This window comes from Enterobacter sp. BIDMC 27 (assembly GCF_000534415.1).
Classification (GTDB): Bacteria; Pseudomonadota; Gammaproteobacteria; order Enterobacterales; family Enterobacteriaceae; genus Enterobacter; species Enterobacter hormaechei_C.
This window is the reverse complement of the sequence record NZ_KI973178.1, coordinates 4,145,169-4,260,511: the sequence shown is the minus strand read 5'-3', so window position 1 is coordinate 4,260,511 and position 115,343 is coordinate 4,145,169. Positions and strand designations below refer to the sequence as shown.

The 115,343-nt window shown below is 55.9% G+C and carries 100 protein-coding genes and 6 tRNA genes (2 of these 106 cut by a window edge); 55 read left to right on the top strand and 51 right to left on the bottom strand.

Features of this window, described 5'->3' with window-relative positions:
- The 12 genes from L463_RS02850 to L463_RS02905 all read left to right on the top strand — a co-directional run.
- Positions 1-847: the 3' portion of a 4Fe-4S binding protein gene (locus L463_RS02850; RefSeq protein ID WP_023295142.1), read on the top strand. It extends 29 nt beyond the left edge of the window; only the last 847 of its 876 coding nucleotides appear in the window; its start codon lies beyond the left edge, outside the window; its stop codon occupies positions 845-847.
- Between the two features lie 124 nt (positions 848-971).
- Positions 972-1,403 carry a nucleoside-diphosphate kinase gene (gene ndk, locus L463_RS02855; protein ID WP_003860625.1) on the top strand — a complete coding sequence of 144 codons (432 nt, stop codon included), beginning with the start codon at positions 972-974 and terminating at the stop codon, positions 1,401-1,403.
- Positions 1,404-1,550: 147 nt separating this feature from the next.
- Complete coding sequence (locus tag L463_RS02860) at positions 1,551-2,717, top strand: dual-specificity RNA methyltransferase RlmN (RefSeq protein ID WP_003860623.1); 1,167 nt, start codon at positions 1,551-1,553, stop codon at positions 2,715-2,717.
- A 291-nt stretch (positions 2,718-3,008) separates the two neighbouring features.
- Positions 3,009-4,019 carry a cytoskeleton protein RodZ gene (gene rodZ, locus L463_RS02865; RefSeq protein ID WP_032649072.1) on the top strand — a complete coding sequence of 337 codons (1,011 nt, stop codon included), beginning with the start codon at positions 3,009-3,011 and terminating at the stop codon, positions 4,017-4,019.
- Positions 4,020-4,045: 26 nt separating this feature from the next.
- Entirely contained in the window at positions 4,046-5,164 is a 1,119-nt protein-coding gene (gene ispG, locus L463_RS02870) for a flavodoxin-dependent (E)-4-hydroxy-3-methylbut-2-enyl-diphosphate synthase (RefSeq protein ID WP_017383528.1), read from the top strand.
- A gap of 81 nt (positions 5,165-5,245) precedes the next feature.
- Positions 5,246-6,520 carry a histidine--tRNA ligase gene (gene hisS / locus L463_RS02875; protein WP_022649001.1) on the top strand — a complete coding sequence of 425 codons (1,275 nt, stop codon included), beginning with the start codon at positions 5,246-5,248 and terminating at the stop codon, positions 6,518-6,520.
- 13 nt (positions 6,521-6,533) lie between these two features.
- Positions 6,534-7,154 carry a YfgM family protein gene (locus L463_RS02880; protein ID WP_017383526.1) on the top strand — a complete coding sequence of 207 codons (621 nt, stop codon included), beginning with the start codon at positions 6,534-6,536 and terminating at the stop codon, positions 7,152-7,154.
- A 10-nt stretch (positions 7,155-7,164) separates the two neighbouring features.
- Positions 7,165-8,343 (top strand): outer membrane protein assembly factor BamB, encoded by a 1,179-nt coding sequence (bamB, locus tag L463_RS02885; RefSeq protein ID WP_017383525.1) that lies wholly within the window; start codon positions 7,165-7,167, stop codon positions 8,341-8,343.
- 112 nt (positions 8,344-8,455) lie between these two features.
- Positions 8,456-9,928, top strand: coding sequence for a ribosome biogenesis GTPase Der (gene der / locus L463_RS02890; protein ID WP_022648998.1), 1,473 nt, complete (start codon positions 8,456-8,458; stop codon positions 9,926-9,928).
- Between the two features lie 299 nt (positions 9,929-10,227).
- Positions 10,228-11,769 (top strand): peptide MFS transporter, encoded by a 1,542-nt coding sequence (locus L463_RS02895; protein ID WP_015572174.1) that lies wholly within the window; start codon positions 10,228-10,230, stop codon positions 11,767-11,769.
- 61 nt (positions 11,770-11,830) lie between these two features.
- Positions 11,831-12,865 carry a Gfo/Idh/MocA family oxidoreductase gene (locus L463_RS02900; protein ID WP_032102799.1) on the top strand — a complete coding sequence of 345 codons (1,035 nt, stop codon included), beginning with the start codon at positions 11,831-11,833 and terminating at the stop codon, positions 12,863-12,865.
- Between the two features lie 50 nt (positions 12,866-12,915).
- Positions 12,916-13,137, top strand: a complete 222-nt coding sequence (locus L463_RS02905; protein WP_015572176.1) for a zinc ribbon domain-containing protein — start codon at positions 12,916-12,918, stop codon at positions 13,135-13,137.
- Here the strand turns inward: L463_RS02905 and L463_RS02910 are convergent.
- The 3 genes from L463_RS02910 to xseA are packed head-to-tail and all read right to left on the bottom strand — an operon-like array spanning position 13,134 to position 15,936.
- On the bottom strand, positions 13,134-13,484 hold the full coding sequence (locus tag L463_RS02910; protein WP_006811517.1) for a protealysin inhibitor emfourin: 351 nt from the start codon (positions 13,482-13,484) through the stop codon (positions 13,134-13,136). The genes L463_RS02905 and L463_RS02910 overlap by 4 nt on opposite strands.
- Positions 13,485-14,504, bottom strand: a complete 1,020-nt coding sequence (locus L463_RS02915) for a M4 family metallopeptidase (RefSeq protein ID WP_017383522.1) — start codon at positions 14,502-14,504, stop codon at positions 13,485-13,487. It abuts the gene before it with no gap.
- Between the two features lie 58 nt (positions 14,505-14,562).
- Positions 14,563-15,936 (bottom strand): exodeoxyribonuclease VII large subunit, encoded by a 1,374-nt coding sequence (gene xseA / locus L463_RS02920; RefSeq protein ID WP_032102796.1) that lies wholly within the window; start codon positions 15,934-15,936, stop codon positions 14,563-14,565.
- Positions 15,937-16,095: 159 nt separating this feature from the next.
- Here xseA and guaB point away from each other — a divergent pair, with 159 nt between their 5' ends.
- A complete protein-coding gene (gene guaB, locus L463_RS02925; RefSeq protein WP_032673275.1) occupies positions 16,096-17,562 on the top strand; it encodes an IMP dehydrogenase in 1,467 nt (488 codons plus the stop codon).
- A gap of 67 nt (positions 17,563-17,629) precedes the next feature.
- A complete protein-coding gene (guaA, locus tag L463_RS02930; RefSeq protein ID WP_032102795.1) occupies positions 17,630-19,207 on the top strand; it encodes a glutamine-hydrolyzing GMP synthase in 1,578 nt (525 codons plus the stop codon).
- A gap of 101 nt (positions 19,208-19,308) precedes the next feature.
- On the opposite strand, the gene L463_RS02935 is transcribed toward guaA, so the two are convergent.
- Positions 19,309-19,662 (bottom strand): helix-turn-helix domain-containing protein, encoded by a 354-nt coding sequence (locus L463_RS02935; RefSeq protein ID WP_015572178.1) that lies wholly within the window; start codon positions 19,660-19,662, stop codon positions 19,309-19,311.
- A 337-nt stretch (positions 19,663-19,999) separates the two neighbouring features.
- Here L463_RS02935 and L463_RS02940 point away from each other — a divergent pair, with 337 nt between their 5' ends.
- Together L463_RS02940 and oqxB are read left to right on the top strand one after the other, a co-directional pair.
- On the top strand, positions 20,000-21,175 hold the full coding sequence (locus tag L463_RS02940; RefSeq protein ID WP_023295135.1) for an efflux RND transporter periplasmic adaptor subunit: 1,176 nt from the start codon (positions 20,000-20,002) through the stop codon (positions 21,173-21,175).
- Between the two features lie 23 nt (positions 21,176-21,198).
- Positions 21,199-24,351, top strand: coding sequence for a multidrug efflux RND transporter permease subunit OqxB (oqxB, locus tag L463_RS02945; RefSeq protein ID WP_017692935.1), 3,153 nt, complete (start codon positions 21,199-21,201; stop codon positions 24,349-24,351).
- A 66-nt stretch (positions 24,352-24,417) separates the two neighbouring features.
- Here the strand turns inward: oqxB and L463_RS02950 are convergent, their stop codons facing one another.
- The 3 genes from L463_RS02950 to L463_RS02960 form a co-directional block, all read right to left on the bottom strand.
- Positions 24,418-24,897, bottom strand: coding sequence for an RrF2 family transcriptional regulator (locus tag L463_RS02950; RefSeq protein ID WP_003860591.1), 480 nt, complete (start codon positions 24,895-24,897; stop codon positions 24,418-24,420).
- Between the two features lie 167 nt (positions 24,898-25,064).
- On the bottom strand, positions 25,065-26,453 hold the full coding sequence (locus L463_RS02955) for a sensor histidine kinase (RefSeq protein ID WP_032673272.1): 1,389 nt from the start codon (positions 26,451-26,453) through the stop codon (positions 25,065-25,067).
- Positions 26,453-27,130, bottom strand: coding sequence for a response regulator (locus L463_RS02960; protein WP_032102792.1), 678 nt, complete (start codon positions 27,128-27,130; stop codon positions 26,453-26,455). The genes L463_RS02955 and L463_RS02960 overlap by 1 nt, the downstream gene beginning before the upstream one ends.
- A 203-nt stretch (positions 27,131-27,333) precedes the next feature.
- On the opposite strand from L463_RS02960, the gene L463_RS02965 reads away from it, so the two are divergent.
- Positions 27,334-28,170 carry a MipA/OmpV family protein gene (locus L463_RS02965; protein ID WP_032102791.1) on the top strand — a complete coding sequence of 279 codons (837 nt, stop codon included), beginning with the start codon at positions 27,334-27,336 and terminating at the stop codon, positions 28,168-28,170.
- 129 nt (positions 28,171-28,299) lie between these two features.
- On the opposite strand, the gene L463_RS02970 is transcribed toward L463_RS02965, so the two are convergent.
- From L463_RS02970 to L463_RS23805, 3 genes are all read right to left on the bottom strand, one after another.
- The gene (locus L463_RS02970; protein ID WP_032102789.1) at positions 28,300-29,046 is read right to left on the bottom strand and encodes an alpha/beta fold hydrolase; all 747 of its coding nucleotides are present in this window, start codon (positions 29,044-29,046) and stop codon (positions 28,300-28,302) included.
- A 10-nt stretch (positions 29,047-29,056) separates the two neighbouring features.
- Positions 29,057-29,524: a DUF6130 family protein gene (locus tag L463_RS02975; protein WP_015572184.1), complete on the bottom strand. Its 468-nt coding sequence runs from the start codon at positions 29,522-29,524 to the stop codon at positions 29,057-29,059.
- Positions 29,525-29,680: 156 nt separating this feature from the next.
- A complete protein-coding gene (locus L463_RS23805) occupies positions 29,681-29,851 on the bottom strand; it encodes a YfgG family protein (RefSeq protein ID WP_017383512.1) in 171 nt (56 codons plus the stop codon).
- A 368-nt stretch (positions 29,852-30,219) separates the two neighbouring features.
- Here L463_RS23805 and L463_RS02985 point away from each other — a divergent pair, with 368 nt between their 5' ends.
- On the top strand, positions 30,220-32,460 hold the full coding sequence (locus tag L463_RS02985; protein WP_023295130.1) for an EAL domain-containing protein: 2,241 nt from the start codon (positions 30,220-30,222) through the stop codon (positions 32,458-32,460).
- A gap of 4 nt (positions 32,461-32,464) precedes the next feature.
- Here the strand turns inward: L463_RS02985 and ppx are convergent, their stop codons facing one another.
- The 4 genes from ppx to purM form a co-directional block, all read right to left on the bottom strand.
- Positions 32,465-34,003 (bottom strand): exopolyphosphatase, encoded by a 1,539-nt coding sequence (ppx, locus tag L463_RS02990; protein ID WP_032673270.1) that lies wholly within the window; start codon positions 34,001-34,003, stop codon positions 32,465-32,467.
- A gap of 3 nt (positions 34,004-34,006) precedes the next feature.
- Positions 34,007-36,067, bottom strand: a complete 2,061-nt coding sequence (ppk1, locus tag L463_RS02995) for a polyphosphate kinase 1 (RefSeq protein ID WP_023295129.1) — start codon at positions 36,065-36,067, stop codon at positions 34,007-34,009.
- A 228-nt stretch (positions 36,068-36,295) separates the two neighbouring features.
- Positions 36,296-36,937, bottom strand: a complete 642-nt coding sequence (purN, locus tag L463_RS03000) for a phosphoribosylglycinamide formyltransferase (RefSeq protein ID WP_006811493.1) — start codon at positions 36,935-36,937, stop codon at positions 36,296-36,298.
- A complete protein-coding gene (gene purM / locus L463_RS03005; RefSeq protein ID WP_017383509.1) occupies positions 36,934-37,971 on the bottom strand; it encodes a phosphoribosylformylglycinamidine cyclo-ligase in 1,038 nt (345 codons plus the stop codon). Before purM ends, purN begins: the two co-directional genes overlap by 4 nt.
- A 266-nt stretch (positions 37,972-38,237) precedes the next feature.
- On the opposite strand from purM, the gene L463_RS03010 reads away from it, so the two are divergent.
- The 4 genes from L463_RS03010 (at position 38,238) to L463_RS03025 (ending at position 42,681) form a co-directional block, all read left to right on the top strand.
- Complete coding sequence (locus L463_RS03010) at positions 38,238-39,668, top strand: 6-phospho-beta-glucosidase (RefSeq protein ID WP_032102786.1); 1,431 nt, start codon at positions 38,238-38,240, stop codon at positions 39,666-39,668.
- A gap of 216 nt (positions 39,669-39,884) precedes the next feature.
- Positions 39,885-40,511, top strand: a complete 627-nt coding sequence (gene upp, locus L463_RS03015) for a uracil phosphoribosyltransferase (RefSeq protein ID WP_003860560.1) — start codon at positions 39,885-39,887, stop codon at positions 40,509-40,511.
- An 82-nt stretch (positions 40,512-40,593) separates the two neighbouring features.
- Complete coding sequence (gene uraA, locus L463_RS03020) at positions 40,594-41,883, top strand: uracil permease (protein ID WP_032673269.1); 1,290 nt, start codon at positions 40,594-40,596, stop codon at positions 41,881-41,883.
- A gap of 96 nt (positions 41,884-41,979) precedes the next feature.
- On the top strand, positions 41,980-42,681 hold the full coding sequence (locus tag L463_RS03025) for a DnaA inactivator Hda (RefSeq protein WP_166792068.1): 702 nt from the start codon (positions 41,980-41,982) through the stop codon (positions 42,679-42,681).
- 86 nt (positions 42,682-42,767) lie between these two features.
- Here L463_RS03025 and L463_RS03030 read toward each other — a convergent pair whose 3' ends face one another.
- Genes L463_RS03030 through celB form a run of 3 tightly spaced genes read right to left on the bottom strand, consistent with a single transcriptional unit; the run spans position 42,768 to position 46,465 of the window.
- Positions 42,768-44,186 (bottom strand): leucyl aminopeptidase family protein, encoded by a 1,419-nt coding sequence (locus L463_RS03030; protein WP_032673268.1) that lies wholly within the window; start codon positions 44,184-44,186, stop codon positions 42,768-42,770.
- Positions 44,186-45,142, bottom strand: coding sequence for a N(4)-(beta-N-acetylglucosaminyl)-L-asparaginase (locus tag L463_RS03035; RefSeq protein WP_017383506.1), 957 nt, complete (start codon positions 45,140-45,142; stop codon positions 44,186-44,188). Before L463_RS03035 ends, L463_RS03030 begins: the two co-directional genes overlap by 1 nt.
- A 3-nt stretch (positions 45,143-45,145) precedes the next feature.
- Positions 45,146-46,465 carry a PTS cellobiose transporter subunit IIC gene (gene celB / locus L463_RS03040; RefSeq protein WP_015572194.1) on the bottom strand — a complete coding sequence of 440 codons (1,320 nt, stop codon included), beginning with the start codon at positions 46,463-46,465 and terminating at the stop codon, positions 45,146-45,148.
- Positions 46,466-46,612: 147 nt separating this feature from the next.
- Between celB and L463_RS03045 the strand changes: the two genes are divergently transcribed.
- Positions 46,613-47,437 (top strand): homeodomain-like domain protein, encoded by an 825-nt coding sequence (locus L463_RS03045; RefSeq protein WP_017383504.1) that lies wholly within the window; start codon positions 46,613-46,615, stop codon positions 47,435-47,437.
- Here L463_RS03045 and arsC read toward each other — a convergent pair.
- Together arsC and bepA are read right to left on the bottom strand one after the other, a co-directional pair.
- Positions 47,434-47,790 carry an arsenate reductase (glutaredoxin) gene (arsC, locus tag L463_RS03050; protein WP_017383503.1) on the bottom strand — a complete coding sequence of 119 codons (357 nt, stop codon included), beginning with the start codon at positions 47,788-47,790 and terminating at the stop codon, positions 47,434-47,436. The genes L463_RS03045 and arsC overlap by 4 nt on opposite strands.
- 13 nt (positions 47,791-47,803) lie before the next feature.
- Positions 47,804-49,267 (bottom strand): beta-barrel assembly-enhancing protease, encoded by a 1,464-nt coding sequence (bepA, locus tag L463_RS03055; RefSeq protein ID WP_015572197.1) that lies wholly within the window; start codon positions 49,265-49,267, stop codon positions 47,804-47,806.
- 220 nt (positions 49,268-49,487) lie between these two features.
- Between bepA and L463_RS03060 the strand changes: the two genes are divergently transcribed.
- Complete coding sequence (locus tag L463_RS03060; RefSeq protein WP_003860546.1) at positions 49,488-50,552, top strand: AI-2E family transporter; 1,065 nt, start codon at positions 49,488-49,490, stop codon at positions 50,550-50,552.
- A gap of 139 nt (positions 50,553-50,691) precedes the next feature.
- On the opposite strand, the gene bcp is transcribed toward L463_RS03060, so the two are convergent.
- Together bcp and L463_RS03070 are read right to left on the bottom strand one after the other, a co-directional pair.
- Positions 50,692-51,162: a thioredoxin-dependent thiol peroxidase gene (gene bcp, locus L463_RS03065; RefSeq protein WP_015572198.1), complete on the bottom strand. Its 471-nt coding sequence runs from the start codon at positions 51,160-51,162 to the stop codon at positions 50,692-50,694.
- Positions 51,162-51,731, bottom strand: coding sequence for a glycine cleavage system transcriptional repressor (locus L463_RS03070; protein ID WP_000213743.1), 570 nt, complete (start codon positions 51,729-51,731; stop codon positions 51,162-51,164). The genes bcp and L463_RS03070 overlap by 1 nt, the downstream gene beginning before the upstream one ends.
- 145 nt (positions 51,732-51,876) lie before the next feature.
- On the opposite strand from L463_RS03070, the gene dapA reads away from it, so the two are divergent.
- From dapA to ypfH, 6 genes are all read left to right on the top strand, one after another.
- A complete protein-coding gene (gene dapA / locus L463_RS03075; RefSeq protein ID WP_003860542.1) occupies positions 51,877-52,755 on the top strand; it encodes a 4-hydroxy-tetrahydrodipicolinate synthase in 879 nt (292 codons plus the stop codon).
- Positions 52,756-52,771: 16 nt separating this feature from the next.
- Positions 52,772-53,806: an outer membrane protein assembly factor BamC gene (gene bamC / locus L463_RS03080; protein WP_032102779.1), complete on the top strand. Its 1,035-nt coding sequence runs from the start codon at positions 52,772-52,774 to the stop codon at positions 53,804-53,806.
- 109 nt (positions 53,807-53,915) lie between these two features.
- Positions 53,916-54,629 carry a phosphoribosylaminoimidazolesuccinocarboxamide synthase gene (purC, locus tag L463_RS03085; protein WP_001171626.1) on the top strand — a complete coding sequence of 238 codons (714 nt, stop codon included), beginning with the start codon at positions 53,916-53,918 and terminating at the stop codon, positions 54,627-54,629.
- A gap of 119 nt (positions 54,630-54,748) precedes the next feature.
- Positions 54,749-55,618: a KPN_02809 family neutral zinc metallopeptidase gene (locus L463_RS03090; protein WP_001303362.1), complete on the top strand. Its 870-nt coding sequence runs from the start codon at positions 54,749-54,751 to the stop codon at positions 55,616-55,618.
- Positions 55,618-57,564 carry a tRNA(Met) cytidine acetyltransferase TmcA gene (locus L463_RS03095; RefSeq protein ID WP_032102778.1) on the top strand — a complete coding sequence of 649 codons (1,947 nt, stop codon included), beginning with the start codon at positions 55,618-55,620 and terminating at the stop codon, positions 57,562-57,564. The genes L463_RS03090 and L463_RS03095 overlap by 1 nt, the downstream gene beginning before the upstream one ends.
- Positions 57,565-57,637: 73 nt before the next feature.
- Positions 57,638-58,333 (top strand): esterase, encoded by a 696-nt coding sequence (gene ypfH / locus L463_RS03100; protein ID WP_032673267.1) that lies wholly within the window; start codon positions 57,638-57,640, stop codon positions 58,331-58,333.
- Positions 58,334-58,372: 39 nt separating this feature from the next.
- Here the strand turns inward: ypfH and L463_RS03105 are convergent, their stop codons facing one another.
- From L463_RS03105 to L463_RS03115, 3 genes are read right to left on the bottom strand one after another with little or no spacing between them, the layout of a single operon-like run.
- A complete protein-coding gene (locus L463_RS03105) occupies positions 58,373-58,570 on the bottom strand; it encodes a YpfN family protein (protein ID WP_000383991.1) in 198 nt (65 codons plus the stop codon).
- Positions 58,571-58,594: 24 nt separating this feature from the next.
- Complete coding sequence (dapE, locus tag L463_RS03110) at positions 58,595-59,722, bottom strand: succinyl-diaminopimelate desuccinylase (protein WP_017383496.1); 1,128 nt, start codon at positions 59,720-59,722, stop codon at positions 58,595-58,597.
- 3 nt (positions 59,723-59,725) lie between these two features.
- Entirely contained in the window at positions 59,726-60,082 is a 357-nt protein-coding gene (locus L463_RS03115; protein WP_015572203.1) for an ArsC family reductase, read from the bottom strand.
- 387 nt (positions 60,083-60,469) lie between these two features.
- On the opposite strand from L463_RS03115, the gene ypfM reads away from it, so the two are divergent.
- On the top strand, positions 60,470-60,529 hold the full coding sequence (ypfM, locus tag L463_RS24375; protein WP_015572204.1) for a protein YpfM: 60 nt from the start codon (positions 60,470-60,472) through the stop codon (positions 60,527-60,529).
- 109 nt (positions 60,530-60,638) lie between these two features.
- On the opposite strand, the gene acrD is transcribed toward ypfM, so the two are convergent.
- Positions 60,639-63,752 carry a multidrug efflux RND transporter permease AcrD gene (gene acrD, locus L463_RS03120; protein WP_017383494.1) on the bottom strand — a complete coding sequence of 1,038 codons (3,114 nt, stop codon included), beginning with the start codon at positions 63,750-63,752 and terminating at the stop codon, positions 60,639-60,641.
- A gap of 141 nt (positions 63,753-63,893) precedes the next feature.
- Positions 63,894-65,588 carry a nitrate/nitrite two-component system sensor histidine kinase NarQ gene (gene narQ, locus L463_RS03125; protein WP_032102776.1) on the bottom strand — a complete coding sequence of 565 codons (1,695 nt, stop codon included), beginning with the start codon at positions 65,586-65,588 and terminating at the stop codon, positions 63,894-63,896.
- A 152-nt stretch (positions 65,589-65,740) separates the two neighbouring features.
- Between narQ and aegA the strand changes: the two genes are divergently transcribed.
- The 3 genes from aegA to L463_RS03140 all read left to right on the top strand — a co-directional run bounded on the left by aegA (position 65,741) and on the right by L463_RS03140 (position 69,528).
- Positions 65,741-67,717 (top strand): formate-dependent uric acid utilization protein AegA, encoded by a 1,977-nt coding sequence (gene aegA / locus L463_RS03130; RefSeq protein WP_063438703.1) that lies wholly within the window; start codon positions 65,741-65,743, stop codon positions 67,715-67,717.
- Positions 67,718-67,784: 67 nt separating this feature from the next.
- Complete coding sequence (gene nudK, locus L463_RS03135; protein ID WP_015572208.1) at positions 67,785-68,378, top strand: GDP-mannose pyrophosphatase NudK; 594 nt, start codon at positions 67,785-67,787, stop codon at positions 68,376-68,378.
- A 106-nt stretch (positions 68,379-68,484) separates the two neighbouring features.
- On the top strand, positions 68,485-69,528 hold the full coding sequence (locus tag L463_RS03140; protein WP_023295117.1) for a DUF1176 domain-containing protein: 1,044 nt from the start codon (positions 68,485-68,487) through the stop codon (positions 69,526-69,528).
- An 89-nt stretch (positions 69,529-69,617) separates the two neighbouring features.
- On the opposite strand, the gene ygjK is transcribed toward L463_RS03140, so the two are convergent.
- From ygjK to ebgR, 6 genes are all read right to left on the bottom strand, one after another.
- Positions 69,618-71,969 carry an alpha-glucosidase gene (gene ygjK, locus L463_RS03145; RefSeq protein ID WP_032102773.1) on the bottom strand — a complete coding sequence of 784 codons (2,352 nt, stop codon included), beginning with the start codon at positions 71,967-71,969 and terminating at the stop codon, positions 69,618-69,620.
- A 15-nt stretch (positions 71,970-71,984) separates the two neighbouring features.
- Complete coding sequence (gene ygjJ, locus L463_RS03150) at positions 71,985-73,043, bottom strand: protein YgjJ (RefSeq protein ID WP_032102771.1); 1,059 nt, start codon at positions 73,041-73,043, stop codon at positions 71,985-71,987.
- Between the two features lie 38 nt (positions 73,044-73,081).
- A complete protein-coding gene (locus L463_RS03155) occupies positions 73,082-74,518 on the bottom strand; it encodes an amino acid permease (protein ID WP_015572212.1) in 1,437 nt (478 codons plus the stop codon).
- Positions 74,519-74,571: 53 nt separating this feature from the next.
- Positions 74,572-75,021, bottom strand: coding sequence for a beta-galactosidase subunit beta (locus L463_RS03160; protein WP_015572213.1), 450 nt, complete (start codon positions 75,019-75,021; stop codon positions 74,572-74,574).
- Complete coding sequence (ebgA, locus tag L463_RS03165) at positions 75,018-78,101, bottom strand: beta-galactosidase subunit alpha (RefSeq protein ID WP_032102770.1); 3,084 nt, start codon at positions 78,099-78,101, stop codon at positions 75,018-75,020. Before ebgA ends, L463_RS03160 begins: the two co-directional genes overlap by 4 nt.
- 146 nt (positions 78,102-78,247) lie before the next feature.
- Positions 78,248-79,231: a transcriptional regulator EbgR gene (ebgR, locus tag L463_RS03170; protein WP_015572215.1), complete on the bottom strand. Its 984-nt coding sequence runs from the start codon at positions 79,229-79,231 to the stop codon at positions 78,248-78,250.
- Positions 79,232-79,368: 137 nt separating this feature from the next.
- Here ebgR and L463_RS03175 point away from each other — a divergent pair, with 137 nt between their 5' ends.
- The gene (locus tag L463_RS03175) at positions 79,369-79,701 is read left to right on the top strand and encodes a tRNA-binding protein (RefSeq protein WP_017383485.1); all 333 of its coding nucleotides are present in this window, start codon (positions 79,369-79,371) and stop codon (positions 79,699-79,701) included.
- A gap of 87 nt (positions 79,702-79,788) precedes the next feature.
- Here the strand turns inward: L463_RS03175 and tkt are convergent, their stop codons facing one another.
- Together tkt and tal are read right to left on the bottom strand one after the other, a co-directional pair.
- Positions 79,789-81,777: a transketolase gene (gene tkt, locus L463_RS03180; protein WP_015572216.1), complete on the bottom strand. Its 1,989-nt coding sequence runs from the start codon at positions 81,775-81,777 to the stop codon at positions 79,789-79,791.
- Between the two features lie 19 nt (positions 81,778-81,796).
- The gene (gene tal, locus L463_RS03185; protein WP_015572217.1) at positions 81,797-82,747 is read right to left on the bottom strand and encodes a transaldolase; all 951 of its coding nucleotides are present in this window, start codon (positions 82,745-82,747) and stop codon (positions 81,797-81,799) included.
- A 286-nt stretch (positions 82,748-83,033) separates the two neighbouring features.
- Between tal and maeB the strand changes: the two genes are divergently transcribed.
- The gene (gene maeB, locus L463_RS03190) at positions 83,034-85,313 is read left to right on the top strand and encodes an NADP-dependent oxaloacetate-decarboxylating malate dehydrogenase (RefSeq protein WP_023295115.1); all 2,280 of its coding nucleotides are present in this window, start codon (positions 83,034-83,036) and stop codon (positions 85,311-85,313) included.
- An 84-nt stretch (positions 85,314-85,397) separates the two neighbouring features.
- Here maeB and hemF read toward each other — a convergent pair whose 3' ends face one another.
- Complete coding sequence (gene hemF / locus L463_RS03195) at positions 85,398-86,297, bottom strand: oxygen-dependent coproporphyrinogen oxidase (RefSeq protein ID WP_032102767.1); 900 nt, start codon at positions 86,295-86,297, stop codon at positions 85,398-85,400.
- Positions 86,297-87,172: an N-acetylmuramoyl-L-alanine amidase AmiA gene (gene amiA / locus L463_RS03200; RefSeq protein ID WP_015572219.1), complete on the bottom strand. Its 876-nt coding sequence runs from the start codon at positions 87,170-87,172 to the stop codon at positions 86,297-86,299. Before amiA ends, hemF begins: the two co-directional genes overlap by 1 nt.
- A 212-nt stretch (positions 87,173-87,384) precedes the next feature.
- Between amiA and L463_RS03205 the strand changes: the two genes are divergently transcribed.
- The 10 genes from L463_RS03205 (at position 87,385) to pdxK (ending at position 95,731) form a co-directional block, all read left to right on the top strand.
- Positions 87,385-87,810, top strand: coding sequence for a GNAT family acetyltransferase (locus L463_RS03205; RefSeq protein ID WP_003861292.1), 426 nt, complete (start codon positions 87,385-87,387; stop codon positions 87,808-87,810).
- Positions 87,797-88,246 carry a DUF2919 domain-containing protein gene (locus tag L463_RS03210; protein WP_032102765.1) on the top strand — a complete coding sequence of 150 codons (450 nt, stop codon included), beginning with the start codon at positions 87,797-87,799 and terminating at the stop codon, positions 88,244-88,246. Before L463_RS03205 ends, L463_RS03210 begins: the two co-directional genes overlap by 14 nt.
- Positions 88,247-88,309: 63 nt before the next feature.
- Positions 88,310-88,885, top strand: coding sequence for an RpoE-regulated lipoprotein (locus L463_RS03215; protein ID WP_032102764.1), 576 nt, complete (start codon positions 88,310-88,312; stop codon positions 88,883-88,885).
- A gap of 92 nt (positions 88,886-88,977) precedes the next feature.
- Positions 88,978-89,877, top strand: coding sequence for a Dyp-type peroxidase (locus tag L463_RS03220; RefSeq protein WP_017383480.1), 900 nt, complete (start codon positions 88,978-88,980; stop codon positions 89,875-89,877).
- A 176-nt stretch (positions 89,878-90,053) separates the two neighbouring features.
- Complete coding sequence (locus L463_RS03225) at positions 90,054-91,067, top strand: sulfate ABC transporter substrate-binding protein (protein WP_017383479.1); 1,014 nt, start codon at positions 90,054-90,056, stop codon at positions 91,065-91,067.
- Complete coding sequence (cysT, locus tag L463_RS03230) at positions 91,067-91,900, top strand: sulfate/thiosulfate ABC transporter permease CysT (protein WP_017383478.1); 834 nt, start codon at positions 91,067-91,069, stop codon at positions 91,898-91,900. The genes L463_RS03225 and cysT overlap by 1 nt, the downstream gene beginning before the upstream one ends.
- A complete protein-coding gene (cysW, locus tag L463_RS03235; RefSeq protein WP_003861305.1) occupies positions 91,900-92,775 on the top strand; it encodes a sulfate/thiosulfate ABC transporter permease CysW in 876 nt (291 codons plus the stop codon). Before cysT ends, cysW begins: the two co-directional genes overlap by 1 nt.
- Positions 92,765-93,859 carry a sulfate/thiosulfate ABC transporter ATP-binding protein CysA gene (gene cysA / locus L463_RS03240; protein ID WP_017692966.1) on the top strand — a complete coding sequence of 365 codons (1,095 nt, stop codon included), beginning with the start codon at positions 92,765-92,767 and terminating at the stop codon, positions 93,857-93,859. The genes cysW and cysA overlap by 11 nt, the downstream gene beginning before the upstream one ends.
- 118 nt (positions 93,860-93,977) lie before the next feature.
- Positions 93,978-94,889 carry a cysteine synthase CysM gene (gene cysM, locus L463_RS03245; RefSeq protein WP_032102762.1) on the top strand — a complete coding sequence of 304 codons (912 nt, stop codon included), beginning with the start codon at positions 93,978-93,980 and terminating at the stop codon, positions 94,887-94,889.
- Positions 94,890-94,894: 5 nt separating this feature from the next.
- Positions 94,895-95,731 carry a pyridoxine/pyridoxal/pyridoxamine kinase gene (gene pdxK / locus L463_RS03250; RefSeq protein WP_017383475.1) on the top strand — a complete coding sequence of 279 codons (837 nt, stop codon included), beginning with the start codon at positions 94,895-94,897 and terminating at the stop codon, positions 95,729-95,731.
- 44 nt (positions 95,732-95,775) lie between these two features.
- On the opposite strand, the gene crr is transcribed toward pdxK, so the two are convergent.
- From crr to cysZ, 5 genes are all read right to left on the bottom strand, one after another.
- Positions 95,776-96,285, bottom strand: a complete 510-nt coding sequence (gene crr, locus L463_RS03255; protein ID WP_003861316.1) for a PTS glucose transporter subunit IIA — start codon at positions 96,283-96,285, stop codon at positions 95,776-95,778.
- Between the two features lie 40 nt (positions 96,286-96,325).
- Positions 96,326-98,053: a phosphoenolpyruvate-protein phosphotransferase PtsI gene (ptsI, locus tag L463_RS03260; protein ID WP_006811455.1), complete on the bottom strand. Its 1,728-nt coding sequence runs from the start codon at positions 98,051-98,053 to the stop codon at positions 96,326-96,328.
- A 45-nt stretch (positions 98,054-98,098) separates the two neighbouring features.
- A complete protein-coding gene (gene ptsH, locus L463_RS03265) occupies positions 98,099-98,356 on the bottom strand; it encodes a phosphocarrier protein Hpr (protein WP_000487600.1) in 258 nt (85 codons plus the stop codon).
- Between the two features lie 317 nt (positions 98,357-98,673).
- Complete coding sequence (gene cysK, locus L463_RS03270) at positions 98,674-99,645, bottom strand: cysteine synthase A (protein WP_006811453.1); 972 nt, start codon at positions 99,643-99,645, stop codon at positions 98,674-98,676.
- Positions 99,646-99,808: 163 nt separating this feature from the next.
- Complete coding sequence (cysZ, locus tag L463_RS03275) at positions 99,809-100,570, bottom strand: sulfate transporter CysZ (RefSeq protein WP_006811452.1); 762 nt, start codon at positions 100,568-100,570, stop codon at positions 99,809-99,811.
- 229 nt (positions 100,571-100,799) lie between these two features.
- Between cysZ and zipA the strand changes: the two genes are divergently transcribed.
- From zipA to L463_RS03290, 3 genes are all read left to right on the top strand, one after another.
- Positions 100,800-101,795 carry a cell division protein ZipA gene (gene zipA, locus L463_RS03280; protein ID WP_015572226.1) on the top strand — a complete coding sequence of 332 codons (996 nt, stop codon included), beginning with the start codon at positions 100,800-100,802 and terminating at the stop codon, positions 101,793-101,795.
- A gap of 68 nt (positions 101,796-101,863) precedes the next feature.
- Complete coding sequence (gene ligA / locus L463_RS03285; protein ID WP_032102760.1) at positions 101,864-103,879, top strand: NAD-dependent DNA ligase LigA; 2,016 nt, start codon at positions 101,864-101,866, stop codon at positions 103,877-103,879.
- 1 nt (position 103,880) lies between these two features.
- Positions 103,881-104,096, top strand: coding sequence for a DUF3820 family protein (locus L463_RS03290; protein WP_003861328.1), 216 nt, complete (start codon positions 103,881-103,883; stop codon positions 104,094-104,096).
- On the opposite strand, the gene L463_RS03295 is transcribed toward L463_RS03290, so the two are convergent.
- Positions 104,093-105,088 carry a bile acid:sodium symporter family protein gene (locus L463_RS03295; protein WP_032102759.1) on the bottom strand — a complete coding sequence of 332 codons (996 nt, stop codon included), beginning with the start codon at positions 105,086-105,088 and terminating at the stop codon, positions 104,093-104,095. The two genes, L463_RS03290 and L463_RS03295, sit on opposite strands and share 4 nt — an antisense overlap.
- 89 nt (positions 105,089-105,177) lie before the next feature.
- Here L463_RS03295 and L463_RS03300 point away from each other — a divergent pair, with 89 nt between their 5' ends.
- Entirely contained in the window at positions 105,178-106,119 is a 942-nt protein-coding gene (locus L463_RS03300) for a LysR family transcriptional regulator (RefSeq protein ID WP_032102758.1), read from the top strand.
- On the opposite strand, the gene L463_RS03305 is transcribed toward L463_RS03300, so the two are convergent.
- From L463_RS03305 to L463_RS03325, 5 genes are all read right to left on the bottom strand, one after another.
- A complete protein-coding gene (locus L463_RS03305) occupies positions 106,110-106,451 on the bottom strand; it encodes a FlxA-like family protein (RefSeq protein WP_017383471.1) in 342 nt (113 codons plus the stop codon). The two genes, L463_RS03300 and L463_RS03305, sit on opposite strands and share 10 nt — an antisense overlap.
- A 137-nt stretch (positions 106,452-106,588) precedes the next feature.
- Positions 106,589-106,664: transfer RNA gene (locus tag L463_RS03310), tRNA-Lys, on the bottom strand.
- Between the two features lie 4 nt (positions 106,665-106,668).
- Positions 106,669-106,744 (bottom strand) — tRNA-Val (locus tag L463_RS03315).
- 29 nt (positions 106,745-106,773) lie between these two features.
- A tRNA-Val gene (locus L463_RS03320) sits at positions 106,774-106,849 on the bottom strand.
- A gap of 41 nt (positions 106,850-106,890) precedes the next feature.
- Positions 106,891-106,966 (bottom strand) — tRNA-Val (locus tag L463_RS03325).
- Positions 106,967-107,224: 258 nt separating this feature from the next.
- Here L463_RS03325 and gltX point away from each other — a divergent pair.
- Positions 107,225-108,640: a glutamate--tRNA ligase gene (gene gltX / locus L463_RS03330; protein ID WP_015572231.1), complete on the top strand. Its 1,416-nt coding sequence runs from the start codon at positions 107,225-107,227 to the stop codon at positions 108,638-108,640.
- Between the two features lie 51 nt (positions 108,641-108,691).
- Here gltX and L463_RS03335 read toward each other — a convergent pair whose 3' ends face one another.
- Both L463_RS03335 and L463_RS03340 read right to left on the bottom strand, forming a co-directional pair.
- Complete coding sequence (locus tag L463_RS03335) at positions 108,692-109,078, bottom strand: YfeC-like transcriptional regulator (protein WP_017383469.1); 387 nt, start codon at positions 109,076-109,078, stop codon at positions 108,692-108,694.
- Position 109,079: 1 nt separating this feature from the next.
- Complete coding sequence (locus L463_RS03340; RefSeq protein WP_015572232.1) at positions 109,080-109,442, bottom strand: YfeC-like transcriptional regulator; 363 nt, start codon at positions 109,440-109,442, stop codon at positions 109,080-109,082.
- A 217-nt stretch (positions 109,443-109,659) separates the two neighbouring features.
- On the opposite strand from L463_RS03340, the gene L463_RS03345 reads away from it, so the two are divergent.
- From L463_RS03345 to L463_RS03355, 3 genes are all read left to right on the top strand, one after another.
- Positions 109,660-109,735, top strand: a tRNA-Ala gene (locus tag L463_RS03345).
- Positions 109,736-109,776: 41 nt separating this feature from the next.
- A tRNA-Ala gene (locus L463_RS03350) sits at positions 109,777-109,852 on the top strand.
- Between the two features lie 212 nt (positions 109,853-110,064).
- Positions 110,065-112,254 carry an EAL domain-containing protein gene (locus tag L463_RS03355; protein ID WP_032102756.1) on the top strand — a complete coding sequence of 730 codons (2,190 nt, stop codon included), beginning with the start codon at positions 110,065-110,067 and terminating at the stop codon, positions 112,252-112,254.
- A 46-nt stretch (positions 112,255-112,300) separates the two neighbouring features.
- On the opposite strand, the gene nupC is transcribed toward L463_RS03355, so the two are convergent.
- Positions 112,301-113,488: a nucleoside permease NupC gene (gene nupC, locus L463_RS03360; protein ID WP_006811440.1), complete on the bottom strand. Its 1,188-nt coding sequence runs from the start codon at positions 113,486-113,488 to the stop codon at positions 112,301-112,303.
- Positions 113,489-113,833: 345 nt separating this feature from the next.
- Here nupC and L463_RS03365 point away from each other — a divergent pair, with 345 nt between their 5' ends.
- Complete coding sequence (locus tag L463_RS03365) at positions 113,834-115,072, top strand: Nramp family divalent metal transporter (RefSeq protein WP_023295104.1); 1,239 nt, start codon at positions 113,834-113,836, stop codon at positions 115,070-115,072.
- A 33-nt stretch (positions 115,073-115,105) separates the two neighbouring features.
- Here the strand turns inward: L463_RS03365 and L463_RS03370 are convergent, their stop codons facing one another.
- Positions 115,106-115,343: the 3' portion of a DUF2502 domain-containing protein gene (locus L463_RS03370; RefSeq protein ID WP_015572233.1), read on the bottom strand. It continues 110 nt past the right edge of the window; 238 of the gene's 348 nt are visible here — the last part of the coding sequence; the start codon falls outside the window, past its right edge — the gene reads right to left on this strand; its stop codon occupies positions 115,106-115,108.

Below are 115,343 nucleotides of genomic sequence, written 5' to 3'. Positions count from 1 at the left end.
GGACGTGACGCATGCGTGCGTCCGTCGCCGTTTTCGCCACGCTTCCTGCCTCGCCTGCGCGGACGTCTGTCCTGTGCAGGCTTTTACTTTTACCGACTCAAGCGTCTCGGTTGATGACAGCCGCTGTATTGAATGCGGTGACTGCCTGTTCGTCTGCCCCGCTGAGGCCATCACCGGCATCACGCCGCGAAAACGCTTTCTGTGTGGCGATACGCTTGTTGGGCCGTTTACTGACCGTGCGCCAGGGGTGAATGAGCTTCTGCTGTGGCACGCGCAGCACCACGTTCGTTTTATCAGTATCGACGCGGAGCAGAATCCTGACTGGTTGCTGGCGATTGCCCGGCTGAATCTGGCGCTTCGTCGACGCGGTGAAGCGGCGTGGGCGTTTAAACATATACCCGTCAACGAGGTTAATACCGCCCGGCGTGCGCTGATGCACGTTCCCCGTGAGGATGTCCGGGCCTGTAGCGTCGTGCCCGGTCAGCGTAAACTGCGCAGGGCGTTTTCTGCGTTTAGCGAGGCAGAGATAACTCTCGATGCCAAATCCTGCATACTGTGCGGCGCGTGCTGGCGAAGTTGTACGGAAAACGCGATTCGGTTTGAGAACGCTGAACTGGTCGTGGAAACCGGACGCTGTACGGGGTGCGGCGGCTGCGAAGCGGTATGCCAGCATGCGGCGATAAACGTGACGCAAACAGACGGGGTAGGGAAAAGCGTGACCATACCGGCATATGAAGCCGTTTGCCTGACGTGCCACCGTCATTTCTGGTCATTTAGGTCTGATGAAAAGCAGTGTCCGCTCTGTTTTCATCATCAACACGGTATGCGAAATACGAGCTGTTGCTAATCTTCGTCTCATTTTAAAAAAATGTTATGCATAACCATAGGCAATGGCGCTATTGCTCTTTATAATCCGCGCCACACCATACTCAGGTATGCAAAAACAACAGAACATTTTACAGAGGTTATCAATGGCTATTGAACGTACTTTTTCCATCATCAAACCAAACGCGGTGGCAAAAAACGTTATTGGCAGCATCTTCGCTCGCTTTGAATCAGCAGGGTTTAAGATCGTTGGCACCAAAATGCTGCACCTGACCGTTGAGCAGGCTCGCGGTTTTTACGCTGAGCACGAAGGTCGCCCATTCTTTGATGGTCTGGTCGAGTTCATGACCTCTGGCCCAATCGTGGTATCCGTACTGGAAGGCGAAAACGCGGTACAGCGTCACCGCGATCTGCTGGGTGCAACCAACCCGGACAACGCGCTGGCAGGTACTCTGCGCGCCGACTATGCAGACAGCTTCACCGAGAACGGCACCCACGGTTCCGACTCTGTTGAATCTGCTGCGCGCGAAATCGCGTTCTTCTTCGCTGAAGGCGAAGTGTGCCCGCGCACTCGCTAATAATTTCGTAAATGCCGCGTGCAAACGTGGCATCCCTGCGCCAGACTTTGTACAATGCAACGCCCCGGACGAGCAGACTGCTTACCGGGGCGTTTCTTTTCAACCCACCAAGGGCCACAACGTGTAACAACGAGGCCGGAAAAAATTATGTCTGAATTAGTGAATACCTCCGAAGTCGCCATTCCTGCGGTTCCCAATAAAAATGGAAAAATTAACCTGCTGGACCTGAACCGTCAGCAGATGCGCGAGTTCTTTAAAGAGATGGGCGAGAAGCCATTTCGTGCCGATCAGGTCATGAAATGGATGTACCACTATTGCAGCGACAACTTTGATGACATGACGGACATCAACAAAGTGCTGCGCAATAAGCTTAAAGAAGTGGCGGAAATCCGCGCACCGGAAGTGGTGGAAGAGCAGCGCTCTTCAGATGGCACCATCAAGTGGGCCATTGCCGTTGGCGATCAGCGCGTTGAAACCGTGTATATCCCGGAAGACGATCGCGCCACGCTGTGCGTCTCTTCTCAGGTGGGCTGTGCGCTGGAGTGCAAATTCTGCTCTACGGCGCAGCAGGGCTTTAACCGTAACCTGCGCGTGTCGGAAATCATCGGCCAGGTCTGGCGTGCCGCGAAAATCGTGGGCGCGGCGAAAGTCACCGGTACACGTCCAATCACCAACGTGGTGATGATGGGGATGGGTGAACCGCTGCTCAACCTGACCAACGTCGTTCCGGCGATGGAAATCATGCTCGACGATTTCGGTTTTGGTCTGTCCAAGCGCCGCGTTACGCTCTCTACTTCCGGCGTTGTGCCTGCGCTGGACAAACTGGGCGACATGATTGACGTTGCGCTGGCCATCTCCCTTCACGCGCCAAACGACGCCATCCGTGACGAAATTGTGCCGATCAACAAAAAGTACAATATCGAAACCTTCCTGGCTGGCGTGCGCCGTTACCTGGAGAAATCTAACGCGAACCAGGGCCGCGTGACCATTGAGTACGTGATGCTGGATCATGTTAACGACGGTACCGAACATGCACATGAGCTGGCTGAACTGCTGAAAGATACGCCATGTAAGATCAACCTGATCCCATGGAACCCGTTCCCGGGCGCGCCGTATGGCCGTAGCTCGAACAGCCGTATCGATCGCTTCTCAAAAGTGCTGATGGAGTATGGTTTCACCACCATCGTTCGTAAAACGCGTGGCGATGATATCGACGCAGCCTGTGGTCAGCTGGCGGGTGACGTTATTGACCGTACCAAACGTACGCTGCGTAAGCGCATGCAGGGTGAGTCAATCGCGGTCAAAACCGTTTGATTATTATGCAGACACGGCGCGTTTTTTGCGCCGTGAAGCATTAATTTACTGAATATTCAGTCACAATCATTATGACTGATTAATAATTACGGTGCGTTTCATACGACTTTCGGGCAGTATGTAACGACGTAACAACAGTTTAGCGTGAAGGCCTGCCAGCGCTGTCATCTGCGGCCCGACAGTCTTATACTGTTTGTTCCAGGTTAACTGACCTAAAGTTTCGCGGTGCGGGTGGCATTGTGACTCACCGGCACCTGAACCCTTATTTTCACGTACCAGTAGTTGTAGCGAATGAATACTGAAGCCACTCACGATCAAAATGCAGCACTCTCCACTGGCGTTCGTCTTCGCAACGCCCGTGAACAACTCGGACTCAGCCAGCAAGCCGTTGCAGAACGCCTGTGCCTGAAGGTTTCCACCGTTCGCGATATTGAAGAAGATAAGGCACCCGCCGATCTGGCTTCAACGTTTCTGCGCGGTTATATCCGTTCTTACGCCAAACTGGTTCATATCCCTGAAGACGAATTACTGCCGATGATGGAGAAGCAGGCGCCTGTGCGTGCGGCAAAAGTTGCGCCGATGCAGAGCTTCTCTCTGGGTAAACGTCGTAAAAAACGCGATGGCTGGCTGATGAGCTTTACCTGGCTGGTCCTGTTCGTGGTTGTCGGCCTGACGGGCGCATGGTGGTGGCAAAACCACAAAGCGCAGCAGGAAGAGATCACGACGATGGCCGATCAGTCCTCCGCTGAGCTCAATCAGTCTGGTAATAACGGCGCGCAAAGCGTGCCGCTGAGCACCGAAGGAGCTGCGACCTCCAGCGAACCTCAGGCGGCAGCAAGCAGCACGCCTGCAACCGAGCCAGCGACGACGCCAGAAGCGACGGCGAATACTGCACCAGCCACCCAGGCCCAGGATCAAAACGCGGTCGTATCACCTTCACAGGCCAATGTTGATACCGCCCCTGCGGCAACGGCACCGGCAGATAACACCGCGGCGTCACTGCCAACTGACCCGGCGGGTACGGCGGCACCTGCCGTTGACCCGAATGCGCTGGTGATGAATTTCACGGCGGATTGCTGGCTGGAAGTGACTGATGCGACAGGTAAAAAGCTGTTCAGCGGCCTGCAACGTAAAGATGGCACGTTAAATCTAACGGGCCAGGCACCTTACAAGCTTAAAATCGGCGCACCGGCAGCGGTACAGATCCAGTATCAAGGAAAACCTGTCGATCTGAGCCGCTTTATCAGAACTAACCAGGTTGCGCGTCTTACCGTTAATGCCGAACAATCAGCAGCACAGTAACAGACGGGCAATGCGGGAGATTTTACATGCATAACCAGGCTCCTATTCAACGTAGAAAATCGAAACGGATTTACGTTGGGAACGTGCCAGTCGGCGATGGGGCGCCTATCGCCGTCCAGTCGATGACCAATACGCGTACTACGGATGTAGAAGCGACGGTCAATCAAATCAAAGCATTAGAACGCGTAGGCGCGGACATTGTTCGCGTCTCTGTACCGACCATGGATGCCGCCGAGGCGTTCAAACTGATCAAGCAGCAGGTGAGCGTTCCGCTGGTTGCCGATATTCACTTCGATTACCGTATCGCGCTGAAAGTCGCTGAATATGGTGTCGATTGCCTGCGTATTAACCCAGGCAACATCGGCAACGAAGAGCGCATTCGCATGGTGGTTGACTGCGCCCGCGACAAAAACATTCCAATCCGTATCGGCGTGAACGCTGGCTCTCTGGAAAAAGATCTCCAGGAAAAGTACGGTGAGCCGACGCCGCAGGCGCTGCTCGAATCCGCAATGCGTCACGTCGATCATCTGGATCGCCTTAACTTCGATCAGTTTAAAGTGAGCGTGAAAGCGTCTGACGTCTTCCTGGCCGTTGAATCGTATCGTCTGCTGGCAAAACAGATCGATCAGCCGCTCCACCTTGGGATCACCGAGGCGGGCGGTCTGCGAAGCGGTTCGGTAAAATCGGCGATTGGTCTCGGCCTGCTGCTCTCTGAAGGCATCGGCGACACGTTACGCGTCTCCCTGGCCGCCGATCCGGTGGAAGAGATCAAAGTCGGTTTCGACATCCTGAAATCACTGCGTATCCGCGCGCGTGGGATCAACTTCATTGCCTGCCCAACCTGTTCACGTCAGGAGTTTGACGTGATCGGCACCGTGAATGCTCTGGAGCAGCGCCTGGAAGACATCATCACCCCAATGGACGTTTCCATCATCGGCTGCGTGGTGAACGGTCCGGGTGAAGCGCTGGTGTCCACGCTGGGCGTTACCGGCGGTAACAAGAAAAGTGGTCTCTATGAAGATGGCGTTCGTAAAGATCGTCTGGATAATAGTGATATGATCGACCAGCTCGAAGCCCGGATTCGCGCGAAAGCGACGATGATGGACGAAGCGAAGCGCATCAGCGTTCAGCAGGTTGAAAAATAACGTGATGGGAAGCAGGCTGCTTCCCATGTATGATTGAACCCATTCTTTGGGTTCTTTTTTGTATATAGAAAGAGAATAAACGTGGCAAAAAACATTCAAGCCATCCGCGGCATGAACGATTATCTGCCTGGCGAAACCGCCATCTGGCAGCGCATTGAAGGCACACTGAAGCAGGTGCTCGGCAGCTACGGTTACAGCGAAATTCGTTTGCCGATTGTAGAGCAGACCCCGTTATTCAAACGCGCGATCGGCGAAGTAACCGACGTGGTTGAAAAAGAGATGTACACCTTTGAGGACCGCAACGGCGACAGCCTGACTCTGCGTCCTGAGGGGACGGCGGGTTGCGTACGCGCCGGCATCGAACATGGTCTCCTGTACAATCAGGAGCAGCGCCTGTGGTATATCGGCCCGATGTTCCGCCACGAACGTCCGCAAAAAGGCCGCTACCGTCAGTTCAACCAGCTTGGCGTGGAAGTGTTTGGTCTGCAAGGACCAGATATCGATGCCGAACTGATTATGCTTACTGCCCGCTGGTGGCGTGCGCTCGGTATTTCTGAGCACGTTTCTCTGGAGCTGAACTCTATCGGTTCTCTGGAAGCGCGTGCGAACTATCGCGATGCGCTGGTGGCGTTCCTGGAACAGCACAAAGAGAAGCTCGACGAAGACTGTAAGCGTCGTATGTACAGCAACCCGCTGCGCGTACTCGATTCCAAAAATCCTGACGTACAGGCGCTGCTGAACGATGCGCCAGCGCTGGGTGACTACCTGGATGAGGATTCCCGCGAACACTTTGCCGGCCTGTGCAAGCTGCTTGAAGCGGCGGGCATTGCTTATACCGTTAACCAGCGTCTGGTGCGCGGTCTGGACTACTACAACCGCACCGTATTTGAGTGGGTCACCACCAGCCTCGGTTCGCAGGGCACCGTCTGTGCCGGCGGTCGTTATGACGGTCTGGTCGAACAACTGGGTGGTCGCGCAGCACCGGCTGTAGGCTTCGCGATGGGCCTTGAGCGACTTGTTTTGCTGGTTCAGGCAGTTAATCCGGAATTTAAAGCCGATCCTGTTGTCGATATATACCTGGTGGCCTCAGGTGCGGATACGCAGTCTGCGGCGATGCAGCTTGCCGAACGCGTGCGCGATGCGCTGCCGGACGTTAAGCTGATGACCAACCACGGCGGCGGCAACTTTAAAAAACAGTTTGCTCGTGCCGATAAGTGGGGCGCAAGTATCGCACTGGTGCTGGGTGAGTCCGAAGTGGCCAACGGCGAAGTGGTAGTTAAAGACCTGCGCTCTGGTGAGCAAACTACGGTAACGCAGGATGGCGTTGCGGCGCACTTGCGCACTCTATTGGGCTAAGGAGAAGGACTGCGTGGAAATTTACGAGAACGAACACGACCAGGTTGATGCGGTTAAGCGCTTCTTTGCTGAAAACGGCAAGGCACTGGTTGTAGGGGTTATTTTAGGTGTTGGTGCGCTGGTAGGCTGGCGTTACTGGAACAATCATCAGGCTGACTCTGCTCGCGGTTCGTCCCTGAACTACGAAAATACCGTTAGCGCAATCCGTGCCGATCAGCCGCAAACGCTGACGGCTGCGGAGAAATTTGCCGCTGACAACAAAAACACCTACGGCGCGCTGGCTGCGCTGGAAGTGGCTCAGCAGTATGTTGATAAAAACGAACTGGACAAAGCCGCTGCGCAACTGTCTCAGGGGCTTGCTGCTGCCAGTGACGAAAATCTGAAAGCGGTGATCAATCTGCGTCTGGCGCGTATCCAGGTTCAGCAGAAAAAAGCCGACGACGCGCTGAAAACGCTTGATACCATCAAAGGCGAAGGCTTTGCCGCTATTGTTGCCGATCTTCGCGGTGAAGCACTGCTGAGTAAAGGTGATAAAGCGGGCGCGCGTAAAGCGTGGCAAGCTGGCGTGGATAGTAAAGCTTCACCTGCGCTGAGCGAAATGATGCAGATGAAAATAAATAATTTGTCCGTCTGAGAGGGACCCAATGCAATTGCGTAAATTACTTCTGCCAGGACTGCTTTCTGTTACGTTATTGAGTGGTTGTTCACTGTTCAGTGGCGAAGAAGACGTTGTTAAAATGTCCCCGCTGCCGACGGTTGAAAACCAGTTCACCCCATCCACCGCCTGGGACACCTCCGTGGGTGATGGTATTGGCGATTTTTATTCCAACCTGCACCCGGCATTTGCTGACGGCGTTGTCTATGCGGCCGATCGCAAAGGCACCGTTAAAGCGCTGAACGCTGATGACGGAAAAGAAGTGTGGTCCATTAACCTGGCGGAAAAAGACGGCTGGTTCTCCCGTAAACCTGCACTGCTTTCTGGCGGCCTGACCGTTGCTGGCGGTCACGTGTATGTGGGCAGCGAAAAAGCGCAGGTTTACGCGCTGAATGCCAGCGACGGTTCGGTTGCATGGCAGACCACCGTTGCCGGTGAATCCTTGTCGCGTCCGGTTGTCAGCGACGGCCTGGTGCTGATCCATACCAGCAACGGCCAGTTGCAGGCGCTGAACGAAGCCGATGGTCTGGTAAAATGGACGGTTAACCTGGATATGCCAGCGCTGTCTCTGCGTGGCGAATCTGCTCCGGCGACCGCCTTTGGCGCCGCCATTGTGGGCGGTGACAACGGCCGTGTCAGCGCGGTACTGATGCAGCAGGGCCAGATGATCTGGCAGCAGCGTATTTCCCAGGCGACCGGTTCAACTGAAATTGACCGTCTGAGTGACGTGGACACCACGCCAGTTATCGTCGACGGTGTGGTTTACGCGCTGGCGTACAACGGCAACCTGACGGCGCTGGACCTGCGTAGCGGCCAGATCATGTGGAAACGTGAGCTGGGTTCCGTGAACGATTTCATCGTCGACGGCAACCGTATTTATATGGTGGATCAGAACGACCGTCTGCTGGCGCTGAGCACCGAAGGTGGCGTGACGCTGTGGACGCAGAGCGATCTGCTGCACCGTCTGCTGACCGCACCGGCACTGTATAACGGCAGCCTGGTGGTGGGCGACAGCGAAGGCTATATGCACTGGATCGATCCAGAGAATGGTCGCTTCGTGGCACAGCAGAAAGTGGATAGCTCAGGCTTCCTGACGGAGCCCGTTGTGGCTGACGGCAAACTGCTGATTCAGGCAAAAGACGGCACGCTGTACGCGATCACGCGTTAATTACACGGCGGTTGTAGTATACTAAACGGCTCCTGTTCACTCAGGAGCCGTTTTGACATTTTTAAAAACGCTGCGAAAGCGACGTTATTTTGAATTTTATGAGGCTTCAAACATGGTACCTGTGGTCGCGCTTGTCGGGCGCCCTAACGTTGGAAAATCCACTCTTTTTAACCGTTTAACACGCACCCGTGATGCGCTGGTTGCGGATTTCCCGGGGCTGACGCGTGACCGTAAGTACGGTCGTGCAGAGGTGGAAGGACGCGAGTTCATCTGTATCGATACCGGGGGTATTGACGGTACGGAAGACGGCGTAGAAACCCGCATGGCAGAGCAATCTCTGCTGGCTATCGAAGAAGCGGATGTGGTTCTGTTTATGGTGGATGCTCGCGCTGGCCTGATGCCCGCGGATTCTGCTATCGCTAAACATCTGCGTTCACGCGAAAAGCCAACCTTCCTGGTGGCGAACAAAACTGACGGCATCGATGCCGATCAGGCTGTTGCGGATTTCTGGTCTTTAGGCCTGGGCGATATTTATCCTATCGCGGCCTCGCATGGTCGTGGCGTTACCAGCCTGCTGGAAACCGTTCTGCTGCCGTGGGTAGATGAAGTGAACCCGCCGGAAGAGGTGGACGAGGACGCTGAATACTGGGCGCAGTTTGAAGCCGGAGAGGAAGGCGAGGAAGAGCCGGAAGACGACTTCAACCCGCAGGATCTGCCTATCAAGCTGGCTATCGTGGGTCGCCCAAACGTAGGTAAGTCTACGCTTACTAACCGTATTCTCGGTGAAGAGCGCGTGGTGGTTTACGACATGCCAGGCACAACGCGTGACAGCATTTACATTCCAATGCAGCGCGATGAACGTGAGTACGTACTTATCGACACCGCAGGGGTGCGTAAGCGCGGGAAAATCACCGATGTGGTGGAAAAATTCTCGGTGATCAAAACCCTTCAGGCGATTGAAGACGCCAACGTGGTGCTGCTGGTCATCGACGCACGTGAAGGTATCTCCGATCAGGATCTCTCTCTGCTCGGCTTTATCCTCAATAGTGGGCGCTCGCTGGTTATCGTCGTCAACAAGTGGGACGGTTTGAGCAATGAAGTGCGCGAGCAGGTGAAAGAGACGCTGGACTTCCGTCTGGGCTTTATCGACTTTGCCCGCGTTCACTTCATCTCTGCCCTGCACGGGAGTGGTGTTGGCAACCTGTTCGAATCCGTTCGTGAAGCCTATGACAGCTCTACCCGCCGTCAGAGCACGGCGATGCTGACCCGTATCATGAACATGGCTGCTGAAGACCACCAGCCGCCGCTGGTGCGCGGTCGTCGCGTGAAGCTGAAATATGCTCACGCCGGGGGGTATAACCCGCCTATCGTGGTGATCCACGGTAACCAGGTGAAGGATCTGCCGGACTCCTACAAACGCTACCTGATGAACTACTTCCGCAAGTCGCTGGACGTGATGGGTACGCCTATCCGTATTCAGTTCAAGGAAGGGGAGAACCCGTTTGCGAATAAACGCAACACCCTGACGCCGAACCAGATGCGTAAGCGTAAGCGTTTGATTAAGCACATTAAGAAAAGCAAATAATTCTTACCGAACTCACTAAAACCCGCGCCTGTCGCGGGTTTTTTTCGCCCATTCAAAAGGCCTGCCTTCCCTGTGTGATGTCAATCACTATTCGCTTTTAACCATGTTTATATCTAAGAAAGTAGACAATCATCGAATTTTCGTCTTAAAGTCCAGGGTTCGGGACTAGACAAAACTAGCGCCTGGTTATCAAATGGTTAACCAACATTTCGCCGCATGTAAAAAATCGATCGGATACGTAACCGTTCGGCGTACATGCTGGTGTTTACAAGCACGACACATACCTTTTCGGGAGAATTATGCAATCCTCTGTTAATCAAAAAGAGAGCCGAACCTTCTTCGGCCATCCTTATCCGCTCGGTTCGCTGTTCTTCACCGAGATGTGGGAGCGTTTTTCGTTTTACGGTATTCGCCCGCTACTGATTCTGTTTATGGCCGCCACCGTGTATGACGGCGGAATGGGCCTGGCGCGTGAAAACGCCTCGGCGATTGTCGGCATCTTTGCCGGCACCATGTACCTCGCTGCGCTGCCGGGCGGCTGGCTGGCGGATAACTGGCTCGGCCAGCAGCGGGCCGTCTGGTACGGTTCGATTTTGATTGCGCTCGGGCACCTGTCGATCGCCCTGTCGGCCATCATGGGCGACAACCTGTTCTTCATCGGCCTGATGTTTATCGTGCTCGGCTCCGGCCTGTTCAAGACCTGTATCTCGGTCATGGTCGGCACCCTGTATAAAAAAGGCGATGCGCGTCGTGACGGCGGTTTCTCGCTGTTCTATATGGGCATCAACATGGGCTCGTTCATTGCCCCTCTGATTTCCGGCTGGCTGATTAAAACCCACGGCTGGCACTGGGGCTTTGGTATCGGTGGTATCGGGATGCTGGTCGCCCTGATTATCTTCCGCGTGTTTGCCGTTCCGGCCATGAAGCGCTACGACAGTGAAGTCGGTCTGGACTCCACCTGGAACAGTCCGGTAGTGAAACGTAACGGCGTGGGTGCCTGGCTGCTGGCGCTGGCTGTGGGTGTTGCAATCATCGTAACGTTGATTGCCCAGGGCGTGATTGTGATTAATCCGGTCGCGGTCGCCAGCGTGCTGGTGTATGTGATTGCCGCCTCCGTCGCGCTCTACTTCATCTATCTGTTCATCTTCGCCGGGCTGAATCGCAAAGAGCGCGCAAGGCTGCTGGTGTGCTTTATTCTGCTGGTCTCCGCCGCGTTCTTCTGGTCCGCGTTCGAGCAGAAGCCAACCTCCTTCAACCTGTTCGCCAACGACTACACTAACCGCATGATCGGTGATTTTGAGATCCCGGCGGTGTGGTTCCAGTCGATCAATGCCCTGTTCATCATTCTGCTGGCCCCGGTATTTAGCTGGGCATGGCCGAAGCTGGCGAGCAAAAACATTCGTCCGAGCAGCATCACCAAGTTCGTGATCGGCATTCTGTGCGCGGCGGCGGGCTTTGGCCTGATGATGCTGGCGGCGCAGAACGTGCTGAGCAACGGTGGGGCAGGGGTTTCTCCGTTCTGGCTGGTGGGCAGTATCCTGATGCTGACGCTCGGGGAACTGTGCCTGAGTCCGATTGGTCTTGCGACCATGACCCTGCTGGCGCCGGAGAGAATGCGCGGCCAGATGATGGGCCTGTGGTTCTGCGCCAGTGCGCTGGGTAACCTGGCTGCGGGGCTGATTGGTGGTCACGTGAAGGCCGACCAGCTGGATATGCTGCCAGACCTCTTTGCCCGTTGCTCCATTGCGCTGCTGATTTGTGCTGCGGTGCTGATCGTCCTCATTGTTCCGGTGCGCCGCATGCTGGAAAATGCGCAGACTAAACCGGCCGCTAACGCCTGATAAACCTCGACCTTGCCGGGGTGGCGTTATGCCCCGGCAATTGACTTAACGAGGTAAGAACATGCTGTTAGGGTTTGTTGGGCTTGGTGCTGTGGTTGAAACGGCTTACTTACCGGCAATACGAAATCTTTTTCCTGATACTCCGCGCTGTTTAGGTTTTGATATTCATCCCGAGAAGCAGCCTGAAGGGGTCACACGTTGCGCGTCGCTCGGTGAACTTCTTTCCCACCCGCTGGATACCCTGTTTATCACCACTTCCTCCCTGTACCATCTCGAGGTACTTGAGCAGGCGCTGGCCTCACCCGCGTCGCGTATTGTGGTAGAAAAACCGATTGTCGCCACGCTGCCCCAAATTGAAAAACTGAAAGCGCTGCTGGCTCAACCGGGAGCCGCCGACCGCGTGCTGGCGCTCGATCACTGGATGGCGCGTCTCGATAGCGTAAAGCAATCACTGGTCGCTCATGTTTCTGACATCGTCAAAATCGAAGGTTTTTTGCAGGAGCCAAGCGGGTATAACGCCGAAGGAGAGCCCATTGCGCTCAACTTCGCCACCGGCGAGCCAGACGCGCGAACGCTTCGCCATCCAGATGGTGTGATTCTGGATATCGGTACGCACGTGCTGGCGATGCTGCGTGAAACGGTGCTTTACCTGGGCGGCAGTGACGATATGACGTTGCAGGTGGTGACAGCAAAAGACCGCCTGGGCCGCGAAATCGCAACGGGCGATCTGACCACGGCGGAAGGCGAGGCGCATTTGCAGGGAAGCATCAGCGGCGTGCCGGTGGACATCTGGCTTAACAAATACGCGGGACCTGCGGGCGGGCAAAAGGGATTACGCTTCCATTTGCGCGACGGGCGTATCGTCAGCCACGACCGACGCGGCGCAGAAGATGTGCTGGAGCTGATTAAGGGTAAAGAAATTCAGCGCTGGCATATTCCCGGTACGATCTACGAGCATTGCCTTGCGGAGCATATTCTGGGGGCAAAAAGTCTCTTTGAACGGGATCCGCACCAGGTGAGCCGCACGACGCGCCGCAGGGTCGAGGAGGTGACGCTGCTGCTGACCTTACAGCAACAGTTGCGTGGCCCGCACTGAACGCGACGTGGTAAAATTATCGCAGACCTGAACGCTTTGAAGGAGTCACCATGACGATTACCTGCCCGGATTGCCAGACACCGCTGGAGCCCCTGAACGGGGTAGCGCACTGCGAAAGTTGTAATAAAGATATCGCGCTCGAAGCCCGCTGCCCGGAGTGTCATCAGCCACTCCAGGTACTAAAAGCCTGCGGTGCGGTGGACTATTTTTGCCAGAACGGCCACGGTCTTATCTCTAAAAAACGCGTGGAGTTTGTTCGGGCCGAAGGTTAATCGCACACGCAGCCTTCACCTTTCTGCCACAGTTCCACCAGCGACTCGGGTGCTTCCTGCTCGGGTACCAGCACGATGATATCGGCGTAGTGCGCCTGATTTTGGCCGGTCCAGATAATCTGGATGCGGAAATAGCGCTGGTCACCGCTGCCGGGGGAAGAGGCTTGCCCGGGCGGCTGGCCGCGCGGGAAAGCCTGCTCAAGAATGCTCACCAGGCGCTGGCGCTGGGCCTCATTAAGCGAGGAGAGCGCAATGGTGCGCTGGCCGCTCAGTTTAGGGATAAAGGCGACGCCGCCTTCCCGGGCCAGCTCAACCACGGCGTCATCCGTCAGTTCCGGAACCTGCATTTACAGCACTCCTACCTGTTCCCAGGCTTGTTTTATAGCCGCCCCAACGTCGCTACCGGAGCGTTTCTCGCCGTGCGCGATCGTCAGTTTTGCGAAAGCGTCAAAATCCGCATCCTGCGCCAGGTTGCGATCGCAAACCGTGTCGTACCAGGCATAACCCGCTTTTTCCCAGGCGTAGCCACCGATCGCCGTTGCGGCCAGGTAAAACGCGCGGTTGGGGATGCCGGAGTTAAGATGCACGCCACCGTTATCCTCGCGCGTCTTGATGAAGTCTTTCATGTGCGCGGGCTGCGGGTCTTTGCCGAGCAGCGGATCGTCGTAGGCGGTACCGGGTTCAGACATGGAACGTAGCCCTTTGCCGTTAATCCCCGCTGCCAGCAGCCCTTCACCAATGAGCCAGTCTGCTTTATCGGCGGTTTGCTTAAGATGGTATTGCTTCACCAGCGAGCCGAACACGTCTGATAAGGACTCGTTCAGCGCGCCCGACTGCTCAAAATAGATCAGTCCGGCTTCGGTCTCGGTCACGCCGTGGCTCAGCTCATGCGCCACCACGTCGATGGCAATGGTGAAGCGGTTGAAGATTTCTCCGTCACCGTCGCCAAAGACCATCTGCTGGCCGTTCCAGAAGGCGTTCTGATATTCCCGGCCATAGTGCACGGTGCCGGTGAGGATCAGCCCTTTGTTATCGAGCGAATCGCGCTGATATTCTTTCCAGAAGAAATCATGGGTGATACCCAGATAATCGTACGCTTCATCCACCGCCACATCGCCGTTGGAGGGCTGGCCTTCATAGCGCACCTGGCTACCCGGCAGCTCCTGGGTCTGTTTCGCATCGTAGATGTCACGCTCAAGCTGACCGGCTTTATTCACATGCGGCGCGGCGGGTTTGCCCGGCATATGGGCCATCAGCGTCTGGACGTGGGTTAAGGTCTGACGGGCGCAGCGCTGCTGCGGCTCAGAACCGCTTTCGATAATTCGACGAAGAATATACGGAGGGATGACGCTATGAAGATGGGGCATGCTGCTCTCCTTATTAAAAAAGGCAATAGCAGCAGTATAGTTTGTAACCGGCGAAGATTTATCCGCTTTTACGCTGGCGCGTTTTTTTCACCGGTTTGATCTCTTTCACCTCACTCTCGACCCAGCCGTCAGAAAGCCGGGTGGTGAGCACATCCCCGGCTTTAACCTGTTTCGTTTGTTTCAGCACTTTGCCGTCCGTCGCGGTGGTCACACTATAGCCGCGAGCCAGCGTGGAGAGCGGGCTGACGGCTTCCAGATGGGTGACCGCATTGCCAAAACGCTCGCGGGTGGCGCTCAGGCGTGAGCGGATATTTTCCGCGAGGCGGAACTCAAGCTGCTGGATCCGCGTTTGCGCGCGATAAATCTTCGGCTGCGGATTCTGCTGGTTCAGACGCTGCGTCGTGCGCTGCTGGCGCGATACCGCCCGCTTAAGCTGGTTATCCAGCGCGAAGTTCATCCGCTGACGCAGACGTTCCAGCACGGTTTGCTGACGCGCCAGACGCAATTGCGGATGCTGCTGTTGCAGACGATGGTGAAGCTGGGTAAAGCGGCGGGTACGGTTGGCGAGGAAGTAGTCCATCGCCATCTCCAGGCGCTGCTGCCCGTTCTGGATCTGACGCAGCAGCTCCAGCTGGTTACGGCTGACCACCTCTGCCGCCGCGGACGGCGTGGGCGCGCGTAAATCCGCGACAAAATCGGCAATCGTCACATCCGTTTCGTGACCGACGGCACTTACCACCGGGATAAGGCTGGCAAAGATTGCCCGCGCCACGCGCTCGTCGTTAAAGCTCCAAAGGTCTTCCAGCGAGCCGCCGCCGCGCCCAACGATTAATACATCACACTCCTGACGGGCATTTGCCAGTTCAATCGCGCGCACGATCTGCCCCGGCGCATCGTCACCCTGAACGGCAGTTGGGTAAATAATGACGGGCAGGGAAGGGTCACGGCGCTTCAGGACGTGCAAAATATCGTGCAGGGCCGCACCGGTTTTCGAGGTGATAACCCCAACGCAGTGGGCAGGTGAGGGCAGGGGCTTTTTAAACTGCTGGTCGAACAATCCCTCAGCCGAAAGCATGGCTTTTAGCTGCTCGTACTTCTGCTGCAATAAGCCTTCACCGGCGGGCTGCATGCTCTCGACGATAATCTGATAATCGCCGCGCGGCTCATACAGGGTAATATTGGCGCGAACCAGAACCTGCTGGCCATGCTGAGGACGGAACGTCACGCGACGGTTGCTGTTGCGGAACATCGCGCAGCGCACCTGAGCGGTGTCGTCTTTCAGCGTAAAGTACCAGTGACCGGAAGCAGGCTGCGTGAAGTTAGAGATTTCACCGCTGATCCAGACCTGTCCCATTTCCTGCTCAAGCAGCAAACGCACCGTCTGATTAAGGCGGCTGACAGTATAAATTGAGGGGGATTGAGAGGATAACATGTGAGCGGGATCAAATTCTAAATCAGCAAGTTATTCAGTCGATAGTAACCTGCTGAGAGGTGAGCGCAAGCATTTTTTTCAAAAAAGTGTGGATGCAATCGGTTACGCTCTGTATAATGCCACGGCAATATTTAACCACCCAGGTCAGAGATATTGCCCATGCTACGTATCGCTAAAGAAGCACTGACGTTTGACGACGTCCTCCTCGTTCCCGCTCACTCCATCGTTCTGCCGAATACTGCCGACCTCAGCACGCAGTTGACGAAAACCATTCGTCTGAACATTCCTATGCTCTCCGCAGCAATGGACACCGTGACTGAAGCGCGTCTGGCTATCGCCCTGGCACAGGAAGGCGGCATTGGCTTTATCCACAAAAACATGTCTATCGAGCGTCAGGCGGAAGAAGTTCGCCGCGTGAAGAAGCATGAATCCGGTATCGTGTCCGATCCTCAGACCGTTCTGCCAACCACCACGCTGCACGAAGTGAAAGCCCTGACCGAGCGTAACGGCTTTGCAGGCTATCCGGTAGTCACTGAAGACAACGAACTGGTGGGTATCATTACCGGTCGTGACGTGCGTTTCGTGACTGACCTGAACCAGCCTGTCAGCGTCTACATGACGCCAAAAGAGCGTCTGGTGACCGTGCGTGAAGGCGAAACCCGCGACGTGGTGCTGGCGAAAATGCACGAAAAACGCGTTGAGAAAGCGCTGGTTGTGGACGCGAACTTCCACCTGCGCGGCATGATCACCGTTAAAGATTTCCAGAAAGCAGAACGTAAACCGAACGCCTGTAAAGACGAGCATGGCCGTCTGCGCGTCGGCGCTGCGGTTGGCGCAGGTGCGGGTAACGAAGAGCGCGTTGACGCGCTGGTTGCTGCGGGCGTTGACGTGCTGCTGATTGACTCCTCCCACGGCCACTCCGAAGGCGTTCTGCAACGTATTCGTGAAACCCGTGCTAAATACCCGGATCTCCAGATCATCGGCGGTAACGTAGCAACCGGCGCAGGCGCTCGCGCGCTGGCGGAAGCGGGTTGCAGCGCGGTGAAAGTGGGTATCGGTCCTGGCTCTATCTGTACCACCCGTATCGTCACCGGCGTAGGCGTGCCGCAGATCACCGCGGTTTCTGACGCGGTTGAAGCGCTGGAAGGTACCGGTATTCCGGTAATCGCGGACGGCGGTATCCGTTTCTCTGGCGACATCGCCAAAGCGATCGCCGCAGGTGCCGCAGCCGTGATGGTGGGCTCCATGCTGGCCGGTACCGAAGAATCCCCGGGTGAAATCGAACTCTACCAGGGGCGTTCTTATAAATCCTACCGCGGTATGGGCTCCCTGGGCGCGATGTCTAAAGGTTCCTCTGACCGTTACTTCCAGACCGATAACGCTGCTGACAAACTGGTGCCGGAAGGTATTGAAGGCCGCGTGGCGTATAAAGGCCGCCTGAAAGAGATCATTCACCAGCAGATGGGCGGCCTGCGCTCCTGTATGGGGCTGACCGGCTGTGGTACCATTGACCTGCTGCGTACCAAAGCGGAATTCGTACGCATCAGCGGTGCGGGTATCCAGGAGAGCCACGTTCACGACGTGACGATCACCAAAGAGTCCCCGAACTACCGTCTGGGCTCCTGATAAATTTCCGCGCCCGGCTCAATGCCGGGCGCTTTGTTTTGTTTCACTTGCCTCGGAATTAGCGTCAATGACGGAAAACATTCATAAACATCGCATTCTCATCCTGGACTTTGGTTCTCAGTACACTCAGCTGGTGGCGCGCCGCGTGCGTGAACTGGGCGTTTACTGTGAGCTGTGGGCGTGGGATGTCACGGAAGCACAGATTCGCGAGTTCAATCCAAGCGGCATCATCCTGTCCGGCGGCCCGGAAAGCACTACCGAAGAGAACAGCCCGCGTGCGCCGCAGTACGTGTTCGAAGCGGGCGTACCGGTGTTCGGCGTTTGCTACGGCATGCAGACCATGGCGATGCAGCTGGGCGGCCACGTAGAAGGCTCTAACGAGCGTGAGTTCGGCTACGCACAGGTTGAAGTCGTCACCGACAGCGCGCTGGTGCGCGGTATCGAAGACTCCCTGACCGCAGACGGCAAACCGCTGCTGGACGTGTGGATGAGCCACGGCGACAAAGTCACCGCTATCCCGTCCGACTTCGTGACCGTTGCCAGCACTGAAAGCTGCCCGTTCGCCATCATGGCGAACGAAGAAAAACGCTTCTACGGCGTGCAGTTCCACCCGGAAGTGACCCACACCCGTCAGGGTATGCGCATGCTGGAGCGCTTCGTGCGTGACATCTGCCAGTGTGAAGCCCTGTGGACCCCGGCAAAAATCATCGACGATGCCGTGGAGCGTATCCGCCAGCAGGTTGGCGATGACAAAGTGATCCTCGGCCTCTCCGGCGGCGTGGACTCCTCCGTGACCGCGATGCTGCTGCACCGCGCCATCGGTAAAAACCTGACCTGCGTCTTCGTGGACAACGGTCTGCTGCGTCTGAACGAAGCCCAGCAGGTTATGGACATGTTTGGCGACCACTTCGGTCTGAACATCGTTCACGTGGAAGGCGAGCAGCGCTTCCTGGACGAGCTGAAAGGCGAGAACGATCCGGAAGCGAAACGTAAAATCATCGGTCGCGTGTTCGTGGAAGTGTTCGACGAAGAAGCGCTGAAGCTGGAAGATGTGAAATGGCTGGCGCAGGGCACCATCTACCCTGACGTGATCGAGTCTGCGGCCTCCGCCACCGGTAAAGCGCACGTCATCAAATCTCACCACAACGTGGGCGGCCTGCCGAAAGAGATGAAGATGGGCCTGGTTGAACCGCTGCGTGAGCTGTTCAAAGACGAAGTGCGTAAGATTGGCCTGGAACTGGGTCTGCCGTACGACATGCTCTACCGTCACCCGTTCCCGGGCCCGGGTCTCGGCGTACGCGTGCTGGGCGAAGTGAAGAAAGAGTTCTGCGACCTGCTGCGTCGCGCGGACGCGATCTTCATCGAAGAGCTGCACAAAGCTGACCTGTACAACAAAGTGAGCCAGGCGTTCACCGTGTTCCTGCCGGTTCGCTCTGTCGGCGTGATGGGCGATGGCCGTAAGTACGACTGGGTTGTTTCCCTGCGTGCGGTGGAAACCATCGACTTCATGACCGCGCACTGGGCGCACCTGCCGTATGACTTCTTAGGCCGCGTGTCTAACCGCATCATCAACGAAGTGAACGGCATTTCCCGCGTGGTGTATGACATCAGCGGCAAGCCACCGGCGACGATCGAGTGGGAGTAAGCCCATAACCTTTCCTGCGAAGTTATAAGCAGGTAAGACTGATAAAACCCTCTGATTACAGAGGGTTTTTCTTTTTGGCCGATATCCGGCCCGGCGGTGAACTACTGGCTCATCTGCCGCGATTCACGGCAGCCGATACTGCGTCGCCATGCGCCGGGTGCCTGACCATACTGACGCTTAAAGCTGCGGTTGAAGGACTGCTGAGAGTCAAAGCCCAGCGCGATCGCCACGTTCAGAATCGGTTCATCGCTGTGGGCCAGGCGCTCAACCGATTTTTGCAGCTTTTGCGCGCGAATATATTCGGCGAGAGGGGAGCCGGTATGTTCTTTGAAAAGCCGCTGGAGGTGCCATTTCGAATAGCCGGCTCGCCTGGAGACGGTTTCAATGTCCAGACGGCTATCGAGGTTGTTGTCGATCCAGTCGAGTAAATCGTGAATGAATGCACCCGTGTTCATTTTGCTTCCCCCTACGCCACGCATTAAAAAGCATCTTTGTTTGTTGCACTTAAAGGTGACCCGTTTTTACATTAATTGCAAGTTTTATTGTTGCATTTAAATCCCTTCTCAAAACGCGTGATTTATCTTCGCCGCAAATAGCACATAAAGTGCAACAATTATTCTTGCACTTAATTAAGCGCCTTCCTACAATCGCCGCGATAGTGTATTCGCAACTGTTACAGTTTTGTGGCGATGAACGACACAAATGGCCTTCAGCCAGCTACCGGACAAAGGAAGTGGCGCGGCGCCTCCCGCTGCGTCTTGCCCGGCAGCTACAATAACCGGAATAAAAATAATGAGCCTGCAAAAAACCTGGGGTAACTTTCATCTGAGCGCGATGGGGGTGGTTTTACTCTCCGCGCTTCTCGTCGGGTGCGATGACAGCGTCGCGCAAAATGCCGCGCCGCAAGCGCCCGTTGTCAGCGCTGCTGACGTGGTGGTGAAATCCATTAGCCAGTGGGACAGCTTTAACGGTCGCATTGAAGCGGTGGAAAGCGTTCAGCTGCGTCCGCGCGTCTCCGGCTACATTGAGAAAGTGAATTACACCGACGGCCAGGAGGTGAAAAAGGGCGAGGTGCTGTTCACGATTGATGACCGAACCTATCGCGCCGCGCTGGAACAGGCGCAGGCGAACCTGGCGAGGGCCAAAACGCAGGCCAGTCTGGCGCGAAGCGAGGCTAACCGTACCGATAAATTAGTCAATACCAACGTGGTGTCCCGCGAAGAGTGGGAGCAGCGCCGTTCCGCCGCTACCCAGGCGCAGGCCGATATTCGCGCCGCGCAGGCGGCGGTAGATGCTGCGCAACTTAACCTCGACTTCACCAAAGTGACCGCGCCTATCGACGGTCGCGCCAGCCGGGCGCTGATCACCAGCGGTAACCTGGTGACGGCGGGCGACAGCGCCAGCGTGCTCACCACCCTGGTCTCGCAGAAAACGGTTTATGTCTACTTCGACGTGGACGAGTCAACCTACCTTCACTATCAGAACCTGGCCCGCAGCGGGCAGCGGGTGTCCGGCGATCATGCGGCGCTGCCGGTGGAGATTGGCCTGACGGGCGAGGAGGGCTATCCCCATCAGGGCAAAGTGGATTTCCTGGATAACCAGCTCACGCCGGGTACCGGAACGATCCGCATGCGCGCGCTGCTGGATAACTCACAGCGTCAGTTCACGCCTGGACTCTTTGCCCGCGTGCGTCTGCCGGGCAGTGCGGAATTTAAAGCCACGCTTGTTGACGATAAGGCGGTGCTGACCGATCAGGATCGTAAATATGTCTATATCGTGGATAAAGACGGGAAAGCGCAGCGCCGCGACATTACGCCCGGGCGTCTGGCCGACGGTTTACGTATCGTACAGCAGGGGCTGAATCCCGGGGATAAAGTCATCGTCGATGGTTTACAAAAAGTGTTTATGCCGGGTATGCCGGTTAACGCGAAAACCGTTGCCATGACCGCCAGCGCCGCCCTCAACTGATCCCTTACCTGAGAATCCAATCCATGGACTTTTCCCGTTTTTTCATCGACAGGCCGATTTTTGCCGCCGTACTGTCGATTCTGATTTTTATCACAGGATTAATCGCCATCCCGCTGCTGCCGGTGAGCGAATACCCTGACGTCGTGCCGCCAAGCGTGCAGGTGCGCGCCGAGTACCCGGGCGCCAACCCGAAAGTGATTGCCGAGACCGTGGCAACCCCGCTGGAAGAGGCGATCAACGGCGTTGAGAACATGATGTACATGAAATCCGTCGCGGGTTCCGACGGCGTGCTGGTGACTACCGTCACCTTCCGTCCGGGCACCGACCCGGATCAGGCGCAGGTTCAGGTGCAAAACCGCGTCGCGCAGGCCGAAGCGCGTCTGCCGGAAGACGTGCGGCGTCTGGGCATCACGACTCAGAAACAGTCGCCAACGCTGACGCTGGTGGTGCATCTGTTTTCGCCTGGCGGTAAGTACGATTCACTGTATATGCGTAACTACGCCACGCTGAAGGTGAAGGACGAGCTGGCGCGTCTGCCCGGTGTGGGGCAGATTCAGATTTTCGGCTCGGGTGAATACGCGATGCGCGTCTGGCTGGACCCGAACAAGGTCGCGGCCCGCGGGCTGACCGCTTCGGACGTGGTCACGGCGATGCAGGAGCAGAACGTGCAGGTGTCCGCCGGGCAGCTTGGCGCCGAGCCGCTGCCGAAAGAGAGCGATTTCCTGATCTCCATTAACGCCCAGGGCCGCCTGCATACCGAAGACGAGTTCGGCAACATTGTCCTGAAAACCACGCAGGATGGTACGGTCGTCCGACTGCGCGACGTGGCGCGTGTCGAGATGGGGTCCGGCAGCTACGCGCTGCGCTCCCAGTTGAACAATAAAGACGCGGTCGGGATTGGTATCTTCCAGTCGCCGGGGGCAAACGCCATCGATCTGTCTAACGCGGTACGCGCCAAAATGGACGAACTGTCCACACGATTCCCGGACGATATGAAATGGGCGGCGCCTTACGACCCGACGGTGTTTGTACGCGACTCGATCCGCGCTGTGGTGCAAACGCTGCTGGAAGCGGTGGTGCTGGTCGTGCTGGTGGTGATCCTGTTCCTGCAAACCTGGCGCGCGTCGATAATCCCGCTGATTGCGGTGCCGGTATCGGTAGTGGGCACGTTCAGTATTCTCTACCTGCTGGGCTTTTCGCTGAATACCCTGAGCCTGTTCGGGCTGGTGCTGGCGATTGGTATCGTGGTGGACGATGCCATCGTGGTGGTGGAAAACGTCGAACGAAATATCGAAGAGGGGCTCGCCCCACTTGCGGCAGCGCATCAGGCGATGCGTGAAGTGTCCGGACCGATTATTGCCATTGCGCTGGTGCTGTGTGCGGTATTCGTTCCGATGGCGTTCCTCTCCGGCGTGACCGGTCAGTTCTACAAGCAGTTTGCGGTAACGATAGCCATTTCCACGGTGATTTCCGCGATCAACTCGCTGACGCTCTCGCCAGCGCTGGCCGCGCTGCTGTTGAAGCCGCATGGCGCCCCGAAAGATTTCCCGACCCGGCTTATCGATCGTCTGTTCGGCTGGATTTTCCGTCCGTTTAACCGCTTTTTCCACCGCAGCTCGACTGGCTATCAGGGGCTGGTGGGCAAAACGCTCGGCCGACGCGGGGCAGTGTTCGTGGTTTATTTGCTGCTGCTTTGCGCTGCGGGCGTGATGTTTAAAGCCGTTCCCGGCGGGTTTATTCCGACGCAGGATAAGCTGTACCTGATCGGCGGCGTGAAAATGCCGGAAGGCTCGTCGCTGGCGCGCACCGATGCGGTGATCCGCAAAATGAGCGAAATCGGGATGAATACCGAAGGCGTGGATTATGCGGTCGCGTTTCCTGGCCTGAATGCGCTCCAGTTCACCAATACGCCGAACACCGGGACGGTCTTCTTTGGCCTGAAGCCGTTCGACCAGCGTAAACATACTGCGGCGGAAATAAACGCGGAGATCAACGCGAAAATCGCGCAAATCCAGCAGGGCTTTGGCTTCTCGATTCTGCCGCCGCCGATTTTAGGTCTGGGCCAGGGATCGGGCTATTCGCTGTACATTCAGGATCGTGCTGGTCTGGGCTATGGCGCGCTGCAAAACGCGGTGAACACCATGTCCGGGGCGATTATGCAGACGCCGGGGATGCATTTCCCTATCTCAACCTACCAGGCAAACGTTCCGCAGCTGGATGTACAGGTTGACCGTGATAAGGCGAAAGCGCAGGGCGTGTCGCTCACCGATCTCTTCGGGACGCTGCAAACCTATCTGGGCTCGTCTTATGTGAATGACTTCAACCAGTTCGGTCGCACCTGGCGCGTAATGGCACAGGCCGACGGGCAGTTCCGCGACAGCGTGGAAGATATCGCGAATTTACGCACCCGTAATAGCCAGGGTGAAATGGTGCCGATTGGCAGTATGGTGAAAATCACGACCACCTACGGTCCGGACCCGGTGATCCGCTACAACGGCTACCCGGCGGCGGATCTGATTGGCGATGCCGACCCGCGCGTGCTCTCTTCCGCGCAGGCGATGACGCAACTGGACGGTATGTCTAAGCAGATCCTGCCGAACGGGATGAATATTGAATGGACGGACCTGAGCTTCCAGCAGGCCACCCAGGGCAACACGGCGCTGATCGTCTTCCCGGTCGCGGTGCTGCTGGCGTTCCTGGTGCTGGCGGCGCTGTATGAAAGCTGGACGCTGCCGCTGGCGGTGATCCTCATCGTGCCGATGACGATGCTCTCCGCGCTGTTCGGCGTCTGGCTGACCGGGGGCGATAACAACGTCTTCGTGCAGGTAGGGCTGGTGGTACTGATGGGGCTGGCCTGTAAAAACGCGATTCTTATCGTGGAGTTTGCCCGCGAGCTGGAAATTCAGGGCAAAGGCATTATGGAGGCCGCGCTGGAAGCGTGCCGCCTGCGTCTACGCCCGATTGTAATGACCTCTATCGCCTTTATTGCCGGGACCATTCCACTGATCCTTGGTCACGGGGCAGGGGCAGAAGTGCGCGGCGTCACCGGGATCACCGTGTTCGCCGGGATGCTGGGTGTGACGCTGTTTGGTCTGTTCCTGACGCCGGTCTTTTACGTGACGCTGCGTAAGTTCGTGACGCGCGGTAAAGCGGAAAGAGAGGTGTTGCCTGCGTAGGACGTAGCAGATAGCAAAAAGCCGCCTTCACAATGAAGGCGGCTTTTTTTTCGCAGTCTGTCAGGATTAGGGCGCTTTTTTATGCTGTGTGCAGAGTTCCGGCACCGGATCGCACCCGCTGGTATCGGCTTTTTTCACCTCTTCCAGCGCGCTGGCGACGGTATGGCGCGCTAAAACCGCTAACGAAGCCTGCTCCGCTTCATCAGCGATTGATTTGAAGTACCAGCAGGCGTTGGCGCTGACCACGCAGCGGGCCGGGACGTCAGGACGGGACGCCCACAGCTTTTTATCTTCAGTGACGGAAAGGTAGATATCACGCAGGGTAATCTCTTCCGCCGGGCGGCCAAGGTGAATAGAGCCGTTGCGGCCAAGCGTGGAGACGATAATGCCGTCGCGGGCGAGAGGAACCATTAATTTGCGGATAAAGCTCGGATTCGCTTCCAGGCCGTAAGCCAGGATTGCACTCGTCGAACGTTCACCCGATTGCTCCGCCATCGCTACGCTGAGAACCATCTGCAAAGCTGTCGGGAAGCGGTAATCTAACATTTTTCTGTCCTGGGTTGCGGTGAATCTTGTTCTTTTTGGCACCGCAGAGGTGAATAATCAGTAAGTAACAATATAACAAATACGGTAATTTTATTGAAGCAATCTGCGGCATACGTGAAGTAACGCTGCGCTGACACATGTCAGGACGTGTAGCGCCGCGTTTACGTTCATGCGAACGCCGGATTCGGGAAATCAACGGTCACCATAAGACCGCCTTCGGCTGACGTACTCAGATTGACCCTGCCGTTGTGTTGCTGCGTAACGGCTTTAACGATAGCAAGCCCCAGTCCACTCCCGCTTTGGGTCTGATTAGGATCGCGGAAAAATCTGTCGAACACGCGCTCCCGCAATTCAACCGGAATGCCGGGACCCGCGTCTAAGACGCGCAGCTGAGCGGACTTGTCACGCGATTGCAGTTGTACCTCAATGCGTCCACCCTCAGGGCTGTACTTCACGGCATTCTCAATTAAATTGTCGATCAGCGATACCAGACGTTCCCGAATGCCTGTGATATGGATTTCATCATCGGCGATGAATTCAAACTCAATTCTGCGCCCGGACGCCAGCGGTTCCAGGGCAGCCATTCGCTCCTGAATAAGCGTCGTCAGCGGCACAGGCGACATCACCATGCTGATGTGCGCTTCGCTGTGCATCATCAGCAGAAGCTGATTGACGAGACGCGCAGCACGGCTATTGCTGCGAACAATGCCCGCAAGCAGCTCCTGCTGGCTTTCGCTGATGACCCAGGACTGCAACGCCTCGACGTTGATCCGCATCGCGGCCAGAGGCGTACGCAGTTCGTGTGCGGCATCGGCAATAAACATTCTTTCCCTTTCGGCGCTTTCCCGCACCCTGGCCAGAAAGTCATTAATCGCGTCGACCGTCTGGCGAAGCTCCCTGTGTCTGGGGACGGCTTTTAAAGGCGAGAGATCGTCCGGCGTGCGCAATGAAATTTCATTCACCACCTTGTTCCAGGGGCGCATCGCGATGCGGATGGACAGCCACGCGGGGAACAGAAGAAAAGGGATGCATATCATCAGCGGCATGACGTAGTAGCCGCGCGAGTTCAGATAGATAAAGAAATTCCAGCTACCGGCAGGGGTAAAAAGGGTGACTTCCACGTCGGAGTGCGCGGATTTGAGGGTACGGCTCGTCCATGTATGGTCCTCACTCTGGACATGCTGCATGACCCCCAGACGGCTATTTTTTACCCCCGTCGGCGCACCATCCGAAGAAAAAATAATCTCGTTATTCTTGCGAACAATGAGGTTGATGGACAGCTCCGGATCTTCGCCGCCGCCATAGCCCTCCCGCAGAGCCTTGCTGAACGCTGCCAGCACAGCATCACGCGCCTGCGGACGATCGTCCATACTCTCCACCAGGGAAAAAACGGTTTCATAAGTCTCACTGCCCGTCAGTATGGGAGGGCTACGCAGGTCTTCCAGCAAAATGAAGGTTAAAAAGAGACACCAGAGCAACGTAAGCAGCAGCATCTGGGCGACCAGCATTCGCCTGACCAGCGTGGGAAGCCGGAGGTGGTGCCAAAAATTACGCATCAACCTGCCGCCTTCTGAACGGGTACGGTATCGATGACATACCCAACGCCTCTTACCGTTCGCACAAAGCCATCGCCAATTTTTCGCCGCAGGTTACCCATATGCACGTCAAGCGCGTTGCTGAGGTTTTCTTTCGTGCCAAATATCCTTTCTTCCAGATACCGTCGCGTAAGCACGCGATCGGCGCGTAGCAGTAACGTTTCAAGCAGCGCATATTCGCTTGCCGTCAGCTCAACGTGGCGTGCGCTCACCGTTACGCGACGCGTCGGAATATGAAGCGACAAACCGCGAATTTCTATTGCCTCATTTTCAAAACCGTAACTGCGCCGCGCAAGGGCTCTCACGCGCGCCAGCAGTTCGGCGAGAACAAAAGGTTTGACCAGATAATCGTCTGCACCTGCATCCAGCCCGCACAGGCGGTCCTGTAGCGTGCCTCGCGCCGTCAGGATGATGACGGGGACGCCCTTAAGCTGTTGACGCAGGCGCGTCATCAGGCTCATGCCATCGCCATCGGGCAGCCCCAGGTCGAGCAAAATAAGTTCCGGCACGCAGATCCCAAGCTGATGCAGCGCATCCTCTTTGCGGCGTACCCATATGACATCAAATCCTTGATCTGCAAGGGCGATACGCACGCCATTGCCGAGATCCAGGTCGTCTTCAATTAGTAGAATTTTCACATTGGTAACTGTATCAACAGTGCATGAAGAACAACTGAAGAAAAAACGGTAACAGGAATTCTACAGGGTTTACAGAACCTTCACGTGCTTCAGCATTTCTTCATTTACGGCTCATAAGAACCTTAGGGTAAGTATTCAGAATGAGCGCTCTGGCGTTTAACACCGCTTGTATCGCAATCATCTGAATCCAAAGGGCTTCTTTAATGAGAAACATCACACTGCGTAATAGTTTCCCCCGTTCACGCATCGGTCGCAGCATGAAAAGCATCTTGCCGGGGGCCGTCCTGGCGTTACTGGCTACCCCGACCCTGGCGGCAGATCAGCCTCAGGGCAACGTGTTAACCCTAGGAGGCGGCGTGGATGTTGCGCCACGCTATTCCGGTTCGGACAAGAGCCGGGTCTCTGCGGCTCAGGTGGTTGATTACGCGATGGCCAATGGTTTTTTTGTCAGCACCACGCGGGGGATCGGCTACGGCAACAGCTTTGGTAACCTGGACTACAACGCAGCGCTGAGCTATCGCGCTGGACGTAAGGATCGCGACGTAAGCAGCGATTCGATCGCCTCCGGCAGCGACGACCTGCGAGGAATGGGTGACATTAAAGGTTCAGCTATCGTTGTGCCAGGGCTGGGATACAGGGTGACTGACTGGCTGACCGTGCAGTTGCAGGCAGAGGTCCCGGTTTCTGAGAGAGACAATGGTGAAGCTGTGCATTTCGGCATTGCCAGCCCGCTCTATACATCTCCGAAAAATGTGTTAACGCTGGCGCTGACCGGTAGCTGGGGATCCAGTAAGTATGTGCAAACCTACTACGGGGTGAATGCCGCCCAGTCGGCCGCATCGGGTTTTGCCCGACACGATGCCGGATCGGGAATATATGCGTATTCGCTGAACCTGGACTGGACCCATAAGCTTACCTCCCGCTGGAGCCTGCTTGCCGCAGCTGGCGTTACGCAGCTGACGGGAGAGGCTGGCGATAGCCCCATTGTTCAGCGAAAAACGTCTCCTGTGGGAAGTTTGAAGGTGACGTACAGCTTCTGATGGTTCAGCGAGGGGGAAGGCGCGTTTGTGACAAAACCGCACATAACCCCGTTGCAGGAGCCGGAAGTGCATAAAGCCCGCAGGATGGCGTGGCCCGAAGTCGGACCGTTCATCATGCGGGCTTTTTTATCACTGTTGACCCGATAACGCCTGTTCAATCGTACGGGTAATGACGTCCGGCTGGCTGACCATCGATACATGGCTTGCCGCTACCTCCGTGGTGTTGGCGTTGATTTTCTTCGCCATTGCGCGCTCTAGCTCAGGATTGATCATCCGGTCATTTTTGCTGACCACATACCAGCTCGGTTTGTCATGCCAGGCGGCATGCGCGATTTTCTCCCCAAACGCATCGGCCTTAATGGGGCCCTGCGTCGCGGCAATCACGCTGCGCTCAACGTCCTTTACGTCAGGGGCAAAATTCTCGCTGACCGCTTTTGTCGGCAGATATAAATACCCCTCTGTGGTTTTAGCGAGGCTGGCGCTCCCTGGCGGAGCAGGGAAGCTATTTGCCAGAGCTGCCGTCGACTGGCCGGAATCCGGCGCAAAAGCGGCAACGTAAACCAGTGACTTCACGCGGGCATTGTTTCCCGCCTCGCTGATTACCGTCCCGCCCCAGGAGTGACCGACCAGCACCACATCCCCATGAGCCCGGGCGATAGCACGCTGCGTGGCGGCGACATCATCTTTCAGAGACGTGAGCGGAAGTTGTACCGCAATGACCTCGGTATGGTGTTTTTGCAGCCGGGTAATCACCTTATTCCAGCTGCTGCCGTCGGCAAACGCCCCGTGCACCAGCACCACGCTGGCTTTCGTCTCTGCCAGCGCGCTGGTGGAAACCGCCAGCACCATCGCTGTTAATACAGACAATGCTTTCATAACAGGCTCCTTAAAAGTGATGAACCGCGGCGTGTGGCGGCACGGTGAATTCAACGGTTTTATGGTCGATGGGTTTATGCGTCGGGTCGGCAACGACGATCGTCACCTTGTGCTTTCCTGCGGGCAGCCCGACCAGGATCACCGGCTCGCCGCTGGTATCAGCCCAGTGCCAGGGGGCGTCATCCACCACAACGTGAATATGGCCGATACGCGGAGTGACTTTCAGCGCGTCGGGTCCAAATACAGGTTCAATGCGCAGGTTTTCGACACGGTACTGAATAAAGACCGCACCTTTACTTAGCGGTCCCGCCAGCGGCGGATCGACAATCAGTTTTGCTGGCGGCTGGGGGTGTTCAGGCGGGGCGACGGCGGCTGGACCGTTGACATCAGCGGCGCTCAGGCCATCCAACGGTGCGGCCATTGCGCCAGCAAAGGACGTCAGCGCAAATACAGGAAGCAGGAAATATCGACGAATCATCTGTGTCTCTCCTCATCAGTTTATTATGGCGAGGGAGACAGAAGACCATTTTTATGTATCGGGGATGTTTGCTTTTGCGGGCGTTTTGTACCGGTTTGTCAGCGTAGCGCTCGGGATACAGTGCGATACAGTTTGTCTTCCGGGAGCGAACACGCTTTAGCGCTCGGGCGAATCCACCACAAGACCTGATTGCTGCGACTGAATTTTGTCCTGATGGTGATACCAGGCGCCAATGGAGGAATAAACAAAGCGGCCAAAGAAAAACAGGAAACTGATAAGCAGTATGATGCGGGTCATCCGGGTGTTAAATCGATGTCGTTTTCGCATACGCGTAGCCTGACTCACTTTCTTTTCCTGAGTATACCCTTTTGGGCGATACGGCTATTAAGGCACAGCCGCAAGTCAGGGTCAATTCGGCGAAATGTAAAATAGCGTCAATGCTTACATTAATTTATGTTATTAAAAACAACGATTTTATTTATCGCATTGATAATTACAGGAAAAATATTCAAAAAAAACGTAAGAAAGGTTTATTCAGATAAATTAATTTGATTTAGGTCAACCGCATCCCGTCGTTGATATTTAAAATCCCTCCTCCACTGTGCTTGCCAGGAATTTTCCAGGCAACGTGTACGTCAGGTTGGATGCCTGTCTTCATTTACCCTCTGGAGCGCAAGGGTTGTAAACGAGCATCTATGAATATTCACCACATCCTGAAGCAAAATAAAGACCGCTGGTGGGCACTTCCTCTTATTTTACCCGTCGTGTTACTCCCGGTGCTTAGTGTGGCTAATACCTTAACGCAGTTGGGCGACGGTATCGTTGCGCTCTATTATCTCCCGCTCTCCTTTTTGCTGACGCTGATGTTATTCTTTGGCCTGGAAGCCCTCCCCGGGGTGGTGGTGTCGCTGTTTTTACGTTATTACCCCTCCGTTGGGTTATTTGAAGCCATGGCCGGCATTCTGCATTTTATCGTTCCTCTGGTGCTCAGCTGGGGCGGTTATCGCGTGTTTGCGCCCCGGCGCAATATGACCGCTTACGGTGACATACGCCTGATGGGGCAGCGTATTTTCTGGCAGGTGTTTTGCCCGGCAACGCTATTTCTGCTGCTGTTTCAGTTTGCGGTCTATCTCGGCGTCTATGAGAGCCGCCAGAGCCTCGCAGGACTGAATCCCCTCAATATTCGGACCCTTATTAACTATCAGGGGCTGCTGGTAAGCGGGCTGACGGGCGTGCCGCTAAGCTACCTGCTGATCCGCCTGATACGTCATCCGCGCTATATTAAGGGACTGATGTCCCAGCTCCGCGCGCAAATAGACAAAAAGGTGACGGCCGTTGAGTTTGTGGTGTGGTTTTTAGCCCTGGGCGGGTTGCTGGTCATGCTGCTGTTGCCCATGAATGCAAACAGTTCCATTTTCAGTACCAACTACACCTTGTCCCTGCTGATGCCGGTGATGCTCTGGGGTGCGATGCGCTTTGGCTACAAGCTGATGTCACTCATCTGGACGCCGGTCCTGCTGGTGTCGATTCACTTTTTTTATCACTACATTCCGGTGCAAGAGGGGTATGGCATTCAGCTGGCGATCACCTCATCCAGCTATCTGGTCTTTTCCTTCGTTGTGACGTACATGTCGATGCTGGCGACACGCCAGCGGGCCATCAATATTCGCTCCCGCAGTCAGGCTTTTCTCGATCCGGTGGTGCATATGCCCAACCTGCGGGCGCTGTCGCGCGAGCTGGCCAGTCATCCGTGGTCAGCGCTCTGTTTACTGCGCGTGCCCGAGCTGGAGGTGCTGGGACGCAATTACGGCGTGATGCTGCGGATCCAGTATAAACAGCAGCTGGCGCAATGGATAAACGGCACCCTTCAGCCCAATGAGCGAGTCTATCACCTCACCGGGTATGACATGGCGGTGCGTCTGGAGGCGGAGTCGCATCAACAGCGCATTGAAACGCTGGACGAGCATATCAAGCAGTTTGTTTTTATCTGGGATGGTATGCCGGTACAGCCTCAGGTCGGCGTGAGCTATTGCTATGTACGCTCACCCGTCAATCATCTCTATCTGGTGCTGGGGGAACTGGGCATCGTGGCCGATCTCTCCCTTTCTACCAACCACCCGGAAAATCTTCAGCAGCGCGGGGCTGTTCATTTGCAGCGTAGCCTGAAAGATAAGGTCGCGATGATGAGTCGTTTGCAGGCCGCGCTGGAGCAGGACGCTTTTACCCTGCTGGTTCAGCCCGTTCGCGGGCTGCGCGGTGATTGTTATCACGAGGTGCTGCTGCGAATGCGTGATGATAACGGGGCGCTGATCTTTCCCGAGCAGTTCCTGCCCATTGCACAGGAGTTTGGTTTATCGTCGCGTGTTGATTTATGGGTACTGGAGCGTACGTTGAGTTTTCTGGCACAGCACCGCCAGCGTTTGCCGGGCCAGCGCTTTGCGATCAACCTCGCACCTTCTACCGCCTACAGGGCGCAGTTCCCGCTTGAAGTGAGCCGCCTGTTAGCCAAATACGCCGTTGAAGCGTGGCAGCTGATCTTTGAAGTGACCGAAAGCAGCGCCTTTGGTCATGCGGATCTGGCGGCATCGACCCTCAGGAAATTACAAAAAATGGGCATCCGGATCGCCATTGATGATTTTGGCACGGGCTACGCCAGCTATGCGCGGTTAAAAAGCGTGGACGCAGACATTCTCAAAATCGATGGCGGTTTTATTCGCAATATTGTCAGCAACAGCCTGGATTACCAGATTGTGGCTTCCATTTGCCATCTGGCCCGGATGAAGAAAATGCTGGTGGTGGCGGAATATGTGGAAACGGAAGAGATACGTAGCGCGGTGCACGCGCTAGGTATCGATTATGTGCAGGGCTATTTGATTGGGTTGCCGGCTGAGCTTGATACGTTGCTCAACACGCAGCCTTCTCAGGAGAGCGCCTGAGCCGTTACGCTGCCGCCTCAGAACTATCTTCTTCAATCTTCAACAGCCAGCCGGTGACCGCTTCCCAGTACTGCTGCTCTTTTTCCAGATCCAGCAGCACCAGCGCGTTCTGGCTAAACCAGTCGTGCGGGAAGCTCAGCGTCCAGTGATAGTCATCCGTTTTTAGCTTCAGCGTCGGCGGCGTGGTGGTTGCCTGTCGCTGATTATTGAGCAACACGCCCAGGCGCAACAGCTGAATGAGCGGCAGGAACTGCTTTTTCTTAAATAACGTAAAGCGCGGCAGATCGTCGAGCTTGATGGCTTTGCGGTGATAGCGCACCAGCGTCGCCATCATGGATTGCTGCTCCTGGTTGAAGCCAGGCAGATCGCTGTTTTGCAGAATATAGGCTGAATGGCGATGCATTCCGCTGTGGTTAATGTTCAGCCCCACCTCGTGCAACATGGCGGCCCATTTCAACAGCGCGGCCAGCTGCGGATGCGCCAGCTTCGGATTCTGCTCCTCCCACTGCTCGTACATCTGAACCGTGGTTTCGAGCACCCGTTTCGCCTGTTCGCGGTCAATGTTGTACTGGTTGGCCAGGCTCTGCGCGGTGCGGCTGCGAATATCCTGATGACGGAAACGGCCTTCCATCTCATACAGCACGCCTTCACGCAGGGCGCCGTCAGAGAGGCGCAGCTCTTTGATCGCCAGCGCGTCAAACACGCCGCAGAGGATCGCCAGCCCCGGTACGAACACGGCTTTACGTTCGTCGGACAGACCCGGCAAACTCAGGGCGTCGAAGCTCTTATGCTTAAGCACCTCTTCGGTGAGTTTCACCAGGCGCTCAGGCGTAATAAACCCGTCTTTTTCACCCATTGCCAGCAGCACTTCATGGGCCGCTTTAATCGAACCCGATGCGCCCAGCGCCACGTTCCAGCCCTGAATACGGTATTGCCAGGCCAGATTTTCGAGTTTTTGTACGGCGGCCATGCGCGCGCGCTGGAAGTTTTCGCGGGTGATGACGCCGCCAGGGAAATACATCTGCGCGAAGCTGACGCAGCCCATACGGCGGCTTTCCACCAGACGCGGCTCGAAGTCTTCGCCAATCACCAGTTCCGTGGAACCACCGCCGATATCAATCACCAGCTTGCGGCCTTTTTCCGGCTGCGTATGCTCCACGCCCATAAAAATCAGGCGCGCTTCTTCGTTACCGGAGATGATCTCAATCGGGTAGGGGATAACCTTTTCCGCGCGCTTAAGAAACTCCGGCGCGTTCAGCGCCTGGCGTAGCGTATGCGTCCCGACGATGCAGACGCTGGACGGCGAAAAGCCTTGCAAACGTTCTGCGAACAGCGACAGACAGTTCAGCCCGCGCTCCATGGCCTCTTCGCTCAGCATGTTACGCGCGTCGAGTCCATCGGCCAGATGCACACGCTGCTTCAGACGACCGATGATCTGCATCGCGCCATCCACCTCGCGGGCGATGACCATATGGAAACTGTTTGAGCCAAGATCGACCGCAGCGAACTCCTGCGGGCGTGGGGTATTATCGTTTATTGGCATAGGTTAATCGGGTTGCTCAAGTGATTTGATGTAATCGTAAATCGCCAGCTGCGACCGCACTTTACGGCGATTGCCGCGCGGTACATAGCGATTACTGAGTTCTTTGTCGATATAACGTGCTTTCACCGTATCGCTGAACAGGATCTCGATAATGTCCAGGATACGCTGCTTCAGGCGAGGATCCAGCAGCGGTGCCGCCACTTCAATACGGTAATCAATGTTACGCGTCATCCAGTCGGCGGACGAGAGGTATACGCGCTTATCACCGGCGTTATCGAAAATATAGACGCGATCGTGTTCAAGATAGCGGTCCACAATGCTGATCACACGGATATTGTCGCTGATGCCTTCCAGTTCCGGAATGAGCGAGCACATGCCGCGAATGAGCAGATTTACCGGAACGCCGGAGCTGGAAGCCGCGTACAGGCGGTCCACCAGCCCTTTGTCCACCAGATTGTTGAGTTTCAGCGTAATGCCGGACGACAAGCCGTTCTGCGCATTGGCAATCTCTTTATCGATCATATCGTACAGCAGGCGCCGTGAGTTCTGCGGTGACACCAGCAGATAATCGAAGCTCACCGGGCGGTACGGGTTCTCAATGAAGTTGAACACCCGACGCACTTCGTTAGTGATGCGCGCATCGGCAGTCAGCAGCGAATAGTCGGTGTAAATTCGCGCGGTTTTCTCGTTAAAGTTCCCGGTACCGATATGGGCGTAGCGCACCACGTCGTCGCCCTCTTTACGGGAGATCAGGAACAGCTTGGCGTGAATTTTCAGCCCCGGCGCGGAGAAGATGACGTGCACGCCCGCTTCCGTCAGTCGGCGCGCCCAGTGGATGTTGGCCTCTTCGTCGAAGCGAGCCTGAAGCTCAACCACCACGGTCACTTTCTTGCCGTTGTGCGCCGCGTGGATCATCGCATCGATGATGCGGGAATCTTTCGCCACGCGATAAATGTTGATTTTAATCGCCAGCACGTTTGGATCGAACGAGGCCTGACGCAGCAATTCCAGCACGTGTTCAAAGGTGTGATACGGATAGTAGAGCAGCACATCCCGTTCGCGGATGGCGTCGAACCCGTTGCGGAACTTATCGAACCAGATATGGCGCAGGCGCGGCAGCGGTTTGTTCACCAGATTGGCTTTGCCGACGTTCGGGAAGCCAATGAAATCTTTAAAGTTGTGGTAACGCCCGCCGGGAATAATGGAGTCGTAGCGGGAGATGGTCAGCTTATCGCGCAGCATCTCCACCATCGCGTCCGGCATATCGCGCTGATAGACAAACCGCACCGGTTCCGCCGTCAGGCGCTGCTTGAGGCTGGAAGACATCAGCTCCATCATGCTGGCCTCCATCTCATGCACCAGATCGTACTCGGCGTCACGGGTCATCTTCATCGAGTAGGCGTTGAGCGCGTCGTAATCGAAGAAGCCTTTGAAGATATCGTCCAGGCAGTAGCGCAGGATGTTATCCAGCAGGATCATCGGTTTCCGTCGGCGCGGAGTTTCCGGCGGCAGGTTAACAAAGCGTGGGACTTTATCAGACGGTATTTCCAGCAGCGCGTAGTTAATGGTCTCACCCCGAATGATTTCTACCGCCAGATAGGTGTAATCATCTTTCAGGAACTGCACCAGATCGGTTTCACGGTTGATCAGAATCGGGGTGATATGCTGGCGCAGATAATGTTTGAAATAGTGGCGCAGCCAGTTTTGCTGATTCGCGGAGAGCTGGCGTTCGTTGATCAGGAAGATTTGGTTGCGTGCCATTTCCAGCAGCAGCTCGTTATAGAGGCCATCAAATTCCTGATCGGCTTTCATGACGCGAGACTGGATTTTTCCAAGCAGATGCCGGGAGTGGGAGTTCAAGCCCTGCTCTTCGCTGATGATGATTCGGCGTTTCAGTTCGGCGAAGCGAACCTTGTAGAACTCATCCAGATTGTTGGAATAGATGCCTAAAAAACGCATACGTTCAATCAGCGGGTTGCTTTTATCGGCCGCTTCCTGAAGTACACGTTCGTTGAATGCTAACCAGCTTAGCTCTTTCTCGATGTATAACTTTTCCTGACCCATTACAGCTCACACTCCAGTTCAATCACAGGACGTGGTAAATCCGTCTCGTCCTTATTATGGCGAGCATTTCCACGATATGTCCAACAGTGCCAGAAAAGTATGACAGTTATTTTTTTGTTGGGGAATTTAGAGGGTTGGGGGAGGGGGTGTCGGGTGGCGCTGCGCTTACCACGACCTACGGGACCGTAGGCCCGTGCAAGCGAAGCGCCGCCGGGCAATTCAAACAGACTACTCTTCAGCCGCATAACCCTGCGGGGGCAACTTCACGCCGTCCAGCCAGGCTGCGCCGTTGCGCATCTCCAGACGTCCATCGACAAACCAGCTTACCACCAGCGGATAAATGGCGTGTTCCTGCGTCTGCACACGTTCGGTCACGTCGTCTTCGTTGTCGCCGTCAAAGACCGGTACTTTTGCCTGCAAAATGACCGGACCGCCGTCCAGCTCGTCGGTGACGAAATGCACGGAGGTACCATGCTCCTCATCGCCGTTTTCCAGCACCTGACGATGGGTGTGCAGACCGGGGTATTTTGGCAGCAGGGAAGGGTGGATATTGAGCAGTCGTCCGGCGTAGTGTGCAACAAAAGCCGGGCTCAGGATGCGCATGTAGCCTGCCAGCACCACCACGTCAGGCGCGTAGGCGTCAATCTCCTGCACCAGCTCACGGTCAAAGGCTTCACGCCCGGCGAACTGGCTGGCTTCCAGCGCGTGCGCAGGAATGTTCGCTTCCCGCGCGCGCTCAAGGCCGAACGCATCGGCCTTGTTGCTGAATACTGCCCGAATGGTGCCATTGATTTTCTTCTGTTTGCAGGCGTCTATGATTGCCTGCAAATTGCTTCCGTTGCCGGAAATGAGCACCACGATGTTTTTCATTCAATGACCACACGCTGTTCGGAATCGGAAGCTTTAATCGTACCGATTTTCCACGCGTTTTCACCTTTTTCTGTCAGCAGCTTAACCGCTTTATCCGCTTCGCTGGCGGGCAGGGCGATAACCATGCCCACGCCGCAGTTAAAGGTGCGGTACATTTCGTGAGAGCTCACGTTGCCTGCGGTTTGCAGCCAGTTGAAGACGGACGGCCACTGCCATGAGGATGCGTCGATCACCGCCTGGGTATTGTCCGGCAGCACGCGCGGAATGTTTTCCCAGAAGCCGCCGCCAGTGAGGTGAGCGATGGCGTGCACGTCAACGTTCTCAATCAGCTCCAGCACGTTTTTCACGTAGATGCGCGTCGGGGCCAGCAGGTGATCGGCCAGCGGTTTGCCGTCCAGCTCGGTGGTCAGCGGGTCGCAACCGCTCACTTCGAGGATTTTACGCACCAGAGAGTAGCCGTTGGAGTGCGGACCGCTGGAGGCCAGCGCAACCAGCACATCGCCGTCAGCCACTTTGCTGCCGTCGATAATTTCTGATTTTTCTACCACGCCGACGCAGAAGCCTGCGACGTCATAATCTTCCCCGTGATACATGCCAGGCATTTCCGCGGTTTCACCGCCGACCAGCGCACAGCCGGATTGCAGGCAGCCTTCGGCGATACCGTTAATGACGCTGGCTGCGGTATCCACGTCCAGCTTGCCGGTCGCGTAGTAATCGAGGAAGAACAGCGGCTCGGCGCCCTGTACCACCAGGTCGTTGACGCACATCGCCACCAGATCGATACCAATCGTATCGTGACGCTTAAGATCCATCGCCAGGCGCAGTTTTGTACCGACACCATCCGTACCCGAGACCAGCACAGGTTCACGATATTTTTGCGGCAGCGCGCACAGTGCGCCGAATCCACCCAGGCCACCCATCACTTCCGGGCGGCGGGTTTTTTTCACCACACCTTTGATTCGGTCAACCAGCGCATTACCTGCGTCAATATCAACACCGGCATCTTTGTAGCTGAGAGAAGTTTTGTTGGTCACGGCTTAAATCCCCACGCAATTGCATAGCTAGTAAGAAAAATCGGCGCAATTCTAACAGTCCAGGCAAACGTTTGCGAGCCTATTCTCGGCGCGGGGATCTTTTTTTCTGTGCGGGCTGTCCAGGGCAACAAACTTGACTCTGTTCACGAAAATGAAACCGGTTTCGGCGATCTGCTTGCAACGGCTATCCCCTTTGCACATCATCAAACTGAAACCGGTTTCTGTAGCTGTTTTTGCAGAAAATAACGCAGAATGAGGGATAGCGAATGTCAGGATTTAAAGCAGGTTTTCTGTGGGGTGGGGCCGTTGCGGCGCACCAGCTTGAAGGCGGCTGGAAAGAGGGCGGCAAGGGCGTGAGCGTTGCCGATGTCATGACGGCAGGCGCCCACGGGGTACCGCGTGAAATCACCAACGGCGTGCTGGAGGGGAAAAATTACCCAAACCACGAAGCCATCGACTTCTATCACCGCTATAAAGAAGACATCAAACTCTTTGCCGAGATGGGGTTCAAATGCTTCCGCACCTCCATCGCCTGGACGCGTATCTTCCCGAAAGGCGACGAGCTGGAGCCGAACGAAGCGGGACTCAAATTCTATGACGATCTTTTTGACGAGTGCCTGAAGCACGGCATCGAGCCGGTGATCACGCTTTCCCACTTCGAGATGCCTTTCCACCTGGTGACGGAATACGGCGGCTGGCGCAACCGTAAGCTGATCGACTTCTTTGTTCGCTTCGCGAAGGTCGTTTTTGAGCGCTACCAGCATAAAGTGAAGTACTGGATGACCTTTAACGAGATCAATAACCAGGCCAACTTCCACGAAGACTTTGCGCCGTTTACCAACTCCGGGCTGAAATATGCGCCGGGAGAAGATCGCGAGCCGGTGATGTTCCAGGCGGCGCACTATGAGCTGGTGGCCAGTGCCCTGGCGGTGAAGGCGGGGCGCGAGATCAACCCGTCACTGCAAATCGGCTGCATGATTGCCATGTGCCCCATCTATCCGCTGACCTGTGCCCCGGACGATATGATGATGGCGATGAACGCCATGCATCGTCGCTACTGGTTCACCGACGTTCACGTGCGCGGCAAGTATCCGCAGCATCTGCTCAACTACTTTGAACGTCGCGGCTTCGCGCTGGATATCACCGAAGAAGATAAAGTGGAGCTGACGCAGGGCTGCGTGGATTACATCGGGTTCAGCTACTACATGTCTTTCGCCACCAAAGCGACGGCGGACAACCCGCAGCTGGACTACGACGAGAGCAAGAGCCTGGTCTCTAACCCGTACGTGCAGAAATCGGACTGGGGCTGGCAGATTGACCCGGTGGGGCTTCGCTACTCCCTCAACTGGTTCTGGGATCACTACCAGCTGCCGCTGTTTATCGTTGAGAACGGCTTTGGCGCGATCGACGTGCAGGAGAGCGACGGCACGGTGAACGACCAGTACCGCATCGACTACCTTTCCGCGCATATCCGCGAGATGAAAAAAGCGGTGGTGGAGGATGGCGTAGATCTGATGGGCTATACCCCGTGGGGCTGTATCGACCTGGTCTCTGCCGGCACCGGCGAGATGAAAAAACGCTACGGCTTTATCTTTGTCGATAAAGATAACGAAGGTAACGGCACGCTGAACCGCAGCAAGAAGAAATCGTTCGACTGGTATAAGCAGGTGATTGCCAGCAACGGAGAGCAGCTATAATTGCCCGGTGGCGCTGCGCTTACCGGGCCTACGGGATGTGTAGGCCGGGTAAGCGTTAGCGCCACCCGGCATAATCCCGCCCCCAAGCCGGAGCCCAGCCTCCGGCTTTTTTGTTTTTGATTGATATACGTCAAGCAAGATGGGTATGGCGCAATCCGAAAAAAGCGGTATAATCCCGCGATTTTTTTGCGGATGCCACCTCAGAGGAGAAAGAGAATGAAGATTGTGGAAGTGAAACACCCACTCGTTAAACACAAGTTGGGCCTGATGCGTGAGCATGACATCAGCACGAAGCGTTTTCGCGAACTGGCTTCTGAAGTGGGTAGCCTGCTGACCTACGAAGCGACCTCTGATCTGGAAACGGAAAAAGTGACCATCGAAGGCTGGAACGGTCCGGTACAGGTTGAGCAGATCAAAGGTAAAAAAATTACCGTGGTGCCAATCCTGCGTGCGGGTCTGGGCATGATGGAAGGCGTACTGGAGCACGTCCCAAGCGCGCGTATCAGCGTGGTGGGTATCTACCGTAACGAAGAGACGCTTGAGCCGGTCCCGTACTTCCAGAAGCTGGTCTCTAACATCGACGAGCGTATGGCGCTGGTGGTTGACCCGATGCTGGCGACCGGCGGTTCGATGATCGCCACCATCGACCTGCTGAAAAAAGCGGGATGCAGCAGCATCAAAGTGCTGGTGCTGGTTGCGGCGCCGGAAGGTATCGCGGCGCTGGAAAAAGCGCACCCGGACGTTGAACTCTATACCGCGTCTGTCGACCAGGGACTGAACGAGCACGGGTACATCATCCCGGGGCTCGGCGATGCCGGCGATAAGATTTTTGGTACTAAATAATCGAATAACGATAAAGAAGCCGACTTTGATAGTCGGCTTTTTTTTGAATAAAAACCAACAATGACACTCAGAGGAAAACACTATGACGCGCCGTGCTATCGGGGTGAGTGAAAGACCGCCGCTTTTACAGACAATCCCGCTTAGTTTGCAGCACCTGTTCGCCATGTTTGGCGCAACCGTGCTGGTGCCAATCCTGTTTCACATTAACCCGGCTACCGTGCTGCTGTTTAACGGCATCGGTACGCTACTTTACCTCTTCATCTGTAAAGGCAAAATCCCGGCCTATCTCGGGTCGAGCTTCGCGTTTATCTCCCCGGTTCTGCTGTTGCTGCCGCTGGGTTATGAGGTCGCGCTGGGCGGCTTTATCATGTGCGGCGTGCTGTTCTGCCTGGTCTCCTTCATCGTGAAGAAAGCCGGTACCGGCTGGCTGGACGTGATGTTCCCGCCTGCGGCAATGGGGGCCATCGTTGCCGTCATCGGCCTGGAGCTGGCGGGCGTGGCGGCGAACATGGCCGGGCTGCTGCCTGCGGACGGTCAGTCACCGGATTCTACAACCATTATTATTTCGCTGGTGACGCTGGGCGTGACGGTTTTCGGTTCCGTCCTCTTCCGCGGCTTTATGGCGATTATCCCGATCCTGATCGGCGTGCTGGCGGGTTACGCGCTCTCCTTCGTGATGGGCGTTGTGGATACCACCCCGATTGCCGAGGCGCACTGGTTCGCGCTGCCAACCTTCTACACCCCGCGCTTTGAATGGTTCGCCATTTTCACTATTCTGCCTGCCGCGCTGGTGGTGATTGCTGAGCACGTCGGCCACCTGGTGGTGACGGCGAACATCGTGAAGCGCGACCTGATCCGCGACCCGGGCCTGCATCGCTCCATGTTTGCCAACGGTTTCTCCACCATCATCTCTGGTTTCTTCGGCTCCACGCCAAACACGACTTACGGTGAGAATATCGGCGTAATGGCGATCACCCGCGTCTACAGCACCTGGGTTATCGGCGGCGCGGCGATCATCGCCATTCTGCTCTCCTGCGTTGGTAAACTGGCGGCGGCGATCCAGATTATCCCGGTTCCGGTGATGGGCGGCGTTTCCCTGCTGCTGTACGGGGTGATCGGTGCCTCCGGTATTCGCGTGCTGATTGAATCCAAAGTGGATTACAGCAAGGCGCAGAACCTGATCCTGACCTCCGTTATCCTGATTATCGGCGTGAGCGGCGCGAAGGTGCACATCGGCGCGGCAGAGCTGAAGGGTATGGCGCTGGCGACCATCGTCGGCGTCGGCCTGAGCCTGATTTTCAAGCTGATCTCGGTGATCCGCCCGGAAGAGGTGGTGCTGGACGCAGACGAAAGCGAAAAAGCGCCACATTGATCGTCATGCCGGGCGAAGGATCGCCCGGTTCTCTCCTTGCAGGTTCCGTGTTAAACTCCATTCCGATTTTATGTAAGATCTCTGGTTGAGGTATTTCTGAACGGACCGGCACAGCTCTCTCTGCCACTTTATCTCCCTGACGACGAAACTTTCGCGAGTTTCTGGCCGGGTGATAACCCCTCTTTACTGGCTGCACTGCAAAACGTGCTGCGCCAGGAACACAGCGGATACATCTATATCTGGTCACGCGAAGGCGCGGGACGCAGCCACCTGCTGCATGCCGCCTGTGCGGAGCTTTCGGCGCGCGGTGACGCGGTAGGCTATGTGCCGCTGGATAAACGCACCTGGTTTGTGCCTGAGGTGCTGGAGGGCATGGAACATCTTTCCCTGGTCTGCATCGATAATATCGAATGCGTGGCGGGGGACGAACCGTGGGAAATGGCGATCTTTAACCTCTACAACCGCATTCTGGAGTCGGGCAAAACCCGGCTGCTGATCACCGGCGATCGTCCGCCGCGCCAGCTCAATCTGGGGCTGCCGGATCTGGCGTCTCGTCTGGACTGGGGGCAAATCTACAAACTGCAACCGCTGTCGGATGAAGACAAACTCCAGGCGCTTCAGCTGCGCGCTAAGCAGCGTGGGTTTGAGCTGCCGGAGGACGTGGGTCGGTTCCTGCTTAAACGCCTGGACAGGGAAATGCGCACGCTGTTTGACACGCTCGATCAGCTCGATCGCGCGTCTATTACCGCGCAGCGCAAGCTAACCATTCCGTTTGTGAAAGATATTCTTAAGCTTTGAGTTTTTTGCCCGGTGGCGCTGCGCTTACCGGGCCTACGAAAACCCGTCATACCTTGTAGGCAGGGTAAGGCGCAGCCGCCACCCGGCTAAAGATCCCCCAACAAGTGCTCCACCAGCAGCGGAATCGGCCTTCCCGACGCCACGCTTCGTCCGCTTTCACGCCACAGTGCCGTACCGCTGATGTCCAGATGGGCCCACGGAATGGTCGGCGGGCAGAAGTGATGCAGCAACCACGCCGCCGAGGCGCTGATTGCCGCATTGTTGGTCGGCGTGTTGCACAGGTCGGCGATGGCGCTGTCGGTCTGTTTTTTCAGCCGGGCGTCCAGCGGCAGGGACCACACTTCGTCACCACTGCGCTTACCCGCCAGCGTCAGCGCCGCGCGCAGCGGTTCATCTTGCGTCATTAATCCGCTCAATTCATAGCCCAGCGCTTTCACCACCGCTCCGGTTAAGGTCGCCATATCAATGATATAGTGCGCCTGCGGATGGCGCTGACTCGCCCAGGCGATAGCGTCTGCCAGCACCAGCCGGCCTTCGGCATCGGTATTGTTGATTTCAACGGTGGTGCCGTTGCAGGCCATCGCCACCGTGCCGGGCTGCATGGCGTCGGGGCCGATGGCGTTTTCCGCCAGCGCCAGCACGCCCATGATGCGCACGGGTAATTTCAGCTCCGCAACGGTCAGCATCAGCCCGAGCACGTTAGCCGCGCCGCACATGTCATATTTCATGGTGTACATGCCCGCGCCTTCCTTCAGCCACAGGCCGCCGGTGTCGAAGGTAATGCCTTTTCCCACGTAGCAGCGCACCGGGCCATCAGACACGCCGTTATAGTGAATAGCGAGCAGACGCGGTGGGCAGGTCGCCCCTTTGCCAACGGCGTGCAGTAGCCCCAGCCCCTGCTTAACAATTTGCTTTTCATCCAACACCTCGCAGCGCAGGGCAGGGCTGGCGGCACACAGTTTTTGCGCCTCTTCCACCACAAACTGCGGCGTGCAGCGGTCGGACGGCATATCCGCCAGACGTCGCGCCGCAACCATGCCGAGCGCAATGGTCTGCTGCTGGCGGAAGGTCGTCTCCAGCTTCGCCTGCTGTTCCGGCAGGCAAAGGGCAGTGATGCAGGTAAGACGCAGCGCTTCGTCCGTCTTCTTCAGCTTCAGGTCACTGAGCCTGTGCGCCTGATTAAAGAGAAAACGCAGTACCTGCGCCAGCACCACATCGTCAATATCCGTCACGTCCAGCACGAGTTCGGCGCTGGCGGGGGCGGCAAGCAGCGGTCGCAGGGCGGTGAGCAACCCTTCGGTCAGGGCGTCATGCCAGAGCGCATCCGGAAACAGGGTGATGCGGGCAAACGGCGCGCAGCCAAAGCGCGCATCCGCGACGGTGCTCTGCTGGCGCATTTCAGCGACAAGAGCGCTTTCCGGTATCAGGGAACTGTCAGCGCGCGCAATCAAATGGCTTTGCGGCTTCGCGTCTGAAAGCGCGTTGATAAACTGGTATGTGATCATCATGACTCCTCAATCGGTGCGCGGATCCGCGCGGCATAGGCCTGCATCCACTCCTCATCTACCGCGTGATAGTGCGTTTTCTCCCGCAGGCGTTCAGTACGGAAAACGGTGAGGGGCTGGCGAGCCGTCGCCACCACAAACGAGAAGGTTTTGATGTTGGTTGCGGCGCCAAATTCTCCTTTGCTGTTCATGCACACCACGGAGAGATCGCCCGCGCGACCGAAGCGCGACATCAGCTTGTCTTCCAGTTCGAACACCACCGAATCCGCCGCCTGCTGCGGCGTCATCCCTTGCGCCATCCGGCGAACGATTTCGTAGCTGGTACAGCCCTTCATCAGATCTTCACCGACGCCCGTGGCGGTGGCCGCGCCGGTTTCGCTGTCGCAGTAAAAGCCGGAGCCGATGATGGGTGAGTCACCGAGGCGACCGCGTTTTTTCATAAACAGGCCGCTGGTGGAAGTGGCGACGCTCATCGATCCCTGTTTATCGAGGCCGATGATACCGACGGTGTCATGTCCGTCGTAGGGGCTTAACCCCTTGTCCAGCGTTTCGCGGCAGCGCTTACGGTAGTGTTGCATGGCGCGATCCGTGAGCATGGTTTTGTCGGCAAAGCCCTGGCTCAGCGCCCATTCGCGCGCGCCCTGGCCGACCAGCAGGCTGTTATAGCGCTGGCGGCTGAGCGCGTGCGCCACGCGTACCGGGTTGGCGATATCCACCAGATTGCCCACGGCGCCGAACGCCAGCGTGTCGCCGTCCATATAGGCCGCGTCCAGCTCCACCTCGCCGTTCTCGGTCGGCAGCCCGCCGTAGCCGACGGATTTATAAAACGGAAAGTCCTCGACGGCGGCGACGGCATCCACCACCGCCGGAGCGACAGGTTTGCCCGCAGCCAGCGCAGACGCAGATTCCGTGACGCCTTCAAGCGCCATTCGCCAGGTTGCGATAATTCCCCACATGCTTTACTCCTGTTTTGCAAGGGTGGTGTCGGTTTGCGTAGCGGTAGTCAGCTCCGCGGCGCGGTACTGTTTATCCACGATACGCATGAAAGGCAGGTACAGCATGGCGCCAATCAGCAGGTTGATCAGCTGCATCACGCTGCCGCTCAGGTGCCCGGTGACGATAAAGCCGCTGATAACCGGCGGCAGCGTCCAGGGGATAAACACCCCGGTGGTGACGGCGACCGCACCAATTTTCATCGCCGCATACTGCACGGTGACCAGCACCAGCGGCACCAGATTGAACGGGATGAGCATGATCGGGTTCATGATCACCGGCAGGCCAAACAGGATCGGTTCGTTGATGTTAAACACCGACGCGCCCGCACCGAGGCGCGCTACTTCGCGCATGTTTTTGCTGCGGGCGAAAATCAGCATCGCAATCACCAGCGACAGCGTGGCGCCCGCGCCACCCATCCAGATCATGTCAAAAAACTGTTCGGTGATGATGTGCGGCGGCGTCGTTCCCGCCTGGATCGCGGCGATGTTGTCGGTCTGGTTCTCCATCCACAGCGGGCGAATAATCCCGTTGATCATCGAACCGGAGTTAATGCCCACTGACCACAGAATGGTGATGCTGAATACGGTCATCAGCGCCCCGAAATAAGAGGTGCCGTAGTGGCGTACCGGGGTGGCAACCACTTCATAAATAAACTGGTGGATGGTGTGGTAGTGGGTGTTTTCAAAGATGATGCGGATAAGCAGCACCAGAATCATTACCAGCAGGGCCGGGATCAGGGCCGCGAATGACTCCTGCACCGCCGGAGGCACGCCGTCCGGCATTTTGATGACCAGCTTTTTGCGCTTCAGCCAGCAGAACAGTTCCGTCCACAGCAGGGAACCGATCATCGCCACGAACAGCCCTTTGCTGCCAATCCACTCCACCGGCATCACGGTAATGCCGCCGTTTTCCGCCACTTTGATAAAGGGCGTCAGGATCAGAAACGCGACCAGCGCCAGGATGCCGCAGGAGATGCGGTCCTCGCCATAATGCTCAGCCAGGCGGTAGGCCACCAGGAAGCTGATAAACAGCGACATGGTTGAGAACACCGCGTTAAACGGGATCTCTATAATTGCACTCCAGCTCTCACCAAAGGCCTGAGACATAAACTGCTGATAGGCCTGATTCGGGAAGGAGGAGATCACCAGCAGAATGGAGCCGACGATAATAAACGGCATGAATGACACGTAGGCGCCGCGAATGGCCCCAAGATGACGCTGCTGGGCCGTTTTCGCCGCCAGCGGCATCAGTTTTGCTTCAAGAAATCCCAGAACATTGTTCATTGTGAACTCCGTACAAGATTGAGAGGTGTTGTTTATGTTATGTCTGTGGATTATCAGTGAAGCGTGGCGAGCGAAAGGTGAAATCGGTCACAAAGCATTCGCTGCTCTGATATAAATCTCATAAGATTAGTTCCGGAGAGAGACGCGATGGAAATCAAACTGCATGCCAACGCCACCACCACACCGCGTATCCGTCGTTATCTTCAGCAGTCAGATAAAAGCGACAGGGAACTTGCCGTTGAGCTGGGGATCTCGGTCACCACCGTCAGGCGCTGGCGCAACCGCGACCAGGTTTCGGATAACCACACAACGCCAAAAGTGATACACAAAGCGCTGAGACAAGAGCAGGCGGCACTGATAAATGCCCTGCGGGATATCACAGGGGCACCGCTGGATGAACTGCTGCTGCTGGTGAATGACGGACTCGGGATCGCCGTTTCCCGCGCGACCCTGAACCGCTACCTCAAACCAGCCTCGCTAAAACAAAAGGGGGCGTCGTTGCAGGGCAAAAAGGCGCTGAAGGCCGGGATCATGCCGCAGAAGCTACTCCTGCATCATCAGCCGCTGTCGCTGCATATGGACGACGGTGGCGAGCAACACCTGCTCTGGGCGCGTGAACCCGTCAGCGGCTGGTGTTACGCCCGGCTTTATGCTGGCGTATCGCCGCAGTTGCTGACCCGCTGGACGAACGAGGTGCTGGCTGCCTGTCCGGCTGATATTCAATCTGTTGAGACTTTTGGGCTAGAAGTGAACTTGCCAGAGCATAACGTCACCGTAAAAGTGCATTCACAGTATTATCTCGCTCTTCAGGTCACCGTGCCGTTACGCGAAATCATTCCGCGGGTGAACAGTGAACCGATGGGAGAGCTGTTGATCCAACTGTGTGAGTTTTACAACCGGGGAAAAGCGCAGAAAAAGCTGGGAGAGCGTACGCCGCAGGCGTTTCTGGAAGCGCTGCGGCGTAACGATTAGACGATCTCGAGCACGTCTTCCGGCGGACGGCCGATACGCGCCTTGCCATTTGCCACTACAATCGGGCGCTCAATCAGCTTTGGATTGTCGACCATCGCCTGAATCAGCCGATCTTCAGTGAGACTGGTATCGTTCAGATTGAGCGACTTATACAGATCTTCTTTCTGACGCATCAGGTCGCGTGCGCTGCCCATGTTCAGCATCTTCAGCAGCTGGCGGATAGTCTGCGCGTCCGGCGGCGTCTCCAGGTACAGCACCACTTCCGGTTCGATGCCGTTAGACTTCAGCAGGCTGAGGGTGTCTCGGCTCTTGGAGCAGCGAGGGTTATGGTAAATTTTTACCGCGTCTGTCATGACTTCTCCTTTATTACATCTTCTCGTACGGCTTAAAGCGTTGTTGCAGGCCGCGCAGCTGGTCGATTCGCGCATCGTAGCGGGCCTGTTGCAGGCTGCCAAGCTTCACCTGCGAGCTGGCGCTGCTCAGCAGGGAAATGGCCTGATCGAGACGACCCGCCAGCGCCAGACCTTCCGCACGCGCGGCCAGCTCCTGATCGCGGTTACCCAGCTGCCCCTGGGCCTGGGCGAGCAGCTCCCAGCCGTTCTGGTCATCTTTATTGTTAAAGGTGTAGCGGTTCAGAATGGTCACCGCCTCGCCGGGCTGGCCGCCCTGTAGGTAGGCGTTCGCCAGGTTAAGCTGCAATACTGGATTATTACGAAGATCTTTCGCCCCTTTCAGGCGATTAATCGCATCGGTCGCTTTTTTCTGCCCCAGATCGATATCGGTGGCGAGGTCGAGATACCACGGATTGTCAGGCGCCGCCGCCAGCAGCGGCTGTAGCGCTTTTCGCGCTTCATCGTATTTGCTGGCCTCCATCGCCTGGAGCGCCTGACCATACTGCGCCGCGTTTTTCTCGCGCACGTTGCCTTTCGCCAGCGCGTCCAGCAGATCGCTGGTGAGCTGATTACGTCCGGAGTTGTACATGCCAAGCGTTCTCACTTTGGCCATGTAGAAATCCTGCGAAGACTGCACCACGACCGGACGCATCTGGTTGGCTCGGTTACGCGCATCCGAGAGGCGGCTTTCCGGCAGCGGGTGGGTCAACAGAATTTCAGGCGGGCGCGACGAGTAGCGTGCCTGGTCGAGCAGTTTTTCCAGGAAGCTCGGCATGGCCTGCGGGTCAAAGCCGGAACGCTGTAAAACCTGAATGCCGATGCGGTCTGCTTCCTGCTCATTCTGCTGGGTAAAGCTGATCATCCCCTGACGCGTCCCCGCCAGCGTCCCGGTAAGCGCCGCCATCCCGGCCTGCGGGCTGGCCATCGCCAGCAGAATAGAGCCCAGCGCGCCCACCCAGGTTAGCGGGGCGTTACGCTTCTGATCTTCCATCGCACGCGCCAGATGGCGCTGGGTGACGTGCGAAATTTCGTGCGCCATGACGGACGCCAGCTGGCTTTCGTTATCGGAATAACGGAACAACGCCGAATGCAGTACCACGTTCCCGCCAAAGAAGGCGAAGGCGTTGATTTCGTCGTTATTGATTAAATAGAAGTGGAAGGGCGTTTTTACCGAGTCGGCGTGCGCCACCAGACGCATCCCCAGGCCGTTAATGTATTGCACCAGCAAAGGGTCGTTAATCAGCGGAGCACTGCCGCGCAACTGGCGTACGTAATAATCACCCATCTGCATCTCCTGCCCGATGGAGAGCGTGCTTCCTGCCGTGGTGCCCATGTCCGGCAATGAATCGGACGAGTCAGCGAAAGCGGGCAACACCTGACCCACCGTCACGGCGGCAATCAGTGTCGCAACCAGTGTTTTTCTCAACTGCCTGAACATAACCACTGTCCTGTATGTTGGATGTGCTAATTTGACCGATGAACCCGCATAACGTTCATCTCCGCTGCTCTGCGAGTGTAGCCGTGTTAAGAGATGAAGAAAATCCCATTCATCAGGGTTTTGCGAAACCTGACAGTGAAACAAAAAGGAAAGTCTTTTTTGTGACAGTTAGATACAATTCACCGTCTCACTCCCGCCATTCGATTCAGGGAAGGGTTGTATGCTCGAAATGTTAATGCAGTGGTATCGGCGTCGGTTTAGCGACCCGGAAGCCATTGCTTTGCTGGTCATTCTGGTTGCCGGATTCGGTATCCTGTTCTTCTTTAGTGGCCTGCTGGCGCCGCTACTGGTGGCGATTGTGCTGGCGTATCTGCTGGAGTGGCCCACCGCACGTCTGGAACATATCGGCTGTTCCCGCCGCTGGGCGACCAGCATTGTTCTGGTGCTGTTTGTCGGCATTCTGCTGCTGATGTCCTTCGTGGTGATGCCCATCGCCTGGCAACAGGGGATCTACCTGATCCGCGATATGCCCGGCATGCTGAATAAACTGTCTGATTTTGCCGCCACGCTGCCGCGCCGCTATCCTGCGCTGATGGACGCCGGGATCATCGATGCGATGGCCGAAAACATGCGCGCCCGCATCATGACCATGGGTGACTCGGTGGTGAAATACTCTCTGGCCTCGCTGGTAGGCCTGCTGACGCTGGCGGTTTACCTTGTTCTCGTGCCGCTAATGGTGTTCTTCCTGGTCAAAGATAAAGAGCAGATGCTGAACGCGGTGCGCCGCGTGCTGCCGCGCAATCGCGGTCTCGCCGGTCAGGTCTGGCAGGAGATGAACCAGCAGATCACCAACTACATTCGCGGCAAAGTGCTGGAGATGATTGTGGTGGGCGTGGCGACCTGGATTGGCTTCGTGATCTTCGGACTGAACTACTCGCTGCTGCTGGCGGTGCTGGTCGGATTCTCGGTTCTGATCCCGTATATCGGCGCGTTTGTGGTGACCATTCCGGTAGTCGGTGTGGCGCTGTTCCAGTTTGGTCTGGGTACGGAGTTCTGGAGCTGTTTCGCCGTATACCTGATTATTCAGGGACTGGACGGGAACCTGCTGGTACCGGTGCTGTTCTCAGAAGCAGTTAACCTGCATCCGCTGGTCATTATCCTGTCAGTGGTGATTTTCGGCGGGCTGTGGGGATTCTGGGGGGTATTCTTCGCCATTCCGCTGGCGACGCTGATTAAAGCCGTGGTCCACGCTTGGCCGGATGTGCCAGCGGTGGAAGAGAAGTAGATTTAGTGCGGGCTGATGCCCTCACCCCAACCCTCTCCCGCGGGGAGAGGGGGCAAACACTAAAAACGGTAGCGCATGCTACCGTTTTGCATTTACCTTGTAGGCCGGGTAAGCGCAGCGCCACCCGGCACTAAAATGATCACGCGTTCTCTTTCAGCCACTTCAACACCACGTCGTGGTGGTTGCTGGTTTTGAAATCATCAAACACGTGCTCAACTTTACCGTCAGCGTCAATCAGGAAGCTGATACGGTGAATACCGTCGTACGTTTTGCCCATAAAGGACTTCTCACCCCAGACGCCAAACTGCTCGCAAACCTGGTGGTCTTCATCGGAAAGCAGCGTGAAGTTCAGCAGCTCTTTTTCCGCAAAACGTGACAGCTTCTCTGGCTTATCGGTGCTGATGCCCAGCACTTCCACACCGACCTTCTTCAACTCATCCATGTTGTCGCGTAGACCGCAGGCCTGTACGGTACAGCCCGGGGTCATGGCTTTCGGGTAGAAATAGACCAGAACACGCTGTCCCTGGAAGTCGGTCAAATTTACTTGCTCGCCGTCTTGATCCGGTAAGCTAAATTTCGGTGCGATATCACCGGCTTTCAGTGGGTTCATTACTCAACTCCATCCTGTTCGTGCTGCGAATAATCGACGACGCTTATACTGCCTTGCGCATGTAATTCTGTACAGAGGGCTTTGAACGCTTGCTCGATATTTGACGCATCCTGCGAGGCAGGGCTGTGTGCGGTAATTTGAATAAACAGCGTCGGGATTGCGTTTTCATCGCCCGGCTGCGTGCGGGAAACCAGTTCGGCAATGTTCATCTGATGGCTGTCAAACAGCGCCGTGAAACGTTCAATCAGATGAGGTGAATCAGGCACTTCAACCTGTACCCAGACCGTGGCAGGCAGAGCCGGACGCGGGCGCGCGGTGGTGCGCTTCATCACAATCAGTAAATCCAGCTCTGCGCCTTTCAGCGGCAAGGTAGATTCGATGAGGGTAATGGCATTCCATGTTCCGGAAAGCAGCATGATGAACGTGAACTCTTCGCCAAGCATAGCCAGCCGGCTATCTTCGATGTTGCAGCCGCAGCTGCTCACGTGGCGAGTGATGGTATTCACGATACCCGGCCTGTCAGCACCCAGCGCAGTGATAACCAGGTAATGTTGTGATGAGGTTGTCAAACCTGTTCTTCCTTTGCGTGGTTAAGTCTTCCTAAGGAAAGCATAAAAAAAACATGCATACAACCGCCTGAGAGCCTCAGGTCGCTTGCTTTTATTACAGTTCCAAACGTAACATTGAGGCTCTTGTTCGCACAGAGGATGGCTCATGTTCACGGGAAGTATTGTCGCGCTTGTTACACCGATGGATGAAAAAGGTAATGTCTGCCGGTCAAGCATGAAGAAGCTCATTGATTACCATGTCGCCAATGGAACCTCGGCGATCGTTTCGGTAGGGACTACCGGTGAATCCGCTACGCTGAGCCACGAAGAGCACGGCGACGTTGTGATGCTGACCCTGGAACTGGCGGACGGGCGTATTCCGGTCATCGCGGGGACGGGCGCAAACGCAACGGCAGAAGCGATTAGCCTGACTCAGCGTTTTAACGACAGCGGCATTGTCGGCTGCCTGACGGTGACCCCTTATTACAACCGTCCTACTCAGGAAGGTTTGTTCCAGCATTTCAAAGCCATCGCTGAACATACTGACTTGCCACAAATTCTGTATAATGTGCCGTCCCGTACCGGTTGCGATATGCTGCCGGAAACCGTTGGCCGTCTCTCGAAAGTAAAAAATATTATCGGGATTAAAGAGGCGACAGGGAACTTAAGCCGCGTTCATCAGATCAAAGAGCTGGTTTCAGACGACTTTATCCTGTTGAGCGGTGATGATGCGACCGCGCTGGACTTTATGCAGCTCGGTGGTAACGGCGTGATTTCCGTTACGGCGAACGTGGCGGCGCGTGATATGGCTGACATGTGCAAACTGGCCGCAGCCGGTCACTTTGATGAAGCTCGCGTGATTAATCAGCGTCTGATGCCGTTGCACAATAAATTATTTGTCGAACCCAATCCGATCCCAGTGAAATGGGCATGTAAGGAGTTGGGGCTTGTAGCAACCGACACGCTGCGTCTGCCAATGACACCGATTACCGACCACGGTCGTGAAATTGTCGCTGGCGCGCTGAAGCATGCCGGTTTGCTGTAAAGTTTAGGGAGATTTGATGGCTTATTCAGTACAGAAGTCGCGCCTGGCGAAGGTTGCGGGTGTTTCGCTTGTTATGCTCCTCGCTGCCTGTAGTTCAGACTCGCGCTACAAGCGCCAGGTGAGCGGTGATGAATCCTATCTGGATGCGCCGCCGCTTGCTGAACTTCACGCGCCTGCCGGCATGATCCTGCCGATCCAGAACGGTGATTATAATATTCCGGTTACCAACGGCAGTGGCCTGGTGGGTAAAGCGCTTGATATTCGTCCGCCGGCTCAGCCTCTGGCGCTGGTGAATGGCGCGCGCACGCAGTTTACCGGTGATACGGCCTCTCTGCTGGTGGAAAGCGCACGCGGTACCACGCTGTGGCCGCAGGTTGTGAGCGTTATTCAGTCGAAAAACTATACGATTGATAAACGCGACGACGCCAGCCAGACTTTAACCACCGACTGGATTGAGTGGAACCGTCTCGATGAAGACCAGCAGTATCGTGGTCGTTATCAAGTCTCCGTTAAGCCGCAGGGTTATCAGCAGGCGGTTACCGTTAAGCTGTTGAATCTTGAGCAGGCAGGTAAACCGGTTGCCGATCCGGCCGCCATGCAGCGCTACAGCACTGAAATGCTGAACGTGATTGCCGCAGGTCTGGATAAAAACGCTACCGATGCCGCAAACGCCGCGCAGAACCGTAACGGTTCAACGTTTGATGTGCAGAGCGGTGCAGACGATACCGGCCTGCCAATGCTGGTGGTGCGTGCGCCGTTTAATCAGACCTGGCAGCGCCTGCCAGCAACGCTTGAAAAAGTGGGCATGAAGGTGACCGACAGCACCCGTTCAACGGGCAGCATCACAGCGACCTATAAGCCGCTGTCTGATAGCGCCTGGCAGGAGCTGGGGGCAAGCGATCCACAGCTGCCTTCCGGTGACTACAAAATCCAGGTTGGCGACCTCGATAACCGCAGCAGCCTGCAATTTATCGATCCGAAAGGACACACGCTGACCCAGGCGCAGAACGATGCGCTGGTCGCTGCCTTCCAGGCCGCATTCAGCAAATAATAGTGAGGGCTGGTTAATCCAGCCCTTTTTATTTTCGTGCTACGCAAACGTGTGCGTGGCATAATATGGCCAGTTTTGAATACAAATCATCACACCAGGAGTAATGAAGATGCAGAAGCAAGCTGAGTTGTATCGTGGCAAAGCGAAAACCGTATACAGCACGGAAAACCCGGATCTGTTGGTGCTCGAATTCCGCAATGATACGTCAGCAGGAGACGGCGCACGCATTGAGCAGTTCGATCGTAAGGGCATGGTGAACAACAAGTTCAACCACTTCATTATGACCAAACTGGCCGAAGCCGGTATCCCGACTCAGATGGAAGCGTTGCTGTCCGATACGGAATGTCTGGTAAAAAAACTGGATATGGTGCCGGTTGAGTGCGTGATCCGTAACCGTGCCGCAGGCTCACTGGTGAAGCGTCTGGGCATTGAAGAGGGTATCGAACTGAATCCACCGCTGTTCGATCTGTTCCTGAAAAACGACGCCATGCACGACCCGATGGTCAACGAATCCTACTGCGAAACCTTCGGCTGGGTAAGCAAAGAGAACCTGGCGCGCATGCAGGAACTGACCTACAAAGCCAATGACGTGCTGAAAAAGCTGTTTGATGACGCGGGCCTGATCCTGGTCGACTTCAAGCTGGAGTTCGGTCTGTACAAGGGCGAAGTGGTGCTGGGCGACGAATTCTCGCCGGACGGCAGCCGCCTGTGGGACAAAGAGACGCTGGATAAAATGGACAAAGACCGTTTCCGCCAGAGTCTGGGTGGCGTGGTCGAAGCGTACGAAGCGGTTGCTCACCGTTTAGGCGTTAAGCTCGACTAAACTGCGCATTTGCCAAAGGATGTTGGCATCCTTTGGCGTCTTATCCTTGTTAATATGGTAATCCTTTCATTAACCGCCTACGATCATAACTATTATAAATGGAATAGTTCGAGGTGTTTATGCGCTGGCAAGGGCGTCGTGAAAGTGACAACGTAGAAGACAGACGCAGCAGTGGTGGCGGTGGTCCGTCTATGGGCGGGCCAGGTTTCCGGTTACCCAGCGGCAAGGGCGGCATTATTCTGCTGGTCGTTGTGCTGGTGGCGGGCTACTACGGCGTCGACCTGACCGGTTTGATGACCGGTGAAACCGGGCAACAGCAGCAGTATTCTCAGCGCTCCATCAGCCCGAATGAAGATGAAGCGGCGAAATTTACTTCCGTTATTCTCGCGACGACCGAAGATACCTGGGGTCAGCAGTTCGAGAAAATGGGGCGGACTTATCAGCCGCCAAAACTGGTGATGTACCGGGGCGCAACCCGCACCGGCTGCGGCACCGGGCAGTCCGTTATGGGGCCGTTCTACTGCCCGGCGGACAGCACCGTCTATATCGATCTCTCCTTCTATGACGACATGAAAAGCAAGCTGGGCGCCGACGGCGATTTTGCCCAGGGCTACGTGATCGCGCATGAAGTCGGCCACCACGTGCAGAAGCTCCTCGGCATTGAGCCTAAAGTGCGTCAGATGCAGCAGAATGCTTCTCAGGCGGAGGTGAATCGTCTGTCCGTACGCATGGAGCTTCAGGCCGACTGCTTCGCTGGCGTCTGGGGACACAGCATGCAGCAGCAGGGCGTGCTGGAAACAGGCGATCTGGAAGAGGCCCTGAATGCCGCACAGGCGATTGGTGACGATCGCTTGCAGCAGCAGAGCCAGGGGCGCGTTGTGCCGGACAGCTTTACCCATGGCACCTCGGAGCAGCGCTACAGCTGGTTTAAGCGTGGCTTCGACAGCGGCAACCCGTCGCAGTGTAATACCTTCGGCAAAGCTATGTGATGTTGGGGTTTGAACAGCTGGTCAACCAGCTTCAGCGTACCGGGCACCGCCGGCTGGTGGTGCTTAGCGGCGATGAAGCGTGGACGTTGAGCCAGGCGACCATTCTGCGCGATACGTTACCAGGAGACTGGCTGTGGCTGGAAGAAAACCCCTCTAAGGCCATCAGCGGCCTGCTGGGACGTGAATACCTGCACGCCGTTTTTGACGCGCGTCGCGGGTTTGACGTCTCGGCCTTCGCCGCCCTCAGCGGGACCCTGCGCGCCGGAAGCCTTCTGGTGCTGCTGGTGCCGCCGTTCTCCGTCTGGGCTAACAGGCCCGACGCGGATTCTCTGCGCTGGAGCGACAGTGCCGAGCCGATCGCCACCCCGCACTTTGTTCACCACTTTTGCCGGACGCTTGCCGCCGATTCAGATGCCATCGTCTGGCATCAACATCGTCCTCTGTGCCTTCCCGTTGCGCCAGATTTACCCGCCTGGCAGCCCGCTAACGGTGAACCGCAGCGCGAGCAGGCTGAGATCCTCGACGCTCTTCTGACCATGCCTGCTGGCGTGGCCGCCGTGACGGCGCCGCGCGGACGCGGGAAGTCCGCCCTGGCGGGCATGTTGCTGAGCGGCATTCAGGGGAGTGCAGTCGTGACGGCACCGGCAAAAGGGGCGACGGATGTCATCGCGCGTTTCGCAGGGGAACATTTTCACTTTATGGCCCCGGATGCGCTGCTGGCCTCCACCACGGAAGCTGACTGGCTGATTGTCGATGAGGCGGCCGCCATTCCCGGCCCGCTGCTGGAGAAGCTGGCGTCGCGCTTTCCCCGCGTGTTGCTGACCACCACGGTGCAGGGTTATGAAGGCACGGGCAGGGGATTCCTGCTGAAGTTCTGCGCCCGGTTCAGCGGGCTGCGGCGTTATACCTTATCCACGCCAGTTCGCTGGGCTGCCGGATGCCCCCTTGAGCGGATATTGGCGAACGCGCTGCTGTTCGACGATGCGCTTATCGATCGCAAACCGGAAGGCGAGGTACGTTTAACGTCGCTGGAGCCCGGGATGTGGGAGAGCGATCCGACGCGCGGGGCAGGCGTGTATGAACTGCTTTGCGCCGCGCACTACCGGACGTCACCCCTCGATTTACGCCGGATGATGGACGCCCCCGGCCAGCACTTTGCTGTTGCTCAGGCGGGCGCGGAGATCGCGGGCGCGCTCTGGCTGGTGGAGGAGGGGGGATTACCCCCTGAACTTAGCCGCGCAGTCTGGGCGGGCTTTCGTCGGCCGCGTGGAAATCTGGTGGCGCAGTCGCTGGCAGCGCACGGCGGCTCGCCGCTCGCGGCGACGCTGAAAGGCCGACGCGTCAGCCGCATTGCGGTTCATCCCCATCGCCAGCGGGAAGGCATCGGCCAGCGGCTGATCCGCAGTGCCAGCGGAGAAGATTATCTCTCGGTCAGCTTTGGCTATACCGACGAGCTGTGGCGTTTCTGGCGGCAGTGCGGGTTTGTGCTGGTGCGAATGGGCAGCCACCGGGAAGCCAGCAGCGGGTGCTATACGGCGATGGCGTTGCTGCCGCTGAGCGAGGCGGGGCATCAGCTCTGCGAACAGGCGCATCAGCGGTTATGTCGTGATATGCGCGTCCTGTCGGCCTGGAATGGCGAAAAGATCCCGGTGACGGATGCATGGGAAGCTACCCTTAATAGTGACGACTGGCTGGAGCTGGCGGGGTTTGCCTTTGCTCACCGGGCGTTTTCAACTTCGGTTGCGGCGCTGACGCGGTTGTTGTTAGCCGTGGACATGCCACTTCCGGCGCTGCGGGGGAAAATGGAAGGGAATACGCACGATTTCGGGCGCAAAGCGTTGCTGGCGAAGCTACGCGAGGAAACCGCTCACGCGCTTGAAAGGCTTGATTACTCCCGTAGCCAGCAGCTGAAAGCCGACATTTTGCAATGGCAATTTTTTCAATGAGTTCTTCAGTAAAGTGGCATGGTCATTACCCCGCAGAGGCGTAAAATCCTGCTTATCAATTAAGGAGATCGCCATGAAACATGACCATTTTGTTGTGCAAAGCCCGGGTACACCTGCTAAACAGCTCCTGCTTCTGTTTCATGGCGTGGGCGACAATGCCGTCAATATGGGACAGATTGGCAGCTGGTTTGCACCCGTTTTCCCACACGCGCTGATCGTCAGCATCGGCGGCGTGGAGCCGTGCGGTCCGGACGGGCGGCAGTGGTTTTCCGTCGAGGGCGTGACGGAGGAGAATCGTCAGGCGCGTATTGATGCCGCTATGCCAGCCTTTATCGATACCGTGCGTTACTGGCAGCAGCAGAGCGGCGTAGGCGCCGACGCAACGGCGCTGATTGGCTTCTCTCAGGGCTCAATCATGTCGCTGGAAAGCGTAAAAGCGCAGCCCGGACTGGTGTCCCGCGTGATTGCCTTTAACGGGCGTTTTGCGACGTTACCGCAAAGCGCGACCACGCAGACCACGATCCATCTCATTCATGGGGGGGAAGACCGGGTAATTGAGCTTTCGCATGCGGTGGCTGCCCAGGAGACGCTGATGCGCGAGGGCGGAGATGTGACGCTGAATATCGTAGACGATCTGGGGCATGCCATTGACGATCGCAGCATGCAGTTCGCGCTCGATCATCTGCGTTATACCGTACCGAAGCACTACTTTGATGAAGCGCTCAGCGGCGGTAAGCCGAATGACGATGATATCGTCGAGTTTATGTGAGGTGTCCCCCTCTCTTTAGGGAGAGGGGAAACAGAGCGATTACTTCTTCTGGTCCTTCTTCGGCCAGTCGTCTTCATCGTCCCACTTGTCGTTAAAATCACGGTGCGGCGGAAGATCCGGTTTGTTGGCAAGGAACTTTTTATGGTCAACGCGCTTGAGATCTTTAATCACGTTAAGTAGCACGCCTACCAGAAATACCAACACCAGAATCCACCAGTACTTTGAAAGCCAGTCCATTCGCTAATCCTCTTTAAGCACCCGTCAGGCGACGAGCTGCTCCATAATACGTTGATACATGCGGGCCAGCAGTTGTAAATCGGCAGCGTTCACGCATTCATTGATTTTGTGAATCGTCGCGTTAACCGGACCCAGTTCGACAACCTGTGCGCCCATGCGGGCGATAAAGCGTCCGTCAGACGTGCCGCCCGTTGTCAGCAGTTGTGGCTTAATTTCATTATAGTGCGCAATGGCGTTCACCACCGCATCCACCAGTTTACCGCGCTGCGTCAGGAACGGCTGGCCAGACAGCCACCAGTCGAGGGTATAGCGCAGCTGATATTTCTCGAGCAGCGCAATCACGCGCGCTTTGATCATCTCGTCGGTCAGTTCGGTGCTGAAGCGGAAGTTAAACTGGACGAAGAGATCGCCGGGAATGACGTTGTTGCTGCCGGTGCCAGCCTTGATGTTGGCTATCTGCATGCTGGTTGGCGGGAAAAATTCGTTGCCTTTATCCCATTCAATGCCTACCAGTTCGTTCAGCATCGGCGCGGCGCGGTGTACCGGGTTATCCGCCAGGTGTGGATAGGCAACGTGGCCCTGCACGCCATGAATAGTCAAATTACAGGTCAGGGATCCACGGCGGCCATTTTTCACCACATCGCCCACCACTTCGGTGCTGGACGGTTCGCCCACCAGACAGTAGTCCAGACGTTCATTGCGCGCCATCAGGGCCTCAACGACCTTCACGGTGCCGTTGTGGGCGCTGGCTTCTTCATCGGAGGTAATCAAAAACGCAAGACGGTTTTTATGGTTCGGATGCTGGGCGACGAAACGCTCTGCCGCCACGACCATCGCAGCCAGAGAACCTTTCATGTCCGCAGCGCCGCGTCCGAAAAGCATGCCGTCGCGGATGGTCGGCTCAAAAGGCGGGTTGATCCAGCGGTCTGCGTCGCCTGCGGGAACTACGTCAGTATGTCCGGCAAACGCCAGCGTCTCTCCCTGACCGCGCCATGCCCAGAAGTTCTGCGTATCGCCAAAATCCATGTGCTCCACGGTAAAACCGATGGCACGCAGGCGCTCAATCATTAATGCCTGACAACCTGCGTCGTCCGGGCTAAGGGAAGGACGGCGAATAAGCTGCTGAGTCAGCTCAATGACCGGGCATGACATAGACTACACCTCAACGAATAAATCTGAATAAAGGGTTTCACTGAAACCCAGCAGCATAGGCTGACCTGGCTTGCAGAGCAATGGGCGTTTGATGATTGCCGGCATTTCAAGCATCAGTTTGGCTGCGCTGTCGGCGTCGTTGATCGTGGCCCGGAGAGATTCATCCAGTTTTCGCCAGGTGGTCCCGCGTGTATTCAGTAGCGCTTCCCATCCCAGTTCGTTGATGGCGGAATGGAGAAACGCGGGGTCAAGCCCGTCGGCACGGTAATCGTGGAAGCGATAGTCGATGTTGTGTGCTTCCAGCCAGCGGCGGGCTTTTTTAATCGTGTCGCAATTCTTAATGCCGTACATCACAACCATAGTGAATCCTTTTGTTCTTTTGTGGGTTAAATGTTCAATATTTTCGAAGATATATCCTTAAGTGGAATATAACACATTCGGAATTTTTCGGGATTTACAATTCTCCATAATTCAACGAACAGCTGTAAGCTGAATAGTCTTTCATCTTTTAAGCATAGTTGTCCACCCTGTTTAAATTGCCAATAAACTCAGGGGGAAATTAAAAATGCTGTCATTTTTCCGACTATTTCAAAATATTGCTGTAGGTCACATAAAATTTACCCGACAACGCTCATAGTGATCCTAAACCTACCAGCACAGCGGGGCTCAATCACAGCAATCGGTTAAAGTGGCTTCACAATGATGATACGTTTTCGTAGAATGCGCATAATAATAAGAGAGGTTGTTATGATTGAACGTGAACTGGGGAACTGGAAAGATTTTATCGAAGGCATGCTTCGTAAATGAATTTCCGGTAAGAAATGCAAGAGCACTTAATTAACTAAAATAACCATAGTGTGAAAGAATCACACAATAAAAAGGCGGCCTGTAAAGCCGCCTTTTTTATTTCAACGTGTTATTCCGGCTTATCCTTCAGCGGGAAACGACGGCGTACCAGCACAAAGAACAGCGGTACGAAATAGATAGCCAGAATCGTCGCCGAAATCATTCCCCCCATAACGCCCGTTCCCACCGCGTGCTGGCTGCTGGAGCCTGCGCCGGAGCTGGTGGCCATCGGCAGGACGCCAAATACAAACGCCAGAGAGGTCATCAGGATCGGACGCAGGCGCTGACGACAGGCGTGCAGCGTGGCGGCCATCAGTTCGTGACCTTTGGCATTCATCTCATTGGCAAATTCGACGATCAGAATGGCGTTTTTCGCCGACAATCCGATTACGGTGAGGAGTCCGACCTGGAAATAGACATCATTTTCCAGGCCGCGCATCCAGGTTGCCAGCAGCGCTCCGATGACCCCGAGAGGCACCACCAGCATCACCGAGAACGGCACTGACCAGCTTTCATACAGCGCCGCCAGACAGAGGAACACCACCAGCAGCGAAAGGGCATACAAGGCAGGCGCCTGAGCGCCGGAAAGCCGTTCCTGGTAGGACATCGCCGTCCACTCCAGGCCAAAGCCGGTCGGTAACTGCTGAACCAGTTTTTCCATAATGTCCATTGCGGTACCGGTACTGACGCCCGGCGCGGCTTCACCAACAATCTCCAGCGCCGAATAGCCGTTGTAACGCTCCAGACGCGGTGAACCGGTCTCCCAGCGTGACGTCGCAAACGCCGAGAACGGCACCATGCCGCCGGTGTTATTGCGCACATACCAGCGGTTGATATCGTCCGGCAGCATGCGGTATTTGGCGGCAGACTGAACGTAGACCTTCTTCACGCGGCCGCGATCCATAAAGTCATTCACGTAGCTTGAGCCCCACGCCGTTTGCAGGGTGTCGTTAATGTCGTCGATGGAGACGCCCAGCGCCTGCGCTTTACGCTGGTCAATATCCACCTGTAGCTGAGGGCTGTCATCCAGACCGTTATGACGAACGCGGGTAAGCTGCGGATCTTTCCCGGCCAGCTCCAGCAGCTTGTCGCGAGCAGCCATCAACGCGTCATGCCCGGCGCCCGCGTGATCCTGAAGCTCCATATCAAACCCGGCTGAGCTGCCCAGGCCGCTGATGGCGGGCGGGCTGCTGGCGAAAACGCGCGCTTCCTTGATTTTGTTGAACGCTTTGGTTGCACGCTCAATGATGGCAAAGGAGGAGCCGGTATCGCTGTCGCGCTGGTCCCAGTCTTTCAGGCGCACAAACATACGCGCCACGTTCTGCCCGTTACCGCCAGGGCCAGAGCCGACGGTGGAGAAGACGGAGACCACGTTATCTTTCTCCTGAGTATGGAAGTAGTTCTCAACCTTCTGCACCACTTTCAGGGTCTGCTGCTGGGTCGAGCCGCTGGGTAACTGTACGGAGGTGATAAACATGCCGCGATCTTCCAGCGGCAGGAACGAGGTTGGCAGCCGCAGGAACAGGAAGACCATGCCGCCGAGCAGCAGGACATAAACCACCATCCAGCGTACGCTGCGGTGCAGTACTTTACCCACGCCCGCTTCATAGCGCGCCGCATTGCGGTTAAACATGCGGTTAAACCAGCCGAAGAAGCCTTTTTGACCGTGATGTTCGCCCTTATGCAGCGGTTTCAGCAGCGTCGCGCACAGGGCAGGGGTAAGGATCATCGCCACCAGTACGGAGAGCACCATTGCAGAGACGATGGTGATCGAGAACTGGCGATAAATCGCGCCCGTGGTGCCGCCAAAAAACGCCATCGGGATAAATACCGCCGACAGCACCATGGCGATACCGACCAGCGCGCCCTGAATCTGTCCCATCGATTTGCGCGTGGCCTCACGGGGCGAAAGCCCTTCCTCGCTCATGATGCGTTCAACGTTTTCCACCACCACGATGGCATCATCCACCAGCAGGCCGATGGCCAGCACCATGGCGAACATGGTCAGGGTGTTAATGCTGTAACCGAAGGCATACAGCACCGCAAAGGTACCCAGCAGCACCACCGGCACCGCAATAGTGGGGATCAGCGTGGCGCGGAAGTTTTGCAGGAACAGGTACATCACGAGGAACACCAGCGCGATAGCTTCGAGCAGGGTTTTCACCACATCTTCGATGGAGGCTTTTACGAACGAGGTGGTTTCGTAGGCGACTTTGTACTCCAGTCCGTGCGGGAAGAAATGCGACAGCTCATCCAGACGCTCTAGCACCCGCTGCGCGGTCGCCATTTCGTTGGCGCCGGAGGCCAGTTTCACCCCCAGCCCGGACGCGGCATTGCCGTTAAAGCGGCTCAGGTAGTCATATTTTTCCGCGCCCATCTCCACGGTGGCGACATCCCCCAGACGCACTTCCGAACCGTCCTGATTCACGCGTAGCGTGATATTGCGGAACTGTTCAGGTGTCTGGAGCAGCGACTGGGAGTTGATGGTGGCGTTAAGCGCCTGGTTATCCACGGACGGGGTACCGCCGAGCTGCCCCACGGCAATCTGGGCGTTCTGCGATTCGATAGCGTCGGTGACATCTTTGGCGGTCATCTGCACGCTGTTCAGCTTGTTGGGATCCAGCCAGATACGCATGGAGTACTGCGAGCCGTAGGCGTCGATATCACCCACGCCGTTGATACGGCTGAGCGGGTCCTGAATATTACTGGCGACGTAGTCCGCGATGTCCTGCTTATCCATTGAGCCATCGGTTGAAACAAACGCGATGGTCAAAATATTGGTGTCACCGGTTTTACGCACGGTCACCCCCTGGTTCTGCACTGCCTGAGGCAGTTTACGCAGGGCCGATTGCAGCTGGTTTTGCACCTGCTGCACCGCTTCATCCGGATCCGTGCCCGCCGTAAAGCTCAGGGTTACCGTCGCCTGGCCCGTGGCGCTGCTCTGTGAGGACATGTACATCAGGTTATCGAGACCCGTCATGTTCTGCTCGATAACCTGGGTGACGGTATTTTCCAGCGTCTGTGCCGAGGCGCCAGGGTAGTTCGCCGTGATACGCACGTTGGGGGGCGCGAGGTCAGGGTATTGCTCAACAGGAAGGGACGTAATCGCCAGGACACCCGTCAGACACAACAGGATTGCAAGCACCCAGGCAAAAATGGGGCGATCGATGAAAAAATTCGCCATTAAAGTGTGACCTCGTTTTGCTGCACGTCATTATTGTTTATTGCCCGCCTAACTTTAGCGGTAAGGCCCAGGTCAAACGTGGAGAAATAAAGGAGATAATGTAAATTATCATGCGCTTTTTTCAGCGCGCCTTCTTTCTCGCTATTTTTCAGCCTGGGCCGCAGGCGTCCGGAACGTTACGCTGACCTGTGTCCCGCCCTGTGGCGGCTGAGAAAAGTGTAATGTCCCGCCGAGCCGTCCCGCGCGTTCGCGCATGATATTCAGCCCGTAATGCCCCGGCGGTTCACTGGCGTCGCCGATACCAATGCCGTTGTCGCGGATCGTGACCGTGTGAGTGCCGTCCGCGGTGGTGACGCAGCTGACCACAATCTCGCTCGCGTCGGCATGTTTAATCGCATTCAGCACTGCCTCACGCACAATCTGTAAGAGGTGCACCTGTTTTTGTGCGTCCAGCGCCAGCGATGAGAGACGGCAGTCGAGCACCAGCTTCGCGCGGGTCTGGCTTTGCAACCCGTCGAGAGACTCCTGTAGCGCGGCAGGAAGATTGGCGTGATTGAGCGTCAGGCGGAAGGTGGTGAGCAGCTCGCGTAGCTGATGCCAGGCGTTATTCAGCTCGCGGGAGAAGTCCGTGATGATAGCCTGCGCCGGGGCATTGTCGCCCGGCACGGCATGCTTCAGCAGCGTAAGCTGAATACGCAAATAGGAGAGCACCTGCGCCAGCGAATCATGCAGCTCGCGCGCGATGGTGGCGCGCTCCTCCATCAGCAGCAGCTGCTGATAATGTTTCTGCGCCTGATTGAAATAGAGCCCCCGGCCCAGCATCGTCGCCACGCTTTCCATGAGCGGCAGCGGAACATCCCCGGTCGCGCTTTGCCAGCGCAGTTCGCCGTACAGGGTGTCCTGCATTAACACCGGTAAATTGTGCATTTTCTCGCCCGGGGACTCCTGTCCTTCGTAAAGCTGCCAGTCGTCACTGGTGCGCAATTGCAGGTAATTCATCTGCGTATAGTCATGCACAATCTGCAAAATATGCCGGAAGCAGTGGCTGTCTATCTGCCCGGTATTCAACGCCTGTGAGCATTTGAACAGCATTTCGAGCTGCTGATGCGCTTCATTCAGGTGGCGGGTTTTTTCAGCAACGGAGCGCTCAAGTGAACGGTACAGGGTGTGTAATTCCGCCGACATATGGTTGAAGGCGCGGGAAAGCTGGCCCAGCTCGTTGGGAAGCGTAGTATCCGGCGCGGGAGTGTCGAATTGCCCCTGTTCGATACGCTCGCTCGCCGCCACCAGATTATTCAGCGGCAGCACAACCTGACGGCGGATGCGCCGCAGGGTCACCACCGCCAGCAGCAGGATGCCCAGGCCACCCGTCAGCGACATGAAAATCACCAGCTGAATTTTATGTTCGGTGTAGTGCTGTAGCGCCAGCACAAAGGAATCTATCCGGCCCACGAAATCCTCAATGTGGTTCTGATACCACCCGGTATCGCCGCTGGCGATGCGCGTGTCCATCTCCTGCCAGCCAAGGTGCAACTGCTGGTAACGCTGTTTGACGTCCTCTGGCACATACCAGCGGTTTAGCTTCTGCAACGCAGGCGCGCTCAGCGTTTTTTGCCAGACCGCGCGGTGCTCTGCCAGCGATGGGCCGGCGCGCTGCATTTCGTAGCCCAGGCGGTAGCTCTGCATACGCAGCGAACCGGCGATATTAATCGCCTCGGCGTCGCGCTGGCTGCTGGCGAGTGTAACCAGCGCAATGGCGCTGATCAGAACGGACAAGACAATCATCGAAAAGAAAGCCCGAGCCAGGCTTCCCGATACGGGGCGTTTAACGGTCACTCATCAGCTTCCTGAATTAAATTGATCTGCCACAGGTTCACTGGAAATAGTTCGCCTTCCTGGGCATTTGAACATTGCGTCGCCATGCCGCTGTGGGTAAATACGATAACAATAGAAAAAATAAGGTTATTGAACCAAAAACAGGTGTTGTTATGAATCGTTTTATTATGGCCAACGCTCAACAGTGTATCGGTTGTCGCGCCTGCGAAGTTGCCTGTGTGATGGCGCACAACGGGGAGCAGCACGCGCTGAGTGAGCGCCATTTTCATCCCCGCATTACGGTCCTTACCTCAGGATTGCGAAAAAGCCCCGTGACCTGCCACCACTGTGAAAACGCGCCCTGCGCGCAAAGCTGCCCGAACGGAGCCATCACGCAACACAGCGACAGCGTACAGGTCAATCAACAAAAATGCATTGGCTGTAAAGCCTGCGTGGTGGCCTGTCCGTTTGGCACGATGGACATGCTGATCGCCCCCCTGGAAAACGACAGCGTAAAGGCCTCGGCACACAAATGCGACCTCTGTCTGGAAAGGCCGCAAGGCCCGGCCTGCGTTGAAAACTGTCCGGCGGAGGTGCTTACGCTCGCCACCCCAGCCGTGCTGGATAAGCTGGTTAAGCAGCGCCGACAGCGCAGCGCAAGGCTGGACGCACTGCCGTGGCACAGCGAGGCGGTTCAGTCAGTCCCTTCGCAAACCAAATGGCAACAGATGCAAAACACCCCGGCGCGCGGTGAGCCGGATAAGCTCAGCCCCGACGCGCGCACGGGCCATTTTAACGAGATCTACCTGCCGTTTCGCCCGGAACAGGCGCAGCGCGAGGCATCCCGGTGCCTGAAATGTGGCGAGCACAGCATTTGCGAGTGGACCTGCCCGCTGCATAACCACATTCCGCAGTGGATTGAGCGGATCAGGGCGGGGGATATCGTCGGTGCGGCTGAGCTTTCTCACCAGACTAACTGTTTACCGGAAATTACCGGCCGCGTCTGCCCACAGGATCGATTATGTGAAGGCGCCTGCACCCTGCGGGATGCGTCAGGTGCAGTAACCATCGGGAATATCGAACGGTATATCTCGGATCGGGCGCTGGCGATGGGCTGGACGCCGGACGTCAGCCACGTTAAGCCGGTCGGTAAGCGCGTCGCCATCATCGGTGCCGGTCCGGCAGGGCTGGCCTGCGCCGACGTACTGGTGCGCAGCGGCGTCGGTGTGACGGTCTACGACCGCCATCCGGAAATCGGCGGATTGCTGACCTTTGGTATTCCGGCCTTCAAGCTGGATAAATCCCTGTTAGCGCGGCGCAGAGAGATATTCAGCGCGATGGGCATCCGCTTCGAGCTGAACTGCGAGGTGGGAAAAGACGTGTCGATGGCCCAACTGCAAAACGACTACGATGCCCTGTTCATCGGCGTAGGGACCTATCGTTCCATGAAAGCGGGTATCCCTCACGAAGACGCGCCGGGCGTGTACGACGCGCTGCCGTTTTTAGTGGCAAACACGCGGAACGTGATGGGCCTTGATCCTGCCGCAGACGAACCGTTTATCGACACACAGGGTTTAAACGTGGTGGTGCTCGGCGGGGGCGATACGGCGATGGACTGCGTGCGCACCGCGCTGCGGCATGGCGCGGCGAAAGTCACCTGCGCCTATCGGCGGGACGAGGCCAACATGCCGGGCTCAAAGAAAGAGGTTAAAAACGCGAAAGAAGAGGGCGCGGCGTTTGAATTTAATGTCCAGCCGGTTGAGCTCACGCTGGATACCGACGGGAAGGTTAACGGTATCCGGATGCTGCGCACCAGGCTGGGCGAGCCGGATGCGCAGGGGCGGCGTCGTCCAGTCCCGGTGGCGGGCAGTGAGTTTGTCATGCCAGCGGATGCGGTGATCATGGCGTTTGGTTTTAATCCGCACGCCATGCCGTGGCTTCAGGCGCAGGGCGTCGACACCGACGACTGGGGGCGCATCAGGGCCTCCGTGGAGAGCCGTTATCGCTACCAGACCTCGAATCCGCAGATTTTTGCTGGCGGTGATGCGGTACGCGGTGCGGATCTGGTGGTCACCGCGATGGCGGAAGGGCGTCATGCCGCGCAGGGGATCATGGACTGGCTTGGCGTGCCGCCGCGCAACATGCATTAATGCAGACGGGCGACAAAGCGGGCTTCACGGCGTAGTATAAACAGACTCATTTTGCCGTGGAGCCCGTATGTCCCTGAACATTACCGTTATTAAAGACAAAATCCTTTCTGAAAATTACTTTGTCCTGCGTAACATCACTTACGATCTCACCCGTAAGAACGGGGACGTCATTCGCCATAAACGCGAAGTCTACGACCGGGGCAATGGTGCAACCATCGTGCTGTATAACCGTGAAAAGCAAAGCGTGGTGCTGATCCGCCAGTTTCGCATCGCGACATGGGTCAATGGCAACGCGGACGGACGTCTGATTGAAACCTGTGCAGGTCTGCTTGATGACGATGAGCCGGAAGTGTGTATCCGCAAAGAAGCCATTGAGGAGACGGGTTTTGAAGTGGGTGCGGTGCAGAAAGTCTTTGAGCTGTTTATGTCCCCTGGCGGGGTTACCGAGCTGGTTCACTTCTTCATTGCGGAATATACCGATGCTCAGCGCACGCACCGGGGCGGCGGCGTGGACGATGAAGACATTGAAGTGCTGGAAATGCCTTTCGCTCAGGCTGTCGACATGGTGAAACGCGGCGAGATCCGCGACGGTAAAGCGGTGATCCTGTTGCAGTATCTGCAAACCAGCGGGCTGATGAATGCGGCGGCGGAAGCGCGATAAGTTGTATTTCAGATAAATCTATCCGATAAATCCGATTGAGCCAGCCCGCCCAGGGCACGAAGATACGCCCCAGATTGACCTATTCGTTTCCGGGGCTGTGCCGTTCATGCGCTACTGCGTTTATCTTCTCTTCTTCATTTGCGTGCTTCCCGCGCCTTTGGTGTGGGCTGCGCCTGCGCAGCAGTCTTTTTCAGACTGGCAGGTGACCTGCAATAACCAGAACTTCTGCGTAGCGCGCAATACCGGCGAGCATCGCGGTCTGGTCATGACGCTGAGCCGCAGTGCGGGGGCAAAAACGGACGCCAGCCTGCGCATCGATCTCGGCGGGCTTTCGGCGCCACCGGTGAAAGAGCCTGACATCGCCCCGCGCCTGCTGCTCGACAATGTGCCGCTTAAACTCACGTCGCAACACTGGCAGTTAGCCCCCTGGCATCTTAAAACAGACGATACGGCCACCATCACCACGTTTCTGAAAACCATTCAGGAAGGGCAGGCGCTGACCCTGCGCGGGGGGAAGCAGACAATTTCTCTGGCCGGTCTGAAAGCGGCGCTGCTGTTTATCGATGCCCAGCAAAAACGCGTCGGAAGTGAAACGGCGTGGATTAAAAAAGGGGATAGTCCACCGCTGAGCGTGCCGCCTGCGCCGGCATTAAAAAAGGTGGCGGTGGTGAACCCCACGCCAACGCCGCTGACGCATAACGAACTCAACGATCTGCTGGATTACGGTACCTGGCGCATGAACCACAGCCAGTGCTCTCTCGATCCGAACCGGCGTGAAGTGCGCGTGACCGCGCTGACCGATGACAAAGCGCTGATGATCATCAGCTGTGAGGCGGGGGCGTACAACACCGTCGACCTGGCGTGGCTGGTGTCGCGTAAAAAACCATTTTCGGCCAGGAGCGTGAGATTGCGCCTGCCGTTTACCCCTTCCAGCCAGAGTAGCGACATGGAGCTGATGAATGCCAGCTTCGACGAAAAAACGCGCGAGCTGACCACGCTGGCGCTGGGACGCGGGATTGGCGACTGTGGGATCCAGACCCGCTGGCGTTTTAACGGCCAGCGCTTCCGCCTGGTACGCTACGCGGAAGAGCCAAGCTGTGATAACTGGAATGGGCCAGATGCCTGGCCCACGCTGTGGATCACAAGGTAGGGTTTTGCCGGGTGGCGCTGTCGCTTACCCGGCCTACTTTTTAGAACCGTAGGCCCGGTAAGGCGTAGCCGCCACCGGGCACGAGGGCATCACCGATCGCTCTTACGGAAAAAGTCGTTATACAGCATATACAAATGCGCCGCGCTCCAGGAGAAGTTAGGTGCGCCCTGCTGTGCTCCGGTCAGGGGGTTATAGTTCTCCTGAATCGGGCCGTCCGAGGTTAACCCTTTCGCATGCTTAAAGAAGGTTTCGGCGAGGGTTTGCGCCTGCTCACGATAGCCGTAACGTTCCATGCCTTTTAGTCCAAACCAGAACTGATCGACCCAGATCCGGCCGCGCCAGTATATGTCTGCGCCGAACGCCGGGTTTGTCAGCGCGGCGGTGCCGAGCGGTACCCAGGTATTGAACTCCTTCGGATCCAGCATCACCTTGACCACGGCATCCGCATGTTCCTGCGTCGCGGCACCGTTAAACAGCGGAGACCAGCCTTCCGGCCCTTTACCACGCTCGACGATAGGTTTGCCCGCACAGCCGTTCGCCAGCGGCTTATCCTCGATACGAAGGTCATAGTAAAACCCGCTTTTCGCATCGAACATGCAGGTGTTGATATAGGTTGCGAGCTTATCTGCCAGCTGGCGATAGTGGCTGGCCTCCTGCTCTTTACCCAGCAGGCTCGCCATCTGCGCCAGATAGTGATTGTCGCTGTACATATAGCTTGCCTGGTCAACGGACTCCTGTAATAAGGAATACCCTAACAGATCGCCTTTTTTACTCCTGTTTTCGGCAAATTTAACCGTCCAGTCGCTGCGTTTCCCGCCGTTTTCAACGTACTTATCCAGCTGCGCTTTATCGATAAATCCGAATACGGCGGCATCATCGCGCCCGGACTCCCACGAGGCGGCCACCTGCGCGGGGATCTCCAGGCTGTCGTACTGGCCGTTATCAATTATCCGTGCGTAGTTATTCAGGCCGGAAAGCGACTCTTCTTTATCACCTTTTTTCACCGTGAACAGCATCTCGCCGGTAGCGGTGTTATGGGCCTTATCACGCGTCGCACCGTACTCCGGCACGCCGTTGCCGTTATGATCGCGGTTACGCAGCCACCAGTCGTGATAGGCAACCAGTTTTGGATACATCTCGGCAAGCCAGGCTTTATCCTGCGTGGTGTTATACACCTCCATCACCGACCATGCCGCCAGGCTCGGCTTGGTGTTACGCTCGTTCCAGTTACCGCCGTCGCCGCCTCGTTCCGGGCTCAGGTTCCAGGCGATTAAATCCGGCACAAATCCGGTATCCTGCGGGCGCACCGGATCGTCGGGTTTGATCTGCCAGGAGAAGACCGCGCGGATGTTCTCTTTGGCGATCTCCGGGTTGAAATGCGCCATGGCAAATGCCTGTTTCCAGGTGTCCCACGGCCAGGTCTGGTTGCCGGAGAACCAGCGTCCGGTTACGGAGGGCGTCACCGTGTTAAAACGCACCGCGCCGCCTGGCGAACGCCAGTTACCGTTCAACGTCTCGATGGCTTTCACCGCCACGCGCGTTTGTTCTGGAGTCGCGTGCGGGTTGGTTAACCCTTGTTGTAAATACCTCTCCCAGCGCGCTTGCGAGGCGGCCATAAAGTAGGCCGGACGCGCCAGAATGTCGCGGATCTGCGGCTGTTCACGCGCGACGTCATCGGCGTTCAGCAGATGGGAGTAGGTAGTGTACAGCGTGGTGCTGCCGGAAATCTGTGCCCGGCTGGTAAAGCGATGTCCGTCAACGGTGGTCTCGGCAGGAAGAGAGCGGTGTAACTGATATTCGGAACTGCCGGAGGTGAGCAGATCCCAGGTGGAGCGTACCTTGCCGAAGGTCACCTTCAGGCCGTCGCGCGTGGCTACAATTTTACGCTGATAATCAGGATATGCGCTGTCGATGGTTTTATCCGAACGCGGCTTGCCCTCTTTGGCCTCCAGTTTTTCCAGCAGCTCGCCGTCCCACACCAGCTCCAGCGGCGTTTTGCTGGTAATACGGGTTTCAAGCAGCGAAGTACGCGCAGAAGCAAAGCGCAGCGTCATCACGATCTGAACATCCCTGGCGCTCAGTTTCTGCACCAACGCGCCAGGGAGGCTGTAGGCTTCAAGGGTGAAATCCACTTTTTTACCGTTCTGGTAAACGGACAGGCGATCAAAATTCGTCGCCATAAAGTTGATGTACTCTTCGGTGAGCAGCGCTACGCCGGGAAATCCGCCCTGGGTCTGCGGCCCGTCCGGCAGCAAATGCCCATGCCAGGCACCCATATCAAAAAAGGGATTAAACCGCTGGTGGTCGTCGTTGTCGAAATCCTGCATGAAGAGCGGCGCGCCGGTACGGTTGATGACGTTTTTGAAGTCAGTTGCGGTGGCGGCGTGAGCCGAAAAACTGAGCGCCAGCGCGCAGGCCAGCGGCGTGAGGACGTATTTCATGGTGGTAGATCCTTTTTACCAGTAGAAGTATTGCATCAGGAAGACCTGATCGCTCGGGTCGCCGGAGGCATTTTTCATATAGAAGCGGCTGTCGGCAGCGGTGGCAAAACGCCCGCCGCCGTACTCGTACCAAATCCCGAACTGCATAAACGAGGTAGTTTTTTCAGCCGCATCGTCCGGACGATGTTTCGCGTAGCTGTAAGCAGTGGAGAGATAAACGCCTTTCAGGGCTTCCACCATGGCGCTGACCATAAATCCGCTCTCCGTGCCGGAGACGTTCTGTCCATCTGCCCGTCCGGTATGATGCCACGCGCGTGCCGCCAGGTTGGGTGTCAAAACGCCTGTTAAAAAGAGCTGGCCTGTACCGTCGGTAATTTCAAGACCGTTCATCCAGGTGACATCTTTCAGGATGTCGTACTGAATATAGCCATTCGCCATTGCCGGATAGGTATATTTGTCGTCATAACGATCGTATTTGCCGAAGTGTAGCCAGGCCTTGCTTTCGTCATGGTGACCCGCTGGCGTGGCGGTGACGCTGTAGCGCAGGTTGCCGGAGAGGTTTTGCACCTTTAGTGCGTACAAGATGTCGCGGGTGTTGGGGATCACATAACCCAGATCCGGCGTAAAATCGCCCCACCATTGCAGGTCATCGAGAGACGAGTCCTGGCGCAGGCTGAGCATGATCTCGGTGCTGTTATCGGTTTTGTAACCGCCGTAGAAGCGGTTAATCCCACCTTCAAACCCGCCCCAGCTGTGATCGGGCACCCAAGCGTTGCCCTGATGATCCGCCTGTACGGTCCAGCCTTCGCCGTAAATCAGGCCGAACCAGTTCCCCTGTTTTATCTCCAGACCGCCCTCAATATAAGTGCCGTCGCTGTATTTATGTTTATCCTGACCTTCTAAATCCATATACCCACCGACGCCCATCTCGCCATAAAAACGAAATGACGGGGAGGTTATTGCCGGTGTTTTGGTATCGTCATGTTCAGCGGGCCGGGCATCTTCTGCGGCAATAGCAGGGCAGCAGAAAGAGAGGGCAGCGAGTGCCCAAAATGTTTTTTGTTTAATTTTCATAAACTCATCCCAATGAGATAAAATCCATGCCTTTTATTTCAGTTAATATTCGAGGCAGGTGATGCTTCAATTTTTTGTTGTTCTTTTGATAATCCGTTTACGTATTTGCTGTATTTCCACCAGGCAAATCCGAGGAATAAAACAATGCCACCGACGTTATAGAAAATAATCGTCAGAATATTGGCACCGGTAGGGAAAGTGGATGCCACAAAACCAATGGCGAAAATAACAATCAGCATCGACACTATGGTTATACCCGTGGTTCGTGAACCCATCCTGAAATCGCGCGGCAGGTGATCGAGCTTACGACGCAGGTTGAGGTAGGCCAGCATAATAAACAGCGGCGGTAACATTGAGGCTGCTGCGGTCATATTGATGACGGTGTTCATCAGCTCCTGCGCGGTACTGGAGCCCATGGTCGGGATAATCATCAGTGGGATCACAATCAAATACTGGATCCAGGCCGCCCGCGCCGGTACGCCGTTTTCGTTCAGCGCCACGGTTTTCGGACCAAAAATGCCGGTCGGGATCTCCGAGAAAAAGATTTTGACCGGCGTCGCCGTCCACATCAGCAGGGAGCCGAACATGGCGGTAAAGGAAACCAGACCGACGAAACGGTTCATCAACACTTCCGGCAGGCCAAACCACACCGCCAGACCGTGGAACACCTGCACCGAACCCCCGGTAAACTTCAACGCTTTGCTGCTGATAAAGACGTTGATCAGTACCGAGGAGATGGAGTACAGCACGCCGATAAAGATCCCCGCCAGGATGATCACTTTAACGAAAGATTTCGAACCGCCTTTCACATCGTTTACGTACACCGCGACGGATTCCGCGCCCCCGGCAGCCATAAATATCCAGGTGGTAATGCCGAGGAATGCCCAGTTAAAATGCGGGATCATCGCGTCGACGGTAATCGGATCAGCGGGCTGCACCCCACCCATTAGCGCCGCGCCCGCCAGCAGAATGTAAGAGAGCGTCAGCAGCAGCATCAGCGTGGAGGTTACAGACGTAATTGGCCCCAGCATCTTCGCCCCGTTGGTGGAGACCCACGTTGAGAAGGCGAACAGCACCATACTTAGCACCGTTGTGGCAAATGGTGTGAGAATGTACTCATAGCCAAGAAAGGCATAAGAGGCATAGGCAATGACGCGCGGTAATAACGAGGTGAAGAAGAATAAATTCACGAACCAGTATGTATAAGCGGTAATAAATGCCCAGCGCCCGCCGAGTGAACTTTTTACCCAGGCATAAACTCCAGCTTCTGAGTTTTTATTCAACGAGACAAACTCAGCGATAATTAAGCAGAACGGGATAAAATAGAACAGGGTTGCTAAAAAGAACATCGGCGCGGAGGCAAGTCCGAGTTCGATATTATTATTGATCACGTTGTTAAAACTAAACACGGCGGCAAAGGTCAGCGACAGCAGGCCGAATTTGCCGATGGTATTGCGTTTGGTGGTTTCAGACATAACGTTTCTCCGGGTAAGAGGCTAGCGGTGCTTCATTGGCACCGCTCGTTTTTTTATTTGTTATGGAAATAACCGTCTTCGATGGTCACATTGAGAATGACTTTTTTGACCGGCTCCTCGCTGATAAAGCGATACGCCTCATGGTTCTCACAAATTACGATCTGCCCCTCGCGCACCTGTTCGGTGGTACCCACGCCTTTCAGGTATTCTCGATCGGTCTCATCGCGGTAACACTCCACTGTCTGAAGCGCATCTTTGGCGGCATATTCAATTTTCTGCGCGCCCTGAAGGTAGTAATGCACCTCGAAATAGCGGCGATGCCCGACAAACAGCGCGTCGGTGCTGGCATCATTGGTCACACGGTAGGCCAGCGAATCGCCAATCGAATGGGCTACGCCGGGCGAGATATTATCGATATTGTTAATGGCTTCTGAGCAGCGCTGCCATTTGCGACCCGTGCGGTAATGCTGTTGAAACTGTTCCAGGCTCTCAAGAACGATCATTTGTCTGCCTCGCTGTGCAAATCCATGGAGAAGAAACCGGTGCCGAATTGCTGGCGTGCCAGCGCCATCGAGGCGATGCGGCCGCCATTGAGCGGGAGCAATGTGAAGCCGTAGCGGAACGGACTGAACCAGACGCGCCAGCTCTCCAGTACCTCACTTCCCCAGGAATTGGAGCCTAAGCCCAGCACCTGGTGGTCAAGATTAAGCGTAATGTCATCGCAGCGGCGCAGTTCGTTGCAGTGCTGTGCGGCGTGAATGTTCTCAGCCGTGTAGTGCCAGGCGCTGAAGTGGAGAGGCTGTTGCGGTACGACCAGCACGCCGCTGCCATGACGATCCGCGAGGGAGGCCCAGCGCACCTGCTGACGGTTGCCGTTGTTTTGCGGGAACGGATAATTTTCAAACATCTTATCAACCGTGGTGTGCCACAGGTCGATGGTGCTGGCCTGCTGGCTGTCCGGATAGTTTTCACCCGGCCCTCGCCCGTAGTAGCTCACCTGATCGAAACCGCCGTTGATGCCAAGCGTAAAGCCGATGCACGGAATAATGTGTGGGTACTCGCCGTAGCGCTCACCGCATAGCTCAACGTTGATCTGCCCGTCGGCGGCGATGCGCCAGCGATAGGTACAGCGCATGCCAAAATCAAACACTGGCGGGGCAATCAGGGTACGGGTGGTGACGATGATCGCATCGTCATGCTGCTCAACCTCGAAACCGCGCAGGTGCTCCTGCATGATCTGGAAATGATACGGCTGCCACAGCCCTTCATACTCCTGCTTATGGTTATCAATCATGGGCTTGAAGAAGTTAATCTTCGGCTCACGGGTAAGGTATTCCTCACCGTTCACCTGCCAGGCGCTGAGTTTTCCCGATACTTTAGAGAAGCTCGCGCGGAAGTTATGCCCGGTCACGGTGCAGCTCAGGCGATCTTCCTCCAGACGCAGCGGAGTGGCACTGGTGTTGATAAACGGTGTCGGGCGTGCCGTGCGGCCTTTTAACGGGAACTGATACACCGCGATCTCGTGCCCGACCTCGCTGTAGCGCGTGGGACTGTTTTTGATAATACGTACAGTCAGAAATGCTTCGCGCTCGTCCAGTTCCGGCACGTGCAGGCTGACGCTGCGGGAGCTGTTGGGGGCCAACCCGGTGATGTTCAGTGGCTCGCTGTGCAGCGTTTCACCTTCCGCACGCACCTCCGTGAGCAGGGTGTAATCATCCAGGCTGGTGAACCATAAGCGGTTATCAACGTGCAGCTCACCGTTTTGCCAGCGCAGTTTGACCGGGGCGATCACCTGCTTGTACTCACGCAAACCTGGCCCGGGCGTTTGATCGGAGTAGATCAGCCCGTCGAGGCAGAAGTTGTAATTATTGGGGTAATCACCGAAGTCGCCGCCATAGGCGTACCAGATGTTGCCGCTGGCGTCTGTTTTCTGAATACCGTGGTCGCACCACTCCCAGACATAATGCCCCTGAATGCAGTCGTGGCGATCGAACACGTTCTGATACTCGGTCAACCCGCCGGGACCGTTGCCCATCGCATGGGCGTATTCGCAGATAATGCGCGGTTTGGCGTGCGGGTATTCGCCAAACAGATTCATCAGCGGTACGCGGGTATACATGGTGGAGATAATGTCCACCACCTCGGCGTCGCGATCTTCTTCGTAGTGAAGCAGGCGAGTATCATCCAGCGCTTTTGCCGCACGGGCCATCGCGCGGATGTTACAGCCGTAGCCGGACTCATTTCCGAGCGACCAGATGATGATCGACGGATGATTTTTCTGCGCGTGAATATGGCGTTCGATACGCTCAACGTAGACCGGCTCCCACACCGGATCGTCCGTAATGCGGCTCAGGTCGCCGACGTTGGCGAAGCCGTGAGATTCCACATCCGTTTCAGCCATCACAAACAGGCCGTACAGGTCGCAAAGCTCGTAAAAGCGCGGGTCGTTCGGGTAGTGGGCGGTACGTACCGAGTTGATATTGTGCTGCTTCATCAGGATCAGGTCGCGCTCCACGCGATCCATCCCCACCGCGCGGCCCCTCAGATGATCGTTGTCATGACGATTGACGCCGTGCAGCTTCAGATAACGGTTGTTAACGTAGAACAGGCCGTCTTTCACCTTGATATCCCGAAACCCGATGCGCTGCGGGATGATTTCCAGCGTCTGGCCATGGTTATCTTTTAAAGTCATGACCAGATGATAAAGATCCGGCGATTCAGCGGACCACTGGCGGGGATGCCTCACCTCAATGCTGAAGGCGGTTTCCGCACGCTCGCTGACGGTCAGGTTGTCGGTTGTTCCCTGGTGCAGCATTGTCCCGCCGTCGTACAGGGTATAATCCAGTTGAACACAGCCAGGGCGTGCAGCAAGGTTTTCCAGCTCAAGCTGACAGAAGAGGGTGGCGTCCCGGTATGCCTCGTCAAAGGTGGTTTTAACCGTGAAATCGCGGACATGCGTGAGTGATTTTCCCAGCAGGTAGACGTCGCGGAATATCCCCGCCGTCCACCACATGTCCTGATCCTCAATGTAGGTGGAATCTGCCCACTGCATAACCCGCACGCACAACAGGTTTTGCCCGCTGTGTACCGCATCGCTGATATCAAACTCGGCAGACAGTCGGCTGCCTTTGCTAAAGCCTATATAGCGGCCATTCACGTAGACTTCGAAATAGGTTTCGACGCCGTCAAACTTGATAAGGGTCTGTTTCTCTTGCCAGCTTTCAGAAAGCGTAAACCAGCGCTGGTATGCCCCGGTCGGGTTGTCTGACGGCACCCATGGTACGTCCACCGGGAAAGGAAAGCCTTCGTCGGTGTACTGCAACTGGCCGTGACCTTCCATCTGCCACATGCCCGGCACGGTAATATCGCCCCAGTTGGCCATGTATTCTGAGGTAAAGTTTTCCGGGACAAGCAGCGGGTTCGTGAAGAAGCGAAAGTTCCACTTTCCGCTTAGCGACAGAAAGTGGCTGCTGGCTTCACGCGCAAACGTGCGCGCCCGGGAAACGGTGTCATAAGAGAAGAAGTACGCACGCGGCGGGAGCCGGTTTTCATGCGTGAGTTGAATATTTTCCCAGCGATTCATGTGATCTCCCTGTAGGGGTAAAACATCATTGCTGGAGATTTTAGTAAATATTTTACTAAATAAAATCAGTAAAACCGATTTGCTTTAACTCGATCACGAAATTAAAAAAGCCGGGCGTGCCCGGCGGGAGAGTTAACAGGTGGAAATCAGCGGGTGGTGCCGCGCAGCTTCAGTACGCTCGGGACAAAGACCTGAAGCGGTAGCGCGCGGCCATCGCGGGCCTTTTCCAGCAGCAGATTAACGCCCTGGCTGCCCATCATTTCAGAGTGAATGCGCACGGTGGAAAGAGGCGGGAAGGTAAAGCGGGCGGTTGGAATGTCGTTCACGCTGATCAGTGAAATATCTTCCGGGATCGCCAGCCCTTTTTCGTGGATGGCGCGTAACACCCCGATGGCGATGGAATCGGAGGCCACGAACAAGGCGGAAGGCCAGCACTGTTGTGCCAGCATGATTTTTGCCAGTTCATAACCGGACGAGCTGGAAAAACCGCCGCGCCAGATGTCCTGTTCCGATACCACCCCTTTCAGGAGCCCGTACTCCACGAAGGCGGCTTCCCGAATATCAGCCTTGCCTGGCTCATCTTCGCCGCCGATAAAGCCAATCCGCTTAACTCCCTGAGCAATAAAGAAATCCACGATCTGCTTGCTGATGCGCGAAAGGTCAATATCGACAGAATCGTACTCGCTGCCTGGCTCGTGAAAGTCGATAAAACAGACGTTGTCGGTCAACGACATTGCCGCACGTCGAAGCGCAGGGGAGGGTTTGCCTACAATCAACACCCCGGTGAGCTTTTTCAGCTCCGGCAGGGTGGCATTAGCGTAGCAGTTACTCAGTTCGACCCCCAGTTTTTCGCACTGCGTCTCAATGCCGTGGCGAATGGCAAGATAGTAAGGGTCGTTGATCTCCAGTTCCTGCTGGTAGCTGTAGAGCGCCAGAATATGTTGCTGACCGGCAGCGACAGACTGCATTTTACGGGAGGTCGTGCTTTTGTATTCCAGCTTCTCGGCAATCTCCAGAATGCGGTGTTTCGTCTCTTCTTTCACATTCAGCGTCGGGTCATCGTTTAAAACCCGGGATACCGTTGCCAGCGAGACGCCAGCTTCCGTCGCGATGTCTTTCAGCGTTGCCATGTTTGTCCTTATTCCCCACGAGATAGCTTATTGTAAAGGATGCGTTCGGACATGCATTAATTTTTAGTAAATAACATCCCTGTTGCTCTCGCCAGTTACCGTGTTAGTATTTAGTAAAATTTTACCAGGGGGCAAAAGTGGAAACGGTAGCGTACGATGATTTTGCAAAGCTCGAGATCCGCGTGGGGAAGATTGTTGACGTTAAACGTCACGCCAATGCGGACAAGCTCTATATTGCGCAGATAGAGGTGGGAGACAGAACGTTGCAAACCGTCACCAGCCTGGTGCCGTATTACCGGGAAGAGGAGCTGATGGGCAAAACGGTGGTGGTGTTGTGTAACCTGGCAAAGGCTAAAATGCGCGGTGAAACGTCTGAATGCATGTTGCTCTGCGCGGAAACCGATGACGCCCGAGAAAGTGTGTTATTAACGCCGGAGCGGGTGATGGCGGCAGGGGTAAGAGTGGTGTGAAAAAGCCGGGTGGCGGCTACGCCTTACCCGGCCTACAAAGCCTCGAACCGCAGGCCGGGTAAACGACAGCGTCACCCGGCAAAAGCACTACAGCACGCTTAGCGCCTTCTCCACCACGTTCTCAACGGTAAAGCCGAAATACGGGAACAACTTGTCGGCCGGGGCGGATTCACCGTAACCATGCATCCCGACAATTGCCCCTTTCAGACCCACATATTTGTACCAGTAGTCGGCAATGCCAGCTTCGACCGCCACGCGCGCCGCGACGTTTGAAGGCAGCACCGATTCGCGGTACGCCTCATCCTGAGCATCAAAGATATCCGTTGAAGGCAGGGAAACCACGCGCACCGCGTGACCTTCGGCGGTCAGTTTCTCCGCCGCTTTTACCGTGATTTCCACCTCGGAACCGGTGGCGATCAGGATCACGTCTGGCTTGCCGCCGCTGTCTTTCAGGATGTACCCGCCGCGGGCGATATTTTTCACCTGCTCCGGCGTGCGCTCGATCTGCGCCAGGTTCTGGCGCGACAGGATCAGCGCCGTGGGTCCGTTATGACGCTCTACGGCCAGCTTCCAGCCCACTGCCGCTTCCACCTGATCGCAAGGACGCCAGGTGCTGAAGTTTGGCGTTAAGCGCAGGCTCGCCAGCTGCTCTACCGCCTGGTGCGTCGGCCCATCTTCACCCAGCCCGATAGAGTCGTGGGTGTACACCATGATTTGCCGCGCCTTCATCAGGGCCGCCATACGCGCCGCGTTACGGGCATATTCGACAAACATCAGGAAGGTGGCGGTGTACGGCACGAAGCCGCCATGGTGGGCGATGCCGTTGGCAATGGCGGTCATCCCAAACTCGCGCACGCCGTAGTGGATGTAGTTCCCGGCAATGTCCTCCTTCAGGGATTTAGAGCCGGACCAGATGGTAAGGTTACTTGGCGCCAGATCCGCCGAGCCGCCCAGCAGTTCGGGCAGGATTGGGCCAATCGCGTTAAGGGTGTTTTGTGATGCCTTACGGGTGGCAATTTTCGCCGGGTTGGATTGCAGGTTTTCAATCAGCGCCTGGGTTTTCTCTTCCCAGTCTTCCGGCAGGCCGCCGCTCATGCGGCGGGTAAACTCAGCCGCCAGCTCCGGATACGCTTTTTTGTAGGCGGCAAACTTCTCGTTCCAGGCCTGCTGCGCTTTTTCACCTGTTTCGCGAGCATCCCAGGCCTTGTAGATCTCTTTTGGGATCTCAAAGGCCGGGTGTTTCCAGCCCAGTTTCTGGCGGGTCAGCGCCACTTCCTCTTCACCCAGCGCCGCGCCGTGCGCCTCCTCTTTGCCCGCTTTGTTCGGCGAGCCGAAGCCGATGGTGGTGCGGCAGATGATCAGGGACGGTTTGTCCTTCACGCTCTGCGCTTCCTGAATCGCTTTTTTCACCGCCTCTGGATCGTGACCGTCGATCTCGTGCACCACGTGCCAGTGATAGGCTTCAAAGCGTTTCGCCGTATCGTCGGTAAACCAGCCCTCGGTTTCCCCGTCAATGGAGATACCGTTGTGATCGTAGAAGCCAATCAGCTTGCCCAGCCCCAGGGTGCCCGCCAGAGAACAGACCTCGTGAGAGATCCCCTCCATCAGACAGCCGTCGCCCATAAAGACATAGGTATAGTGATCGACAATCTCGTGGTCGGGCTGGTTGAACTGCGCGGCCAGCGTACGTTCGGCAATCGCCAGGCCAACCGCATTCGCCAGCCCCTGGCCCAGCGGGCCGGTAGTGGTTTCAACGCCCGGCGTATAGCCGATCTCCGGGTGGCCCGGCGTTTTGGAGTGCAGCTGGCGGAAGTTTTTTAATTCCTCAAGCGGCAGATCGTAGCCGGAAAGGTGCAGCAGGCTGTAGAGCAGCATCGAGGCGTGCCCGTTGGAAAGAATAAAACGGTCGCGGTCGTACCAGGTCGGATCGGTAGGGTTGTGCTTCAGGAAGTCGTTCCACAGCACTTCGGCGATATCAGCCATACCCATGGGGGCGCCAGGGTGGCCGGAATTGGCTTTTTGTACGGCATCCATGCTGAGGGCGCGAATGGCGTTGGCGAGCTCTTTACGGGACATAGTTCACTCCGTGGCAAGGTTAAAGTTTGGCGGCGAGAAGATCTTCGAGTTTGCGCTGGTCGACGGCGAACTGACGGATGCCGTCCGCCAGTTTTTCCACGGCCATTGGATCCTGATTGTGCTCCCAGCGGAATTCCGCTTCGGTCATGGGTTTTGGTTTTGGCAGAACGGTGGAGGTTGGCACCAGCTTGCGGATCACCGTCTCTTCACTCTCCTGAAGCTTCTTCAGCAGGTCTGGGGAGATGGTCAGCCGGTCGCAGCCCGCGAGCGCGAGGATCTGCTCGGTGCGGCGGAAGCTGGCCCCCATCACGATGGTCTCGTAGCGGTGCTGCTTGTAATAATCGTAGATATTACGCACCGATTTCACGCCGGGATCTTCGTCCACCACATACGGATCCATCGGCTGTTTTGCCTGATACCAGTCGTAGATACGCCCGACAAACGGTGAAATCAGGAACACGCCCGCTTCGGCGCAGGCACGCGCCTGGGCGAAGGAGAACAGCAGCGTCAGGTTACAGTTGATCCCCTCTTTCTCCAGCACTTCCGCCGCGCGGATGCCTTCCCAGGTGGAGGCAAGCTTGATCAGGATGCGTGATTTATCGATCCCCTGCTCCTGGTAGAGTTCCACCAGGCGGCGAGCCTTGCTAATGCTCTTTTCCTGGTCGAATGAGAGGCGGGCATCCACTTCGGTGGAGACGCGTCCCGGTATGCTTTTAAGAATTTCCGCACCGATATTGACCGCCAGCTTGTCACTGGCTTCGGCGACCTGCTGCTCCTGCGTTTTACCGCGCTGTTTGCCGTAGGCAAGGGCGTCATCAATCAGATGACTAAAGTGCGCAAGACCGGCCGCCTTGAGCAGCAGCGAGGGGTTGGTGGTCGCGTCTTCCGGCTGGTAGTGACGAATCGATTCGATGTCGCCGCTGTCTGCAACCACGGTGGTAAATTGTTTGATGCCGTCTAGCTGGTTCATAATTACTCCTTGGAAATAAAAGAGTTAGTCGAGTGCGTCAGGTCACACTTCTGAGAAAATCATGATGGACTTAACAAAAAAGCATAGCAGACGGGGGAGGCATTGCTGTCTGAGACGGGTAACATGGCTGTTATAAATTGATAACAATTTTTATTCTGCAATGGTGAGAGTTTGGCAGCCTTCAAAGTTTAGGAGCCTGCCTGCGGCGATACTATGCGGCACACCAGGGTGTGCATAGGAACGTCAACATCACCCTTTTTGACCGAAACGTGAAAGGAATAACAAGATGGATGATCAGTTAAAACAAAGCGCTCTCGATTTTCACGAGTTTCCTGTTCCGGGTAAAATCCAGGTATCCCCGACCAAACCGCTGGCGACTCAGCGCGATCTGGCGCTGGCCTACTCGCCAGGCGTAGCCGCTCCGTGCCTTGAAATCGAAAAAGATCCGCTGGCAGCGTACAAATACACCGCCCGTGGCAACCTGGTGGCCGTGATCTCTAACGGTACGGCGGTACTGGGGTTAGGAAACATTGGCGCGCTGGCCGGTAAGCCGGTGATGGAAGGGAAGGGCGTTCTGTTTAAGAAATTTGCCGGTATCGACGTCTTCGATATTGAAGTGGACGAACTGGACCCGGATAAATTCATCAACGTGGTGGCGGCGCTGGAGCCGACCTTCGGCGGCATCAACCTGGAAGACATCAAAGCGCCGGAATGTTTCTATATCGAGCAGAAGCTGCGCGAGCGTATGAACATTCCCGTGTTCCATGACGACCAGCACGGCACGGCGATCATCAGTACCGCCGCCATTCTGAACGGTCTGCGTGTGGTGGAGAAAAACCTCTCCGACGTGCGCATGGTGGTCTCCGGCGCGGGCGCCGCGGCCATCGCCTGTATGAACCTGCTGGTGGCGCTGGGCATGCAGAAACACAACATCGTGGTCTGCGACTCCAAAGGCGTGATTTACAAAGACCGCGAGCCAAACATGGCGGAAACCAAGGCGGCCTATGCGGTGGAAGACGACGGCAAGCGCACGCTAGAAGACGTCATTGAAGGTGCCGACATTTTCCTCGGCTGTTCAGGCCCGAAAGTACTGACCCAGGAGATGGTGCAGAAGATGGCGCGCGCGCCAATGATCCTGGCCCTGGCGAACCCGGAGCCGGAAATTCTGCCGCCGCTGGCGAAGGCAGTGCGTGAAGACGCGATCATCTGTACCGGACGTTCGGACTACCCGAACCAGGTGAACAACGTGCTCTGCTTCCCGTTCATCTTCCGCGGTGCGCTGGACGTCGGCGCTACGGCAATCAACGAAGAGATGAAGCTCGCCGCCGTTCATGCTATCGCAGAGCTGGCGCACGCCGAGCAGAGCGAAGTGGTGGCCTCCGCCTACGGCGATCAGGATCTGAGCTTCGGCCCGGACTACATTATCCCTAAACCATTTGACCCGCGTCTGATCGTGAAGATCGCGCCAGCGGTGGCCAAAGCGGCGATGGACTCTGGCGTGGCGACGCGGCCGATTGAAGATTTCGATGCCTACGTCGATAAACTCACCGAGTTCGTCTACAAAACCAACCTGTTTATGAAGCCGATCTTCTCCCAGGCGCGCGCTGACGCGAAGCGCGTGGTGCTGGCGGAAGGGGAAGAGGCGCGCGTGCTGCACGCCACGCAGGAGCTGATCACCTTAGGGCTGGCGAAACCGATCCTGATTGGTCGTCCGAGCGTGATCGAGATGCGTATCCAGAAGCTGGGCCTGCAAATTAAGCCGGGCGTCGACTTTGAGATCGTCAATAACGAATCCGATCCGCGCTTCAAAGAGTACTGGAACGAATACTATTCGATCATGAAGCGTCGCGGGATCACCCAGGAGCAGGCGCAGCGGGCGGTGATCAGCAACACCACGGTGATCGGCGCGATCATGGTTCACCGCGGTGAGGCGGATGCGCTGATCTGCGGCACCATCGGCGAGTACCATGAGCATTTCAGCGTGGTGCAGGAGATCTTCGGCTATCGCGAGGGTGTCCATACTGCCGGCGCAATGAACGCGCTGCTGCTGCCAAGCGGGAACACCTTTATCGCCGATACCTACGTCAACGACGATCCTTCCCCGGACGAACTGGCGGAAATAACCGTGATGGCGGCGGAAACCGTGCGCCGCTTTGGTATCGAGCCGAAAGTGGCGCTGCTGTCGCATTCTAACTTCGGGTCATCCAAATCCGCGGCGGCGTGCAAAATGCGCCAGACGCTGGACCTGGTGCGCGAGCGTGCGCCGGAACTGATGATCGACGGCGAGATGCACGGCGACGCCGCGCTGGTGGAGAGCATTCGTAATGAACGTATGCCGGACAGCCCGCTGAAAGGCTCCGCGAACGTGCTGATTATGCCGAACGTAGAAGCGGCGCGTATCAGCTATAACCTGCTGCGCGTGTCGAGTTCTGAAGGGGTGACCGTAGGGCCAGTGCTGATGGGGGTGTCAAAACCGGTACATGTATTAACGCCGATTGCCTCCGTGCGTCGTATCGTCAACATGGTAGCGCTGGCGGTGGTTGAGGCACAGACGCAGCCGCTGTAATTTTTACCCTCACCCTAACCCTCTCCCAAAGGGAGAGGGAATTTATACTCCCTCTCCCTTTGGGAGAGGGCAGGGGTGAGGGGGTTACACCCAGTCCCGAACCCGAATAAACTCACGCAAGGCAGCCTCCGGGCTGCCTTCTTTGGGTTCAAAGCTGTATTCCCAGCGCACCAGCGGCGGCATCGACATCAGAATGGACTCCGTGCGCCCACCGGTTTGCAGGCCAAACAGCGTCCCGCGATCCCATACCAGGTTAAACTCCACGTAACGCCCGCGGCGGTACAGCTGGAACTCACGCTCGCGAACGCCGTAGTCGGTGTTTTTGCGGCGTTCGACAATCGGTAGATAGGCATCGGTAAAGCCTTCACCCACTGCGCGCATAAAGCTGAACGCGGTATCAAAATCCGGCGTGTTGAGATCGTCAAAGAACAGCCCGCCGATGCCGCGTTGCTCGTCGCGATGCTTCAGATAGAAATAATCATCGCACCACTTTTTGTATTTCGGGTAAACGTCTTCGCCAAACGGCAGGCAGAGGTCGCGCGCGGTGGTGTGCCAGTGCACGGCGTCCTCTTCGAAGCCATAGTAAGGCGTTAAGTCGAAACCGCCGCCAAACCACCAGACCGGATCGGCCCCCGGTTTTTCCGCGATGAAAAAGCGCACGTTGGCGTGGCTGGTTGGCACAAACGGGTTATGCGGATGCACCACCAGCGAGACGCCCATCGCCTCGAAGCTGCGGCCCGCCAGTTCAGGCCGATGCGCCGTGGCGGACGCCGGCATTGCATCACCGTGGACGTGGGAGAAGTTGACCCCGGCCTGTTCAAAAATGCCACCGTTACGCAGCACGCGGCTGCGTCCACCGCCGCCCGCTTCGCGCTGCCAGGCATCTTCCTGGAATTCACCGCCGTCTGCGGCGGCCAGTTTCTGGCAAATCGCGTCCTGTAGCTGCATCAGGAAAGTTTTGACCAGCTGTGCATTCGGTTTCATCAACGTTTCCTGGAGTGCGCTTTTTGATTATCGAACCAGTTGAAATAACTGATAACCCCGGAGGCGATAGCGTTCGCGATCTTCTGACGAAACGCCGTGGTGCCGAGTAAACGCTCCTCTTCCGGGTTGGTTATGAACGAGGTTTCCACCAGCACGGACGGAATGGACGGGGACTTCAGCACCACAAACGCGGCCTGCTCGGTGCTTTTACTGTGTAGACGGTGCACGGGCTTAATCCGTTTAAGGATATGCGAGCCGAGCGTCAGGCTGTTTTTGATGGTATCGGTCTGCACGAGATCAAACAGAACCTGCTGCAACAGATGGTCTTTGTCGGTGGCTTTTTTCCCGGCCACTTCATCCGCCCGGTTTTCGCGATCGGAGAGGTATTTCGCCATGGCGCTACTGGCGCCACGGTTGGAGAGGGCGAACACCGATGCGCCTGCGGCGGAAGGGTTTGTGAAGCCATCCGCGTGAATGGACATAAACAGGTCGGCGCCGTGCTTATGGGCAATTTCCACGCGATCGTACAGCGGGATAAACGTGTCGCCCGTGCGCGTCAGGCGGGCGTCAATGCCGTTGCTGCGTAAAATTGCGCGCACATTTTTTGCAATTGCCAGCACGACGTGTTTTTCTTTCGACCCGTTTCGGCCAATGGCGCCGGTGTCGATCCCGCCGTGGCCCGGATCGAGCATGACCAGACGCTTTGCGCCGGCTTTTTTGGTTTTAGGCTTGCTGTGTCCGTTACTGGTTTTAAGCGAGCTCTCTTCTTTTGCCTGAGCCTGCTTTGCGATGCCTGTTAACGTTAAGGCCGCCAGCCCCGCTTTGAGAACCTGACGACGCGATGTGAGTGCTTTTAATGGTTTGAATGTGCTCATGCGGCCTGAATTGTAAAAATTGGGGTCCTGGTGTTATATCGTATCGCGTTTTGCGTGACGACATTCCTTATTGAGAATTGTTTTACTTTTCATTTCAATACGTGACAAAGTGACATTATGCCAAATTTTGGCGAGTTTTTCCCCGGTTATTGGCTAAATGCCCTGTTCACGCCATAATCACTGTTTTTAAACCCGAAAAGGCGGTTAATACCATGGAGATACGCGTTTTTCGCCAGGAAGATTTCGAAGAGGTGATCACCCTTTGGGAGCGCTGCGATCTGCTGCGTCCGTGGAACGATCCGGAAATGGACATCGAACGGAAGGTGAACCACGACGTCAGTCTGTTTCTGGTCGCTGAGGTCAACGGCGAGGTGGTCGGGACGGTAATGGGCGGGTACGACGGCCACCGCGGGTCGGCCTACTATCTGGGCGTGCACCCGGAATATCGCGCGCGCGGCATCGCCAACGCGCTGCTTAACCGTCTGGAAAAGAAACTGATCGCCCGTGGCTGCCCGAAAATCCAGATTATGGTGCGGGAAGATAACGACGTGGTGCTGGGCATGTATGAACGTCTGGGCTACGAGCACGCGGATGTACTGACGCTGGGTAAGCGCCTGATCGAAGATGAAGAGTACTGAGTTCCACCCTGGCGACTATGATGTTCACGGTCGTCTGCGTCTGCCTTTTTTATTCTGGTGCGTTCTGCTGTTGCAGGCCCGCACCTGGGTGCTGTTCGTGATGGCTGGCGCGTCACGCGGGCAGGGCGATACGCTACTGAATCTCTTTTATCCCGATCACGATGCGTTCTGGCTGGGGTTACTGCCCGGTGTACCGGCGGTGCTGGCGTTCCTGTGCAGCGGTCGGCGGCAGTTCCTCCCGCGCATCTGGCGCGCACTTCGCTGGCTGTTGATTCTGGCGCAGGTTGTGCTCCTGGTCTGGCAGCCCGTGCTCTGGCTGTACGGCGAGCCGCTTTCCGGTATCGGGATTGCGCTGGTGGTGGCGGATATTGTCGCGCTGCTGTGGCTGGTCACGAACCCCCGTTTACGCGCCTGTTTTACGCAAGAGTCAGATTAAAACGGCACTTTTTGCCGATACTGCACTCCAACAAGCGTTGATTTACTACGTAAGGACGTCTCAATGAAATCGCTGCGTTTACTTTTATGCGCTCTCCCGCTGGCGTTAACCGGCTGTTCCACGCTCTCATCCATCAACTGGTCTGCGGCCTATCCGTGGAACTGGTTTGGCTCCTCAACGGAAGTGACCGAGCAGGGCGTGGGCAAAATCACCGCCTCGACGGCGCTGGATCAGGATGCCATTCAGGAGGCCATCGGCAGTGATTATCGCCTGCGCAGCGGCATGAAAACCGAGAACGGCAACATCGTGCGCTATTTCGAAGCGTTGAAAGACGACAAGGTGGCGATGGTCATCAACGGCGATAAAGGTACGGTCAACCGCATTGCGGTGATGGATGAAGAGATTCCGACCTCAGGTGGCGTGAAGGTAGGTACGCCGTTTGGCGAGCTCTACCAGAAAGCGTTTGGCCACTGCGCCAGCGTGCCGTCGGATGACAGCGTGGCGGTCGAGTGTAAGGCCGACGGCAGCCAGCACATTAGCTATGTATTCAGCGGCGCCTGGAACGGTCCGGAAGGGTTAATGCCGTCTGACGACACCCTGAAAAAGTGGAAAGTGAGCAAAATTATCTGGAAGCAGTAATTTGCGCCTGAGCAAGCCGCCTCGCTGAAATCCAGGTATAATAGCCGCCATCAATGCCACGCTGTCGTGGCATCTTTTTTTCAGGAGGAGCGATGTCTCAGGTTCAGAGTGGCATTTTGCCAGAACATTGCCGCGCGGCGATTTGGATTGAAGCCAATGTCAAAGGGGACGTGGATGCCCTGCGCGCGGCCAGCAAAATTTTCGTTGATAAACTGGCCACCTTTCAGGCCAAATTCCCCGAAGCCCATCTGGGCGCGGTGGTTGCCTTTGGCAATACCGTCTGGCGTCAGCTGAGCGGCGGCGAAGGCGCAGAAGAGCTGAAAGACTTTATTCCTTATGGCAAAGGTCTTGCGCCCGCCACCCAGTATGACGTCCTGATTCATATCCTCTCCCTGCGCCATGACGTGAATTTCTCCGTCGCTCAGGCAGCGATTGAGGCCTTTGGTGACAGCATCGACGTGCAGGAAGAGATCCACGGTTTCCGCTGGGTGGAAGAGCGCGATTTGAGCGGCTTCGTCGACGGCACCGAAAACCCGGCCGGGGAAGAGACGCGTCGCGAGGTGGCTGTAATCAAGGATGGCGTGGACGCGGGCGGCAGCTACGTGTTCGTCCAGCGCTGGGAGCATAACCTCAGGCAGCTCAACCGCATGAGCGTGCATGATCAGGAGATGATGATTGGCCGCACCAAAGACGCCAATGAAGAGATTGACGGCGATGCGCGTCCGGTCACGTCCCACCTGACCCGCGTTGACCTTAAAGAAGACGGTAAGGGGCTGAAGATTGTTCGCCAGAGCCTGCCGTACGGCACCGCGAGCGGTACGCACGGCCTGTACTTCTGCGCTTACTGTGCACGCCTCTACAACATCGAACAACAGCTGCTGAGCATGTTTGGCGATACCGACGGCAAGCGTGACGCCATGCTGCGCTTCACCCGTCCGGTGACCGGCGGCTACTACTTTGCGCCGTCCGTTGAGCGCCTGCTGGCGCTGTAAATCGCTCTCCATTCGTAGGCCGGGTTAGCGTTAGCGCCACCCGGCAATTTCTCCCGCACCCCTTATTCCCTTTTCTGCTTCTAAATCACCAAACGGTATATAAAACCGTTACTCCTTTAGACTCCGTTATAAATATTATGACTATAAGATAGTCATCACATTTATAAGGGTGCGCAATGGCCGTTACTGTACTGAAAAAAGGATCGCTGGCACTGGCAGGTTTACTGCTGGTGGCGCAGGCGCAGGCAACCGAGTTGCTGAACAGTTCTTATGATGTTTCACGCGAGCTGTTTGCCGCCCTTAATCCCGCATTTGAACAGCAGTGGGCGAAAGATAACAACGGCGACAAGCTGACCATCAAACAGTCGCACGCTGGTTCATCCAAGCAGGCGTTGGCCATTTTGCAGGGGCTGAAAGCGGATGTGGTGACCTACAACCAGGTCACGGACGTGCAGATCCTGCACGACAAAGGCAAGCTGATCCCGGCGGACTGGCAAAGCCGCCTGCCGAACAACAGTTCGCCGTTCTACTCCACCATGGGCTTCCTGGTGCGCAAGGGCAACCCGAAAAACATTCACGACTGGAACGACCTGGTGCGTTCTGACGTCAAGCTGATTTTCCCGAATCCGAAAACCTCCGGCAACGCGCGTTATACCTATCTGGCGGCGTGGGGCGCGGCGGACAAAGCTGACGGTAACGATAAAGCGAAAACCGAACAGTTTATGACCCAGTTCCTGAAAAATGTCGAAGTGTTTGACACCGGCGGCCGGGGCGCAACCACCACTTTCGCCGAGCGCGGGCTGGGCGATGTGCTGATCAGCTTTGAATCCGAAGTGAACAATATTCGTAAACAGTACGAAGCGCAGGGCTTCGAAGTGGTTATCCCGAAAACTAACGTTCTGGCCGAGTTCCCGGTGGCGTGGGTGGATAAAAACGTCAAAGCCAACGGCACTGAGAAAGCGGCAAAAGCCTATCTCAACTATCTGTACAGCCCGCAGGCGCAGACGGTGATTACTGACTATTACTACCGCGTTAATAATCCGGACGTGATGAACAAGCTGAAAGACAAATTCCCGCAGACCGAGCTGTTCCGCGTGGAAGATCATTTCGGCGCCTGGCCTGAGGTGATGAAAACGCATTTTGCCAGCGGCGGTGAGTTAGACAAATTGCTGGCGGCGGGGCGTAAGTAATGTTTGCAGGATCAACAAGACGTGTGCTGCCGGGTTTTACCTTAAGCCTCGGGACCAGCCTGCTGTTCGTCTGTCTGATTTTATTGTTACCGCTCAGCGCTCTGGTGATGCAGCTCGCTGAGATGAGCTGGTCCCAGTACTGGGAAGTGGTCACCAACCCGCAGGTGGTGGCGGCTTACAAGGTCACGCTGCTGTCTGCGTTCGTGGCCTCGATTTTTAACGGCGTGTTTGGCCTGCTGATGGCATGGATCTTAACCCGCTATCGCTTCCCGGGCCGCACGCTGCTCGACGCCCTGATGGATCTGCCGTTTGCCCTGCCGACGGCGGTGGCCGGTTTGACGCTGGCGTCGCTGTTCTCCGTGAACGGCTTTTACGGCGAATGGCTGGCGAAGTTTGATATTAAAGTGACCTATACCTGGATCGGTATCGCGGTGGCGATGGCCTTTACCAGCATCCCGTTTGTGGTGCGTACCGTGCAGCCGGTGCTGGAAGAGTTAGGCCCCGAATACGAAGAGGCCGCGGAAACTCTGGGCGCCACGCGCTGGCAGAGTTTCCGTAAGGTTGTGCTGCCGGAACTTTCTCCGGCCTTGCTGGCGGGGGTGGCGCTTTCCTTTACCCGCAGCCTTGGTGAATTTGGCGCGGTCATTTTTATCGCCGGGAACATCGCGTGGAAAACCGAAGTGACCTCGCTGATGATTTTTGTCCGTTTGCAGGAGTTTGATTATCCGGCGGCGAGCGCGATTGCCTCGGTGATCCTTGCCGCGTCGCTGCTGCTACTGTTTTCGATTAACACTCTGCAAAGTCGCTTTGGTCGACGTGTGGTAGGTCACTGATGGCGGAAGTTACGCAATTGAAGCGCTATGACGCGCCCCGCATCAACTGGGGCAAATGGTTTCTGATTGGTACCGGCGTGCTGGTCTCCGCATTCATTCTCGTCGTGCCGATGGTGTACATCTTCGTGCAGGCCTTCAGCAAAGGGATTATGCCCGCGCTGCAAAACCTGGCCGATCCGGACATGCTCCACGCCATCTGGCTGACGGTGATGATTGCCCTGATCACCGTCCCGGTGAATCTGGTGTTTGGCGTATTGCTGGCCTGGCTGGTAACGCGCTTTAACTTCCCGGGGCGTCAGCTGCTGCTGACCCTGCTGGATATCCCGTTTGCGGTGTCTCCGGTGGTGGCGGGTCTGGTTTATCTGCTCTTCTACGGCTCCAATGGCCCGCTGGGCGGCTGGCTGGATGAACACGACCTGCAAATCATGTTCGCCTGGCCGGGAATGGTGCTGGTGACCGTCTTTGTCACCTGTCCGTTCGTGGTGCGCGAGCTGGTGCCGGTGATGCTCAGCCAGGGCAGCCATGAAGATGAAGCCGCGGTGCTGCTCGGCGCTTCCGGGTGGCAGATGTTCCGCCGCGTCACGCTGCCGAATATCCGCTGGGCACTGCTTTACGGCGTGGTGCTGACCAACGCCCGTGCGATCGGTGAGTTTGGCGCGGTGTCGGTGGTATCCGGCTCGATTCGCGGCGAAACCCTGTCGCTGCCGTTACAGATTGAATTACTGGAACAGGACTACAACACCGTCGGTTCCTTTACTGCCGCAGCGTTGCTGACGCTGATGGCGATTTTGACCCTGTTTTTGAAGAGTGTGGTGCAGTGGCGTTTAGAGAATCAGGAAAAACGTCAGCATCAGGAGGGAAATCATGAGCATTGAGATTGCCAATATTAAGAAGTCTTTTGGTCGCACCCAGGTGCTGAATGATATCTCGCTGGATATCCCTTCCGGACAAATGGTGGCGCTGCTGGGGCCGTCTGGCTCCGGTAAAACCACGCTGCTGCGTATTATCGCCGGGCTTGAACACCAGACCAGCGGACATATTCGCTTCCACGGTACGGACGTTAGCCGCCTGCATGCCCGCGACCGTAAAGTGGGCTTTGTATTTCAGCATTATGCGCTGTTCCGCCACATGACGGTATTCGACAACATCGCGTTTGGCCTGACCGTGCTGCCGCGTCGTGAACGTCCAGATGCCGCCGCCATCAAAGCGAAAGTGACCAAACTGCTGGAGATGGTGCAGCTTGCGCATCTGGCGGACCGCTTCCCGGCTCAACTTTCCGGCGGGCAGAAGCAGCGCGTGGCGCTGGCGCGTGCGTTAGCCGTTGAACCGCAAATCCTGCTGCTGGACGAACCGTTTGGCGCGCTGGATGCGCAGGTGCGAAAAGAGCTGCGCCGCTGGCTGCGTCAGCTGCATGAGGAACTCCAGTTCACCAGCGTTTTCGTGACCCACGATCAGGAAGAGGCGATGGAAGTGGCCGATCGCGTGGTGGTGATGAGTCAGGGCAACATTGAGCAGGTTGACGAGCCAGAGCAGCTCTGGCGTGAACCGGCGACCCGCTTTGTGCTGGAGTTTATGGGGGAAGTAAACCGCCTTCAGGGCACCATTCGCGGCGGTCAGTTCCACGTTGGCGCGCACCGCTGGCCGCTGGGGTATACCTCCGCGCATCAGGGGCCGGTGGATCTGTTCCTGCGTCCGTGGGAAGTGGACGTCAGCCGTCGTACCAGCCTGGATTCGCCGCTTCCGGTGCAGGTGCTGGAAGCTAGCCCTAAAGGGCACTACACCCAATTAGTGGTACAGCCCCTGGGCTGGTACACCGAGCCGTTGACCGTGGTTATGCGTGACGACGTGCCGCCGTACCGGGGGGAGCGCCTGTTTGTCGGGCTGCAACACGCGCGCATTTATCATGGCAACGAGCGCATTGAGACGCGCGAGGATATTGCTCTGGCGGAGTCAGCCTGATAGGTTATTAGTATGTTTATCGCCCGGTGGCGCTGCGCTGACCGGGCCTACAGTTATCACTGCGTCTTGTAGGCCGGGTAAGCTAAGCGCCACCCGGCTTTTTTATTGAGTAAAAATCGTGAATACACTCGAACACACCATCGGCAACACCCCTCTGGTCAAACTTCAGCGCATGGGGCCTGATAACGGCAGCGAAATCTGGGTCAAGCTCGAAGGCAATAACCCGGCGGGGTCGGTGAAAGACCGGGCGGCACTGTCGATGATTGTCCAGGCCGAGAAGCGCGGTGAAATTAAGCCAGGCGACGTGCTCATTGAGGCCACCAGCGGAAATACCGGAATTGCGCTGGCGATGATTGCCGCCCTGAAAGGCTACCGCATGAAGCTGCTGATGCCGGATAACATGAGCCAGGAGCGCCGGGCCGCCATGCGCGCCTATGGAGCCGAGCTGATTCTGGTGAGCAAAGAGCAGGGGATGGAAGGGGCGCGAGATTTAGCGTTAGCGATGGCGGAGCGCGGGGAAGGCAAGCTTCTCGACCAGTTCAACAACCCGGACAACCCGTACGCGCACTACACCACCACCGGCCCGGAAATCTGGCAGCAAGCCGACGGGCGCATCACCCACTTTGTCTCCAGCATGGGGACCACGGGCACGATCACCGGTGTGTCACGCTTTCTGCGCGAACAGGAGAAGCCGGTGACGATTGTCGGCCTGCAACCGGAAGAGGGGAGCAGTATTCCGGGCATCCGCCGCTGGCCGGCGGAGTATATGCCGGGCATCTTTAATGCGCAGCTTGTGGACCAGGTGCTGGATATTCATCAGCGCGAGGCGGAAAATACCATGCGTGAGCTGGCCGTGCGTGAAGGTATCTTCTGCGGCGTCAGCTCTGGCGGTGCCGTAGCGGGTGCGATCCGGGTGGCTGAGTCCACGCCGGGGGCGGTGGTCGTAGCGATTATTTGCGATCGCGGCGACCGTTATCTGTCTACCGGCGTCTTTGGTGAAGAGAGTTATTCGCAGGGGGCGGGGATTTAAGCGTCATGGAGATGATTTTATTCCGGGATAAAACCCGGGCGCAGCAAACCGATATTGTCGCCGTACAGTCGCAGGTGGTGTACGGCAGCGTGGGAAACAGCATCGCGGTGCCGAATATTCGAACCCACCGGCTGAACGTTACCGCCGTGCCAACGGTGCTGTTCAGCAATACGCCGCACTACGACACCTTCTACGGCGGGGTGATCCCGGACGAGTGGTTCAGCGGCTACCTTAAGGCGCTGGAAGAGCGCGAGATCCTGCGCGAGCTTAAAGCGGTCACCACCGGCTATATGGGCAGCGCCAGCCAGATCGCGCTGCTGGCGCAGTGGCTGAAGGCAATCAAAGTGCAACATCCCGATCTGCTGGTGCTGGTTGACCCGGTAATTGGGGATATCGATAGCGGAATGTATGTGAAGCCGGATATTCCTGAAGCCTACCGTGAGCATCTGCTCCCGCTGGCCCAGGGCATTACGCCCAACGTGTATGAACTGGAAGTGCTGAGCGGCAAACCGTGCCGTACGCCGGAGAGCGCCATTGCCGCCGCGCAGGGGCTGCTGTCCGACTCGCTGAAATGGGTAGCGATCACCAGTGCGCCAGTGTCTGACGATCCGCAGAATATCCACGTTGTGCTGGTGAGCGAAGAAGGTGTTACCGTAAGCGCGCACCCGCGCGTAGAGACGGATCTGAAAGGAACGGGCGATCTGTTCTGTTCGGAGCTGGTCAGCGGCATTGTGGGAGGGAAAACCGTTGCCGATGCCATTCGCATGGCGGGCGATCGGGTGACTGACGTTATGATCTATACGCAGTCGAAAGGCTATGACGAGCTTATCCTGCCGGCATAAACAAAAATGGCGCCCGAAGGCGCCATTTTTCTGTGCGGCAAGAATTACTTCTTGATGCGGATAACCGGGGTTTCACCCACGGTGACGCTGCCAGACAGTTTGATCAGTTCTTTGATTTCGTCCATGTTGGAGATAACAACCGGAGTCAGGGTAGACTTCGCTTTTTCTTCCAGCAGCGGCAGATCGAATTCAATTACCGGGTCGCCAACTTTAACACGCTGGCCTTCTTCTGCGATACGTTTGAAGCCTTCGCCTTTCAGTTCAACGGTGTCGATACCGAAGTGAACGAACAGTTCGATACCGCTATCGGATTCGATAGAGAACGCATGGTTGGTTTCAAAAATTTTACCGATGGTGCCGTCAACTGGAGCAACCATTTTGTTGCCAGTTGGTTTGATAGCAATGCCATCACCAACGATTTTCTCAGCAAACACTACATCCGGCACGTCTTCGATGTTGACGATCTCGCCGGAGAGCGGAGCAACAATCTCAATAGTTCCGGAGTCTTTCTTGTCATCAGAAACCAGAGATTTCAGTTTATCGAACAAACCCATGATCTTCTCCTAAGCAGTAAATTGGGCCGCATCTCGTGGATTAGCAGATTGTTTTTTCTTCAATGAACTTGTTAACCAGCGTCATTAACTCGTCCGTTGTCGGTTGAGCAAGAGCCTGCTCTGCTAACACCTTCGCATCTTCGAAGTTCGTGTTACGGATAATCTTCTTAATGCGCGGGATGGAAATGGCGCTCATAGAGAACTCGTCCAGACCCATACCCAGCAACAGAAGTGTAGCACGTTCGTCGCCTGCAAGCTCACCACACATGCCAGTCCATTTACCTTCTGCATGAGAAGCATCAATAACTTGCTTGATCAAATTCAGTACGGACGGTGACATTGGCTGGTAGAGATGTGAAATCATATCATTACCACGGTCAACTGCCAGGGTGTACTGCGTTAAATCATTGGTACCGATACTAAAGAAATCAACTTCTTTGGCTAAATGACGCGCAATGGTCGCGGCTGCCGGTGTTTCCACCATCACGCCGATCTCAATGGATTCGTCAAATGCTTTACCTTCGTCACGCAGTTCCTGTTTGTAGATTTCGATCTCTTTCTTCAGTGCACGCACTTCTTCAACAGAGATGATCATCGGGAACATGATGCGCAGTTTACCGAAAGCGGAGGCACGCAGAATAGCGCGAACCTGGTCACGCAGGATCTCTTTGCGATCCATGGCGATACGCACGGCACGCCAGCCCAGGAACGGGTTCTCTTCTTTCGGGAAGTTCATGTACGGCAGCTCTTTGTCGCCACCGATGTCCATAGTACGGACGATTACAGCCTGCGAGCCGCACGCTTCCGCAACCGCTTTGTACGCTGCAAACTGCTCTTCTTCCGTTGGCAGAGCGTCGCGATCCATGAACAGGAATTCAGTACGATACAGACCCACACCTTCCGCGCCGTTGCGCTCAGCGCCGTCAACGTCACGTACGGTACCGATGTTAGCGCACACTTCAACCTGATGGCCGTCCAGCGTGATGGCTGGCAGATCTTTCAGTTTAGCGAGTTCCGCTTTCTCGGTAGCAACCTGCTCCTGAACGGAACGCAGCTGCTCGATCACATCGTTAGTTGGGTTGACGTAAACCACATTGTTTACGGCATCCAGAATCAGATAGTCGTCGTTTTTAACCTGGGAGGTAACGCTACCGGTACCCACAATGGCTGGCAGCTCCAGAGAACGCGCCATGATTGAGGTGTGGGAGGTACGTCCACCTGCATCAGTAATGAAACCCAGCACCTTGTTCAGGTTCAGCTGTGCGGTTTCAGACGGCGTCAGGTCAGCGGCAACCAGGATGACTTCGTCCTGAATCGCGCTCAGATCGATGATGGCCAGACCCAGGATGTTGCGCAGCAGGCGCTTACCGATGTCACGTACGTCAGCCGCACGTTCTTTCAGGTATTCATCGTCCAGCTCTTCCAGGGCAGATGCCTGACCTTCGATAACTTCATGCGCAGCCGCGTCGGCCGTCATGCCTTTATCTTTAATCAGGGCTATGATTTCCTGCTCCAGCTCCTCATCTTCGAGCAGCATAATGTGCCCTTCGAAGATGGCTTCTTTTTCTTCACCGAAAGTTTCGCCAGCTTTAGTTTTAATCGCTTCCAGTTGCGCAGATGCCTTGGCACGACCGCTCAGAAAACGTTCAACTTCCTGATCAACCTTGTCGGCAGAAATTTTTTTCCGGTCAATGACGATTTCGTCTTCTTTCAGCAGCAATGCTTTGCCGAAAGCGATACCCGGGGATGCTAAAATGCCTGAAATCATAACCCTACCTTACTTGTGACTGATATTGAAAAGAACCCGGTAAACTTACTCGAGTTCAGCCATCAGCTTAACCAGATGCTCAACTGCTTTCTGCTCGTCTTCACCTTCAGCGGAGATGGTAACAACGGTACCCTGAGTCAGGCCCAGAGTTTGCAGCTTGAACAGGCTTTTTGCGCTAGCGCTTTTGCCGTTGGAAGTCACAGTGATTTCAGAAGTGAAGCCTTTCGCTTCTTTAACAAACTGAGCAGCAGGGCGGGTGTGCAGACCGTTCGGAGCGGTAATGGTAACTTCTTGCTGGAACATTGTATTTCCCCAACTTATAGGTTTAGTGTTGTGGAACTAAAGTCTAGCCTGGCGACTTAACTTTAGCCTGTATAGTTAGCGCTGACGTTTCAATCGTCATTAAACATTATGCAGTGAAAGCAAGACTTGAACCAAATCATAAAATCGATTCAGCAGCGCTATTTCGTTCACCGATTAATTTCGCGCATCAAAATAATTGCTGGTTTAAATACCAGACCCAACGGGGTGAAGCAATGCCAGGAGGGGTAAAACTTTGAAGCAGGCCACAAAAAAGCACCTGAAAAGGTGCTTTTTTACGCGTTTTTAACATGCTGGCATCACTGTTGCAGTTCTTTCTCTGTGAAGAGATCGGCAAACAGTGCTGTGCTTAAGTAACGCTCACCCGAAGACGGTAGGATAACCACAATATTCTTATTGGTAAAGGTTTCATCTTCCAGCAGTTTGAGGGCTGCCGCAACCGCCGCACCGGAAGAGATACCCGCCAGAATGCCTTCCTCGTCCATCAGGCGACGCGCCGTGGAGATGGCTTCTTCATTGGTAATGGCGACGACTTTATCGATCAGCTTCAGATCCAGGTTGCCTGGAATAAAGCCAGCGCCGATACCCTGGATTTTGTGTGGGCCAGGTTTGATCTCTTCGCCTGCCAGCGCCTGAGCGATAACCGGTGAGTCGGTTGGCTCAACGGCAACGGTAATCAGATCTTTTTTACCTTTCGTGCCTTTAATATAGCGAGACACACCGGTCAGCGTACCGCCGGTGCCTACGCCGGAGATAAACACATCAACCTGACCGTCGGTATCTTCCCAGATTTCCGGGCCGGTGGTTTTCTCATGAATTTCCGGGTTGGCCGGGTTGCTGAACTGCTGGAGCAGCAGATACTTTGCCGGATCGCTGGCAACAATTTCTTCGGCCTTCTGAATCGCGCCCTTCATGCCTTTTGCGCCTTCGGTCAGGACCAGGTTCGCACCCAGCGCTTTCAGCAGCTTACGACGCTCAATGCTCATGGTTTCAGGCATAGTCAGCGTCAGCTTGTAGCCACGCGCCGCCGCAACATAGGCCAGAGCGATACCGGTATTGCCGCTGGTGGGTTCAACCAGCTCAACGCCAGGTTTCAGCACGCCACGCTTTTCAGCATCCCAAATCATATTCGCACCGATACGGCATTTAACGCTGAAGCTTGGGTTACGAGATTCGACCTTCGCCAGAATGCGTCCATTACCGATACGGTTCAGTCGAACCAGGGGCGTATGACCGATAGTCAGCGAGTTGTCTTCATAAATCTTACTCATGGCCTGTCCTTAACTGTATGAAATTGGGATACCGACCCAGCATACCTGTTGAACAGGTATGGGGAAGTAAGGAAATCGCATATCTATATGCTGCAAGGAAATAATGGGGATCAGTATGGAATAAGGGGCGGCATAAGCCACCCCTCTTTTACACATTTTTGCATTACTTCCATAACGCGTGCTTAGCACGGTAGCAGTCCACCCACATCGCCGTCGCGCCGCAAACGGCAACGGGCATGATGAACAAATTCAGGAAAGGGATCATGGTGAACAGGCTGGTCAGCGCGCCAAACTGCATGTTGGCAACCTTCTGAGTGCGCAGGGCAGTGCGCATCTCTTTAAACGGCACTTTGTGGTTATCGAACGGATAATCACAGTACTGGATAGCAAGCATCCAGGCGCTGAACAGGAACCACAGCACGGGCGCGACCGTCTGGCCAATCCCGGGTACAAAATAAAGAATAAGCAGCACAATCGCCCGCGGCAGGTACCAGGCGAACTTCTGCCATTCACGCTTCATGATGCGGGGGAGATCTTTCACGATCCCCAGTACGCCCGTGTCAGGTGGCGTCGCACCGGTAAGGCGCGCTTCCAGCTGTTCGGCCAGCAGACCGTTGAACGGCGCGGCTATCCAGTTTGCTATCGTCGAAAAGAAATAACCGAAAACCAGCAGCACGGAGATAACCGCAATCGGCCAGAGCAGGTAGTCTAGCCACTGTAACCAGTCCGGCACATAGCTCATCAGGGAAGGGATCCAGCTTTCCAGTCTGGTGAACAGCCACCAGAAGGCCCCGCCCATCAGAATAATGTTGATCAGTAACGGCAAAATAACGAAGCGTCGAATGCCCGGCAGGGAGACCAGTTTCCAGCCCTGAGAAAAGTACCAGACCCCGCTGCGTGGGGCAGAAGAAGATGTTGAAACCATACCAGGCTGTACTCCTTTTTACACAACCAGTGGAATTGCCCGCCTATATTATCCAGTTACGGGCCAATGACCAGTTCGGAAATGTTCGAAAAACCAGCAAAAAGCACGATTTAGTTCATCTTTATGCTGTGAATGCTCTGCATACACTTGCACTTGACGTAAACGGCAAATACTCTTAGTGAGTAAATGTTTGCCGTGGTGGCAAGGTGTTAGAACAACAGAGAATATAATGATGCAGGATTTGCGTCTGATATTAATCATTGTTGGCGCGATCGCCATAATCGCTTTACTGGTACATGGTTTCTGGACCAGCCGTAAAGAGCGTTCCTCTATGTTTCGCGATCGTCCACTGAAGCGCATGAAGTCCAGTCGTGACGACGATGACGTTGAAGACGACATCGACGGTCCTGACGACGACGGCGTGGGTGAAGTTCGTGTTCATCGGGTCAATACTGCGCCCGGCGCAGCGCATGGAGAGCATGAAGCCCCCCGCGCTCCGCAGCACCAGTATCAACCACCGTATGCCTCTGCCCAGCCGCGCCAGCCAGCGCCGCCGCCAGTGGAAGAACCTGTTCGTCATCCGCCGCAGCAGCCTGTGCAACAGCAGCCCGTTGCGCCACAGCCTGTACAGCCGCAACCTGTGCAACAGCCTGCACAGCCAGTGCATCAGCCACAGCCTGTTCAGCAGCCGCAGCCGGTACAACAACCGCAGCCGCAGCCTGAACCGCCTGCGCCACAGCCCGCTCCGCGTGTTGAGCCAGAGCCGGTCGCAGAGCCAGAACCGGTTGTTGAAAAGCCGCAGCGTAAAGAAGCGGTGATCATCATGAACGTGGCTGCTCATCATGGCACCCATCTGAACGGTGACGTGCTGCTTAACAGCATCCAACAGGCAGGCTTCAAGTTCGGCGACATGAATATTTTCCATCGCCACCTGAGTCCTGACGGTAGCGGTCCGGCGCTGTTTAGCCTGGCCAATATGGTCAATCCAGGCACGTTTGACCCGGAAATGACCGGTGATTTCGTCACGCCGGGGGTTACGATCTTTATGCAGGTGCCGTCCTACGGTGACGAGCTGCAAAACTTTAAGCTGATGCTACAGTCCGCTCAGCACATCGCCGACGAAGTGGGCGGTGTGGTGCTCGACGATCAGCGTCGAATGATGACGCCGCAGAAACTGCGCGAGTATCAGGACCGCATCCGCGAAGTTAAGGAAGCGAACGCGTAATCGTCGCGTTAACTTCACCTCCTCCTCAACCCCCGCCTGTCGGGGGTTTTTCTCATTGATGGTGCGATATGGACTCAATCGAACAACAACTTACTGAACTGCGAACCACGCTTCGCCATCATGAATATCTCTATCATGTTATGGACGCACCGGAAGTGCCGGATGCGGAATATGACCGCCTGATGCGTGAACTGCGCGAGCTGGAAGCGCAGCACCCCGAACTGATTACGCCCGATTCCCCAACGCAGCGCGTCGGCGCGGAACCGCTGGGCGCTTTCAGCCAGGTGCGCCATGAAGTGCCGATGCTGTCGCTGGATAACGTGTTTGATGAAGAGAGTTTTCTGGCTTTCAACAAGCGTGTGCAGGATCGCCTGAAGAGCATCGACAATCTGAGCTGGTGCTGCGAGCTAAAGCTGGATGGTCTGGCCGTTAGCATTCTTTATGAGAACGGCGTGATGGTGCGTGCCGCAACGCGCGGCGACGGCACTACCGGGGAAGACATCACCACTAATGTGCGCACTATTCGTGCGATCCCGCTGAAACTGCGTGGCGATAACATTCCCGCCCGGCTGGAAGTGCGCGGGGAAGTGTTCCTTCCGCAGGCGGGCTTCGAGAAGATCAACGAAGAAGCGCGTCGTACCGGTGGGAAAGTGTTTGCAAACCCGCGTAACGCGGCGGCAGGTTCGCTGCGTCAGCTCGATCCACGAATCACCGCGAAGCGACCGCTTACTTTCTTCTGCTACGGCGTCGGGATCCTGGAAGGCGGTGACCTGCCAGATACTCACCTGGGTCGTTTAATGCAGTTCAAAGAGTGGGGGTTACCGGTTAGCAACCGCGTGCAGCTCTGCGACTCTCCGGAGGCGGTGCTGGCGTTCTATCACAAGGTTGAAGAGGATCGTCCCACGCTCGGGTTTGATATTGATGGCGTGGTGATCAAGGTTAACTCGCTGGCGTTGCAGGAACAGTTAGGATTTGTGGCCCGTGCGCCGCGCTGGGCGGTAGCCTTTAAGTTCCCGGCGCAGGAGCAGATGACCTTCGTTCGCGACGTGGAGTTTCAGGTAGGGCGTACGGGGGCGATTACGCCTGTGGCGCGTCTGGAGCCTGTGCAGGTGGCTGGCGTGCTGGTAAGTAACGCCACGCTGCATAACGCCGATGAAATTGCCCGCCTGGGCCTGCGCATTGGTGACAAAGTGGTGATTCGCCGCGCGGGCGACGTGATCCCACAGGTGGTTAACGTTGTGGAGTCTGAACGTCCTGCCGATACCCGTGCCATCGAGTTTCCAGCCCACTGTCCGGTATGTGGTTCGGACGTTGAGCGCGTGGAAGGTGAAGCGGTAACGCGCTGTACGGGCGGGTTAATCTGCGGCGCGCAGCGTAAAGAGTCCCTGAAGCACTTTGTCTCCCGCCGGGCGATGGACGTCGACGGAATGGGTGACAAGATTATCGACCAGTTAGTTGAGAAAGAGTACGTCCATACGCCAGCGGACCTCTTTACCCTGACGGCAGGTAAGCTGACCGGTCTTGATCGTATGGGGCCGAAATCTGCCCAGAACATCGTTAACGCGCTCGAGGCGGCCAAAAACACCACCTTTGCCCGTTTCCTTTACGCGCTTGGCATTCGTGAAGTCGGAGAGGCGACAGCGGCAGGGCTGGCGGCGTATTTCGGCACGCTGGAAGCGCTGGAGAAAGCCACCATCGACGAGCTACAGAAAGTCCCTGATGTCGGCATTGTGGTCGCTACCCACGTTTTCAACTTCTTCGCCGAAGAGAGCAACCGTGAAGTGATCGGTAAATTACTGGAACAGGGCATTCACTGGCCTGCACCGGTAGTGGTTAATGCCGAAGAGATCGACAGCCCGTTTGCCGGTAAAACGGTGGTGCTGACCGGCAGCCTGAGCCAGCTCTCGCGCGATGACGCGAAAGCGCGCCTGGTGGCGTTGGGGGCAAAAGTGGCGGGCAGCGTATCGAAGAAAACCGACCTGGTGATTGCCGGGGAAGCGGCCGGTTCGAAGCTGGCAAAAGCGCAGGAGCTTGGCATCGAGGTAATCGACGAAGCGGAAATGATGCGCCTGTTAGGAGAGTGACGTGGAAAAAGAGCAGCTCGTTGAGATCGCCAATACGGAGATGCCGTTCGGTAAATATAAGGGTCGCAGGCTGATTGATTTACCGGAAGAGTATCTGCTGTGGTTTGCCCGTAAGGATGAGTTCCCCGCCGGGCGTCTGGGCGAGCTGATGGCTATCACGTTACTGATCAAAACAGAGGGGCTGACCCAGCTGGTTCAGCCCCTGAAACGTCCTTAAACTTTCGCGGCGCGGGCCTCTTCCTGCGCCAGCTTTTCTGTCTGCGCCTTGTAACGCCGCGCCAGTACCGCACACACCATCAGCTGGATCTGATGGAAAATCATCAGCGGTAACACCATCATCCCAATGACGGACGTCGGGAACAGAATATTGGCCATTGGGATCCCGTTGGCCAGGCTCTTTTTCGATCCGCAAAATACAATGGTGATTTCATCGGCCTTGTTGAAGCCGCATTTGCGGGCCACAAAGACGTTAACCGCGATGACAATGGCCAGCAAAACGATGCTTACCACCACAATAAACAGCAGCGATCCAGCGCCCACCCTGTGCCAGATGCCGTTCACCACGGCTTCGCTGAAGGCCGTGTAAACCACCAGCAGAATTGAGCTTTGGTCCGTTTTCCCGATCCATTTTTTATGTTTTGCCACAAACGCCCCAATCCAGGGACGGGATAAGTGTCCGAGCACAAACGGCAGCAGCAGTTGCAGACAAATTTTACCCACCTGCTCCAGATTACCTTCCGCCCCGTGCATATTCATCAGCAGACCGACCAGCAGCGGTGAAACAAAGATCCCCAGCAGGCTGGAAGCGGAAGCAGAACAAACCGCCGCCGCGACGTTACCGCCCGCCAGCGAGGTAAAGGCAATAGCGGACTGCACGGTGGCCGGCAAAATGCACAGATAAAGGAAACCGGTATACAGCGCCGGATCGACATTCACCGGCGCCCACCAGGCGAACAGCACGCCCAAAACCGGGAAGAGGATGAAGGTGCTGCACATTACCCACAGGTGCAGTCGCCAGTGGCTACCGCCTGCAATAATGGCTTCCCGGGAGAGTTTGGCGCCATGCATAAAGAACAGCAGGGCAATGGCTGCCGTGGTCAGTCCTTCAATAACCGGAACGAAACTGCCCCGCGCCGGGAAGAACGAGGCCAGCAAGACGACACCAATCAGGGTCAGCGTAAACGGATCAAGGATACGAAAAAGTTTCATAATCACTCCTGAAAACAGATGCCGCTATTGTGCTTTCTTCCCTTTGAGAAATAAAATTGATTTATTGCATCCATTCATGAATTAAACAGATGAATTATTCGTTACGTCAGCTTCGCGTTTTCGTCACCGTCGCGCAGGCCCGCAGCTTTAGCCGGGCAGGGGAGATGATTGGCCTCAGCCAGTCGGCGGTGAGCCATAGCGTTAAGGAGCTTGAAACGCAAACGGGAGTGAAGCTGCTCGACCGCACGACGCGAGAAGTGGTACTCACCGAAGCGGGACAGCAGCTGGCAATGCGTCTGGAGAGGCTGCTGGATGAACTGAACAGTACGCTCAGGGATGTCGGCCGGCTCGGACAACAGCTTTCCGGCACCGTGAGAGTGGCGGCGAGCCAGACGATTTCGGCGCATCTTATTCCCCAGTGCATCGCTGAAAGTAATCACCGCTATCCGGATATCGATTTTGTTTTGCATGACAGGCCGCAGCAGTGGGTTCTGGAGAGTATCCGTCAGGGGGATGTGGATTTTGGCATCGTTATTGATCCCGGAGCGGTAAGCGACCTGGAATGTGAAGTGGTGCTTTCGGAGCCCTTTTTATTGCTCTGCCGCGATGATGATCCGCTGGCATCGCTGCCACACGTGGCCTGGCAGGCCTTGCAGGGGGCAAACCTGGTGTTACAGGATTATGCATCAGGCAGCCGTCCGCTGATAGATGCCGCTCTGGCCGCGCAGGGCGTTAAGGCAACCATTGTGCAGGAGATTGGGCATCCTGCCACGCTCTTCCCGATGGTCGAAGCGGGGATTGGCATCAGCGTTCTGCCGGCGCTGGCGCTGCCACTGCCGCAGGGGAGTCGTTTAACGGTGAAGCGTTTCGTACCCTGTGTCGAACGCCAGCTGATGCTGGTACGCCGTAAAAACAGGTCACTTTCCGGCGCGGCACACGCCTGCTGGGATGTGGTGCGTATGCAGGCCGAACGTTTGATGGAGGCCCGCACACGCGATCCACTTTTTAACGAAACCAATAATCAGATGTAGATATTAATCTGATGCTCCGCGGAGGGCTTATTGATGCCTTCCGCGACTGCCTGACCTTTTTCCTGTTTTGGCATCGCCTCTTCTGCCTGCTGACGCTGCAATTGCGCCAGCTGTGCCTGCAACATAGCCAGCTGAGATTCGAGTAATTCCTGCTGCTTTTGCTTCTCTTCTGCTGTGGCATCACCCATGGCCACTTCTTTGAGCTGCTGAGTGACTTTCGTTATCTGTTTGGTCAGACGGGTGATTTGAGAAGCAATGTCGTTTCCGCCGGAGCTGTTATCTACGCTGCCGATTTCCATCGCCGACAGAGAAACGGGCTTAAGAGTTGTCATATTGAGATCCTTTTCGCCATAAAATAGAGGTATCGGCAAAGAAGGCGTGAGCTTGAGTAAAACAAGCGGTCTGGCTGCAATGGGGATGTGCTATATCGCAGATAGCAAAAAAGCGCCTTTAGGGCGCTTTTTTACATTGGTGGGTCGTGCAGGATTCGAACCTGCGACCAATTGATTAAAAGTCAACTGCTCTACCAACTGAGCTAACGACCCGAAATGGTGGGCGATGACGGGCTCGAACCGCCGACCCCCTCCGTGTAAAGGAGATGCTCTACCAACTGAGCTAATCGCCCATTTCGGAACTGCTGCGATAAGGTGAGAATGGTGGGCGATGACGGGCTCGAACCGCCGACCCCCTCCGTGTAAAGGAGATGCTCTACCAACTGAGCTAATCGCCCAATCTCAATGCTTATCTACACTGCGAGTCTACCGAAGTAGATGGTGGGTGATGACGGGCTCGAACCGCCGACCCCCTCCGTGTAAAGGAGATGCTCTACCAACTGAGCTAATCACCCCCGCTGTGTGGAGTCGCATTATAGGGAGAGTTGAAAATGAGTCAACGCATTTTCTAAAGTTTTTATTCGTTCGTCGTAAAATTAGTCAAAACGATCGCAAAACGGACTGTGGCGCATGATTTATAAACAAAAACAGCAATCTCGAACCGGATAAAGTGATCGACATTGAGGAATCGGCCCACAGTGATAGAATATTGCCCATTGTTTTCTTCCCGGAATTTGCCGATTACCGGCATCTTTATAACGTAAGGCCATTTCATGAAAATCAAAACTCGCTTCGCGCCGAGCCCGACAGGCTATCTGCATGTCGGTGGTGCACGTACCGCTCTCTACTCCTGGCTTTTCGCACGTCACAACAACGGTGAGTTTGTGCTGCGTATTGAAGACACCGATCTGGAGCGCTCAACGCCGGAAGCAATTGAAGCCATTATGGATGGGATGAACTGGCTGAATCTGGCGTGGGACGAAGGTCCATACTTCCAGACCAAACGTTTTGACCGCTATAACGCCGTAATTGACGAGATGCTGGTGGCAGGCACGGCCTATAAGTGCTACTGCTCCAGGGAGCGTCTGGATGCGCTGCGTGAAGAGCAAATGGCAAAAGGCGAAAAACCGCGTTATGACGGTCGTTGCCGCCATGACCACAGCGAGCATGCTGCGGATGAGCCTTGCGTAGTGCGTTTTGCTAACCCACAGGATGGCTCTGTCATCTTTGATGACCAGATCCGTGGCCCGATCGAATTCAGCAACCAGGAGCTGGATGACCTTATCATTCGTCGTACTGACGGATCGCCAACCTATAACTTCTGCGTAGTTGTGGACGACTGGGATATGGAAATCACTCACGTGATCCGTGGTGAAGACCATATCAATAACACCCCGCGTCAGATCAACATTCTGAAAGCGCTGAACGCGCCTGTACCGGTGTATGCGCACGTATCAATGATCAACGGTGACGACGGTAAAAAGCTGTCCAAACGTCATGGCGCGGTGAGCGTGATGCAGTACCGTGATGACGGCTATCTGCCGGAAGCGCTGCTGAACTACCTGGTGCGTCTGGGCTGGGCTCATGGTGACCAGGAGATCTTCAGCCGCGAAGAGATGATCGAGCTGTTCTCTCTGAACTCGGTCAGCAAATCAGCCAGCGCGTTCAACACTGATAAACTGCTGTGGCTGAACCATCACTACATCAATACCATGCAGCCAGAATATGTGGCGACTTATCTGCAATGGCACATTGAACAGGCAAACATCGATACCCGTACGGGCCCTGAACTGGCGGATCTGGTGAAGCTGCTTGGCGAGCGTTGCAAAACGCTGAAAGAAATTGCTGAAAGCTGCCGTTACTTCTATGAAGAGTTTGACGCGTTCGACGCCGACGCGGCCAAGAAACACCTGCGTCCGGTTGCGCGTCAGCCGCTGGAAGTGGTGCGTGATAAACTCGAAGCCATTACCGAATGGACTGCGGAAAATGTTCACCACGCGATTCAGGCTACCGCTGATGAGCTGGAAATTGGCATGGGTAAAGTCGGTATGCCGCTGCGCGTTGCGGTGACGGGGGCAGGCCAGTCTCCGGCGCTGGACGTGACCGTTCATGCCATCGGCAAATCACGTAGCGTTGCGCGTATCAACAAAGCGCTGGGCTTTATTGCTGAGCGTGAAAGCCAGCAGTAATACTCGTGTAATACAAAAAACGGCAGGTTACCCTGCCGTTTTTTATGCCTGTTATTCAGCAATACCAAGACGCGTGAGAAAACCCTGCAACCCTTCACGAGCGAGCAACTTGTGCAAACGTTCCTGTTCGACAGTCGTCATGTTTTCCAGCGAGTCGATAATTTGTGGAAGCAGGCTGGATGAGGTTGCCACGCCGTAGTGGGAAGGGCTTTCCGCCACATGGTAAACAGCCCGACGGTTACGAATGGCGGGAAGACTAATGATGTGCTCCTTAACGTGCGCATCAATACATATCACCCTCGCTCTTCCGCCTTTTACACCGTTGATACCCTCCGTTTTCCATCCCTTCTGTCGTATCCAGCGATTAACGGTTTGTCGGGCTACGCCCAGACTGTCCGCCAGCTCTTCCGTGGTCATTTTGCTGCGTAATCTTTTCATATCAGCGTTGGTCGCGAATCCCTAAACGTTGTAACAAGCCGGTAATCCCTTCCCGCAGTAACAGCGATGTCATCTGCTTTTGCTCTTCCGGCGTCATTTCATTCGCCAGCGTCAGGAGCAGGGCATGAAGCGAGCCCTCGTGGTACGCCTTATCTGGCAGTTCCGGCGTCTCTGTTGCCCTGCGCGCGCTGCGAATAAAGTCGCGCACTTTTTCATTGACGTGTACCAGACGCGCTTTGCCACCCTGAACGCCTGGCTTTGGCGATGTAATCCAACCCTCTTTGCGTACCCATTTATTGATGGTCTGTCGGCTATAGCCAGTCAGCAGGGCTAACTCTTCTGGCGTCATTCGTTCCTTGATCATACAATTTCCTGAATATCTGTGGGGTTAATTAGTGGTTCATTTTATAGCACCGTTTTACGTGAAAACGTGACAAGCTTAACTCCTGGCTGCGAGCAGGCTCTCAAAGTGATTCATTTGCATGATTTTTCGGCGATTGAAAGGCGGAGGCTGAATTTGCCGTTGACACTCTGCGGCGGAATTCATATTATGCCGCCCGTCAACATGACAGCTTTACGACGGGGCTATAGCTCAGCTGGGAGAGCGCCTGCATGGCATGCAGGAGGTCAGCGGTTCGATCCCGCTTAGCTCCACCAAACTCTGAACCCAACAGAGTGCGGTAGGTAAAGTAACATGTGGGGCTATAGCTCAGCTGGGAGAGCGCTTGCATGGCATGCAAGAGGTCAGCGGTTCGATCCCGCTTAGCTCCACCAAAATTTAAACCCTCGTCGCAAGACGGGGGTTTTTTTATATCTTGTAAAATATTTTAGACTGTTTTTGTTGCAATTAACGTCGTTTTCTACACCTCACCTCAATCCAAATCAATAAACAAGTCTATAAATAGACCTGAACTTGATTCGTGTTATTAATAAACCTATTATCCATGCGGTCAATGAGACGATGGTAAAATAGATTATCAGGATTAATGAATAGAAAAATTTACAATAATGTAAAGATATTTATGATTGCCCTGGCGCTAAGCCTGATTGCGATTCCTTTTTCTCGTTATATCTCTCCACGGGCCATCGTCAGCGAAAATGATGTTTATCTGGCGTGGTTGCCCTTAAGTGCCATGCTCGCCATCGTGTTGTTATTTGGACGACGGGCAATCATTCCTTTGCTGTTAAGTTTTAGTATTACTAATATTTATAATCTTGATTTAGCACCACTACAATCTGCCGTATTATTATGTTGTCAGACGTTTACCGTCTTCGCCGCCTGTGGCGTCATCCGTCTGGTGCTGGGCAAGCGCTGGCGACACAGCATACCGAATAAGTACATTGGCATACGTATTTTCTGGCTCGGATTTATGGTGCCTGTGGGCATCAAATTATCGATGTATCTGGCGGGATATTTATTTGATTTCCCGGTGACAATCTCCTCCTATTTCGGCGAAGGCTCTGCAATTTATAACGTTATCGATATTCAGAGTCTGATTTGTGCCGCCCTGATTTTCACCATGATGTTCTATTATCCGTTAAGAATGATTATTAATCCTCGCTATGCCCGAACATTCTGGCGGCGAAGCGTGAAGCCCCTCTTTTGTCACAAAAAAGCGTTATTTATCGTTGTGTGGCTGATGCTGTTGATCTCGATGATCGCTATTTTATGCGCGCCTTTTGAGTCGCAGTTTATTGCGGGTTATTTGATGCCAATCGTTTTCATTCTTTTCACCCTGGGGATTGGTCGTCTGAACTATGCGCTCATCTCTTTATTCTGGGCGGCCTCGGCGCTCATGCTGTTGACCTATAATTATAATTTTCTTAATGGCGTTGAATCGGGCCACTCGCTCTCCTTTATCCTGTCGGTGCTAATCTCTTTCGCCATCTGCCTGCTTTACATGTCGCGGATCTATCAGAAAAGTGAATGGCTGAAACAGGGGTGGCAGGAGAGGGCGCTTACCGATCCGCTCACCGGTCTGCCTAACATTCGTGCGCTGGAAGTGTTTTTACAGCACCATCCCGAGGCCAAAGTCTGCTGCCTGCGCCTGGATAATCTCGAATTCCTGAGCCGTCACTACGGCATCCTCATGCGTGTACATTGTAAAAAGATGATAACCGCGTCGCTGCAACCGTTATTGCAAAAAGACGAGAAGCTCTTCCAGTTGCCGGGCAGTGAGCTGGTAGTGGTCTTGCTGGGTCCGGGCACGGCTGAACGTCTGCAATATATGGTTGATCATCTGAACAGCCGTAAGATTATCTGGAACAAGACTGAGCTCGACATCGAGTTTGGCGCCTCCTGGGGTGAAGTGCCGGATGGAGAAAGCCTGCATCACACGCTGGGTCAGCTGAGCTGGCTCTCCGAGCAGTCCTGTGCCGGGCACAACGTCCTGGCGTTAACCAACAGTCTGGATGATGTCTCCGGTCAGACGACGGACAGAGTGCTGATGCTGGCCCGCATAAAACGTGCCCTTGATATCGGTGGGCTTCACCTTTACGCCCAGCCAATCCATAACGCGCGTGGGGAAGGGTACTTTGAAATCCTCTCAAGGCTTGAAAGCGAGGGGGAGATCATCGCGCCTGATCGCTTTATTCCGCTGATTGCTCAGTTTAACCTGAGCCACCGATTTGACCTGAACGTGGTGGAAAAATTGCTGATGTGGATGCGCAGCCATCCGTCCGAACGGGCCGGAACGCGGTTCTCCGTTAATCTGATGCCGCTGACGCTGATGCAAAATGAGATAGCGGCTGAGATCATCGCGCTTTTTGAACGCTACGCCATTGCGCCGCAAGATATCGTCATTGAGATCACCGAGGAACAGGCTTTCTCTGACTCGGGAAGCAGCATCAACAATATCCAGCAGCTGCGGGATTACGGCTTCCGGATTGCTATTGATGACTTTGGTACCGGCTATGCCAACTTTGAGCGCCTGAAGCGGCTGGAGGCCGATATCATTAAGATCGATGGCTGCTTCGTGAAAGATATCTGCACCGACAGCATGGATGCGATGATCGTGCAGTCCATTTGCAACATGGCCAAAACGAAATCGCTTTGTGTGGTGGCTGAATATGTGGAATCGGCTGAACAACGCGAGATGTTGCTGCGATTTGGCGTGGACTATTTGCAGGGCTATTTGATTGGTAAACCACTGCCCCTGACGGCGCTGGAGGCATAAAAAAAACCGGGAGCGATGGCTCCCGGTTTTTATTACGCGGTATGAATTACAGAACCAGTGCTGCAATAGAGGCAGACAGGACGCTCACCAGCGTTGAACCGTAAACCAGCTTCAGGCCAAAGCGAGAAACGACGTTACCTTGCTCTTCGTTCAGGCCTTTAATCGCACCAGCGATAATACCGATGGAAGAGAAGTTCGCGAAGGAGACCAGGAAGACGGACAGGATCCCTTCCGCACGAGGGGAGAGTGTGCTGGCAATCTTCTGGAGATCCATCATCGCCACGAACTCATTGGAAACCAGTTTCGTTGCCATGATACTGCCCACCTGCAACGCTTCGTGAGCGGGCACGCCCATCACCCAGGCAATCGGGTAGAAGATGTAGCCCAGAATACCCTGGAAGGAGATACCGAGTACGGCCGCAAACAGGGCGTTCAGCGCAGCGATCAGCGCGATAAAGCCAATCAGCATCGCGGCGACGATAATTGCAACCTTGAAACCCGCCAGAATGTATTCACCCAGCATTTCGAAGAAGCTCTGTCCCTCGTGCAGGTTTGACATCTGAATGTTCTCTTCGCTGGCATCCACACGGTACGGGTTAATCAGCGAAAGCACGATAAAGGTGCTGAACATGTTCAGAACCAGCGCCGCAACTACGTATTTTGGTTCCAGCATGGTCATATACGCGCCCACGATAGACATGGAAACGGTAGACATTGCGGTTGCCGCCATGGTGTACATGCGGTTACGGGACATCTTGCCGAGGATATCTTTATACGCAATGAAGTTCTCAGACTGACCGAGAATCAGCGAGCTGACTGCGTTAAAGGATTCCAGTTTGCCCATGCCGTTAACTTTCGATAACAGGAAGCCGATCGCACGGATAACCACCGGCAGAACGCGGATGTGCTGAAGGATACCGATCAGGGCAGAGATGAAGACGATAGGGCAGAGCACCTTCAGGAAGAAGAAGGCCAGACCCTGATCGTTCATGCTGCCAAAGACGAAGTTTGTCCCTTCGTTGGCAAATCCGAGCAGTTTTTCGAACATTTCGGAGAAGCCTTTCACGAAGCCCAGGCCTACGTTGGAGTTCAGGAAGAACCACGCAAGTAAAACTTCAATGACCAGCAGTTGGACAACATAGCGAATACGAATTTTTTTGCGGTCTGTGCTGACCAGCAATGCAAGTGCAGTAACGACAACGAGTGCCAGGACAAAATGAAGGACGCGGTCCATATTTGCTCCAAATATGAGGCAGGTTTAATTTCCGTGCACATTCTATGTAACAAGCACAAAGAAAACGAGATCAAGCCCACACTATAGTTACATCCTGTGACGAGTCTCAAAAATAGTGATCAACAAGACATTTTTGTTATGTTAGGTAAATGAGTGAAAAGTTAAGTTTGTGTGCTACGCTTCACAAATGTCTGCGCATTTTCACATTCTGTGACCTTGCTCCACCTGCCTGTCTATCGTTCCTGACTATCAGAGAAATCATGTTAACCGTTACAAATGAACTTGATAATCATTCTCATTTTGATAGCATAAAACATAGCAAAGGCTATATTTCCAGAGGCAGAAATGACGAATAGTCGCGTAGAGAGTAGCAGCGGCAGAGCGGCACGCAAGCTGCGGTTCGCATTAATGGGACCGGCATTCATTGCCGCGATTGGCTACATCGATCCGGGTAATTTTGCGACCAACATTCAGGCCGGGGCCAGTTTCGGCTATAAACTGCTGTGGGTTGTGGTCTGGGCCAATCTGATGGCGATGCTGATTCAGATGCTCTCCGCGAAGCTGGGTATTGCTACCGGAAAAAACCTGGCGGAGCAAATCCGCGATCATTATCCACGTCCGGCAGTTTGGTTTTACTGGGTTCAGGCGGAAATTATCGCCATGGCCACCGATCTCGCCGAGTTTATCGGGGCGGCGATCGGCTTTAAGCTTATCCTGGGCGTCTCCCTGCTTCAGGGGGCCGTGCTGACCGGTATCGCCACTTTCCTGATTCTGATGCTCCAGCGGCGGGGACAAAAACCGCTGGAGAAAGTCATCGGCGGCTTGCTGCTGTTCGTCGCTGCCGCCTATATTGTTGAGCTGATTTTCTCCCAGCCGAATCTGGCGCAGCTGACGAAAGGGATGGTGATCCCGTCGTTACCCACTTCTGAAGCCGTTTTTCTGGCTGCCGGGGTGCTGGGGGCGACCATCATGCCGCACGTCATTTATCTGCACTCTTCATTAACCCAGAATCTGCATGGCGGGACGAGTAAAGAGCGCTACTCCGCCTCGAAATGGGATGTGACTATCGCGATGACCATTGCCGGATTTGTGAATCTGGCGATGATGGCGACCGCCGCCGCCGCGTTCCACTTTAACGGGCATACCGGGGTTGCCGATCTCGACCAGGCTTACCTGACGCTGGAGCCGTTGCTGAGTCATGCCGCTGCCACTATTTTTGGTTTAAGCCTGGTTGCTGCGGGTCTTTCATCTACGGTTGTGGGGACACTGGCCGGGCAGGTGGTGATGCAGGGGTTCGTACGTTTCCATATTCCGCTGTGGGTTCGCCGCTCGGTCACGATGCTGCCTTCCTTTGTTGTGATCCTGATGGGGCTGGATCCGACCCGCATTCTGGTGATGAGTCAGGTACTGCTAAGTTTCGGGATTGCGCTGGCGCTGGTGCCACTGCTGATCTTCACCAGTAATAAATCGCTGATGGGCGAACTGGTGAATTCGACGTGGGTGAAGCGCGCCGGGTGGGCCATTGTGGTCGTGGTGGTGGCGTTAAACTTGTGGTTGCTGATAGGCACAGCCGCAGGCCTGTAAAAGAAAAAGGAGCCGGAAGGCTCCTTTTTGTTGTTAATGGTGATGGCCGTGACCGTGGCCTCTGCCTTTTCCATGACCCCAGCCGCCACGGCGGTCGTCACGATCGTTCCAGCCTTCGCGGTAGCCGCGTTCGTAAGCCTTACGCTTATCCCAGCCACGGTGATAGCCGTTATCGTGTTTCCACCAGCGGTTTTGACGCCATTCATAATGGCGGTGCCAGTAGTCACGGTCGCGCCAGTAGCCACCGTCCCAGTATCTGCCGTAGTCATCA

Excerpts from the sequence above, each read along its gene's own strand:
- ndk (WP_003860625.1), top strand. The coding sequence starts at position 972 with ATGGCTATTGAACGTACTTTTTCCATCATCAAACCAAACGCGGTGGCA.
- L463_RS02860 (WP_003860623.1), top strand. The coding sequence starts at position 1,551 with ATGTCTGAATTAGTGAATACCTCCGAAGTCGCCATTCCTGCGGTTCCC.
- rodZ (WP_032649072.1), top strand. The coding sequence starts at position 3,009 with ATGAATACTGAAGCCACTCACGATCAAAATGCAGCACTCTCCACTGGC.
- ispG (WP_017383528.1), top strand. The coding sequence starts at position 4,046 with ATGCATAACCAGGCTCCTATTCAACGTAGAAAATCGAAACGGATTTAC.
- bamB (WP_017383525.1), top strand. The coding sequence starts at position 7,165 with ATGCAATTGCGTAAATTACTTCTGCCAGGACTGCTTTCTGTTACGTTA.
- der (WP_022648998.1), top strand. The coding sequence starts at position 8,456 with ATGGTACCTGTGGTCGCGCTTGTCGGGCGCCCTAACGTTGGAAAATCC.
- L463_RS02895 (WP_015572174.1), top strand. The coding sequence starts at position 10,228 with ATGCAATCCTCTGTTAATCAAAAAGAGAGCCGAACCTTCTTCGGCCAT.
- L463_RS02900 (WP_032102799.1), top strand. The coding sequence starts at position 11,831 with ATGCTGTTAGGGTTTGTTGGGCTTGGTGCTGTGGTTGAAACGGCTTAC.
- L463_RS02905 (WP_015572176.1), top strand. The coding sequence starts at position 12,916 with ATGACGATTACCTGCCCGGATTGCCAGACACCGCTGGAGCCCCTGAAC.
- L463_RS02910 (WP_006811517.1), bottom strand. The coding sequence starts at position 13,484 with ATGCAGGTTCCGGAACTGACGGATGACGCCGTGGTTGAGCTGGCCCGG.
- L463_RS02915 (WP_017383522.1), bottom strand. The coding sequence starts at position 14,504 with ATGCCCCATCTTCATAGCGTCATCCCTCCGTATATTCTTCGTCGAATT.
- xseA (WP_032102796.1), bottom strand. The coding sequence starts at position 15,936 with ATGTTATCCTCTCAATCCCCCTCAATTTATACTGTCAGCCGCCTTAAT.
- guaB (WP_032673275.1), top strand. The coding sequence starts at position 16,096 with ATGCTACGTATCGCTAAAGAAGCACTGACGTTTGACGACGTCCTCCTC.
- guaA (WP_032102795.1), top strand. The coding sequence starts at position 17,630 with ATGACGGAAAACATTCATAAACATCGCATTCTCATCCTGGACTTTGGT.
- L463_RS02935 (WP_015572178.1), bottom strand. The coding sequence starts at position 19,662 with ATGAACACGGGTGCATTCATTCACGATTTACTCGACTGGATCGACAAC.
- L463_RS02940 (WP_023295135.1), top strand. The coding sequence starts at position 20,000 with ATGAGCCTGCAAAAAACCTGGGGTAACTTTCATCTGAGCGCGATGGGG.
- oqxB (WP_017692935.1), top strand. The coding sequence starts at position 21,199 with ATGGACTTTTCCCGTTTTTTCATCGACAGGCCGATTTTTGCCGCCGTA.
- L463_RS02950 (WP_003860591.1), bottom strand. The coding sequence starts at position 24,897 with ATGTTAGATTACCGCTTCCCGACAGCTTTGCAGATGGTTCTCAGCGTA.
- L463_RS02955 (WP_032673272.1), bottom strand. The coding sequence starts at position 26,453 with ATGCGTAATTTTTGGCACCACCTCCGGCTTCCCACGCTGGTCAGGCGA.
- L463_RS02965 (WP_032102791.1), top strand. The coding sequence starts at position 27,334 with ATGAGAAACATCACACTGCGTAATAGTTTCCCCCGTTCACGCATCGGT.
- L463_RS02970 (WP_032102789.1), bottom strand. The coding sequence starts at position 29,046 with ATGAAAGCATTGTCTGTATTAACAGCGATGGTGCTGGCGGTTTCCACC.
- L463_RS02975 (WP_015572184.1), bottom strand. The coding sequence starts at position 29,524 with ATGATTCGTCGATATTTCCTGCTTCCTGTATTTGCGCTGACGTCCTTT.
- L463_RS23805 (WP_017383512.1), bottom strand. The coding sequence starts at position 29,851 with ATGCGAAAACGACATCGATTTAACACCCGGATGACCCGCATCATACTG.
- L463_RS02985 (WP_023295130.1), top strand. The coding sequence starts at position 30,220 with ATGAATATTCACCACATCCTGAAGCAAAATAAAGACCGCTGGTGGGCA.
- ppx (WP_032673270.1), bottom strand. The coding sequence starts at position 34,003 with ATGCCAATAAACGATAATACCCCACGCCCGCAGGAGTTCGCTGCGGTC.
- ppk1 (WP_023295129.1), bottom strand. The coding sequence starts at position 36,067 with ATGGGTCAGGAAAAGTTATACATCGAGAAAGAGCTAAGCTGGTTAGCA.
- purN (WP_006811493.1), bottom strand. The coding sequence starts at position 36,937 with ATGAAAAACATCGTGGTGCTCATTTCCGGCAACGGAAGCAATTTGCAG.
- L463_RS03010 (WP_032102786.1), top strand. The coding sequence starts at position 38,238 with ATGTCAGGATTTAAAGCAGGTTTTCTGTGGGGTGGGGCCGTTGCGGCG.
- upp (WP_003860560.1), top strand. The coding sequence starts at position 39,885 with ATGAAGATTGTGGAAGTGAAACACCCACTCGTTAAACACAAGTTGGGC.
- uraA (WP_032673269.1), top strand. The coding sequence starts at position 40,594 with ATGACGCGCCGTGCTATCGGGGTGAGTGAAAGACCGCCGCTTTTACAG.
- L463_RS03030 (WP_032673268.1), bottom strand. The coding sequence starts at position 44,186 with ATGATCACATACCAGTTTATCAACGCGCTTTCAGACGCGAAGCCGCAA.
- L463_RS03035 (WP_017383506.1), bottom strand. The coding sequence starts at position 45,142 with ATGTGGGGAATTATCGCAACCTGGCGAATGGCGCTTGAAGGCGTCACG.
- celB (WP_015572194.1), bottom strand. The coding sequence starts at position 46,465 with ATGAACAATGTTCTGGGATTTCTTGAAGCAAAACTGATGCCGCTGGCG.
- L463_RS03045 (WP_017383504.1), top strand. The coding sequence starts at position 46,613 with ATGGAAATCAAACTGCATGCCAACGCCACCACCACACCGCGTATCCGT.
- arsC (WP_017383503.1), bottom strand. The coding sequence starts at position 47,790 with ATGACAGACGCGGTAAAAATTTACCATAACCCTCGCTGCTCCAAGAGC.
- bepA (WP_015572197.1), bottom strand. The coding sequence starts at position 49,267 with ATGTTCAGGCAGTTGAGAAAAACACTGGTTGCGACACTGATTGCCGCC.
- L463_RS03060 (WP_003860546.1), top strand. The coding sequence starts at position 49,488 with ATGCTCGAAATGTTAATGCAGTGGTATCGGCGTCGGTTTAGCGACCCG.
- bcp (WP_015572198.1), bottom strand. The coding sequence starts at position 51,162 with ATGAACCCACTGAAAGCCGGTGATATCGCACCGAAATTTAGCTTACCG.
- dapA (WP_003860542.1), top strand. The coding sequence starts at position 51,877 with ATGTTCACGGGAAGTATTGTCGCGCTTGTTACACCGATGGATGAAAAA.
- bamC (WP_032102779.1), top strand. The coding sequence starts at position 52,772 with ATGGCTTATTCAGTACAGAAGTCGCGCCTGGCGAAGGTTGCGGGTGTT.
- purC (WP_001171626.1), top strand. The coding sequence starts at position 53,916 with ATGCAGAAGCAAGCTGAGTTGTATCGTGGCAAAGCGAAAACCGTATAC.
- L463_RS03090 (WP_001303362.1), top strand. The coding sequence starts at position 54,749 with ATGCGCTGGCAAGGGCGTCGTGAAAGTGACAACGTAGAAGACAGACGC.
- L463_RS03095 (WP_032102778.1), top strand. The coding sequence starts at position 55,618 with ATGTTGGGGTTTGAACAGCTGGTCAACCAGCTTCAGCGTACCGGGCAC.
- ypfH (WP_032673267.1), top strand. The coding sequence starts at position 57,638 with ATGAAACATGACCATTTTGTTGTGCAAAGCCCGGGTACACCTGCTAAA.
- L463_RS03105 (WP_000383991.1), bottom strand. The coding sequence starts at position 58,570 with ATGGACTGGCTTTCAAAGTACTGGTGGATTCTGGTGTTGGTATTTCTG.
- dapE (WP_017383496.1), bottom strand. The coding sequence starts at position 59,722 with ATGTCATGCCCGGTCATTGAGCTGACTCAGCAGCTTATTCGCCGTCCT.
- L463_RS03115 (WP_015572203.1), bottom strand. The coding sequence starts at position 60,082 with ATGGTTGTGATGTACGGCATTAAGAATTGCGACACGATTAAAAAAGCC.
- acrD (WP_017383494.1), bottom strand. The coding sequence starts at position 63,752 with ATGGCGAATTTTTTCATCGATCGCCCCATTTTTGCCTGGGTGCTTGCA.
- aegA (WP_063438703.1), top strand. The coding sequence starts at position 65,741 with ATGAATCGTTTTATTATGGCCAACGCTCAACAGTGTATCGGTTGTCGC.
- nudK (WP_015572208.1), top strand. The coding sequence starts at position 67,785 with ATGTCCCTGAACATTACCGTTATTAAAGACAAAATCCTTTCTGAAAAT.
- L463_RS03140 (WP_023295117.1), top strand. The coding sequence starts at position 68,485 with ATGCGCTACTGCGTTTATCTTCTCTTCTTCATTTGCGTGCTTCCCGCG.
- ygjK (WP_032102773.1), bottom strand. The coding sequence starts at position 71,969 with ATGAAATACGTCCTCACGCCGCTGGCCTGCGCGCTGGCGCTCAGTTTT.
- ygjJ (WP_032102771.1), bottom strand. The coding sequence starts at position 73,043 with ATGAAAATTAAACAAAAAACATTTTGGGCACTCGCTGCCCTCTCTTTC.
- L463_RS03155 (WP_015572212.1), bottom strand. The coding sequence starts at position 74,518 with ATGTCTGAAACCACCAAACGCAATACCATCGGCAAATTCGGCCTGCTG.
- L463_RS03160 (WP_015572213.1), bottom strand. The coding sequence starts at position 75,021 with ATGATCGTTCTTGAGAGCCTGGAACAGTTTCAACAGCATTACCGCACG.
- ebgA (WP_032102770.1), bottom strand. The coding sequence starts at position 78,101 with ATGAATCGCTGGGAAAATATTCAACTCACGCATGAAAACCGGCTCCCG.
- ebgR (WP_015572215.1), bottom strand. The coding sequence starts at position 79,231 with ATGGCAACGCTGAAAGACATCGCGACGGAAGCTGGCGTCTCGCTGGCA.
- tkt (WP_015572216.1), bottom strand. The coding sequence starts at position 81,777 with ATGTCCCGTAAAGAGCTCGCCAACGCCATTCGCGCCCTCAGCATGGAT.
- tal (WP_015572217.1), bottom strand. The coding sequence starts at position 82,747 with ATGAACCAGCTAGACGGCATCAAACAATTTACCACCGTGGTTGCAGAC.
- maeB (WP_023295115.1), top strand. The coding sequence starts at position 83,034 with ATGGATGATCAGTTAAAACAAAGCGCTCTCGATTTTCACGAGTTTCCT.
- hemF (WP_032102767.1), bottom strand. The coding sequence starts at position 86,297 with ATGAAACCGAATGCACAGCTGGTCAAAACTTTCCTGATGCAGCTACAG.
- amiA (WP_015572219.1), bottom strand. The coding sequence starts at position 87,172 with ATGAGCACATTCAAACCATTAAAAGCACTCACATCGCGTCGTCAGGTT.
- L463_RS03205 (WP_003861292.1), top strand. The coding sequence starts at position 87,385 with ATGGAGATACGCGTTTTTCGCCAGGAAGATTTCGAAGAGGTGATCACC.
- L463_RS03210 (WP_032102765.1), top strand. The coding sequence starts at position 87,797 with ATGAAGAGTACTGAGTTCCACCCTGGCGACTATGATGTTCACGGTCGT.
- L463_RS03215 (WP_032102764.1), top strand. The coding sequence starts at position 88,310 with ATGAAATCGCTGCGTTTACTTTTATGCGCTCTCCCGCTGGCGTTAACC.
- L463_RS03220 (WP_017383480.1), top strand. The coding sequence starts at position 88,978 with ATGTCTCAGGTTCAGAGTGGCATTTTGCCAGAACATTGCCGCGCGGCG.
- L463_RS03225 (WP_017383479.1), top strand. The coding sequence starts at position 90,054 with ATGGCCGTTACTGTACTGAAAAAAGGATCGCTGGCACTGGCAGGTTTA.
- cysT (WP_017383478.1), top strand. The coding sequence starts at position 91,067 with ATGTTTGCAGGATCAACAAGACGTGTGCTGCCGGGTTTTACCTTAAGC.
- cysW (WP_003861305.1), top strand. The coding sequence starts at position 91,900 with ATGGCGGAAGTTACGCAATTGAAGCGCTATGACGCGCCCCGCATCAAC.
- cysA (WP_017692966.1), top strand. The coding sequence starts at position 92,765 with ATGAGCATTGAGATTGCCAATATTAAGAAGTCTTTTGGTCGCACCCAG.
- pdxK (WP_017383475.1), top strand. The coding sequence starts at position 94,895 with ATGGAGATGATTTTATTCCGGGATAAAACCCGGGCGCAGCAAACCGAT.
- crr (WP_003861316.1), bottom strand. The coding sequence starts at position 96,285 with ATGGGTTTGTTCGATAAACTGAAATCTCTGGTTTCTGATGACAAGAAA.
- ptsI (WP_006811455.1), bottom strand. The coding sequence starts at position 98,053 with ATGATTTCAGGCATTTTAGCATCCCCGGGTATCGCTTTCGGCAAAGCA.
- ptsH (WP_000487600.1), bottom strand. The coding sequence starts at position 98,356 with ATGTTCCAGCAAGAAGTTACCATTACCGCTCCGAACGGTCTGCACACC.
- cysK (WP_006811453.1), bottom strand. The coding sequence starts at position 99,645 with ATGAGTAAGATTTATGAAGACAACTCGCTGACTATCGGTCATACGCCC.
- cysZ (WP_006811452.1), bottom strand. The coding sequence starts at position 100,570 with ATGGTTTCAACATCTTCTTCTGCCCCACGCAGCGGGGTCTGGTACTTT.
- zipA (WP_015572226.1), top strand. The coding sequence starts at position 100,800 with ATGATGCAGGATTTGCGTCTGATATTAATCATTGTTGGCGCGATCGCC.
- ligA (WP_032102760.1), top strand. The coding sequence starts at position 101,864 with ATGGACTCAATCGAACAACAACTTACTGAACTGCGAACCACGCTTCGC.
- L463_RS03295 (WP_032102759.1), bottom strand. The coding sequence starts at position 105,088 with ATGAAACTTTTTCGTATCCTTGATCCGTTTACGCTGACCCTGATTGGT.
- L463_RS03300 (WP_032102758.1), top strand. The coding sequence starts at position 105,178 with ATGAATTATTCGTTACGTCAGCTTCGCGTTTTCGTCACCGTCGCGCAG.
- L463_RS03305 (WP_017383471.1), bottom strand. The coding sequence starts at position 106,451 with ATGACAACTCTTAAGCCCGTTTCTCTGTCGGCGATGGAAATCGGCAGC.
- gltX (WP_015572231.1), top strand. The coding sequence starts at position 107,225 with ATGAAAATCAAAACTCGCTTCGCGCCGAGCCCGACAGGCTATCTGCAT.
- L463_RS03335 (WP_017383469.1), bottom strand. The coding sequence starts at position 109,078 with ATGAAAAGATTACGCAGCAAAATGACCACGGAAGAGCTGGCGGACAGT.
- L463_RS03340 (WP_015572232.1), bottom strand. The coding sequence starts at position 109,442 with ATGATCAAGGAACGAATGACGCCAGAAGAGTTAGCCCTGCTGACTGGC.
- L463_RS03355 (WP_032102756.1), top strand. The coding sequence starts at position 110,065 with ATGAATAGAAAAATTTACAATAATGTAAAGATATTTATGATTGCCCTG.
- nupC (WP_006811440.1), bottom strand. The coding sequence starts at position 113,488 with ATGGACCGCGTCCTTCATTTTGTCCTGGCACTCGTTGTCGTTACTGCA.
- L463_RS03365 (WP_023295104.1), top strand. The coding sequence starts at position 113,834 with ATGACGAATAGTCGCGTAGAGAGTAGCAGCGGCAGAGCGGCACGCAAG.